Genomic DNA, 93,037 nt, shown 5'->3' with positions numbered 1-93,037 from the left:
GCCGCCAGCGCCTCCTGCGGGAACCGCGACTCCTCATCCACCTCCGCCGCGAAAGGAGCGATCTTGGCATCGGCCAGCTCACGCACCGTACGCCGCAACAGCTCATGCTCCTCAGACGGCGCGTACGTGGGAAAGTCAGAACTCATGCGCCGAATGCTACCGGCCAGTACGGTCCGGTGGCCGGTGCAGGGAGCCGCCCGCAGTGGGCACCTTGTGAAAGAGGCCGCTAGTCGGCGACAGCGAAGCGAGAGGAGCAGGCCTTGTCCCACCGGCTGACGGTCATCGGAACGGGTTACCTCGGCACCACCCACGCGGCCTGCATGGCCGACCTCGGCTACGAGGTGCTCGGTCTCGACGTGGACGAGGAGAGGATCGCCCGGCTCTCGGCCGGTGACCTGCCCTTCTTCGAGCCGGGCCTGGAACCCGTGCTGCGTCGCGGACTGGAGAGCGGGCGGCTGCGGTTCACCTCGTCCTACAAGGAGGTCGCGGAGTTCGGCGACGTCCACTTCCTGTGCGTCGGCACCCCGCAGAAGTCCGGGGAGTACGCGGCCGACCTCACGTTCGTGGACGACGCGATCGGCACGCTCGCGCCGCTGCTGAACCGGCCGTGCCTGGTCGTCGGCAAGTCCACCGTGCCGGTCGGGACCGCCGCGCGGCTGGCCGAGACGATGGCGCGGACGGCGCCGGTCGGCGGCGACGCCGTCCTCGCGTGGAACCCCGAGTTCCTGCGGGAGGGCTACGCCGTCCAGGACACCCTGCACCCGGACCGGATCGTCGCCGGGCTGCCCACCGACCAGGGCGCCGCCGAGCACGCCGAGAAGGTGCTGCGCGAGATCTACGGGACGGTGATCGCGGCCGGCACCCCGTTCATCACCAGCGACTACGCGACCGCGGAACTGGTCAAGGTGTCGGCGAACGCGTTCCTCGCCACCAAGATCTCCTTCATCAACGCGATGGCGGAGGTCTGCGAGGCGGCGCACGCCGATGTGACGAAACTCTCAGAGGCGTTGTCCTACGACGACCGGATCGGCGGCAAGTTCCTCGGTCCCGGACTCGGCTTCGGCGGCGGCTGCCTGCCGAAGGACATCCGGGCGTTCATGGCCCGCGCCGGGGAGCTCGGCGCCGACCAGGCGCTGACGTTCCTGCGCGAGGTCGACGAGATCAACATCCGGCGGCGGATCCGGATGGTGGACCTCGCCCGGCAGCTGCTCGGCGGCTCGTTCGCCGGACGGACGATCGGGGTGCTCGGCGCGGCGTTCAAACCGAACTCCGACGACGTCCGCGACTCCCCCGCGCTGGACGTGGCCGCGTCCATCCGCGCGCAGGGCGCCAAGGTGACGGTGTACGACCCGCAGGCCATGCGGAACGCCCGCCGCGCCCAGCCGAGCCTGGAGTACGGCGACTCCGCCCTGTCCGCCGCGCGCGACGCGCACGTCGTGCTGCTGCTGACCGAGTGGGCCGAGTTCCGGGACATGGACCCGTCGGCGCTCGCCGAGGTCGTCGCCGAACGCAACATCGTGGACGGGCGCAACGCCCTGGACCCCGAACTGTGGCGCGCCGCCGGCTGGAACTACCGGGCCCTCGGACGTCCCTGAACCGGGGAACTAACGGGCCGCGTGCGCTGTTGTCGTGGACATGTCTGATGATTTCGCCGACCAGGACGTGATCCGCCGGCTGCTGAACGAGTCCAGGACGTGGGCGTTCGTCGGCCTCGGCGACAACCCCGAACGCGAGGTCCACACCCAGGCGCGGCTGCTGCAGGAGCGCGGGAAGCGGATCATCCCCGTCCATCCGGCGGCGCGGGAGGTGCTGGGCGAGAAGGGCTACGCGTCCCTGGCCGCGGTGCCGGACGCCTCCGGGGTGGACGTGGTGGGCGTCTACCGCCGCGCCGAGCACGCCGGGCAGGCGGTGGACGAGGCGATCGCGGCGGGCGCGAAGGCGGTGTGGCTGCCGCTCCAGGTGATCGACGAGGCGGCGGCCCGGCGCGCGAAGGACGCCGGGCTCGACGTCGTCATGGACCGCTGCCCCGCGGTCGAGTGGGCCCTGCGGCGCTGACGGCCCCGGCGGGCGTTCAGAGGCTCTCCCGGAGCCGCGCGCCCTTGGCCTTGGCCTGGCCGTAGAGGTCCTGCTGGAAGACCTTCATCTTGGCCCGCAGGTCCTCGTCGGACGCGGCGAGGATCCGGACGGCGAGCAGCCCGGCGTTGCGGGCGGCCCCGACCGCGACCGTGGCGACGGGCACCCCGGCGGGCATCTGGACGATCGACAGCAGCGAATCCATGCCGTCCAGGTACTTCAGCGGGACGGGCACGCCGATCACCGGCAGCGGCGTCACCGACGCGAGCATGCCCGGCAGGTGCGCGGCCCCGCCCGCACCCGCGATGATCACGCGGAGGCCGCGGGCGGCCGCGTCCTCCCCGTAGGCGATCATGTCGTGCGGCATCCGGTGCGCGGAGACGACGTCAGCCTCGTAGGGGACGCCGAACTCGGCGAGCGCCTGCGCCGCCCCCTCCATCACCGGCCAGTCCGAGTCGCTTCCCATCACCACACCGACCAGCGGCTCCGTCGTCATGCCTGCCTCCTGTGGGGGGCGATCCCCCACACCCCCCGGCTCGCTTCGCTCATTTCCGTTCCTTCATCTCGGGTCCCCACCGCAGGTAGTCGGCGGCGTGGCGGGCGCGTTCGCGGACGTCCGCGAGGTCGCCGCCGAGGACGGTCACATGGCCGATCTTGCGGCCCGGCCGGGGCTCCTTGCCGTACATGTGGACCTTGACGCCCGGGTCGTGGGCCATCACGTGGATGTAGCGGGCGTAGACGTCCGGGTCGTCGCCGCCGAGGACGTTGGCCATGACGGTGTACGGGGCGGTGGGCTCGGTGGAGCCGAGGGGCAGGTCCAGGACGGCGCGGAGGTGCTGCTCGAACTGCGACGTCCGGGCGCCCTCGATCGTCCAGTGCCCGGAGTTGTGCGGGCGCATGGCCAGCTCGTTCACCAGCAGCCCGTCGCCGGTCTCGAACAGCTCGACCGCGAGGAGGCCGACGACGCCGAGTTCCGCGGCGACGGTCAGGGCAAGGCGCTGCGCCTCGGCGGCGACGTCCCGTGGCAGGCCCGGCGCCGGGGAGACCACCTCGGTGCAGATGCCGCCCTCTTGGACGGTCTCCACGATCGGGTACGCGGCGCCCTGCCCGTAGGGGGAGCGCGCGACGACGGCGGCCAGCTCGCGGCTGAACGGGACGTGCCGTTCGGCCATCAGGTCGACGCCCTCGGACAGCAGCCGCTGGACGAGGGCGTGCGCGTCGCGGTCGAGGCGGTCGATGATCCAGACGCCCTTGCCGTCGTAGCCGCCGCGGGTGGCCTTCAGGACGACCGGCCACCCGTGCTCGTGGGCGAACGCCTCCAGGAAGGCCAGGGGCGCGGAGGGCGGCACGTGCGCGTAGGCGGGGCACGGCACGCCGAGCGCGCTGAGGCGGTCGCGCATGACGAGCTTGTCCTGGGCGTACGCCAGTGCGGCCGATCCGGGGCGGCACGGCACACCGGAAGCCTCCAGCTTCTGGATGTGCGGCCCCGGAACGTGCTCGTGGTCGAACGTCACGACGTCGCAGCCCTTGGCGAACGACATGAGGTCGTCGAGGGACCGGTCGTCGCCCACCCGGACGTCGGAGACGACCTTGGCCGCCGACTCGTCCGGCGCCCCGGCGAGCACGCGCAGCGACACGCCGAGCCCGATCGCGGCCTGCTGCGTCATCCGCGCCAGCTGCCCCCCGCCCGCCATGCCGACGACGGGCGCCCCATGCCGGTCGGACCGGTCCGGCGGGCGAACGGGGCCGCCCTCCCCCGGGCGGCGCTGAGCTGGTTCTGTCACGTCAGAAGGTTATCGGCCGATGCGGGCGAACGATTCATCCGGCCTCTGCGTCGAAGCGGTGTGGGTCGGGCGACAATGGGCAGGGAACGCACGGACGACGTGAAACGTTCATGTTCCGACGTCCCCGGGGCCACGGGCGTCTATTCTCGTGGTGCCTCCGCAGTAGCCGCCGCGCCGTCGCCCGTGGCGCACCGCCGAAGTCCGGAAGGACGGTTCCCCTTCGTGAGCCTGGTCGCCAATCTCCATCGGCAGTTCGAGCACCTCGTGCGCGAACTCGCCAAGTTCGGCAGCGTGGGCGCGGTCGCGTTCGTCATCACCGTCGCGATCGGCAACGGTTTGCACAGCGGTCTGGACATGGGCCCGCTGACGTCCAACGCCATAGCCACGGTGGTCGCCACGACGTTCTCCTACCTGGCCAACCGCTACTGGACGTTCCGGCACCGCGACCGCACCGGACTCGGCCGCGAGTACGTGCTGTTCTTCGCTCTGAACGGCGTCGGGCTGGTCATCACGGAGTTGTTCATCGGCTTCTCGCACTACGTCCTGGGGCTGTCGGGCGCCATCTACTACAACGCCGCACTGGTCGTCGGCACCGGCGTCGCCACCCTGTTCCGCTTCTGGTCGTACAAGAAGTGGGTGTTCCTGCCGGCGAGCGCGCCGCAGGTCGACCCCGCGTCGGGCCTGCCGGAGGCGCCGCCCGCGCCCGCCGACGACGTGCCGGGCATCCACCGGGCGAACGGCCACGCGACCCCGTCGCCGCGTCTCGGCCACCCCCTCGACTCCCGCGCCGCCGAGGACTACGCCGAGATCTAGGCCGCAGGGTCAGATCCGCAGACTCAGGCCCGCAGACTCTGACCCGCAGGTTCAGGCCGGGCCCATGACGACTCTTTCCGCCGCGAGGCGGGCTTCGGCGGCCTGTCGGAGGAAGACGCCGAACACCGCGGGACGGGACTGGATCAGCTCCAGGCGCCCGCCGTCCACCGTGGCCAGGGAACGGGCGAGGTAGAGCCCGAGGCCGGTGCCGCGGCCGCCGCTGACGCTCCGTTCGAAGATCCGCGGCTCCAGTTCGGGCGGTATCCCGGTGCCCTCGTCGCCGACCTCGACCACCACCGAGCTCATGCCCGGCTTGGTGTGGATGGTCACGGTGCCGGCGCCGTGCATGAGCGAGTTGTCCAGGAGCGTCGCGACGATCTGGGAGAGGCCCTCCGGGTTGGTCATGCCGACGAGGCCCTGCTCCCCGATGATCCGCACGTCCCGTCCGTCCCGCCGGAAGATGGGCCGCCACTCCTCGACCTGCTGGGCGATGATCTCGTCGATGGACGAGGCGACCGCGCCGCCCGTGCGGTCGTGCTTGGCGCGCGACAGCAGCTGCTCGACGACCGCGACGAGCCGTTCGGCCTGCGCGACGGCCGCCGCGCCCTCCTCCCGGACGACGTCCGGATAGTCGGCCGCCTCGATCATCTCCTCCAGCCGCATGGACAGCGCGGTCAGCGGGGTGCGGAGCTGGTGGCTGGCGTCGGAGGCGAACTCGCGGCTGTTGGCCAGCAGGTCGGCGATCCGGACGGCGCTGCGGTCCAGTACCTCGGCGACGCGGTCGACCTCCGGGATGCCGTAGCGGCGCCGGCGGGGCCGGGCGTTGCCGCTGCCGAGCCGGTCGGCGGTCTCGGCGAGGTCGATCAGCGGCAGCGTCAGCTTGCGTGCCTGCACCATCGCCAGGCCGACGGTGACGGCGACGCCGAGCAGGGCGAGGCTGCCGATGAGCAGCATCAGCCGCAGCGCGTCGGCGCGGACGCCGGCCTCCGGGCGCGATATCCGCACCCGTACGCCGCCGTGCGCCGCGGTGGCGGTGAGCGCGGGCCGGGCGTCCGCGGGCCCGGCGGTGAGCGTCCGGCCGTCCGGCATGATGATCGAGATGTGCCGGCCCGGATACTCCCGCGCGATCACCGGGCCGGTGACGGGCCGGCGGGCCTCAAGGCTGAAGCCGACGCCGCCGGCGATGGCGGACGCCTCACGGTCCAGGGACCGCCTGGCCTCCTCATAGACGAGCTTGTGGGCGGCGTAGGCGAGGGGTATGCCGAGCAACAGGATCGCGACCACCGCCACCGCGAGCGTCGACAGCAGGAGTCGGCGCCTCATCAGGGCTCCTTCGAGGGTGGGGCCACGGACCGCGCGGCACCGCGCCCCCGGGGCCTCTCGGGAAGGCCCCGGGCGGTTCCGCACGACCGTGGCGGCCGGAGCTAGTCGCCGCGTTCGAACCGGAAGCCGACGCCCCGCACGGTCGTGATGTAGCGGGGGCTGCCGGCGTCGTCGCCGAGCTTGCGGCGCAGCCAGGAAATGTGCATGTCGAGCGTCTTCGTGGAACCCCACCAGTTGGTGTCCCACACCTCGCGCATGATCTGTTCGCGGGTCACGACCTTGCCCGCGTCCCGGACGAGGACGCGCAGCAGGTCGAACTCCTTGGTGGTCAGCTGGAGCTCGTGGTCGCCCATCCAGGCGCGGCGCGACTCGGCGTCGATCCGCACCCCCTGGACGATCGGGGTTTCGGTGCTGCCCCGGCGAAGCAGTGCCCGCACCCGGGCGAGCAGCTCGGCCAGCCGGAACGGCTTGGTCACATAGTCGTCGGCGCCCGCGTCGAGCCCGACGACGGTGTCGACCTCGTCGGCCCGGGCGGTAAGGATCAGGATGGGCACGCCGTGCCCTTCGGCCCGTACCCTGCGGGCCACCTCAAGGCCGTCCAGTTCTGGGAGGCCGAGATCAAGGACGATCAGGTCCACGCCGCCGCCGAGCGCCCGCTCCAGCGCCTGTGGGCCGTCCGGGCTGACTTCGACGGTGTACCCCTCGCGACGCAGCGCGCGGGCGAGAGGCTCGGAGATGGACGTGTCGTCCTCGGCGAGCAGTACTGAGGTCATGGACCGATCGTATGACCATTCTTGAACATTGCCCGGCGTGCGCCGCGCTCTTGACCTGCGGTTTGCCACTCGTAGTACATCCTCAAATCCGGCCAATCAGGCGGTACCAGGGCGCACTTCTCATTACACCCGCCCCATGCGCCTCACGAGGTCACCCGAATACGGCCGCGGAGGCCCCCGGCAGCGCCACGGAGGCCGATTTAGAATCGCCGATGATGTCCACGTCCAGGCGGATTGCCGGATCCGAGGCGAGCAGCAGCCGGGGCGCGGCCCTCCCGGAAGCGGACGCCGGGAGGACCACGGGGCGGACACCGAAGTTCGCCGCCACGCACACCCGGCCACGCCACATCATCAGCCAGCGCGCCATGTCGTCGTCCGCCTCGACGAGCGTCCCGGTCAGCCGGGGGTCGTTCAGCTCGGGCAGGGAACGGCGCAGCGCCAGCAGCGCCCGATGCCATTCGAGCAGGTCACGATGGTTCGGCCGGTCAGGCTCGGACCAGTCGAGGACGGAACACCGGAAAGTGTCCACAGCCTGTGGATCGGGAATCCCGCCGCTCCAGCCGTGCCGCGCGAACTCCCGCCGGCGTCCCTCACCGACCGCGCGTGCCAGTTCCGGGTCCTGATGGTCGGTGAAATAGCACCATGGGGTGGACGCACCCCACTCCTCGCCCATGAACAGCATGGGCGTGAACGGTGCGAGCAAAAGCAGCGCCGCGCCGACCTTGAGCATCGACGGCGGAATCTCCGCGGACGCCAGAACGGCGCCGATCCGGTCGCCCGCCGCGCGGTTGCCCACCTGGTCATGGTTCTGCAGAAAGCCGAGGAACCGGTGCGCGGGGGTCTCCTTGACGTTCACCGGACGGCCGTGGTGCCGTCCCCGGTAGGTCGACATGGTGCCGTCGTGAACGAAGACGTTCGTGAGCGCCTTCTTCAGCGTTACCAGAGAGCCGAAGTCGCAGTAGTAGCCCTGCCGTTCGCCGGTGAGAGCAGCGTGCAGAGCGTGGTGGAAGTCATCGCTCCACTGCGCGTCGAGACCGTACCCACCCGCCTCTCTGGACGTCACCAGGCGCGGATCGTTCAGGTCCGATTCGGCGATGAGGAACAGGTTCCGTCCAAGGTGCGCTGAAAGACCGGCCACAGACCGCGCCAGTTCTTCGAGGATGTGGACGGCGCTGTGGTCGGTGATGGCGTGGACGGCGTCGATGCGCAACCCGTCGAAGTGGTAGTCGCGCAGCCACATCAACGCGTTCTGGACGACGAACGCCCGGACTTCGTCCGCCCCCTCCTGGTCGAAGTTCACCGCGTCGCCCCATGGCGTGGTGTGGGCGCCGGTGAAGTACGGCCCGTAACTGGCGAGGCGGTTCCCGTCCGGCCCCAGGTGGTTGTAGACGACGTCCAGGACGACGGCCAGGCCGCGCGCATGGGCGGCGTCCACGAAACGCTTCAGCCCGTCAGGACCGCCGTACGGCTCGTGGGGCGCCCACAGATGCACGCCGTCGTAACCCCATCCGTGGTGGCCGGGGAACGCGGCGACCGGCATAAGCTCCACCGCGTCGATCCCGAGCGCCACCAGATGGTCGAGACGTTCGGCGGCGGCGTCGAACGTCCCTTCCGGTGTGAACGTGCCCACGTGCATCTCGTACAGGACGCTTCCGGGGAGCGGGCGTCCATGCCAGTGCTGGTCCGTCCACGCGAACCGTGCGTGGTCGTAGACGCGGCTCTGTCCGTGGACGCCGTTCGGCTGCCAGGGGGAGCGCGGGTCGGGCAGCGCCTCTTCCGCCCCGTCCAGAGCGAAGCCGTAGTCGGTGCCGTGTCCCGCGCCCGGAACCTCGGCTCCCCACCATCCCGGACGTCCGTCCAGACGCTCCTTGGGATGCCGGGCGCCGCCCACCACGACGTCCGCGCGTCCGGCGACCGGTGCCCACACCTCGAACCGGGCGCCCGCTGACCCCGTGCTCGACGAGCCGGTGCTCACCGACCCCGTGCTCACCGACCCGGTGCTCACCGATCGATTTCCCTGGGGACGAGCAGCGCGACGGGCAGATGCTCGAAGACGCGGCCCGCGTCCAGGAGCGGGCCCATGTGCGTGCAACCGGTCAGCACGTCCCGCCAGCCCTGCTGGACGACGTCCACCCTGGTTTCGCCCCAGCCGCCGCGGCGCTCCAGCCCGACCGGCAGCCGGGTCGCGAGCGCGACGGCCTCGCCGCGGGCGAACCCGACGACGTGCTCGGCGGCGGGTCCGCCGACCGCGATCGGCTCGTGCCGGGCGCCGGGGCCGAACCAGTCGGGACGGGACCGGCGCAGCCGCAGCGTCCGCGAGGTGACCAGCAGTTTCTCGTCGTCCACCTCCTTCGGCAGCCGTCCGGTGTCGAGCCGGAGGAGATGCTCGCGGCGCCGCCCGTAGTCGACCGGCCGCCGGTTGTCGGGGTCGACCAGCGCCAGGCCGGTCAGCTCGCAGCCCTGGTAGACGTCCGGGACGCCCGGCATGGCCAACTGGACGAGCTTCTGCCCGAGCGTGTTCACCCGGGCGTGGCCGGCCAGCCTCCCCACGAACGCGGTCATGTCGGTGATCAGGTCGGGGTTCGCCAGGACGCCGCGCGCGTAGGCGAGGACCGCCTCCTCGTAGTCGGCGTCCACGTCGGCCCAGGAGGTGCGGGTCTTGGCCTCCCGCATCGCCTTGGTGAGGAACTCCTCCAGGCGGCCGATGGTGAGCGGCCACGCGCCGACGAGCGTCTGCCACAGCAGGTATTCGAGGTCAGGCTCCAGGGGCGACTCACCGGGGCCCCACTGCCGCCAGCGGTCCACGGCCTCCGCCCACTCGATCGGAAGCTCCGACAGCACGGACAGCCATGCGCGCACGTCCTCTTCACGCTTGGTGTCGTGCGTGGACAGCGTCGTCATCGTGGACGGCCAGTCGCGGGCGAGCCTGATGCAGTGCGAGTGGAAGTCCTCGGGACTCACGGAGAACCGCCCTGGGTCGCCGCCGACCTCGTTCAGCACGGCCATGCGGTTCCACCGGTAGAACGCCGTGTCCTCAACGCCCTTGGCCGCCAGCGGAGCCGATGTCTGCTGGAACCGCACGATGAACTCGGCGTCGGTGCGCTCCCCGCGTCCGAGAGCCAGTTCCACGACGGCGTCCAGGTCGTCGTGCAGTTCCTGTGGCAGATGCGCCCGCGCACGGCGAGCGGCCTCGTCAAGGACGTCCACGGCCTGCTGCGGCGCGTCCTGCCCTGGCACGACGTAGGCGCGGTAGACCGGCATGGCGACGAGAAGCTCGACCAGTGCCCGCTCCAAGCCGGGGCGGCGCGCCCCCACAACGCGCTGGAGGACGCGCAGAAGCCGGTCGATCTCGGGCTTCAGGCCGTGCGTCGCGGCGTTGAGGCGGGCCCCGCGTTCCACCTCCTCGAAGTCGCGGGGGCCACCGGTGAGGGACACGTAGTGGTCGGTGAGCGGCTTCTCCCCGGCGGGGTCGACGAACAGGCCGCCGATCATGCCGAGCGAGTCGTAGCCGGTGGTGCCCGCGCACGGCCAGTCCGGCGGCAGCCGCTCCTCCCCCGCGGTGATCTTCTCGACCAGCAGCCAGGCGTCCGGGACCGCCTCCGACAGCCGCCGCAGATAGCCGCGCGGGTCGGCGAGCCCGTCCGGATGGTCGATGCGCAGACCGTCCACCAGGCCCTGCTCGACCAGGCCCAGCAGCAGCGCGTGCGTGCGTTCGAAGACCTCGGGGTCCTCCTGCCGCAGCCCGATCAGGCCGGAGATGTCGAAGAACCGGCGGTAGTTGGGCTCGCCCTCGCCCGGCAGGACGATCCGGCCGCCGCCCGCCTCCCAGTCGATGTCGAACCACTTCGCGTACGGCGAGCCCCGCCCCTCCGCCAGGACGGCGGTGAGCGGAATGTTCAGGTCGCCGGGCTCCGGGATCGCCATGTGGTTCGGGACGACGTCGACGAGGAGCCTCAGCCCGTGCGCGCGGAACCGGGCCGCCATGGTCCCGAACGCCTCCGCCCCGCCCAGTTCGTCCGCCAGGCGGGAGTGGTCGATCACGTCGTAGCCGTGCGTGGACCCGGGCGCGGCCCGCAGGACCGGCGACAGGTAGACGTGCGACACGCCGAGGGACGCGAGATAGGGAGCCAGCGCGGCGGCCTCGGCGAACCCGAAACGCTCCTCCGGGGTCCCGCGGAGCTGGAGGCGGTAGGTGCCGGACGGGGGTGCGGCGAAGCCGTCGTCGTCGGGGACGGACGCCTCGGCGCTGTTCGGTTCGGACAGGTTCTCTTCTGCCAGGTGGTCCTCGGACACGGTCTCCTCATCAGGGGGGTCGGCGGGGAGCGGTTCCTCGGCGGCGGGTTCGGCGTGCTCGCTCATGGCTCGTCCAGAAGGCTCAGACACGGCGCAGGACCTGGATCGAGCGGTCGCCGACCGGGACGGTCTCGCGGGCCTTCACGACGGGTGACTCCTCCTCGGCGAGCAACGGGTCCGCGGTGTCGAGCATCTTTATCCACATTTGCCCGTATGTGGCGGGCGGAAGCGTGAACGTGAGGTCCCCGTCGTGCCCGTTGATCAGCAGGAGGAACGAGTCGTCCCTGACCTGCCTGCCCTTCGGGTCGGGCTCGCCGATCGCGTCGCCGTTCAGGAACACGTTCAGCGATCTGCTGAAGCCGGCCGACCAGTCCTTGTCGGCCATCTCCGCGCCGCCGGGCGTGAACCAGACGAGGTCGGGCAGGTCCTCGGGCCTGGACTTCCCGGCGCGACGCGCCTTCTTCGTCCGCTGGTCGCCGAGGAAGAACCGGCGCCGCCGGAACACCGGATGCTCCGTGCGCAACCTGGACAGGTTCTGGACGAAGTCGAGCAGGAAGCCCCGTTCGTCGAAACTCTGGTGCTCGCCGGAACCCTGGCGGCCGGTGGGATCGGCCGGGCGGGGTGAGCGCCTGTCGTCGCGCATGCCCGTCCAGTCGACCCAGGACAGCTCGTTGTCCTGGCAGTAGGCGTTGTTGTTGCCTTTCTGCGTCCGGCCTATCTCGTCAGCGTGCAGCAGCATCGGCACGCCCTGCGACAGGAACAGCGTGGTCAGGAAGTTGCGTTTCTGCCGCTCGCGCAAGGAGACGACGTCCAGATCGTCGGTCGGGCCCTCATGACCGCAGTTCCACGACCGGTTGTCGTCGGTGCCGTCCCGGTTGCCCTCCCCGTTGGCCTCGTTGTGCTTGGCGTCGTAGGAGACCAGGTCGTTCAACGTGAACCCGTCGTGGCAGGTCACGAAGTTGATCGAGGCGATCGGGCGGCGGCCGTCGTCGGCGTACAGGTCGGACGAGCCCGTCAGCCGGGACGCGAAGTCGGGCAGCGCGCCCGGATCCCCGCGCCAGAAGTCCCGGACCATGTCGCGGTACTGGCCGTTCCACTCCGTCCACAGCGGCGGGAAGTTGCCGACCTGGTAGCCGCCCTCGCCGACGTCCCACGGCTCGGCGATCAGCTTCACCTGCGAGACGACCGGGTCCTGCTGGACGAGGTCGAAGAACGCCGACAGCCGGTCCACCTCGTGCAGCTCGCGGGCCAGCGTCGCCGCGAGGTCGAAGCGGAACCCGTCGACGTGCATCTCGGTCACCCAGTACCGCAGCGAGTCCATGATCAGCTGCAGGACGTGCGGGCTGCGCATCAGCAGGCTGTTCCCCGTGCCCGTCGTGTCCATGTAGTAGCGGGGGTCGTCGTCGGTGAGCCGGTAGTACGAGGCGTTGTCGATGCCGCGGAACGACAGCGTCGGGCCCAGGTGGTTGCCCTCGGCGGTGTGGTTGTAGACGACGTCCAGGATCACCTCGATGCCCGCCTCGTGCAGCGCCTTCACCATCGCCTTGAACTCCAGCACCTGCTCGCCCCGCGCCCCCGCCGACGAGTACTCGTTGTGCGGCGCGAAGAAGCCGATGGTGTTGTAACCCCAGTAGTTGCGCAGCCCCCGGCCCGTCAGCGCGTCGTCGTGGACGAACTGGTGGACGGGCATCAGTTCCACCGCCGTCACCCCGATCGAGCGCAGATGATCGATGATCACCGGGTGGGCGAGGCCCGCGTACGTGCCGCGCAGCGCCGGCGGGACGTCCGGATGCCGGGCGGTCAGGCCCTTGACGTGCGCCTCGTAGATCACCGTCTCGTGGTACGGGATCCGCGGCGGCCGGTCGTCCCCCCAGTCGAAGTACGGGCTGACGACCACCGACCGCATCGTGTGCCCCGCCGAGTCGGCGTCGTTGCGCGACCACGGGTCGCCGAAGTCGTAGCCGAAACAGGACTCGTCCCAGTCGACCGTCCCCTCGACCGCCTGCGCGTACGGGTCGAGCAGCAGTTTCGCCGGGTTGCACCGCAGGCCCCGGCGCGGCTCATAGGGGCCGTGGACGCGGAACCCGTACCGCCGTCCCGGCATGACGCCCGGCAGGTACGCGTGCCACACGAAGGCGTCCACCTCCGGGAGCGCCAGCCGCGTCTCCTCCCCGGCGCCCGCGGGCCCGTCGAACAGGCACAGCTCGACCCGCTCGGCCACCTCGGAGAAGACGGCGAAGTTCGTTCCCGCTCCGTCGAACCGGGCCCCGAGCGGGTAGGCGTCGCCCGGCCAGATCTGAGCCACTGTCCCGCCCCTCCCGTCCATGCGGCGCCGCCGGCCGCGGGCGCGCGAGCGCGGCGGCGCACGGGAAGGGCCTTCCCCGTGAGGTTTAGATCACACCGGTACCGATTGGGAGCCCACTGGCCAGAACGGACATTCCTGGGCTACTTTAGGGGAGCCTAACCTTAATGAGGGTCCCCTAAGCTCTCCAGGTCAGGCGTGGAACCAGGAGAACCGCACGGAAGGTCCACCAGCCGCATGTACGTGTGCATCTGCAACGTCGTCACCGAGGACGACGTTCACGGCTGCATGGCGGACGGTTGCACGACCGCCAAAGAGGTCAAGGCCGCCTGCGGTTTCAAGCCCGGGTGCGGCATGTGCACCAAGCGCATCCACGCGATGATCAGCGAATACCGGACGGCCGGCGAACTCGCCGACGCCCTCACCGGCGGCCCGGCCATGCTGACGCCCGTCCCCGAGGCCCCCGAGGTTCCACAGCCCCCGAGACCCGGCGTCCCCGCCCCGGCCGTGCCCCGGCCGGGCGTGCCCGGACCGGACGCCGCCGCACCGATCAACCGCGAGACCGGCGAAGGGGGAACCGCTCCGCAGACCGCCGCCTGAGCCCGTCCCGGCACCCGCATTGCGCCGCCGCCACCGGCGGAGAAACGCCATCGCGGGGGTCAGTGCTGTCCAGACCCCACCCGCCGTGGAAGCATGGACACCATGGAAGGCGACAAGGACATCATCGCGCTGCTGAACGACCAGCTCACCGCGGAACTCACGGCGATCAACCAGTACTTCCTGCACTCGAAGATGCAGGAGAACTGGGGCTTCACCCGCATCGCCAAGCACACCCGCGACGAGTCGTTCGACGAGATGCGGCACGCGGAGCGGCTGACCGACCGGATCCTGTTCCTGGAGGGCCTGCCGAACTACCAGAAGCTCGGCACCCTGCGGATCGGGCAGACCATCGTCGAGCAACTCGAAGCCGACCTCGCCATCGAGATGGAGGCCGTCGCCCGGCTGCGCCCCGGGATCGAACTCATGCGCTCACGCGGCGACGTCACCTCCGCCCGGATCTTCGAGGACATCCTCGCCGACGAGGAGGAGCACATCGACTACCTGGAGACCGAGCTGAGCCTCGTCCGGGAACTCGGCGAGCAGAACTACAAGCAGCGGCTCACCGGCTCCCCCGGCGACGACGGCCCCAGCCCCGTCTGAGCCGCTACGGCGTCCCGGCGTCCGGCGGTTTCGGCGTGGGATTGCGGCGCAGCACGTACGGCTGGATGATGCCGAGGCCGCGGACCGGGCGCCGCACGATCCGCGTGACCTCGTAGACCGGCCGCTTCTCCAGCTGCGCCGCCAGCTCACCGTCGATCACGACCGAGCCGGGCCGCGCCAGGGACGTCAGCCGGGCCGCGAGGTTGACCGTCGTGCCGAACACGTCGCCCATCAGCGGCAGCACCGGCCCGTACGCGACGCCGACGCGCACGTCCGGGACCTCGGTCTCGTCCTGGATGGCCGCCGCGACCGTCAGCGCTATCTCCGCGCCGATCTCCGGCGTCTCCGCGCTGAACAGCACCTCGTCGCCGAGCGTCTTCACCAGCCGCCCGCCGCGCGCCGCGATGATGTCGGCGGCGGTCTCCTCGAACCACTCCACGACCCGGGCCAGCTCGATCTCCTCGAGCTCCCGGCTGACCTGCGTGAACGACACCATGTCCGCGAACCCGACAGTCGTCATCGGCCGCCCCGCCGGGTCGCCGTTCTCCCGCGTCGCCGCCGCCGCCAGCGCCCGCGTCCCGGCGGCCGCGAGCTGCCGCCGCCAGGCGTGCACCACCAGCGGCTCGAAATCGCCCATGTGCTTCTCGGCGATGTCCACGATCGTGTCGACGGCCTCCGCGGACGGCGGGTCGTTCTGATCCTGCGGCAGCATGCTGCGCAGCAGGTTGACCTGCCACTCGGCGAGCCGCGTCATCGTCTGCCCGAACGCCCGGACCAGCCGGATCACCCCGTCCTCGTCCAGGATCCCGTCGTCGACGAGCCGGCGGAGACGGTCCAGGGCCGCGACGTCGCCCTCGGTGTAGGCGACGGTCTCGTCCGGCATCGACGGGTACCCGAACGCCCGCCAGATCCGGCCGGAGAACTCCCGAGACACCCCTGACAGCCGGACGGCGTCGACACGGGTGTACCGCAGCTCGCCCCCCAGCAGGAGCTCTTCGATCTCCTTCGGATCCGGCAATCCGGCCGCCATCTTCCGCCCCTCAGCCCGCCGCCGCCCCGGGCGGGGACACCGGCGTCATGGATCGGTACCGGGACATATCGTCGCAGATCAGCAACTCGGTCAACGTCCGGACCGTGGATCGCCGTTCCCCGTTCACCGGACGTGCACCACATCTCCCGCGCTGACCACGCGATCCCCGCCGGTCCCGGACACCACCAGGCGCCCCGACCCGTCCACGTCCCGCGCCGTCCCCGTCAACGTCTCCTCACCGGGCAGCTCGACCCTCACCTGCCGGCCGAGCGTGGCGCACAGGTCCTTGTACGCGGTACGCAGCCCGCTGGTCTCCGGATCACCGCCGAGCGCCGTCCACTCCCGGTACCAGGTCGCGAACTCCCGCAGGATCGCGCGCAGCAGCGGCGCCCGGTCGCTCAGCGGCGCACCCTCGATCGCCAGCGACGTCGCCGACGGCACCGGCAGTTCATCCTCCCGCAGCCCCACGTTCAGCCCCACCCCGACGACGAGCCCGCCGCCGGTCTTCTCCGTGAGGATCCCCGCCAGCTTCCGGTCGCCGACCAGCAGATCGTTCGGCCACTTGAGCCGTGCGTCCACGGCCGCGTCACCGCCGCTGAGGAACCCGTCCCCCTCCTGCGACCAGGCCGTCATCCGCCGGACCGCGGTGGCGACGGCGACACCGGTCAGCAGCGGCGCCCAGCCGAGCATCGGCACCGGCACCCGAGGCCGCAGCAGCACCGAGAACATCAGCCCCGACCGAGGCGGCGCCGTCCAGGACCGCCCGAGCCGCCCCCGGCCCGCCGTCTGCAACTCGGTGACCAGCACGGTCCCCTCCGGCGCGCCCTCCCCGGCCCGCTCGGCGAGGTCGGCGTTGGTGGACCCCGTCTCCGCCACGACGCGGACCTCCCGCCACAGCCCGCCCTCCCGGACGAGCGCCCGCCGCAGCGCCGCCTCGTGCAGCGGCGGCCGCCCAAGATCCCCGTAGGGTGAGTCCTTCACACTCCAATCCAACCCCATGAGCGACTCGATCTTGAGGGCAGGCGTGCCCATTGCAGTGCCCTTGGCGGCGTGTAGCCGGCCCCCGGCCTGGAGGGCCCTCCTTCGGCGGGCACTGCGTGCGATCGCTGCATCGCTCCGGCTCACCTTGCGGCTCGCTGCGCGATCAGGTTTCTCGCAAGCTCGAAACCTGCCTTCGGACGCGATCGCGACGGTTGGCTGGGGGCGTGGTCGGGCTGGTGGCTGGTGTAGGTGCGTTCGCAAATAGGGTTCGCTTCATGGATGGAGTGAATCTGCGGCGCGACGGGCATGTCGCGGAGATCGTGCTGGACCGGCCCGAGGCCCTCAACGCCCTGTCGACGGCGATGGCGCGGCGCCTCGCGGCGGTCTGCGCGGAGGCGGCGGCGGACGCGGCCGTGCGGGCGGTGGTGCTGAGCGCGGAGGGCGAGAAGGCGTTCTGCGTCGGCGCCGACCTCAAGGAACGCAACGCGATGAGCGATGACGAGATCATGGCGCAGCGGCCCGTCTTCCGGGCGGCGTTCGGCGGCGTCCTCAACCTGCCGCAGCCGGTCATCGCGGCCGTGCACGGGTTCGCGCTCGGCGGCGGCTGCGAGTTCGCCCTGTCCGCCGACCTCATCGTCGCGGACGAGACGGCCGTGTTCGGCCTGCCCGAGGTGAGCGTCGGCCTCGTCCCCGGCGGCGGCGGGACGCAGCTCGCCCTGCGGCGCCTCGGCCCCGGCAAGGCCGCCGACCTGGTCTTCACCGGCCGGCGCCTCGGCGTGGAGGAGGCCCTGGAGTACGGCCTCGCCGACCGGAAGGTGCCCGCGGGGACCGCCCGCGAGGAGGCCCTGGCGTTGGCCGGGGTGATCGCGCAGAACTCCCCGGTCGCCGTCCGCGCCGCGAAACGCGCCCTCCGCCTCGGCGGCGGAGTCAGCCTGGACGCGGGCCTCCACCTGGAGGAGAACGCCTGGCGCACCGCCGCCTTCTCCCCCGACCGCCGCGAAGGCATCGCCGCCTTCAACGAGAAGCGCAAGCCCCGCTGGCCGTCCTGATCGAGAGTTTCGCGCCCACCGCGCGGCCCGGACGGCGGTTCCGCTAGCGGGCGGGTGCGCCGAGATCGTCGGAGCGGCCGGCTTCCAGGCGGGGCCACTGGGCGGTGGGACGTCCGCCGGTGCTGAAGAACCCGCCGTCGACCGACCCGTCCCGCGGCCAGCCGGCAGGCGAGTCCTCCCAGTCCTCCTGCCGCCCGTACACGGTCAGGTCCATCAGCGAGTAGGCGATGTCCAACGCCTCGACGCCCCGGCCGTTCGTCCAGTAGGTCTCGAATACCCGGTCGCCGTCCCGCAGGTAGCAGACCAGGTGGAACATGCCGGCCGTGCGTCCGGTCAGCAGGGTCTCGGCCGAGTCCTCGGCGGAGTACCAGGGCATCGTCCAGCCCATGAAGTCGCGGTACCGGACGGTCTCCTCGTAGGGCCCTTGGCAGAACGTCGCGTAGGTGATGCCGGCGGCGTGCAGGTTGGACAGCTCGCGGACCTGCCCGTTGTAGTAGGTGCAGCCATCGCACTGCTCGGCGGCGGGACGGCCGTTGAACCACATCATGTAGTAGGCGATCAGCCGACGGCGGCCTTCGAAGGCGTCCAGCAGCGTGACCGGGCCGCCCGGGCCGATGAGCGGTGTACTGGCGTCCACCTCCACCATCGGCAGCCGCCGCCGGGCCGCCGCGATCGCATCGCCCGCGCGGGTGTGCGCCTTCTCCCGTACCCGCAGCGCGTCCAGTTCGGCCTGGAAGGCGGCCCGGTCGACCACCTCGGGCATCGGCTGCGTCGTGTCGGTGTTCATGGGAACTTCCCTTCCTCCTGGTGGACTTTCACCCCACCGACGAAGGGCACCCGCCCCGCATCGACATCGCCGGGCAAAGTTTTTCTGGATCAGAGTTCGCGGAGGCGTCCGGCCAGGTAGCGGCGCTCGGCCTCGGTCGGCGCCAGCTTCAACGCCTCCTCGTACGCCGCCCTGGCCTCGTCGGCGCGGCCGTCCCGGCGCAGCAGGTCGGCCCGGGTCGCGGGCAGCAGGTGGTATCCGTCGAGCCGCCCGGACGCCGTGAGTTCGCCGACCAGGGCCAGACCGGCCGGAATGCCGTCCGCCATCGCGACCGCGACGGCGCGGTTGAGATCCACGACCGGGGACGGCGCCAGCCGGCCCAGCTCGGCGTACAGGGCCGCGATCTGCGGCCAGTCCGTGCTCGCGGCGTCGGGCGCGGTGGCGTGGCAGGCGGCGATGGCGGCCTGCACCTGGTAGGGCCCGGTGCGCCGCAGGGCCAGCGCCTCGTCGAGCGCCGCCACGCCCTCGGCGATCAGCGCCCGGTCCCACCGGGAGCGGTCCTGGTCCTCCAGCGTGACCAGCACTCCGTCGTCGGTGCGCGTCGCGCGCCGGGCCTCGTGCAGCAGCGTCAGCGCGAGCAGCCCGCGCGGCTCGGGTTCGGCCGGCATCAGCCGGACGAGGACCCGGGTCAGGCGGATGGCCTCGGCCGTCAGGGCCCGCCGCGGGTCCTCCTCGCCGTAACCCTCATTGAAGATCAGGTAGAGCACCGCGAGGACGGCGGTGAGCCGCCGCGGGAGCAGCTCGGCGGGCGGGACCCGGTACGGGATGCCGGCCTCCTGGATCTTGCGCTTCGCGCGGACCAGGCGCTGCGCCATGGTGGGCTCGGCGGTCAGGAAGGCCCGGGCGATCTCGGCGGTGGTCAGACCGGCCAGCGTGCGCAGGGTGAGCGCGACCCGGGCCGGGAACGGCAGCGCCGGATGGCAGCAGGTGAAGATCAGCCGCAGCCGCTCGTCCGGGATGCCCTCCGCCGGCGGCTCGTCCGCGTCGCGGGCCAGCACCGCGAGCTGGCGCAGCTTGGCCGCCCCCGCGGCGTCGCGGCGCAGCCGGTCGATCGCGCGGTTGCGGGCCGCCGTCGTCAGCCAGGCGCCCGGACGGCGCGGGACACCGTCGCGCGGCCAGCTCGCCAGTGCGGCGGCGAACGCGTCCTGCGCGCAGTCCTCGGCCAGGTCCCAGTCCCCCGTCAAGCCGATCAGGGTCGCGACCACCTGGCCCCACTCGTCCCGGTACGCCGCGTCGACCGCCGCCCGGACGCGGTCGCCGGGCGCGGTCATTCCCAGACGGGGCGGATCTCGACGCCGCCCCAGCGCGCGTAGGGATGCCCCGCGGCGATCTCGATCGCCTCGTCCAGGTTCTCGCATTCGACGATCACGAAGCCGCCGACGAAGTCCTTGGTCTCGGCGAACGGCCCGTCCGAGACCAGGGTCTCGTCGTCGCGGACCCGGACCGTGGTCGCGTCCACCACCGGACGCAGCCGCTCACCGATGATCTCGGCACCGCGCCGCTCCAGGTCCGCGCTCCAGGCCTGGTGCACCGGGTCGGCCGCGAGTTCCTCGTTGGTCGGCGAGACCGTCTCGTCGTCGCAGATCAGCAGCACATACCTCATGCGGCCGATTCTGCCCGACCCGGCCCTTCCCGGGACCGCCGTCCTAGGCGAGTCCGGTCATCATCCGGTGTTCTGGAGGCCGGCGGCGACGCCGTTCACCGACAGGAGCAGCAGGGCTTCCAGGTGGGTGCGCTCCTCGTCGTCGGTGACGCCGGCGCGGAGGGCGGTCAGGGCGCGGAGCTGGAGGTGGGACAGGGCGTCCACGTACGGGTTGCGCAGTTCGACCGCTCGGGAGAGGACGCGGCGGTTCTCCAGGAGGCGTTCGTGGCCCGTGACCGCCAGGACTAGGCGGCGGGTGCGGTCGTACTCGGCCAGGACGGTCTCGGAGAGTTCGGGGCGTTCTCCCAGGGCCAGGTAGCGTTCGGCGATCGCGCGGTCGGACTTGGCCAGGCTCATCTCGGCGTTGTCGAGGAGCGTGTTGAACAGCGGCCATGCCTCGTACGCGTCGCGGAGTTCGGCCAGGTCTTCGCCGCCGTCGGACACTGCCGCCAGGCCGCTGCCCAGGCCGTACCAGCCGGGGAGGTTGACGCGGGTCTGCGTCCAGGCGAACACCCACGGGATGGCGCGCAGGTCCTCCAGTCCCTGGGCGGCCTTGCGGCGGGCCGGGCGGGAGCCGATGCGCAGGCCGGAGATCTCCTCCAGGGGGCTGACCTGCGAGAACCAGGCGGCGAAGCCGTCGGTTTCGATGAGGCTGCGGAAGGCCGCCTTCGCGGCGTCGCTGATCTTGTCGGCGAGGGGGCGGAAGCGGGCGGCGGCCTCGCGGGCGCGGTCCTGGACGGCGTCGGTGGAGGCGAGGAGAACCGCGCTGGTGACCTGCTCGACATGCCGCTTGGCGATCTCTCGGTGGCCGTAGCGGGCGAAGATGACCTCGCCCTGCTCGGTGACCTTGAAGCGGCCCGCGACCGAGCCCGGCGCCTGCGCCAGAATCGCCCGGTTGGCGGGGCCGCCGCCGCGCCCGAGGGAGCCGCCGCGGCCGTGGAACAGGGTCAGCTTGACGTCGTTGCGGGCCGCCCACGCCGCGAGGGCCTCCTGGGTGTCGTAGAGGCGGAGCGTGGCGCTGGTCGGGCCGAGCTGCTTGGCCGAGTCGGAGTAGCCGAGCATGACCTCCAGGCGGCGCCCGGTGTCGTTCAGGCGGTCCCGGACGGCCGGGATCCGCAGCATTCCGTCGAGGACGGACGGTGCGCGTTCGAGGTCCTCGCCGGTTTCGAACAGCGGGATGACGTCCAGGACGGGGGCGCCTTCGCCGAGGGAGGCGGCGAGTTCGTGGACGTTGGCGATGTCCTCGGCGGAGCGGGTGAACGAGACGATGTAGCGGTGGCAGGCGCGGACGCCGAAGCGGCCCTGGATCCAGGCGACGGTCCGGAGGGTTTCCAGGATCTCCTCCGTCATCTCTGACTTGTCGGACTTGGCGTCGTTCAGTTCGGCGAGGGCCTTCTCGTGGAGTTCGGAGTGCTGGCGGATCTCCAGTTCGGCCAGATGGAAGCCGAACGTCTCCACCTGCCAGATGAGCTGCTGGACCCGTCCGTACGCCTGACGGGCGGCGCCCGCGCCGGCCAGGGAGTCCTGGACGGCGCGCAGGTCGGCGAGCAGCTCGTCCGGGGAGGAGTAGGCGAGATCGGCGTCGCGTTCGCGCGTCGCGGCGATCCGGGCCGCGGCGTAGAGGAGGAACTGGCGGTGCGGCTCGCCCGGTGAGCGCTTGGCGATCTCGCGGAGATGGGACGGGTGACCGGTGCGGGCGGCGGCGAGGGCGTCCAGGAGGTCCTTGGAGGCGGGTGTGGTCGTCTCGTGGACGGTCAGTTCCCGGCCGATCCGGGCGCACGCGTTCTCCAGAGCGCGCAGGATGTGGTCGGCCTGGATCATGACCGCGTCCCGGGTGATCTGCGCGGTGACGTAGGGGTTCCCGTCGCGGTCGCCGGCGATCCAGCTGCCGAAGCGCAGGTACGGGCGGGCCTTCGGGGGACGGGTGCCGGTGTCGTCGCCGTCCCCGCCGGTCTGCAGGGCGCGGTCGAGGGCCCGGTAGATGTGCGGGACGACCCGGAAGATCGTCTCGTCGAACGCGGCCATCGCGGTGCGGACCTCGTCGAGCGGGTCGAGCTGGGTGCCGCGGCGCAGCGCCGTCCGCCACAGCAGGTCGATCTCCTCGCGGAGGCTCCGCTCGATGTCCTCGCGCTCGGACGCGCCGGGGGCGTCGTTCAGCCGCGTCATCAGGTCGCTGATCCGCTGGATGGCGGTGACGACGGCGCGGCGGCGGGCCTCGGTCGGGTGGGCGGTGAAGACGGGGCGGAACTCCAGGCCCTCGACGAGGCCGTCGAGCCGGCCGTCGGTGGAGGCGCGGATGTGCTGGACGGTGGCGGCCACGGAGCCGGGGACGGTGTCGCCGGTGTCGCGTTCCCGCAGCGTCCGGATGCGGTGGTGCTCCTCCGCCAGGTTCGTCAGGTGGAAGTACACGGTGAACGCGCGGGCCACCTGCTCGGCACGTTCCAGCGTCCAGCCGTCGACGATGGCGGCGACGTCCGCGCCGGTCGTCTCGCCGCGGCGGGCCGCGATCACCGCGTGGCGGAGCCGCTCGACGTCGTCCAGCAACTCCCGGCCGCCGTACTCCACGAGGCCGTCGCCGAGCATCGCACCGAGGAGCCGCACGTCGCGGCGGAGCGGTTCGGGCAGGTCCTGCCGAAAGATCTCACGCGTCTTCGTAGCCACCCGCCCAAGCGTAACGAGCCCGGCCGGGCGTCGTTCATCCCGGTGAGCGGCCCCCGCGCGCACCCGCCGTATCAGCGGCCGGTTACTCTGGCCCGCATGGCGACGGAAGCCCCTGAACCCCCGGTGGAGTACGACGTCCACACCACGGCGGGAAAGATCGCGGACCTGGAGCGGCGCAGGTACGAGGCGGTGCACGCGGGATCGGCGCGTGCCGTCGAGAAGCAGCACGCCAAGGGCAAGATGACGGCCCGGGAGCGGATCGACGCGCTCCTCGACCCCGGCTCGTTCGTCGAGTTCGACGAGATGGCGCGGCACCGTTCCACGAACTTCGGGATGGAGAAGAACCGTCCCTACGGCGACGGCGTCGTCACCGGCCACGGCACGGTGGACGGCCGGCCGGTCGCGGTGTTCAGCCAGGACTTCACCGTCTCCGGCGGCTCCCTCGGCGAGGTCTTCGGCGAGAAGATCTGCAAGGTCATGGACCACGCGATCAAGACGGGCTGCCCGGTGATCGGCATCAACGACTCCGGCGGCGCGCGGATCCAGGAGGGCGTGGTCGCGCTCGGCCTGTACGCCGAGATCTTCAAGCGCAACGTGCACGCGTCCGGGGTGATCCCGCAGATCTCCCTGGTGATGGGGCCGTGCGCGGGCGGCGCCGTGTACTCCCCGGCGATCACCGACTTCATCGTCATGGTCGACCAGACGTCCCACATGTTCATCACCGGGCCGGACGTGATCAAGACGGTCACCGGCGAAGAGGTGACGATGGAGGAGCTGGGCGGCGCGCACTCGCACAACTCCAAGTCCGGCGTCGCCCACTACCGGGGGTCGGACGAGGACGACGCGATCGAGTACGTCAAGGCGCTGCTGTCGTACCTGCCGTCGAACAACCTCGCGGACGCGCCGGCGTTCGACGTCCCCGTCGACCCGGCGGATCCCGTCGAGGAGCTCGACACCCTCATCCCCGACTCGCCCAACCAGCCGTACGACATGCACACCGCCATCGAGCACGTGCTGGACGACGGCGAGTTCCTGGAAGTGCAGGAGCTGTACGCGCCGAACATCATCGTCGGGTTCGGGCGGGTCGAGGGCCATTCGGTCGGCGTCGTCGCCAACCAGCCGATGCAATTCGCCGGGACGCTCGACATCGACGCGTCGGAGAAGGCCGCCCGGTTCGTGCGGACCTGCGACGCGTTCAACGTCCCGGTGCTGACGTTCGTGGACGTCCCCGGCTTCCTTCCGGGCACCGACCAGGAATGGAACGGGATCATCCGGCGCGGCGCGAAGCTGCTGTTCGCCTACGCGGAGGCGACCGTCCCGCTCGTCACCATCATCACGCGCAAGGCGTACGGCGGCGCCTACGACGTCATGGGGTCCAAGCACCTCGGCGCCGACATCAACCTGGCGTGGCCGACCGCGCAGATCGCGGTGATGGGCGCGCAGGGAGCGGTCAACATCCTGTACCGGCGCGACCTCGCCGCAGCGGACGACCCGGACGCCCGCCGCGCCGAACTGATCACCGAGTACGAGGACACGCTCGCCAACCCCTACGTCGCGGCCGAGCGCGGCTACATCGACAACGTGATCAAGCCGTCCGAGACGCGCGGGCAGGTCGTGCGGGCGCTGCGGGCGCTGCGCGAGAAGCGCAAGACGCTGCCGCCCAAGAAGCATGGGAACATCCCGCTCTGACCCGACCCTCCCAGGAGGCCAGGAGATTCCGTGACCGCCGACAGCAAACCCTTCCTCCAGATCGTCCGGGGCGACCCCGGCCCGGAGGAGATCGCGGCCCTCGTCGCCGTGCTGACCGCCCGCGCCAGGGCGGCGGCCGCCGCCCGGGACGGCGGCGGGGCGGGCGCGGGCGGGGCCAGGCCGTCCCGCTGGGCGGACCGTTCCCGGCTCGTCCGCAGCACTTTCGCGGGCGAGCAGCGGCCGCGCGGAGCGGGCGCGTGGCGGGCCAGCGGGCTGCCGCGCTGACCTGCGGGCCGGAATCTCCTCCCGGCCGCCGAAGCGATGTGTAACCGCGGTTCACGCCCAGCGGGGGCCCGGCACGAATAAGGTGGAAGGTCATGGCCACCTCGGAGTTCGTTCCACAGCCCGCGCGATACGCCATTTTCGTCGACGCGGGGTACCTTTACGCGGCCTCCGGTGCCCTGCTGCTCAGCTGCGGGTCCAGACGCGAGTACCGGGTCGCCGCCGAGAAGCTGATCAAGGCGCTGACCACCCACGCCGACGACCAGCTGCTCGGCGAGCTGCTGCGGGTGTACTGGTTCGACGCCGCGCCGAAGCGGCAGCCGACGGTGGACCAGCGCGTCATCGCCAACCTCCCGCTGGTGAAGCTGCGGCTCGGCAATCTGAACGCCCAGGGCCAGCAGAAGGGCGTGGACGCCCAGCTCCGTGCCGACCTCGAGGCCCTCGCCCGGCACCGCGCCATCACCGACGCGGTCCTGCTGGCCGGTGATGAGGACATGCTGCCCGCCGTCGAGGCCGCGCAGCGTTACGGCGTCCGCGTGCACCTGTGGGGCGTCGAGCCGACGCACGGTTCGAACCAGGCCGAGTGGCTGGTGTGGGAGTCCGACACGGTCGAGGTGCTGCCCGCCGACTTCCTGCGCCCCTACTTCACCAAGGCCAAGGTGCTGCCGGTGCCCGCGCCCGGTTCCGCGGCCGCCGTCCGCGACGCCGCGGCCGCCGCGCAGCGCACGAGCCCCGTCCCGTCGCCGTCGCAGGTGTTCGCGGGACGTCCCCCGGCGGTCAAGCCGTCGCCCGCGGCCGTCCGCAGCACCGTTCCCGTCCCGGGCGGCGCGACGCCCGCGACGGTGGCCGCGTCGATGAACTCCACCACCGCGACCGACGGCAAGCTCGGCCCCGACCGCGACCACATGCTGGAGATCGGCGAGCATGTGGCCCAGAAGTGGATCTTCGAGCGGGGCCGGGACAACATCCGTGACCTGCTGCCCGGCCCGATCCTGCCGCCCGTCATCGACAAGGAGCTGCTGATCGAGGCGGAGAAGGAGCTCGGCGGCTCCCTGCGCCCCTACCAGGAGGCCCGCACCTGGCTGCGGGACGGCTTCTGGGAGCGCGTCTACCGCGAGTTCGGCATCGGCATCGGCAAGTCCGACTAGCTTCCCCGCGGTTCCGCCCGCCCCCGGGCGACGGCGAACACGTTTTGCGATTGGTCGGACACGAGGAGTCGTCTCTCGGTAGGGTCCCCGCCGTGTAAGGGGGAGACCGTGCAGGGACGTCAAGGAGGACGATCACGGGCCGCCGCGCTCCCGGCGGCCGCGGCCATCGCGCTGACCTGCGGTGTTCTGGCCGGGTGCGAGTCGCCCGTGCCGTTCTACCGGCCCGGGGAGGGGGCCCCGGGCGGGCCGGTGGTCGGGCTCGGCGGGCCGGCGCCGTACCTGAGCGCGCGTCCCGGCGATCCCCCCGGACCGACCGGCGGCGGTGACGGCGGCGTCCCGGTGGCGCCGGCGGGCGAGCAGGCCTACGCCGCCACCGGCCCGGGGATGATCGCACCGTACGCGCGGGGGATGCCCCCGCGGCTGTACGTCGCGCACGGGCGGTTCATCGACGTCATCGACCCGGGCACGCTCGAGACCGTCGGGCGGCTGCGCACCGGGGCGACGGTGTCGCAGGTCACGCCGTCCTGGGATCTGCGGCGGCTCTGGGCCACCGACCGGGCGCACGGCGCGCTCGTCCCCGTCGGACCGCACGGAGCCGAACGGGGCCGTCCGGTGAAGGCCACCGGCACCTCCGGGCTCTACTTCACCCCGGACGGGCGGGACGCGCTGGTCCTGGCCCGCTGGCCCCGCCGCGTCGACGTCCGCGACCCGGACACGATGCGGCGGAGGGCGTCGGTGCCGATGCCGTGCACCGCCGGGCACGCCGACTTCACGCTGGACGGGTCGTCGCTCGTGGCGACCTGCACGTCCGCCGGCGCGCTCGCCCGCGTGGACATCGCGGGCCGCAGCGTCTCCGGGACGATCCGGCTGCCGGAGGGGGCGCGCCCCGGGGATCTGCGGCTGTCGCCGAGCGGCGCCTTGTTCTACGTGGCCGACTCCGTCAAGGGCGGTGTCTGGCTCATCGACGCCGAACGGTTCGCCGTGCTGGGGTTCGTCCGTACCTCGCCGGGCGCGCGTGGCCTGTCGATCAGCCGGAACGCGCGCCGCCTGTTCGTGGTGGGCGGCGGCACCCTCGCCGCCGTCGAGTTCGGGACCCGCCGGGTCACGTCCCGCTGGCCGCTGCCCGGCGCCGGCTCACCGATCCCGGGCGGGGTGTCGTCGGACGGGACGGCGCTGTGGCTCGCCGACCCCGCCGGCCTCGTCTACGCCGTGTCCACCCGCACCGGGCGGGTCGTGCGGAAGGTCAGGGTCGGGGGGCGCCCGGCGGGGCTGCGCGTCCATCCGCAGCCGGGCCGGTACTCGCTGGGCGGCACCGGCCTGTACCGCTAGCGCGTGCCGACCCGGTGCCAGCCGGGGACGAGTTCCTCCACCAGCGCCTCCGTCTCGGGCTGCAGCTGGTCGAACCGCGGGTCCCGTCCGAGGCGGCCGCGCAGCTCGTCGACGGCGACCTGCACCTGCGCGACGTCGCCGGTGGCGTGGGTCGCGCGGAGCAGGTCGCGCCACAGGCCCTCGTCCTCGGGCGCGAGCCGCAGCCCGGCGCGTGCCGCTCCGACCGCGCCGCGCGCGTCCCCCTCGTCCAGGCGCAGCACGACGAGCCGGTGCGCGACGTCGACGACCCGCGCGGACGCCTCGTACTCCAGGTCGTGGTCGGCCAGCCAGGCGTACTGGCCGCGCGGCCGGTCGGCGAGGAGCGGGCCGCGGACGTGGTCCAGCGCGTACGCCATGTAGGCGGTCTCGGACGCGGGCTCGGCCGCCGACCGCCACACCAGCCAGCGGAAAACGTTGAGGTCGACCCGCACCTCCGAGCCGAGCCTGATCCGGCCGCGCTCGTCGTAGTACAGGTTCGGGCGGCCCCGCGCGTCGCGGCCGAGCCAGTCCGACACGCGCGCCACGCACGCGTCGCGGACGCCGGTGCTCGCGCCACGCGGCCAGATCGCGCCGGACAGCACCGTCGGGTGGACGCCCTCCGGATGCGCCGCCAGGTACACGAGGAGTTCGGTGCAGAGCGCGCGGCGGCTCTCGTCCATCGGCCCGGACGCGTCGACCTCGATCGGGCCGAGCAGCCGGATGTCGACCGACGACTGCCGCGCGGTCGGCGGTTCCGGCCCGCCGGCGAGGCCCGGCAGGTCGACGGAGTCGAGCCGCCCCGCCGTCCGGAACAGTTCGAACACGCCGCGGTAGTCGTCGTCGGGGACGAGCTGCGCGTCGACGTCGAAGCCGAGGACCCCGGCGTGGAGGCGGCCGTCCTCGTCGACGTCCCAGGTCCAGGTGGCGCCCTGCACGTCGCCGGGGACGAGGTACCCGGCGGCCATCCGGGTGCCGGTGCGGGCGAGCGCGACGAGCCGGTCCGCCTCCCGCTCCGACGGCCGGTCCGCCATGATCAGGTAGTGCGGCATCCACGCCTCGCCGAACACGCCGCGGCAGCGGCCGGTGAGCACCGAGTCGACGCCGGACGCGGCGAGCGCCTGCCGGACCTCCTCGCTGCGTCCCTCCAGCTCCGGCAGCGCGTCCGCGAGCGTCGGCACGGACCGGATCCGGTCGGGCGCGATCTCCGTCAGACCCTCGCCGAGTTCCCCGCCGAACCCGACGAGCGTGATCCGCATGTGGTCGGACCAGCGGTTGGTGGCCAGTTCCATCGCGACCGCGGACAGCACCGCCCGGCGGGTGTCCTCGGCGCCGCGCAGCGCGATGAGGCCGTGCGCGGCCTCCAGGTCGACGAGGATGCGGCCGTTGTCGTTGGTGCCGATCGACACCAGGCCCGGGTAGGGGGCGAGGACGTCGCCGAGGTCGGCCGCCTCCAGCCCGGCCAGCGCGTCGCCGTGCAGCCGCCACACCTGGCCGTCGTCGAACGCCTGCCACGGCGCGGGCGGGTTCCGGTCGGCGGGCGCGATCCACAGGTCGAGGCTGCCCTGGCCGGATGGGGAGTCGCCGATGTGCACCCCGTACACGGTCGGCAGGGCGCGGCCGCCCGCCGCCATCGACTTCGACAGGTGCCGCAGCCCGAGGTCGAGCAGCCGGACGGCCTCGTCGTCGGCGCCGAGCCGCAGCGCCCGCTCCGCCTGGGCCGCCTCCCCGTCCGGCCGGGCGACCATGGTCCCGAACGCGCGGTGCCACAGCTGGACGCGGCGGCGGCGGCCGAGGACGCCGAGCAGCCCGGCGGCGAGCAGCGACGCGGCCGCCAGTCCGTGCGGCCAGCCGATGCCGAACCCCGCGCCGGTCTCCTCGTGCTGGTCCGAGTCCTGGCCGGGCACGGACGCGCCGCCGCTTCCGGCGTCGCCGCCCATCTCACCGGACGGCCCGCCGTGCACGGGCGGCTGCGCGGGTTCCGGTTTCCGGGTTTCCGGGGTCTGGGAGACCTCGGGCTGCGGCGCGGTCGGCGGCGCCTGCGACACCGACGGCTGCGGCGCCGTGGGCGGGGCCTTCGACACGGGCGGCTGCGGCGCGGTCGGCGGGGCCTGCGACGCCGGCGGCCGGGAGACGGCCGACGGTGCGGGCTGCTCGGGCTTCGGGTCCGGCGTCGGCGCCGTCGGCGCGGGCTCCCGCGGCGTCTCCGGCTTCTCCGGCTTCTCCGGCTCGTCCGGGACTGCGTGCCCGTACCGGAAGTACTCGTCGAGATCCTTGGCGGGGATGACCTTCGCGCCCTTGGCGTCCGCGGGCATCTCCAGGATCCAGCCCGGACGGATCAGGCTCGCGATGGTCAGGCGCGTCCCGTCCGGCTGGATGTGGCCCTTGTTGAGCGCGAAGACCTCCTTGTAGCGGCGTCCCTCGCCCAGGCACTTCTCGGCGATCTCCCACAGGCTCTCGTGGTGGCGCCCCTCCGGCGGCTGCACCCGGTAGATCTTGGTGGTGGCGGCCTTCTCCAGCGGTTCCGAGGCGAGGTCGGCGGCGACCCGGTCGGTGACGACCGTGGGTTCCGGCGCGGCCGGGATCCGGTGGAACTCCTGCGACTGCGTCTGCACCGGCGGCCGCTGAGACAGCCCGCCCGCACCCGAGAACGCCGGCATGATCGCGGTGGTGGCGGTGAACAGCAGCAGCGCCGCCACGACGAGCCGGTGCACCAGCGACTGCGTCCCGCCGGCGAGCGGCACCCGTGCGGGCACGCCGACGCCGCGGATCCCCGCGTACACCTCGACGACCACGCACACCGCGAGCTGCAGCCAGGCGAGCCACACCAGCGCGACGAGGATGGCGATGAGCGAGCCCGGCCCGACCCGCCGCGTGAGGTCCGACACGGACGGCACATGGTCCGGCAGCGGCGAGCCGAACAGGATGAGCAGCGCGGCCGGGACACCGGCCACGAGCGCCGACAGCGCCACGACCGCACCGATCCCGGCGAGGACGTCGCCGGCGCTGCGCTGCCTCTTGACGAGCTGCCTGCCACCCCGGTCCGGGGTCCTCTGCCCTTGCCGCGTCACCATCGCGCCCCTGCCGTTCTCCGGTCCCCGGACGTCGCACACATCGTAAATCCGTTTCGCCTGGGGTTCACGGGGCGGTTCCTCCCGTGACGGGGTGGGCGGTCGCGCTGGAGGTCATCCGGAACTCGCTGAAGCCAGGGATGATCCCGAGCAGCTGCGGCTGCACGGTGATCTGCACGGTGACGGCCACCTCCTGCTCGTCGGCGTCGCACCGGGACGCGGTGACCTGGTCGCTGTAGGCGGCGAGCAGGTCGCACGCGGCGGCGCGGGCCCGGCCGGGATCGAGGACGGGCTCGCCGGTCTCCCGGAGCGCGTCGGTGTCGATCTGGTCGGCGCCGGCGCGGGCGGCCTGCTCGGCCATGTCCGCCGCGCGCTGCCGCGCGTGGATGGCGAGGCCGCCGTCGACGAGCAGCCCGGCCAGCAGGAGGACGATCGGGGTGAACAGGACGGTGTACAGCGCGATCGTGCCCCGGTCCCGGGGCGTTGCGCTGATCGACCACCGCGTCATCGCCCGCCTCCGGGGTCTTCGGCGCCGCCCGCGTCCGTCCCCCGGTAGGTGAAGGTGTCGATGGGGGCGATCGCGTTGCCCTGGAGCCGTTTGCTGCCGGGCAGGCCGATGAACGACAGGTCGCCGAGGTCGACGTCGCAGCTGATCGTCACGCCGACGCGGCCGCCCGGCCCCCAGTCGGACACGTCGGTCTGCACGGTGGGCCCGCCGGAGCACCATTCGGTGCCGGTGAGGCCGGCCGCGGCGGTCTCGGCGGCGAGGCGCTGCGCGGCGGGGGCGCTGCGGGCGATGGACGCGGCGCGGACCGCGTCCCGCGCGGCCCCGTCCACCTGGCTCTTGGCGTCGACCATCCGGCCGGCGCCGGCGAGGAAGAGCAGGAACGCCACGAACAGCGGTGTGACCAGCACCATCTCCAGCGACATCGACCCGCGGTCGGGAACTCTCATCGCGCGGCCTCCGGTTCGCACGCGACGCCCTCTCCGACGTCGGGACGGAAGCACTCGATCGGCCCCTGGGACCGCTGCGAAACGTGGAACTTCATGAACGGGACGACCGCCACCGCGTAGCCGCTGACCTCGACCCAGCGCTGGTCGCCGGCCTCCCCGGCCCGGACGTCGAGGCCGCTCAGCAGTTCCGGGCCGATCTCGCGGACGTCGCCGGCGGCCTTCGCGGTCGCCTCGTCCTGCCAGCCGCCGCCGACGGGCGCGGTCCGCGCGACGCGGGCGCCCGACTGCGCCGCCGCGAGCGCGACGTGGCGGGCGTGGAACACCATCGTGAACTGCACGACGATCAGCATCAGGAGGATGAGGAGGGGGGTGAGCAGCGCCCACTCCATCGACGACACCCCGGTGTCGGACCGGAGCCGCGCCGTCTCGGCGCGGGACCGCCGGATCAGCCGGTGTTGATCGTGTTGGCCTTCTCGGTGACCTTCTTCGTGATGACCGCGCCGATCGTGATCGCGAGCAGCGCCAGGATCGCGGTGATGATCGCCCATTCGATCGCGGACGCGCCCCGGTCGTGCTCCTCCGGCGCGCGCATCCGCGCGATCCGCGCGCCGGCCATGGCGCGCAGATAGACGACGATCGGATCGTTCATCGGGTTGTGGGGACTCATCGCGGTACCTCCAGGGGGCTCTTCGAGCAGTGTCGGGGGTCATGAGGCGAGCACCCGCATCAAGGCCGGGTAGGCCAGGAAGATCAGGAATCCGGCGCACAGGAACAGCTGCGCGACGAGCATCGACTGGGAACGTTCGCCCGCCTTGCCCTCCAGGTCCGACAGCTCGCGGCTGCGCATGGAGGCGGCGCGGGCGGACAGGGACTTGCGGACCTGCGCGCCGTCGTCGGCGACGAGGGCGAGCGCCCCGGAGAGGTCGCGCAGCTCGGCGATGTCGAGTTCCTCGCCGAGCCGGCCGAGCGACTGCCAGGGCGTCTGCCCGGTGATGCGGGCGTTGGACAGGGCGTCGCGGATGCGGTGCATCGCCCAGCCCTCACCGACGTTCGAGGCGGTCATCAGCGCCTCCGGCACGCCGCGGCCGCCGGCGAGGTTCATCGAGACCAGGTCGAGGAACGCGCCGACGACGTGCCGGAAGTCCTGCCTGCGGGCCTGCGCCTCCTGCCTCAGCTGCATGTCGGGGAAGAAGAAGAACACGGCGGCGAACAGCACGCAGATCCACACGGGGACGGCGACGGACGAGCCGAGCCCGAGCAGCGCGAAGTACGCGGCGATCAGGGGGATGAACAGCAGCGCGCCCGCGGGGAGCAGGAACTTCGTCGCGAGGAACGCCTCCAGCGACCGCTCGGTGATCGCGAGGTCGGCGTGGACGGAACGCAGCCTCCAGCCGCGCGACTCGCAGAACCGCGCCAGCTCCCGCCCGAGCCTGGCGCGCAGCCCCCCGACCCGCTCCAGCGTCGGCGACATCCGACCCGCCTGCTGTTCCTCCAGGTCACGGCGGCGGGCGGCGTCGAGCGCGGCCATCCGCGCGGCGAGGCCGGGCCGCGGCGGGAACAGCGCCCGGGCGAGGACGTACAGGCCGAGGCCGACGACGGCGCCGGCGAGCATCGCGGCGTTCACTCCGCGCCACCCCCTCCCGCGTCCATGGTGTGGCGCCCGCGCAGCGGAAGTTCCTGCGGGCCGCCGGAGCCGGACCCGCTGCCCTGCCAGCCCGCCACGGTGCTCGGCACCTCGCCCGGCACGCCGGGCTGCACGGCCCTGCGCGGCTCGCTGAGGAACCGTCCCGGCAGCTCGTACTTCGACAGCCGGCGCAGCCACAGGAACGCCGCCCCGTACAGCGCGACGACGATGCACAGGACGAGCTGGCCGAGGACGTCGTCGTACGGCTCGACGTAGGAGTGGTTGAACACGGCGAGGGCCAGGGCCGTCCCGACGGAGACGGCGACGACGATCCGGACGCTGCGCCGGGTGGAGCGCCGGTCGGCCTCCACGCGGCGCCGCATGTCCAGTTCGGCGCGGGCCGAGTTCGCGAGGGCGCTGAGCATGTCGCGCAGGCCGGGGCCGCGGAGCTTGGAGTTCAGGATCAGCGCGGCGATCACCAGGTCGGCGGACGGGTCGTCCAGGTCGTCGGCGAACCGGCGCAGCGCCTCCGGCATCGGGACGCGGGTGTGCAGCCGGTCGACGAGGTTGCGCAGCGGCTGCTGCAGCGCGGGCGCGGCGGCGCGCTGCGAGGCGGGGATCGCCTGTTCGAGGCCGACGGCGCCCGCGATGGTGTCGCGCAGCGACTCCGTCCAGCCGGCGAGGGCCTCCAGCCGCGCCATGCCCTTGCGTTCCTCGGCGGCGCCGCCGACCAGGCCGTTCCAGGTGAGCACGAGCGCGCCGGTCCCGGCGGCGGCGATCGGCCAGCGCGTCACGATCAGCACGGCCACGCCGACGATGACGGCGACCGCGGTGCGGGTCGTGAGCGTTCTGACGAGGTCTTCGCGGCTGCGGCCCCGGACGGGTCTGGAGCGCGGCGGCAGCCCGCGCAGCGCGACCGCGAGGAGCAGCAGCCCGCCGCCCGCCACGGCGCCCGCGGCGATCGCGAGGAACACGTCCGGCGCGTACATCAGCGCCCTCCCCCGCCGCTCAACGGGGACGCGTTCACCAGGCACCTCCGGCGGACGGGTCGTAGCCGTGGTCGGCGAGTTCGGCGGCGCAGGCGATCGGCGCGGCCGGCACCGCGAACCCGTTGGGCCCGAGCGCGAACACCTCCGACGACATGACCCGCCCGTCCACTCCGGTGACCTCACGGATGCTGGCGACGTAGCGGCGCAGCCGGCCCCCGGAGGCGTACTCGTTGCGTTTCTCGATGAACACGACGAAGTCGATCGCGCCCGCGATCAGCATGTGGGTCGCCTCGACCGGCAGCCGCTCGTCCGCCTGGATCGCGTACGTCGCGATGCGGTTGAAGACCTCCACCGACGAGTTGGCGTGGATCGTGGACAGCGACCCGTCGTTGCCCTGCGTCATCGCGTTCAGCATCGTGACGATCTCGTCGCCGAGCACCTCGCCGACGATCACGCGGGACGGGTTCATGCGCAGCGACCGGCGGACCAGCTCCGCCATCGAGATCGCGCCCTGCCCCTCGGAGTTCGGGAGCCGCTGCTCGAACGCGACGCAGTTGGGATGCAGTTCGGGGAAGGCGTCCAGGCCGAGTTCGAGGGCGCGTTCGACGGTGATGAGCCGCTCGTCCGCCGGGATCTCGTTCGCGACGGCGCGCAGCAGCGTCGTCTTCCCCGCGTTCGTCGCCCCGGCGATCATGATGTTCTTGCGGGCCTGCACGGCGGCGCGGAGGAAATGCCCGATCTCCTGGGTGAACGTCCCGTTGCCGACCAGGTCGGCGAGGAAGACCTTGCCGAGACGGGCGCGGCGGATCGACAGCGCCGGGCGGACCGTCACGTCCATCACCGCCGAGAGCCGCGAACCGTCCGGGAGCCGCAGGTCGAGCTCAGGGTTCGCGGTGTCGAACGGACGCGACGACAGCCCGCTGTAGGCGGCGAGTATCTGGATCAGCTCGACCAGTTCCTCGTCGCTCTCGGCGACGGGCTCGCCCATCACCTCGCGGCCGTCGGCGTAGCCGATGAACACGCGGTCGCAGCCGTTGATGTCGATGTTCTCGATCTCGGGGTCCTCCAGCAGCGGCTGGAGCCGGCCGACCCCGAACAGCGCCGCGTGCACCCCCGCAGCGAGCGCCTCCTCCTCTTCGGCGTTCGGCGGGCGGCGCCCGGAGGTGATCTCGCCGCGCGCGAACTCCTCCAGGACCTGGCCGATGAGGGCGCGGGCGAACTGCCGTTCGTCCTCCCCGGTCATCGGCGGCAGCCCGTTGGCGGCGTCGAGCCGGCGCTGCTGCGCCAGCCGGTCGCCGACCTCCTGGCGGAGACGTTTGACGAGCCCGTGGTCCATCTAGCGCCCCCCCTCCTCGTGCCGTCCGCCCGCCGGGACGTGCCCGGTCGCCTGAGGCCGCTCACTGGCCGGAACCTGACCGTCCGCCGAAAGCCCCTCACCGGCCGGGCCCTGGGGACCGGGCGGGACGTGCGAGCCGGGCGGCGGCGGCCGTTCGGGTGCCGGCGGCCGTTCGGGCGGCGGCCGGTACGGGGACGGGACGTCGTGTCCGCCGCGGTCGTGGACCGCACCCGGGGCCGGCCGGGTGGCCGCGAGGCGCCCGGCGAGTTCGCCCGCGACCTCGCGCGCCGACCGGATCAGCAGCGAGCGGTCCAGGCGCCCGCCCCAGCGGCCCGACAGCAGCTCGGCGCCCTTGGGGTCGAGGGCCAGCCCGCCGAGGACGGTCACGTCCGGCGGCGGGGGACCCTGCTGCGCGCCCGCGTCCATCGGCCGGCCGCGGCCCCGCACCCCGGCGAGGATGCGGTCGACCTCGGCGATCGAGCCGCGGAAGTCGCGCGGGTCGGCGAGGACGAGCACGCCGACGGGCGGGCCGCCGCGCAGCTCCGCCGTCAGCGCGGTGACGCGTTCGCGCAGGTGGGCGACCTGCTCCAGGGTGGCCCTGGTGAGCAGGACGACCATGTCGGCCTCGTGCATCAGATCGGCCAGCGGGGTGCCCGCGCCGAGCCGCCCGCAGTCGGCGATCACGTCGACGGGGTCGAGGCCGGCGAACGCGCGGCCGAGCGGACCCCACAGCCACGTCATCGCCTGCGCCTGCTCGGCGTTGGTGGTCCCGACGAGCACGTCGAGGCCGCCGACGAGCCGCTGGCAGTGCTCGGCGACCTGGTCGGGGCGCAGGCCGCGGCGGGCGGTGGCGGCGAGGCTGAGCAGCCCGCGCGACGGGTTGAGCATCCCGCCGTCCGCGGCGTGGTCCCGGGGGCCGTCGGCGGTGTCGGGGGCGGCGGGCAGCCGGTACACGAGGTCGCCTCCCGCCTGGTCGCACTCCGCGACCAGCACGGGACGCGGCCACACCGCGCCGAGCGCGACGGCCGCGGTCGTGACGCCCGGCGCCCCCTTGTCGGCGGCGAGCGCGATGAGTGCCACGGTCAGTTACCGCCCGCGCCCGGACCCGGTGTCCCGCCCTCGCCCGTGCCGCCGCCCGGCACCGGCACGGTGCCTCCGGGAGGCTCGGCGCCGCCGGTCTCCTCGTCGCCGCCCGGGTTCTCGCCGCCGGGTTCGGCGGGCGCGGCGGAGGCCGCCGCCCCGTCCGGGATCAGCGCGACCGCGACCGCCCCGGCCGAGGCCGCCTGTGTCACCTGCGGGGCGTCGGCGGGCAGGACGGCGACGTCCACGCTGGTCTGGTCGGAGCGCAGCCGGGTGCCGCCGAGGTCGCCCCCGCCGCCGCCGGAGACGCCGACGACGATGGCGTCGCGGGCGAGGACGGTCCCGGCGCGCGGGCCGCCGTTCTGCCCGCCGCCGACCGCGTAGAGGGTGACGTGCTTGCCGACGCCGACGCCGCCGGACGGGAACTGGCCGGGCTTCAGCGCGAGCCCGACGATGAGGCGCCCCATCGCCGGGGCGTCCGGGGAACTGATCATGGAGTTGGTCAGCAGCGCGCCCTTGACCAGGGGGACCGCCGCGAGGTGGCGGGACACCTTGTCGCGCTCGGACCAGCTGATGTACTGGATTCCGGTGTCGCCGACCTGGACCTCTTCGAGCGCGGCCGCCGGGATCGGCTGCCCGGCCGCGACCGGCTGCGCGATCCGGATCGCCGGCACCCGCTCGCCGCTGGCCATCACGAGGTAGGCGCTCGCGAGGGCCCCGCCGAGGATGAGCAGCACCGCGAGCGCCGCCAGCGCCGGCTTGCGTTCGCGCGGGGAGGTGGGAAGCCGCTGCCCGCCGGAGGTGCCGAGCCCCGAACGGCCGAACCCCGCCGCGGCGCCGGGCGAACCCGCCGCGCCGCCTCCGGCCGGGCCCGCACCACCTCCGGCCGAGCCCGTTCCGCCTCCGGCGAAGGTCGACTGGTTGGACTTCATCGCGCTGCCCACGCGCTCCTTCCCGCCCCTCCGCGGACCCGTTTCCCGGGATCCGCGCATCACCGAGCGATCCATGCTTGCGGGGGCGGCAAGGTCACGTCAATGGATTCGGTGAATGCAAGCCGTTCCATATCCGGGCATACCCCGATGACCTGCGAATTCGTTGATCACCGGGTTGCTTACCACCAGTCACATCCGTCACTGACCACATCCTGGACGACTCCGGACGCGCGCCGGGGCCCGAAGGATCACGGTTTCAGGCCGGCGAGACCCGCCAGCAGGGTCATGCTGTGGTCGAAGTAGCCGGCCCGGTCGTCCTCCAGCACGTTGTTGAACTGCCCGAACAATTCAAAGCTGACCGTTCCATACAAACCGGCCCATGCCGTGAGGGAACGAATGATCACGTCATCCGGGACGTCCATGGAGACCGCGGTGCGCACGCGACCCAGGTCCGCGGCGATCGAGGGCGGCGGCGCCGGGATGGGCGCGGCCGGATCGATGGCGCCGGCCGCGTACGCCTCGCTGATGATCCGCGCGAGTACGACCGTGTCGCGCATGGCCGCGGAGACGGTGTCCTCCGGCGCCTTGTAGCCGGGGACGGGCGACCCGTACAGCAGTGCGTACTCGTGCGGGTGCGCGAGCGCCCATTCCCGGACGGCCCTGCACACCGCGAGCCACCGTCCGGCGAAGTCGTCCGCGCGCGTTTCGGCGTCGGCGTTCTCCACCGCCTCGCCGACGGCGTTGTACCCGTCGATGATCAGCGCGGTGAGCAGGTCGTCGCGGCTCGAGAAGTACCGGTAGATCGCCGAGGACACCATGCCCATCTCGCGGGCGACCGCGCGCAGGGACAGTCCCGTCGCCCCCTCGGTGGCCAGCTGCCGCCTGGCGATCTCCGTGATCTCGCGGATCAGCTCCGCCCTGACTCGTTCCCGTGCCGTACGACCCGCGCTCATGAGGCCAGGCTAGCAGAGCGTCGCACCAATTCGAGAGCACCGCTCTTGACAACGCCGCTCTCAAGAGAGAGCATTGCTCTCGAAGCGGAGCATTGAACACACGGAGGGATCCCCATGGCCGCCAGGAAACTCGCGACGCTGCACGAGGAGTACGCGCTGCGCGGACGGATCGACGAGAGCGCGCCCGTCACCAGCTCGTCCGACATCGTCATCGACGCCCCGGTGCAGGAGGTCTGGGACGTCCTCGCCGACCTGCGCCGCTGGGAGGCCTGGGCGCCCGGCTTCCGCATCCGCGCGCTGGACGCCGTGGAGCCGGGCCGGGAGTTCCGCTGGACGCAGAACGGCACGCCGCTGCGCTCCCGGTTCGCCGTGGTCGACCCCGGCCGGGAGCTGAGCTGGACGGGCGGTTCCCTCGGCCTCTACCGGGCCGTCGACCGCATGGTCCTGACCGCGGAGGACGGACGCACCCGGGTGACCCTCCAGGAATCGCTCGCCGGCCCGCTGGTCCGCCAGGTCTTCGGGGCGCGCAAGCTGCGCGCGGCCCACGAGACCCGCCTGAAGGCCCTCAAAGCCCACGTCGAAACACCCCGCCGCACACGTTGACCTGCGACGTGTCGTTCAAATGAGACCGCTGAAAGGGCGACACACCGCAATCCAGAAGAAGCACCCGATCAACCGAACGCAACGGAAGACAGGAGAACGACATGGGCAAGCACGTGATCGTCGGGGCCGGGCAGGTCGGCGCGCATCTCGCCGAGCGGCTCACCGGGCGCGGGCACGACGTCGTCGTCGTGACCCGGTCCGGGTCGGGGCCCGAAGGAGTCCGGCGGGTCGCCGCCGATGTCGCCGACCGGCGCCGGCTGACCGAGATCGCCGAGGGGGCCGACGCGCTCTACAACTGCGTCAACCCGCGCTACCACCGCTGGGCGCAGGACTGGCCGCCGATGGCCTCGTCCTTCCTCGGCACGGCCGAGGAGACCGGAGCCGTCCTGGTCACGCTGAGCTGCCTGTACGGGTACGGGCCGGTGGACGGGCCGATGACCGAGGACCTGCCGCTCGCGGCGACCGGCACCAAGGGCCGGGTACGGGCCAAGATGTGGCAGGACGCGATCGCCGCGCACCGGGCGGGCCGCGTGCGGGTCACCGAGCTGCGCGGCTCCGACTACTACGGCCCCCGGAGCACCGACCAGGCGTACATCGGTGAGGCCCGGTTCGTGAAGCCGCTGCTGGCGGGCAAGCGGGTGCCGTACCTGAGCGACCCGTCCGTCCCGCACGCCTGGACGTACCTGCCGGACGTCGCGGAGGCCCTCGCCATCGCCGGGACGGACGAGCGGGCGTGGGGGCGGGCGTGGCACGTCCCGACCGGACCGGCCGTCTCCACGCTGGACGTCGCCGAGCGGCTGTGCGACATCGCCGGCGCGCCGGCACCGCGCGTGTACGAGCTGCCGCGTCCCGTCTTCAACGCGCTCGGGCTGGTCTCGCCGATGATGAAGGAGCTGCGGGAGACCAGGTACCAGTTCGACAGGCCGTACATCCTGGACTCCACGGCGTTCCAGTCCACGTTCGGGATGGCGCCGACGCCGATGGACGACGCCCTCAAGACCGTCGTCGCCGCCTACCGGGAACCGGAGGGGACGGGTAACTAAGCTGAGCACGGTTGTCCCGAGGACGTCGGAGGCTCTGATGCGGATCTCGTTCACGGCGCTGACCGGCGGAGGGCCACGCGACGTCGTGCTGGACGCCGACTCCGAGGTCACCGTGGACGGGGTCGCGCAGTCGCTGGCCGCCCTTCTCGACGGCCGGGCGCCGTCGGCCGGGCCGCCGCCCGTCCCGACGCCCCGCTACTCGAAGGACGCCCTGCTCGCGAAGGACGGGCTCGCTTCCCGCGGCCGGGCCCCGCGACCGCGGCGGGCCCTGTGGATGGACGGGCGGATGCTCGACCCGCAAGCCCTCGCCGTCAAGGAACTGCGCGACGGCGCCGTCGTGGCGGTCGAGCGGCGCGCCGCCGCCGCCACCGTCCTCGCCGAGCCGACCGGCCTGGTCGAGGTGCGCGTCGTCGGCGGCCCGGCGGCCGGGTCGGTGCACCGCCTCGGCCTCGGCGTCAGCACGATCGGCTCCGGGCGCGACGTGGACGTGGTGCTGGACGACCCGTCCGTGCCGGCCCGGTCGCTGCGGCTCACGGTCGGGCGCGAGTCCGTCGAGGTCGAGGCGTCCGCGCGGACGACGCAGGGGGCCGCCACGCTGGACGGGGCGCCGCTGGCCGCCAAGGCGGTGTGGCCCGCGGGCGGGCTGCTGTCCGTGGGGTCGAGTGTGCTGGCGCTCGCGCCGAGCGCCGCCCCCGACACGCACCTGGAACCGCTGCCGGAGGGCGGCCTGGCGTTCAACCGGCCGCCGCGACTGAACCCGGCGCACCGCGACCGGCGGCTGGAGGTCCCGAAGCGTCCCGAACGCAATCCGCGTGAGCGGCTCCGGCTGTTCGGGGCGCTGCTGTTCTCGGCGTTCGGGCTCGCCATGGCGTTCGGGCTCGGGCAGTGGTGGTGGGCGCTGTTCGCGCTGGCCTGGCCGGTGATGACGGTCGGCGAATGGGTCGGCGACCGGCTGCACGGGCGCAAGTCGTACAAGCGGTCGCTGAAGGAGTACCACCGCAAGTCCGGCGAGTTCGACGGCGAGGTGGAGCGGCTGCGGCGCGAGGACGAGGCCGAACGGCGCGCGTTCCACCCCGACCCCGCCGAGGTGCTGCTGACCGCGACCGGCCCGCGGCGGCGGCTGTGGGAGCGCCGCCACGACGACCCCGACGTCCTGCACCTGCGGGTCGGCCTCGCCGACCTGCCGGCCCGCATCGAGTTCACCGGCGACCACGGCGGCGGGCGGGAGCCGACCGGGGGACGCGGGGAGCCGTCCCCCCTCGGAGGGCGCGGCGGCGAGGTCCCGGCCGCCCGCCAGGTCCCGGTCGCGCTGCCGCTCGCGGACCTGGGCGTCATCGGGCTGACCGGCCCGCGCGCGGCGTCCCGCGCGCTGGCCCGCTGGCTGGTCGGGCAGGCCGCAGCCCTGCACAGCCCCCGCGACCTCTCCATCGTCGTCCTGTCCGCTGACCAGGGGGCCGGGGGCGAGTGGAACTGGGTGCGGTGGCTGCCGCACTGCGCGCCGCGCGAGGGTGAGGACTGCGTCGCCCTCGTCGGCACCGACGCCGAGTCCGCCGCGCACCGCGTCACGGAACTGGCGATCCGCGTGACGGAACGGCGTCGTGCCGCCCAATCGGAGTCGTCGTTCTTCGGCCAGGGCGGGAAGCCCGCCGATGCCGTCCCGTACAACGTCCTGATCGTCCTGGACGGCGCGCGCGCGTTGCGTCGCATACCCGGGATGCCGATGCTCCTGTCGCGCGGGCCCGAATTCGGGCTGTACGCCATCTGCATCGACGACGAAGAACGTCTGCTCCCCGAAGAGTGCCGTGCCGTCGCCGAGTGGGACCCGCAGTACACCTCGATGGTCCGGCTCCAAGGCCAGGGGCTGGACGTCATCGGCCCCGTACTGGCCGACCAGGTCTCAGCGACCTGGACAGACCGTGTGGCGCGCGCGCTGGCCCCCGTCCGGGACGTGTCACGCGAGGACGCCGAAGACTCCATCCCGCCCGAGGTGCGCCTCCTGGACGTCTTCGACATGCCCGACCCCACCGCCGAGCACATCCTCCAGACGTGGACGCGCACAGGCGGCCGGACCACACGCATCCCCATCGGCGTCGGTCCAGGCGGGCACGGCCCCAGAGACCCGTACGAGATCGACCTCCGCACGGACGGGCCGCACAGCCTCATCGCGGGAACCACGGGCGCGGGCAAGTCCGAGCTTCTGCAGACGCTCATCGCCTCCCTGGCCGTCGCCAACCGTCCCGACGAGATGACGTTCGTCCTCATCGACTACAAGGGCGGCGCCGCGTTCAAGGACTGCGCCCGCCTCCCCCACACCGTCGGCATGGTCACCGACCTCGACGGCCACGCGACCGAACGCGCCCTGGAGTCCCTCGCCGCCGAACTCCGCCGCCGCGAGGAGATCCTCCTCGACGCGGGCGCCAAGGACATCGACGACTACAACGACCTGCGCGTCACCGACCCGGACCTGCCCACCATGGCGCGGCTCGTCCTCGTCATCGACGAGTTCGCCGCAATGGTCACCGAACTGCCCGACTTCGTCACCGGCCTGGTCGACATCGGACGCCGCGGCCGCTCCCTCGGCGTCCACCTCGTTCTCGCCACGCAGCGTCCCGCCGGGGTCGTCACCGCGGACATCCGCGCCAACACCAACCTGCGGATCGCGCTCCGCGTCACCGACCCGGACGAGTCCACCGACGTCCTGGACTCGCCCGAGGCCGCGCAGATCTCCAAGGCCACCCCCGGACGCTGCTACGTCCGCTCCGGCGTGTCATCGCCGCATCCCGTCCAGTCCGCCCGGATCGGGGGACGACGCCCCGGTACCGGCGCCGGCGACCGCGGCCCCACCGTCCTGCCGCTGCCCTGGCAGGGCCTCGGCCACCCGCTGCCCGCACCCCGCGAGGCCGGCCACGACACCACGGGCGACACCACCACGGGCGACGACACGGCCATGGCCACCGACCTCGGCGTCCTCGTCCAGGCGATCGACGAGGCGGCCCGCCGCGCCGGCATCGACCGCCTGCCGTCCCCGTGGCTGAGCCCGCTGCCAGAACAGATCACGCTGACGCCCCGCACCGCCGCCGGCGGCTCCGTCGTCGACGTCCCGCCGGTCCCGTTCGGCGTCACCGACCTGCCCGCCGTCCAGTCCCGCGAGCAGCTCACCCTCGACCTCGCCTCCGGCGGCCACCTGTACCTCGCCGGGTCCGCGCAGTCGGGCCGCTCCACCGCGCTGCGCACCATCGCCGGGTCCCTCGCCGGAGCCTGCTCCCCCTACGACGCGCACCTGTACGCCATCGACTGCGGCGCGAACGCCCTGCTGCCCCTCGTCTCCCTCCCGCACTGCGGCGCCGTCGTCACCCGCGACCAGCTCGACCGCTGCGAACGGCTCCTCACCGCCCTGGCCGCCGAGGTCGCCCGCCGCCAGCAGCTCCTCGCCGAGGCCGGCTTCGCGTCCCTCGCCGAACAGCGCGCCGCCGTCGCCGCCACCGACCGCCTCCCCTGGATGGTGCTGCTCCTCGACCGCTGGGAGGGCTTCCTCGGCGCTTTCGAGCACTACGACTACGGCCGCCTCGTCGACCAGGTCATCCGGCTCCTCCGCGAAGGCGCCGCCGTCGGCCTGCGCGCCGTCTTCACCGGCGACCGCTCCGGCCTCGGCGGACAGATCTCCACCGTCTTCGACCGCCGCCTCATCCTCCGCATGGCCGACCCGAACGACTACGGCTACGGCGGCCTCCAGGACAAGCAGGTCCCCGCCGCGATGCCGCCCGGACGTGCCCTGGAGCCCACCGTCCCGGGCGCGCCCCCGCGCGAATCGCAGATCGGCCTTCTCGGGGACGACCCGTCCGGCACCGCGCAGGTCGCCGTCCTCCAGGAGATCGCCCGCACCTGCGTGTCCCGCTATGGCCGCCTGCCCCGCCGCCAGCGTCCCCTCCACGTGGACGAACTGCCCGTCCGCGTCACCTACCGCGAGGCCATGTCGCTCGACCCCGAGTTCCTCGCCCCGTCCGCGCTCTGGGCCCTCGTCGGCGTCGGCGGCGACACCCTCGCCCCCGTCGGCGTCGACCTCCTGAACGAGGGCCCCGGCTTCGCCGTCGCCGGCCCACCCCGCTCCGGCCGCTCCACCACCCTCCGCACGATCGTCCACTCGCTCCTCGACCCCGCCGTCGGCGGTGGCCTCGTCCCCGTCGTCCTCGTCACGCCCCGCCGCTCCCCGCTGCGTCTCCTGTCGGGCCACCCGGGCGTCCTCGGCCTGCTCACGTCCGACTCCGACGCCGACGACCTCGCCGACGCCATCGGCGACGAGCACCGCTACGCCGTCATCGTCGACGACGCCGAACTCCTCGACGAAACCGACCTGGACGACGCCCTCCGCGACGTGCTCCGCACCGCCCGCGACGGCGAACACGCCGTCGTCATCGGCGGCACCACCGCCGACCTCGGACGCGGCTACCGCGGCTTCCTCTCCGACACCCGCCGTTCCCGCTCCGGCGTCCTGCTGTCCATCGACTCCCCCGACGACGGCGACCTGTTCGGCCTCCGCCTCCCCCGCAACGCCCCCCTGGGCGGCCCCACCGGCCGCGGCCTCTTCGTCGCCACCGGCGCCACCACCCAGATCCAGGTGGCCCTCCCGCCCCCACTGAACACGGACTGATCAACACCCCCGGAAGTACCGCTGGATCACGGCGACGACAGCCGGATCCCCGCCCATCGGATTCACCGCTGCGGGCTGGGGCTCACGCTCTTGCCCAGGGCGGCACCATGGTCGGTGGCGCCCCAGATGGGGCGGCGGTCGTGCAGGAGGTATTCGAGGGTCGTGCCGGTGAAGCCGGGTTCGCGGCCTTTCTCGAACGGGCCCGTCGGACGGTGGGTCGGCAGGGCCTGGGAGCCCTCCAGCGCGGATGATGCGGGTCCCGGCCTCGGGGGGATGGGCCGGGACCCGCGGCTCGTGGCGAGGCGTCAGCGGGTGGCGGCCTCGATGTTCTGCTGGGACTTGCGGATGTCCTGGCTGCCCTGCTCCAGGGCGATGGCCATCTTGTCGAAGGCGGTCTTGGCCTCGGCCCAGGCGCTGCGGAAGCGGTCGGCGCCGGGCCCCCACCAGGCGGCGCTGCTGCTCACCGTGCGGCCGTTGAGGTCCTTGATCAGGGCGTCGAGGTTGCGGGAGTGCTTGCTGAAGATACGGGACAGTTCCTCAAGCTCGCCGAGGTTGGCGCCGCGCTTGTCACCCATCGATCCGGCCCTTTCGTCGCTGATCGCTGGAACGTTTCAGGTCCTGCCGAAGAATGGGGCCTTTTCCCGATGCTGCGGAGGCGGAAACGGCTCACCACCGGCGTCAGCCTACGCCTCACCCATCACGCTGATCCAGGCCCACCACGCGGATCCTCCGCCGATACGGCCATTTTCGCGCCATCCCGGCGTGTCCGGATGTGGCCAGGCGAGACGCTCCACACGCCTTGTGACCGGGGTAATTACTATTCGTCAAGGCATTTTCAGAGCCCTCGTCCGCGCAATTCAGAGGAACGCGTCAGCGGGCCGGGGAGACCGGGTCGTTCACCGGGTGCGCGTCCGGGTCGAGGACGCGCTCGGCGACCATGGTGATCTGCTCGCCCCGCGTCCGGAACACGAACCGGCGCCGCACCGACTGGGTGACCTTGCCGTTGCCGTAGCGGACGACGGTGTGCTCGACCGCCTCCAGGGTAATGCGGTCCCCCTTCCGGACGGCCCGCCCGTCGTCGAGGCTCGTGCGGGCGCCGGTGTAGGCGGGGCCGCCCTCGACGGGGGCGCGGTTGCGGTTCTCCAGTTCGCGGACGGCCCGTTCCTGGGAGCGGGCGAGCCGCGGGGAGATCCGGACGCCGAACACCTCACGGGGCACGTCCGTGCTGTCACGGTGGTGCTTCTGGACGAGGGCCTGCGAGCGGTGCTGCAGCAGCGTGCTCGCGGCGATCGTGAGCTGCCGGGTGACGTCGGCGTCCACGACGGGGCTCTCCCGCTGGACGGTGGACGGAGGGGCCAGCAGGCAGGCGGCCAGGACGACCGTCAGGCCGACCCGGGGCCACGGGCGAACCATCGGCCTCTCCCGCTGATAGGAGCCGAGCAGATCCGAGCCGAAGAGTACACCCGCCGCCCGGTCCCCGGAGCGCCGCGGCCGCCTCCCGGCGAGGCCCGCATCCCTTGCCGGCAACGGGATGCGGGCCTTCCGGGGTCAGCCGGTCTCGCTCTCCAGGGCGGCCACGCGGGAACGGGCCTGCGCCATCGCGTCGTGGTAGCGCTCCTCCCATTCCGGGTCGCCGTCGGGAATGGAGGCGATCGTCTGGCGGCCCATCTCCGCGAGCAGGTCACCGGCGGAGTCACGGGACACCTGCCGGACGGCGACCGTGGTGACGCCGCCGGACGACTCGGTGTGGGTCTCCCAGCGGGCGCCCTTCTCCAGCCGCGCGGCGGCCGCCGGCGAACGGTCGGCGAACGCGTACAGCAGCAGCACGATCACCACGGCCGCCACCGCGAGCGCCAGCAGAATGATCAGGAATCTCACGACCGCCTCCCCGCCGTTGTCACGTGCCCGGTCACTTGCCCCGCAGCAGCGAACCGTTCGGGTTGCCGGGCGCGTAGACGGTGATGCCCTGCGGGAGCGCCTTCAGTTCCTCGATCCTCGCGCAGGTCGGGCATTTGTTGTAGCCGTCCTGGCGCGCCTTGTTGGCCGCGGCCTCCGCCTTGGCCGTGGCGACCTTCGCCTGGGCCTCGCTGACCTGGGCGAACGCCGCCTGGGCCCGGTCGACCGCGTCCTGCACCTTGGACGGAAGCGTGACCCTGACGAGGTTGAAGTGGATGTTGGTGATGAACTTGCCGCCCAGCGTCCGCTCCAGGTCGGTGGCGAGGCTCGTGTTGATCGCGTTCTGCACCTTGCTGATGTTGGCGTTGTTGCTCTGCGGCTTCTGGGTCGCGGCGGCCCGGATGTTCTGCGGGTCGGGGGAGCTGTTCTGCACCAGTGCGCAGGAGGAGACCAGCTCGGCGCAGCGGAAGCTGTTGATCTGGCTCCGCAGATCGTTGTCGATCACCGGCCGGACGATCTGGTCGAGGAAGGCCGACCAGCCCCTGTCGCCGTCGTGGACGTTGTACATCTCGCCGTTCGCGCTGCGGAACTTGCGGGTGCCGTACTTGTCGTCGAACTCCTTGAGCGCCGCGTGGTCCTGGGTGAGGGTGAAGTACAGCGTCCCCTCGATGCCCATGTTCACGCCGTCCGCGCTGGGCACGGTGACGACGTCGACGCCGGACTCGTCGCCCTTCCTCGCGTCCGAGGTGATCGTGTAGAAGCGCTGCTGGGCCGGGTACTTGTGGACCTGCGAGTACAGGCCGATCCACACGCGGCCGGACGCCGGGTCGATGACCTGGCGGATCTTGTTGTCGTCGAAGAACCCGCCGTTGCGGATGACGGCGATCTCACCGCCGCTTGTCCGCTCGAAGCCGCCGAACAGGGCGCTGAGCGTGGGACCGCCCACCACGACCAGCAGCACCGCGATCATGATGGCGGTGCCCTTGCGCGGCTTCCGCAGCCCCTCCATGGGGTTCTTGCCCGCGAGCCGCTTCCGCCCGCCCCCGGTGGTTGAGTCCTTCTCGGCCACGACCTCTCCTTTCACACCCGCACCACGCGGCGCACAGGTTCCAGATTGAGACGAACGGGAGCCTTGCACGGATCCGTCCGGACCGGGGTTCGCGGCGATAAGGAGGGGCTTACGAAAACCTGGAACGGCGGTTATCTAGACTGCGCGTGCGAGGTTGAGGGAGGAGACCCACGTGCGCAAGGTCCTGATCGCCAACCGCGGTGAGATCGCGGTTCGTATAGCCCGTGCCTGTCGTGATGCGGGCCTGGCCAGTGTGGCGGTGTACGCCGAGCCCGATCTGGAGGCGCTGCACGTTCGGGTCGCCGACGAGGCGTTCGCCCTGGGTGGACAGACGGCGGCCGAGAGCTACCTGAACATTGAGAAGCTTCTGAAGATCGCCGCGGACGCCGGCGCGGACGCCGTCCACCCCGGCTACGGGTTCCTGGCGGAGAACGCCGATTTCGCCGCGGCCGTCGAGAACGCGGGGCTGACCTGGATCGGTCCGCCGCCCGACGCGATCATCGCGCTGGGCGACAAGGTGCAGGCCCGGCACATCGCCCAGAAGGTCGGCGCGCCGCTGGTCGCCGGCACCAAGGACCCCGTCTCGGGGGCGGACGAGGTCGTCGCGTTCGCGAAGAAGCACGGCCTGCCGATCGCGATCAAGGCGGCGTACGGCGGCGGCGGGCGCGGCCTGAAGGTGGCGCGGACGCTGGAGGAGGTCCCCGAGCTGTACGACTCCGCCGTCCGGGAGGCGGTGGGCGCGTTCGGGCGCGGCGAGTGCTTCGTCGAGCGGTACCTGGACAGGCCGCGGCACGTGGAGACCCAGTGCCTCGCCGACAAGCACGGCAACGTGGTCGTCGTGTCCACCCGCGACTGCTCGCTCCAGCGGCGGCACCAGAAGCTCGTCGAGGAGGCCCCGGCGCCGTACCTGTCGGACGAGCAGGTCGAGCTGCTGTACACCTCGTCCAAGGCCATCCTGAAGGAGGCCGGGTACGTCGGCGCGGGGACGTGCGAGTTCCTCGTCGGCCAGGACGGGACGATCTCGTTCCTGGAGGTCAACACGCGTCTCCAGGTGGAGCATCCCGTCACCGAGGAGGTCACCGGGGTCGACCTCGTCCGGGAGATGTTCCGCGTCGCCGACGGCGAGGAGCTCGGTTACGGCGACCCGGAGCTGCGCGGCCACTCGATCGAGTTCCGGCTGAACGCCGAGGATGCCGGGCGCGGGTTCCTGCCCGCCGTCGGCACGCTGACCCGGTGGGAGCCGCCGACCGGCCCCGGCGTCCGGCTCGACACCGGCTACGGCGCCGGGCAGACCGTCCCGCAGGCGTTCGACTCCCTGATCGCGAAGCTGATCGTGACGGGTTCCACGCGCCGGCAGGCGGCCGAGCGGGCCCGCCGCGCGCTGGCCGAGTTCGTCATCGACGGGATGCCGACGGTGCTGCCGTTCCACCGGGCGGTGCTGGACGACCCGGCGTTCGTCCCGGAGGACGACGCGACGCCGTTCTCCGTCCACACCCGGTGGATCGAGACCGAGTTCGACAACCGGATCCCGCCCTACGAGACACCCGTCGCCGGGGACGGGGACGAGGGCGAACGTGAGCGCGTCACGGTCGAGGTCGGCGGACGGCGCATCGAGGTCGTCCTGCCCGCGGGCCTCGGGGCGTCCACGGGCGCCGCGGGCGACGCCCAGCCCGCCAGGAAGCGCGGAGGCCGGAAGGGCGGCGGCGCGAAGGCGTCCGGTGATTCGCTGGTCAGCCCCATGCAGGGCACCATCGTCAAGATCGTCGTCGAGGACGGCGCGACGGTGGAGGCCGGCGACACCATCGTGGTCCTGGAGGCGATGAAGATGGAGCAGCCGCTCACCGCCCACAAGGCCGGGACGCTCACCGGACTGGCCGCCGAGGTCGGGCAGACCGTCTCCGCCGGCGCCGTCATCTGCGAGATCAAGGACAGCTGAACCCGCCGGAACAGGCCGGTAGAGCCGCCCCGTCCGATTTCGGGCGGGGCGGTTTCCGGTCTGAGGGGCAGCCACCATTGAACTCGGCCGCAAATAGGTCCCTCGGAGGAAGCGATCCGGGCCGCCACGTGGGCAGACTAGAGGCATGAGCACCGAGATCCGGGCCAACCAGGCGGCACGCCGGGGCGCCGTCTCGGCGATCATCGCCGCCGCCGTCGCCGTGCCGGCGTTCGCCTTCACCGCCCCCGCACAGGCCGCCACGGAACAGCCCGCAACCACACGCACAGTCGCAGCGCACACGACCGTCACGCAGACGGCCATCACGCAGACGGCCACGGCGCAGACCCTCTCCGCGCCGCGGGCCGCGTCGGCCGACACCGTCGGGCAGATCGCCAACGCCCTGATCGACTCGCGGCTCTACGTGACGAGCGAAGCCGGGAACGTGCTGTCCCCGGCCGACCAGAACGAGATCAAGAATGCCTTGGCCGGCGCCGGCGACGCGGACATCCGCGCCGTCGTCGTCCGCAACGGCGTCTCCGGCGCCGAGGTCGGGCAGATGCTCCAGGCCGTCGCGAACCGCGTCGGCGAGGGCGAGACCTACGTGGCCGTCACCGCCGACGGGCAGCGCATGAGCGCGATCTCCAAGAAGCTCGACAACCAGGAGATCAACCGGCTCGTCACCCGCACCAACGGCGCGCCGCTGAAGGACCGCCTGATCGAGTTCGGCGAACTCGCCGAGAACAAGGTCGACGACAAGGCCCGGACGAGCGCGATCGGCGGGTTCGTGACCCTCGGCGTGCTCATCATGGTGGCCGCGCTGGCGGCCGGCGTGCTCCTCGTCTCCCGGAGGCGGCAGCGCGACCGCGCGGCCCAGGAGATGGCCGACCTCAAGAGCGGCGTGGAGGAGGACGTGACGCTCCTCGGCGAGGACATCGCCCGCCTGGACCTCAACGTCATGGACAAGGATCTCGATCCCGACATCCGCTCCGACTACGAACGCGCGATGAACTCCTACGACAGCGCCAAGACGGCGACCGAACGCGCCACCCGGCCGCAGGACATGCAGGAGGTCACGACCTCACTGGAGGACGGCCGCTACTACATGACGGCGACGCGGGCCCGGCTCGCCGGCGACCCGATCCCCGAACGGCGCGCGCCGTGCTTCTTCAACCCGCAGCACGGGCCGTCCGTGAAGGACGTCACGTGGGCGCCCCCGGGCGGTGTCGCGCGTTCCGTCCCGGCGTGCGAGGCCGACGCCGACGCCATCCTGCACGGGACGGACCCGGACGTCCGCATGGTGCCGTACGGCGGCGCCCGGCGGCCGTACTGGGACGCGGGTCCCGCGTACGGCCCCTACGCCGGCGGCTACTACCGCGGCTACGGCGGGATGGACCTGCTCGGCGGCCTGATGGTCGGCACCATGCTCGGCTCGATGATGGGCGGCTTCGGCTACGGCGGCCACGGAGACGGCATGGGCGGCTTCGGCGGAGACGGCGGGGACATCGGCGGAGGCTGGGACTTCGGCAGCGGCGACTTCGGCGGGTTCGGCGGAGGCGGCGACTTCGGCGGCTTCTAGCGAACGCGGCCCGGCGTCCTTCCAAGCGGTCCGGTCGCCCGGCCGGGAGGCCGGGCACGCCCTTAGTAGGCGTGCTCGGCCATCAGCCGCCGGGACGCCTCGGTGATGCTGCCCGACAGCGACGGGTAGACCGCGAACGTCTGGGCCACCTGGTTGACGGTCAGATGCTGCTGGACGGCGATCGACACGCCGAGGATCAGTTCGCTCGCCCGGGGAGCCACGATGACGCCGCCGAGGATGATCCCGGTGGACGGCCGGCAGAACAGCTTCACGAAACCGTCCTCGAAGCCCTGCATCTTGGCCCGCGCGTTCGTGAACAGCGGCAGCATGACCGTCCGGGCGTTGACGTCCCCGGAGTCGACCATGTGCTGCGTCACGCCGACCGACGCGACCTCCGGGTCGGTGAAGATGTTGGACGCGACCCAGCCGAGTTTCAGCGGCTGCACGGCCTCGCCCAGCGCGTGCCACATGGCGATGCGTCCCTGCATGCCGGCGACCGACGCGAGCATCAGGATGCCGGTGCAGTCGCCCGAGGCGTAGATGTTGGGGACGGACGTCCGCGACACCTTGTCGACCTCCACGAAGCCGCGCGCGTCGCACCGGACGCCGACGTCCTCAAGGCCCATGCCCGTGGTGTTCGGCACCATCCCGACGGTCATCAGGCAGTGCGTGCCCTCGACCTTCGTCCCGTCCTCCAGCGTGACGATCACGCCGTTGCCGGACCGCTCCACGCCCGCCGCCCTGGATCGCGACATGACGTTCATCCCGCGCCGCAGGAACACCTCCTGCAGGACGGCCGCGGCGTCGGCGTCCTCGGTCGGCAGGATCCGGTCGCGCGACGACACCAGCGTGACCTTCGATCCCAGCGACATGTAGGCCCCGGCCAGTTCGGCGCCCGTCACGCCGGAGCCGACGACGATCAGGTCCTCGGGCAGTTCCGGCAGGTCGTACAGCTGGCGCCAGTTCAGGATGCGTTCGCCGTCCGGTTCCGCGCCGGGCAGCACGCGCGGCGTCGCGCCGGTGGCGACGAGCACGATGTCGGCCCGGATGCGCCGGTCGCCGACCGCGACGACATGCGGCTCGATCAGCCGCGCCTCACCGCGGACGATCTTGACTTCCTCGTAGGCGAGCCGTTCGGCCACGTCGAACGACTGGGCCCGCGCGAGGTCCTTCACGCGGGTGTTGACGGTGGCCAGGTCGGCCTCCAGGGCCCCGACGATCCCGTCTGGGCCGCCGTTGAAGCGCAGGCCGAGGCCGGCCGACTCGGACATGACGGAGATTCGGGTCGAGGTGGCGATGAGCGTCTTGGAGGGCACGCAGTCGGTGAGCACGCAGGCGCCGCCCGGACCGTCGCGTTCGACGACGGTCACGTCGGCGCCGAGCTGCGCCGCGACGAGCGCGGCCTCGTAACCGCCCGGGCCCCCTCCGATGATCACGATGCGGGTCACATCTTCCATTCTTTCCTACTCCAGACAGTGAAAAGTCCCGCCGCGGACCAGTTTCCGCCGCACATCCGCCTCCTGCGTCCCCCGTCCCGCTTCGCGGCGGTCGGGTTCCCGTGGCGGCGACTCGTCCCGGGGCATCCCCGAACATCGGGACGCCTGACCCGTCGCCCCCGCCTGATCGCGGCGCCGGGCGGGCGCGTGACGCCGACACCTTTCGGGACCGGCTCCCGAACCCCCGGATATACGCCGCCCGCAATCCGCGCTTCGCTCCGGTCGCGGCGCGCGTGTGAGTTAGCCTTGGCCAACGTGGCACTGTACGCGGCGTACGCCTCCAACATGGATCCCGAGCAGATGGCGAGCCGGGCTCCGCATTCGCCCATGCGCGGCACCGGCTGGCTGGCCGGATGGCGGCTGACCTTCGGGGGGCAGGACAAGCACTGGGACGGGGCCCTCGCGACGGTCGTCGAGGACGGTTCCGAGCAGGTCTTCGTCGTGATGTACGACGTGCCGGCCTGGGACGAGAAGGAGCTCGACGCCTGGGAGGGCGCCGCGCTCGACGTCTACCGCAAGATCAGGGTCCGGGTGCAGACCCTCGACGGCGACGTGCTGTGCTGGTTGTACGTCCTGGACGACTACGAGGGCGGGCTCCCGTCCGCGCGCTACCTCGGCATCCTCGCGGACGCGGCGGAGAAGGCCGGCGCGCCCGACGACTACGTCAAAGACCTGCGCACCCGTCCCTGCAAGTCGCTCGGAGACTGACTCCTGGTCCGGGGACCCTCTGGGACGGCACGGCGGGGACGCGGCGATCACGCCTGTAGTGTCGGCGATGTGAGCACCGACGCTTTTGCACTGGCGAGGAACGCCGCGGACGAACTGCGCGCCCGCACGTCCATCGACTCCTTCGACGTCGCCCTCGTGATGGGTTCCGGCTGGATCCCCGCCGCCGACGCGCTCGGCGAGCCCGCCGCCGAGCTGCCGGTGACGGAGCTGCCGGGGTTCGCGCCCCCCGCCGTCGAGGGCCACGCGGGACGCGTCCGCGTCGTCGAGGTCGGCGGGCACCGCGCCCTGGTGTTCCTCGGCCGGACGCACCTGTACGAGGGACGCGGTGTCGACGCGGTGGTGCACCCCGTCCGGACGGCGCTGGCCGCCGGGGTGCGGACCATGGTCCTGACCAACGCGGCGGGCGGGCTGCGGCCCGAGCACCAGAGGGTGGGCGACCCGGTGCTGATCACCGACCATCTGAACCTGTCGGGCGCGAACCCGCTGAGCGGCGCCACGTTCCTCGACCTGACCGAGGCGTACTCGGCGCGGCTGCGGGCCCTCGCGAAGGAGGCCGACCCGACGCTGTCGGAGGGCGTGTACGCGGCGTTCCGCGGCCCGACCTACGAGACGCCCGCCGAGATCCGGATGCTGCGGACGCTGGGCGCCGACCTGATCGGGATGTCGACCGTCCTGGAGACGGTCGCGGCCCGGCAGGGCGGGGCCGACGTCCTCGGGATCTCGCTGGTCACCAACATCGCGGCCGGGCTGTCGGACGAGCCCCTCGACCACGAGGAGGTCCTCGCGGCCGGACGCGCGTCCGCCGGCCGCATGGGCACCCTGCTCGGCACCGTCCTGACCAAACTGTGAAACCGTGGGCCGTGGAGAAAACGAAAGTATGAGTGATCTTCGCGCGCAGGCGGAGGAGTGGCTGGCGCAGGACCCCGACCCGGGCACCCGCGCCGAACTCCGGGCGCTCCTGGACGAGGGCGACGACCGGGCCCTCGCGGACCGGTTCGGCGCGCGGCTGGAGTTCGGGACGGCCGGGCTGCGGGGCGAGCTGGGCGCCGGGCCGAACCGGATGAACCGGGTGACGGTGATGCGCGCCGCCGCCGGGCTCGCCGCCCGCCTCCCCCGCGACGGCCGGGTGATCATCGGGTTCGACGCGCGGCACGGCTCCCGGCGGTTCGCCGACGACACGGCGGCCGTGCTCAGCGGGGCGGGCCTGCGGCCCGAGGTGTTCGCCGGACCGGTCCCGACGCCCGTCCTCGCCCATTTCACCCGGACGTTCGACGACATCGTGGCGGGCGTGATGGTGACCGCCAGCCACAACCCGCCGCGCGACAACGGCTACAAGGTGTACTGGGCGGACGGAGCACAGATCGTCCCGCCGCTGGACGCGGAGATCTCCGCCGCGATCGACGCCGTCGGCCGCGTGGACGAACTGCCGCTCGGCGAGGGGTGGCCCGTCCACGACGACGCCGGCCTCTACCTGGACGCGGTGTCGTCGCTGCGGCTCGGCGACGACCGCGACATCTCCGTCGTGTACACGCCGATGCACGGGGTGGGGCGGGACGTCCTGCTCCAGGCGTTCGACCGGGCCGGATTCCCCGCCCCGGCCGTCGTGCCCGAGCAGGCCGAACCCGACCCGGACTTCCCGACCGTCGCCTTTCCGAACCCGGAGGAGCCGGGCGCGCTCGGTCTGGCCCTCGCCCTCGCCGGCGCCCGTGGCGCCGATCTGGTGATCGCCAACGACCCCGACGCGGACCGCTGCGCGGTCGCCGTCCCGGCGGGCGGCGGCTGGCGGGCGCTGACCGGGGACGAGCTCGGGGGGCTGCTCGCCGAGCACGTCCTGCAGCACACCACCGGCGATGACCGCCTGGTCGTCACCACGATCGTGTCGTCGTCGCTGCTGCGCTCGATCGCGGCGGCGCACGGTGTCCGGTTCGCCGAGTCCCTCACCGGCTTCAAATGGATCATGAAGGCCGGCGGCGCGGGACCGACGGACGGCGCGGGCGGCCGGCTCGTGTTCGGCTACGAGGAGGCCCTCGGCTACAGCGTCGGCGACGACCGCGGCGTGCTCGTCAGCGACAAGGACGGCATCGGCGCCGCCCTCGCCGTGGCCGCGCTCGCCGCCGGTGCCCGCCGTGAGGGCCGCACGCTGCTCGACCTCCTGGACGACCAGGCCCGCGAACACGGCCTGCACGCCACGTCCCAGCTGTCGATCAGGGTGGACGACCGTCCTCCGGCCCCCGCCCAGCACCATTCGACGGATGAGCTCCGCTCGGCCCCTCCATCGCGGATCACGTCGATGATGACCCGTCTGCGCACCGATCCCCCGGCCCTGCTCGGCGGACGGCCGGTCACGTCGTTCGACGACCTCTCCCACGGCGCGGACGGCCTGCCGCCCACCGACGGCCTGCGGTTCCGCTTGGACGGAGGCTCACGGGTGGTCATCCGCCCATCCGGGACGGAGCCGAAGCTCAAGTGCTACCTGGAGGTCGTCCTCCCCGTCGACGACGACATCACGACGGTCCGCGCGCGCGCCGCCGCACAGTTGGACGCCCTCCGCGCCGACCTCTCCGCAGCCCTCAGGTGACAGCGGCCACGATGGCGAGGACGACCAGCACCGCCGCGGGGACCGCCAGCGACACCACCGCCGGAACGGACCAGCGCACCGTCCCCCGCGCCGGCTCCTTGGCCTTCTCGGACTCCGCCTTGGCGGCGGCGGCCTTGTCCGGTGCTCCCGACCTGGTCTTCGGACGCTGACGGTCAAGGATCTCGTTCAGCTGCTGCGCCGCGTACGCCGCCGGTGTCCGCCCCCGCAAATCGATGCCCTGCGTCTTGCTCTCCTCTTTACGGGCACGGGCCTCCGCCTTGGCCTGGGCCCGCGGCGACGTCTGATGAACCCAGGCCCGTGTCTCCAGTTCCGTCCCGCCCGGGCCGGTGAACCGCACCGTCACCGCGTTCCCGCCCTGGATCCCGCGGACCGCCCCCCACGGCACCCGGACCTCCCGCAGCGGGTTGCGGACCGTGACGGCCTCGTCGTCTCCGATGATCGCGGGCCGCAGCCCGACCGCGTACGCGACCCCGCAGCCCAGCAGCAACAGCACGCCGATGCCGAGCGTCATCAGCGAGTAGTCGGCGTCGCCGGTGATGCCGAACACCAGGTCGGCGAGGTTCAGCACCGCGAACACCAGCCACGCGTACGCCGCGACACGCCCGCCGGTGGAACGAATCGTCATGGCTCGATCATGCCAGGGGCCGGGCGCCGCTCCACTTGAGCTGCGCGAAACCGGGCTTGATCAGCCCGTTGATGAGTTCGAGGCGCTCGTTGAACGGCGCGAACGCCGACTTCATCGCGTTGACCGTGAACCACTGCAGATCGTCCCACCCGTATCCGAACGCCTCGACGAGCTGCGCGAACTCGTTCGACAGCGACGTCCCGCTCATCAGCCGGTTGTCGGTGTTCACGGTGACCCGGAAGCTCAGCCGCCGCAGCAGCCCGATCGGATGCTCCGCGATCGACTTCGCCGCGCCCGTCTGGATGTTGGACGTGGGGCACATCTCCAGCGGAATCCGCTTGTCCCGGACATAGTCGGCGAGGCGCCCGAGCCTGGCGTCCTCCCCGTCCACCTCGATGTCGTCGATGATCCGCACCCCGTGCCCGAGCCGGTCGGCGCCGCACCACTGGATCGCCTGCCAGATCGACGGCAGCCCGAACCCCTCACCCGCGTGAATGGTGAAGTGCGCGTTCTCCCGCTGCAGGTACTCGAACGCGTCCAGGTGCCGGGTGGGCGGGTACCCCGCCTCGGCGCCCGCGATGTCGAACCCCACGACGCCCGCGTCCCGGTACCGGACTGCCAGTTCCGCGATCTCCATGCTCCGCGCCTGGTGCCGCATCGCCGTCACCAGCGTCCCGACCCGGATCCCGAAGTCCTGGCCGCCCCGCGCGAACCCGTCCAGGACGGCCTCGACGACCTGCTCCAGCGACAGCCCCGCGGTGAGATGCTGCTCGGGCGCGTACCGGACCTCCGCGTAGACGATCCCGTCCTTGGCGAGGTCCTCCGCGCACTCGTACGCCACCCGCGTGAGCGCCTCGACGGACTGCAGCACCCCGACGGTGTGGGAGAACGTCTCCAGGTAGCGCTCCAGCGACCCCGAGTTGGCGGCCGCCTCGAACCATTCCCGGAGGTTGTCCGGGTCGGTGGCCGGCAGGTCCGCGTATCCGGACTCCCGCGCGAGGTCCGCGACGGTCCCGGGCCGCACCCCACCGTCCAGGTGGTCGTGCAGCAACACCTTCGGCGCACGCCGAATGTCCTCAAGAGTCGGCCGAACGTTCATCTCTAGAAGCTACCCGGCCGCGCGGCCCACCGCGTCGTCAATTCACGCCAGGCCCCGGCCGTGTCCGCGCCGCGGCCCCGCCTGGAACCCCGCCGGGCCGCGGCCGGGCACGTTCTGTGACCGTTTCCTTTGTGATCAGGGCTTACGCGCGACGCCGACGAACGCGTCCATCTCGGGGGCCTCTCCCCTGGACGGCGCCGTGCCGGGCGGGTACCACCGGCCCACCGACACCACACCGGGTTCGACCATTTCCAAGCCGGTGAAGAACGTGGCGAGCCGCTCGGGGGTGTGCAGATGGACCGGCGGGTTGCCGAACGCCGCGTTGTAGGCGGCGGCGGCACGTTCCATGTTCTCCGGGTTCACGACGTTGGTGTTGACGGAGATCGCCAGGTGGCTGCCCGAGCAGGTGGCGCCCATGAGCTCGTCGATCAGGGAGCGGGCGTCGGCGTCGGCGCCGATGTGGACGATGACGCCGAGCATCATGACCCCCACGGGCTCGCCGAAGTCGAGCGTCTCGGCCGCGGCGGCGAGGATCTTGCCGGTGTCGTGCATGTCCGCGTCGATGTAGTCGGTCGCCCCCTCCGGGGTGCTGGTCAGCAGCGCGCGGGCGTGCGCGAGCACGATCGGGTCGTTGTCGACGTAGACGACGCGGCATTCGGGGGCGGCGCGCTGCGCGACCTCATGGGTGTTCTCGGCCGTCGGGAGACCGGTGCCGATGTCGAGGAACTGGCGGATGCCGCACTCGCGCACCATGTATTCGACGGCACGGCCGAGAAATGCCCGATTGTGTCGCATCTGCTCAACAAAGCCTGGTTCTGCTTGAATGACCTGTTCGCCGACCTCGCGGTCGATGTCGTAGTGGTCCTTCCCGCCGAGCCAGAAGTTGTAAATGCGGGCGGAATGCGGCACATCGGCGCGGATCACGTCTTCGAAACGGCCGTCAGCGGAAGGGTCCCCCGCGCCGACCCCCGCGGCGGGCCGCCCCGAGCCAAACTCCGGCCGTTCGCGGGTCGCCCGGGGCACGCGTCCCCGGGCGACCCGCGCAGGCGAACTCAGGCCTTGGCGTACTCTTCCGCGCCGCCCCCGAAGTCGAACATCACGCACGGCTCGTCCCCGACGACCCAGCCGTCATGGCCGGGCGGCAGCACGAAGACGTCCCCGGGGCCGACCTCTCCCTCGGAGCCGTCCCGCATGCGGACGCGCATCCGGCCTTGGACGACGTAAGCCTTGTGCTCCGCTTCGCACAGCTCGGTGCCCGCGATGTCCTTGAGCGACTCCGACCAGCGCCATCCGGGCTCGAACGTCGCCTTGCCGAAAAGCAGCCCCGACAGCTGGACGACCTCCAGGTGCCCCCTTGGGAAGTCCCTTCGCTCGTCCGGCTTCTCGATGCTCTTGATTTCCGTCATGATGGGTCCCCCTTTTCTCCATCACCTCTCACGCTGGCACCACCCGTGACCTGGGTCAAGAGGGCCGGGACGGCACGATTTCGCCGATGGCCCGCACCCTCCGCCACCCGCGCCCCGGAAAGCGATCCGGCGTTCGTGCGAAGTACCGGTGTAAGCCATCCACTTCCGCTCCGGAGGCACGGCATGAGAGAGACACGGATTTGAGCGCCGGCGTGGACGGGGACCTGACGGACGCCGATCTCGCCGCCCGCTTCCAACGCGACCCGGAGCTGTTCACCGCCGTCTACGACCGCCACTACCGCGACATCTACCGGTACGTGGCAGGGCGCCTGGACGTGCAGGCCGGTGAGGACGTCGCCGCCGAAACGTTCCTCACGGCGTTCGCCGAACGCGACCGGTTCGACCCCGGGCGCGGCGAGCTGCGGCCCTGGCTCTTCGGCATCGCCACCAACCTGGTGGCCCGGCACCGCCGGACGGAGGCCCGGCACTACCGGGCGCTGGCGGCGGCGCCGGAGCCCTCCGACGGAGGCCACGAGAACCGCGTCGTCGCCTCCGTCGCCGCCCAGCGGATGAGGCCCGAACTCGCGGCGGCGCTGACGGCCCTGTCGCGAGGAGAACGCGACGTCGTCCTCCTCGTGGCGCTGGGCCAGCTCAGCCATGAAGAGGTCGCGCAGGCGCTCGGGATCTCCTACGGGACGGTCGGCTCCCGCCTGAGCCGTGCCCGCAAGAAGCTCAACGAAGCCATCGACAGGGAGGCGTTCCATGGATGACCTGCAGACGCTCGCCACCGCGCTGCGCAAGCCCGACCCGTCCCCCGAGACGGTCGACGAGGGCCGGCACCGGCTCCAGAACGCGATGCGCCGCCGCCCGTCCCGCAGGCGCACGACCGGCTGGCTCGCCGCCGGCCTGACCCTCGCCGGAGCCGCGGCGGCCACCGCGGTCGTCGTCTCCGGGCCGGCCGAGCCCACCACTCCGCCCAACGGGCCACCGTCCCCCATGTCGGCCAGGCAGGTCCTTCTCGCCGCCGCCACCTCCGCCGAACGCACACCGGAGGGCAGGGGCACCTACTGGTACGTCCGGATCGTGCAGCCGAAGGCGGAAACCGGCCCGCGGACCCCCCTGATCCGTGAGCGCTGGACCACCCGCAGCGGCGAGACGTGGCTCCGGGACAACGTGAAGACGGGCGGGAAGCTTCACAAGTCGCCGTTCCGGTCCGTGGTCACGCTGGGGGGAGTCCCGGTGAGTTTCGAGGAGATCCAGAGGTTGCCGGCCGACCCCGACGCCCTCAAGGCGAGGATCGCCGAGGCCGTCCGGCGGACCAGGCTCCGGACCAGCGCGGGCGAACTCACCGAAGCCGACCGGGAGAGGCTCCTCTTCCTCGACCTCGTGTCCCTGGTCACCACGATCCCCGCCGCGCCGAAAGTGCGTGGTGCCGCCTTCCGAGCGATCGCCTCCTACCCCGGCGTGACGAGCGCGGGGGAGGCCGACGGCGGCCGGGGGCTGCGGTTCCCCGTCTCCGGCGGTCACCAGGCCAGGCTGGTCGTGGACCCGGAAACCGGCCAGGTGCGCAGCACCAACTTCTACGCCATGCCCGGCGGCCCCACCCTCTGGTCGCCCCGCACCATGACGATCAGTGCGTCCTGGACCGACATGCCCCCCGGCTGACGGACGCGGCCGGGGGGCGCGGCTCACGCGTCCCCCGGCTCACGCGTCCCCCGGCAGGCCGCGTCAGCGGCTCAGGCGCTGGTAGCGGCGGACGGCCAGGGGCAGGAAGACCGCGGTGATGATGATCGGCCAGACGATCGCCATCAGGAGGGCGTTCTGCTCGATCCAGGTGTCGCCGACCGCCGCCGGGTTGCCGAACAGTTCACGGGACGCCGTCACCGTGGACGACACCGGGTTCCACATGGCGATCGTGCCCAGCCAGTCCGGCATGAGGGACGGCGCCACGAACGCGCTGGAGATCATCGCGAAGGGGAACGCGACGGCGAACAGGCTTCCGGCGGCCTCCTCGTTGGGCACCAGGAGACCGAGGAGCACGCCGATCCAGATCAGCGCGAAGCGGAGCAGGAGGAACAGGCCGAAGGCGGCGAGTGTGCCGAGGAGGCCGGCGCTGGAGCGCCAGCCGATCGCCAGTGCCGTGAGGGCAAGGACCGCGAGGTCGAGGGTCGCGCCGATCAGGTCGCCGAACCCCCGCCCGGTGACGACGGCCGAAGGGGCCATCGGCATCGACCGGAACCTGTCGGTGACGCCGCGCGCGCTGTCGTAGACGACGACGTACGCGGTGTTCATGAAGCCCATCGCCATCGTCATGCCGAACATGCCCGGCATGAGGAACTCGCGGTAGTCGCCGCCGCCGGGGACCGACATCGCGCTGCCGAACACGTAGCCGAACAGCAGCACCGAGACGATGGGGAATCCGAGCTGCCAGGCGATGTTGCTGGGCTGCCGGACGTAGTGGGTCAGGCCCCGGAGGACGATCGTCCAGCTGTCGGCGACGGCCCAGTAGAGGCGCGTGCCGAGCCCGTCGTCGTCGGCCGTCTTGCTTTCGACGCTCACGCTCCCACCTTCTTCTTCTCGTCGTCTTCCTTCTCGTCGGCGTGGTGTCCGGTGAGGCGCAGGAACACCTCGTCGAGCGTTGGACGCCGCAGCCCGATGTCCTCCACGGCGATGCCGTCGTCCTGGAGCGTGCGGGCGACCTCGGTCAGCGCGGCCACCCGTTCGGTGACCGGCGCGTGCACCCGTGCCGCGGCCTCGTCGATCTGCGGCTCGGCGGACGCGACGCGGGCGACCACGGCCGCCGTGGCGGGCAGGGTCGCGGGGTCGCGCACCACCACCTCGATGCGGTCGCCGCCGATCAGCTGCTTCAGCGACTGGGGCGGGCCGTCCGCGATGACCCTGCCGTGGTCGAGGACGGCGATGCGCCCGGCGAGCTGGTCCGCCTCGTCCAGGTACTGCGTCGTCAGCAGGACGGTCGTGCCCTGCGCGACCAGCGACCGGACCGACCGCCACACCTCGTTCCGGCCGCGCGGATCGAGGCCGGTGGTCGGCTCGTCCAGGAACAGGACGTCCGGCGCCAGGATCATGCTGGCGGCGAGGTCGAGCCGGCGGCGCATCCCGCCGCTGTACTGCTTGAGTCCCTTGTCGGCGGCCTCCACCAGGTCGAACCGCTCCAGCAGCTCGTCGGCGCGCTCCGCCGCCCGCTTCTTGCCCAGGTGGAACAGCCTGCCGAACATGCGCAGGTTCTGCCGTCCCGTCAGGACCTCGTCCACCGCGGCGTGCTGCCCCGCCAGCCCGATCCGCCGGCGCACCTGCCGGGGCCGGGTGGCGACGTCGAGCCCGGTGACCTCGGCTCGCCCGCCGTCCAGCCGGACGAGCGTGGTCAGGATCCGCACGGCGGTGGTCTTTCCCGCGCCGTTCGGGCCGAGCAGGCCGTACACCATGCCTTTCGGTACCGCGAGGTCGAAGCCGTCGAGCGCGCGTTTGTCCCCGTAGCTCTTGTGGATCCCCTCGGCGAGGATCGCGTTGTCCGCCATGCCGCCTCCCGTTCGCACCTACTTCGGGTACACGATACACTAATTCGCGTACACCATACCCTAAGTGGGGGCGATAGCGTCTGTACGGCGGCACCGGCCGGTGCCGCACAGCCAGGAGCAGGGCGAACGATGACGACGGAGCACGGCGGCGAACGCGACCTCGGCCGGAGCCTGGAGCTGCTGTGGGGCGACAGAACCCGCCCGGCCCGCGGACGCCCGCCCACGCTCAGCCTCGACCGGATCGTCGCGGCGGCCGTCGAGGTCGCCGACGAGCTCGCCGAGACCGAGGGCCTCGAAGCGCTGTCCATGCGCGTCATCGCGACCCACCTGGGCGTCGGGACGATGTCGCTCTACCGCTACGTCCCCGGCAAGAGCGAACTGCTGGACCTCATGCTCGACCACGTCATCGACGTCCCCGAGGAGGACGAGGCGCACGGCTGGCGGGAGATCCTGACGGCCGAGGCCCACCACCACTGGCGGCTGTGCATGGACCACCCCTGGTACCCGTTCGTGGACCAGAGCCGCCCGCTCCTCGGCCCCAACGGCCTGCGCGGCCTCGACCGGCTCCTCAGCCAGCTGCGTCCCACCGGCATCGACGACCGGTCCCTGCTCATGATGATCGGCGTCCAGAGCGACTACGTGGACGGCGTCGCGCGCAGCTACATCAACGAGCGCCGCGCCGAGAAGCGGACCGGCGTCAGCAACGAGGAGTTCTGGCGGGCCCAGACCCCGACCCTCATGGACGCGATGAACAGCGGCGCCTTCCCGACCATGGCCGACCTCGCCGACAACACCTTCGACTTCTCCTACGAGCAGCTCTTCGAATTCGGCCTGACCCGCCTCCACGACGGCTTCGCCGCCTTCATCGACGCCCCCCGCTGACACTCACCGCGCGGCTCACAGGGGGAGCTCCGCGCGGACGCGGAACCCGCCGTCCGCCACCGGTCCCGCGGTCAGCGTGCCGCCCACCGCCATCGCACGCTCCCGCATCCCGACCAGTCCCATCCCGCTTCCGGCCGCGGGCGGCGTCCCGCACCCGGCGCGGTCGTTGTCCACCGCCAGGACGACCTTGCCGGGACGGTATTCGATGATCACCGACACGGGGGCGCGCCCGGCATGGCGGAGCACGTTCGTCAACGCCTCCTGCAGAATGCGGTAGGCGGCGCGGTCGACGTCCGCGGGCAGCCGGCGCGGCTCGCCCCGCACCTCGTAGTTCGTGGTCAGCCCCGCGGCCCGCGCCCGCTCCACCAGCCGCGGCAGGCGATCGAGGCCGGGTTCGCCCCCGTCCCCGTCGACCTGGCGCAGGATGCCCAGCGTGCCGCGCAGTTCCCGCATCGCGTCCCGCCCCGCCTCCTTGATCACGATCAGCGCTTCACGGCCGCGCGCGGGATCCCGGTCGATCAGATGGACGGCCATGCCCGCCTGCACGTTGATGACCGAGATGCTGTGGGTGAGGGTGTCGTGCAGTTCCTGGGCGATCCAGAGGCGCTCCTCGCCCGCCCTCCGCAGCGCCGCCTCCTCCCGCGTCCGCTCCGCCTCGGCCGCGCGCTGCTCCACCGCCAGCAGATAGTCCCGCCGGTTGCGGGTCATCTCCCCGATCACCAGCATCGCCGTCACCCAGCCCACGATCCAGAGGAAGCTCTCATGGTCGCCGGCCCGGCGCGCCGCCTCGATCACGTACATCGCCGCCGCCAGGGACGCGCCGACGAGCACCGCGGCGAGCCGTGCACCGGCGCCCATCAGCGTGTAGATCCCGATGACGGCGGGGACGGCCGCGCAGATCCCCGGGCCGCCCAGGGCGTAGTACGCGGCGGCCGTGACGCTCGTCCCCGCGGCCACCGCCAGCGGAGCCCGCCGCCGCGCGGCCACGGCCAGCGAAGGAAGCACCAGCAAGGCGATCTCGAGCGGCCCGACGGGTTCGCCCTGGCGGCGCCCCGCCAGCGTGCCCGCCACGAGCGCGACCGCAAGCCCGCACGCCCCTATCACTTCGGCGTGCTTCCTCAGCTTCATCACATGCCGACGGTATTCGCCGCCCGGAGCCGCGTCGTCCTGCCGGCGGACGATGCCGCCCGTACTCCGCCCGCAGTAGGCGGCGCCCGCGCTACCGCAGCCGCCCTAGTCGTATATACGGGCGCCATTGGGGCTTCCCGACACCACCATCCCCGAGGGCCCGGAACGGCTCTGGGCCCATCAGAGCGACAGCGCGGCCATGAAGGCCATGCTGGCCGCCATTCCGGCAGAGCACAGATCCTGGCCGATCGCCCTTCGCTTCCCGTCCCGCTCGGGCAGAAGGCGGATGAGCCGAGCACCGGTCCAGGCCAGCCCGATGACCAGGGCCACCGTGGCCGGCGAACCGCCTCCATGCGCGTGCCCGGACGGAGCGCCGGCGAGATCGGGGCCGCTGAACGCCGTCAGCACCAAGAGGATGAACATGATCCCGAAGTCCTGGACGTGATGACCGGTCTCCGCACGGCGGCAGGGGGAGCCGCAGAGCCAGCCGGCGGTCAGCAGCGCGAGCACCGCGACGGCGAGGAACCAGCCGCCCAGATGCCCGGCCGCCATGCCGAGCGCCATGACGACGTGCGGCCACCTTTTGGTGGGACGTGCGGAGGGCGGCAGGGCCGGCGCGAGGGCCAGGACGCAGCCGACCGTTATCCCCACCGTGTGGAGGAGGGGCATGACGCGCTCCTTGCCGTTGGCGGTCATCGCACCGTCAGACGGGACGGCTCGGCAGCCATGACGGAGCGTAGGAGGTCGCGGGGCGGCGCCTAACGCCTTTGGCCGACGCCGTCGACGAGGGAGCGCGTCAGTGGTGGTGGCTCCGCCGGCCGAGGGTCTCCACGGGGGTCGCGCCGGGGCGGGTCCACTGCGGTACGGGGCGGCCGGCCGGGCCCCAGGCGGCGTTCCCGCCGGCGTCCGAGCGCCAGTACCAGCAGACCGGCGAGCCGTGCCCGCCGACCGGCGAGCCGGCCTCAGGGGCCTCGGGCCGGCCCTCGGGGTAGTCCTCCCACGCCTCGCGGCGGCCGTAGGGCGTCATGTCGAGCAGGCCCATGGACCCGTTGGGCCGCTCGTTGCCACGGCCCGTCGTGGAGTAGGTACTCCACCATCGGCAGCCGTCGGCGGGCCGCGGCGATGGCGTCGCCCTCGCGGGTGTGGGCCTTCTCGCGGACCAGAAGCTCATCACGGGCGGCCTGCCAGGTGGCCAGGTCGACGACGGGCGGGCGCCCGGACAGCGCGGTGGTCGGGTCGTCCGGCGTGTTCGTCATGGTGTCCTCCGTGGATCTCGTGCCGGGCAGCGTCGTACGACACCAGAACAGACCCGCGGCCCGGCCGGAACTCATCGCGCCTTGGTCATGGCGATCACCCCCGGGGCCGATGGTGTGCAGGGCCGCGCAGTCGATCGACGGGCGCAGCAGTTCCAGTTCGCTACCGCGCCGGTTCCGCCGTGTTCGTCAGTCCGGTACGGGGAACGCGACGGGGCTGCGGTGCCCGTCCCGGTCGACGGCGCGGACGCCGAAGAAGACGTTGTCCTTGGACAGGTCGATGCGGACCCCGGTGACGTTCCCGACGGGGATCACATGCGTCCAGTCGGGGCTGGTCGTCGCCCGCCACACGACCTCGTACCCGGCGATGTCGGGTTCGGGGCCGCGGTCCCAGGCCAGGTCGGTGTCGTTGGTGAGCCGGTCGGTGAGGACGCGGGCGTTCTTGGGCGTTCCCGGGGCCTGGGCGAGCGACCACAGGGTGGCGGCGTTCACCTTGGCGACACGGGCGATGTAGGCGAAGTCGCAGAACTCGGGGAGGTCACCGTACTGCGTCCCGTCCTCCACCCGGACGTCCTGGTGCTGGTGGGCGAAGTTCTCGTGGGGCTCGGTGAAACGGGCGGCGGGGTAGTCCTGCTCCAGGTAGCCGATGTGGTCGCCGCCGCGCAGGTAGCGGTCACGGCGGTAGATCGTCCGGATGCGCATGCCGGTGGCGTGGTCGCCGGCGACGGACGAGACGAACCGGGCGAGCTGCCGTGCGGGAGAGTCGTTCTCACCGCCGACCGCGCGCCGCACATTGGCCTCCTCCGGGGTCTCGGCGGTGGGGACGCCCTCGGCGAACAGCCGCAGGGAGCGGGGGTCGCGGGTGCCGTCGTCGGCGGTGGCGCTGCCCACGATGTCGTTGGTGAACATCGCCTGCACGTCCGCGCCGGCCGACTTGTACTGCTTCGCCTGGTACCTGGAGCCGTACAGGCCCTGCTCCTCACCGGCCACGGCGGTGAAGACGATGGTGGCCTCCGGACGGCGCTCGGCCATGACCCGGGCGAGCTCCATGACGACCGCCACTCCGGACGCGTCGTCATCGGCGCCGGGCGCGTACGCCGTGGCGTTCATGACGTCGCTGACCCGCGAGTCGTAGTGGCCGGCGACCACGTAGATCCGGTCGGGGGTGACCGATCCGCGCAGCGTCGCGACGACGTTGCTGATCCGGGTCGCGACGGGGATGCGGGGTGCGGGCTCCTGGACGTAGGACTGCAGTTCCGCGGTCATCCGTCCACCGGACGCGGCGGCGTACCGCTTCATCTCCGCGAGCATCCAGTCGCGGGCGGCGCCGATGCCGCGGTCCGGGTCGTCCTGGGCGGACAGGGTGTGCCGGGTGCCGAAGCTCACCAGCTTGCGGACGTTCGCCTCGATGCGGTCGCGGTCGATCTCGCGCAGGAGCGCGCGCAGTTCCGCGTCCGGCGGCTGGTTCCTGATGGGCTTGCCGGGTCCGTCCGGCCAGCCCCGCTCCCGCGCGTCGGCGGGCACGGCGGTCAGCGCCACGCCCGCACCGGCGGTCGCGGTGACGGCGGCGGCCGTGGAGAGGGAGAGGAACGTCCGGCGGCTTGCGGCAGTGGGAGTTGCGGCGGGGGGTTCGTTGGTGCTCACGACGCCGATGATCCTCGCTGCCCCGCACGTGTCCACGGCCAGAGCCACCAGTTTTCGGGCCCCCCGGATGTCGAGAATTGCGCCCGTAACCGCCCGGCTTCGGTGCTCATGGAGCGGCGCCGCCGGGGCCGGGCGTCCACCCGGCCGGCTTCGGGTCCGCCGAGCCTGGCTAGGGTGAGCGGGTGAGCAGGCCCGACGTCGATGCCGACGTGGTGAGGCGCGCGCAGCGCGGCGACCTGATGGCCTTGCATGAGGTTCTGGACGCGCTCACGCCGTACGTGCGCCGTCTCTGCGGGCCGATCGCGCTGCAGGACGCCCCCGACGCCGCTCAGGAGGCGCTGACGCGCGCGCGCTGATCATCGTCATGCGCAACCTGAAGACGCTGCGTGAACCCGCCGCCCTCTTCGGCTGGGTGCGGGTCATCGCCGTACGCGAGGCGGTGCGGGTGGCGAGGCAGTCGTCACGGGCCGTTCCAGCCGAGGTCGCCGAGGTGCCCGCGCCCGGCGACCCGGCGCTGGCCGCCGACGTCCGCGACGTCCTGAACCGGCTGTCGCCCGAGCACCGCGCCGTGCTGACGCTGCGCGACCTGGAGGGCCTGGACGAGGAGTCGGCCGCGCGGATGCTGCGGGTCCCGGCCGGGACCGTACGGTCGCGGCTGTTCCGGGCCCGGGCGAGCTTCCGGCGGAGCTGGCGTGCCGAAGGGAGCTCACGATGACCTGGCCACTCGGCGAGCTCGACGACGTACGCCGGCTCCGCGCGGTGGCGGCCTCGTTCCCCGGCGTCCTGCTGGAGGAGACCGTCCTGCCGTCTTCCTTCGAGGACGTGTGGGCGGTATGGCGGCCCTCCTGGTGGCCACTGTCCTCATGCTGGACGCGCTCCTGCACGTCTACTGGATGACCGGCCGCACCTGGCCCGCCCGTGACGTGACCACGTTGTCGCTCGGGCTGCTCAACGCCGACGTTCCCTTCACTCCCCGCGTACTGGCCCCGCTCGTCCTGGCCTTGTCCGGCGGGGCCGCCGCCGTCCTGGCCCGGGCGGATGTGGTCCTTCCCGGCCTGCCCGGGTGGCTCCCCCTGCATCCTCCTGGCGACCGCCACGACCCACGTGGCCACACGCTGAACCCGGCACTGTCGGTGGCGAGCACCATGATGGGGACATGGTTGACGGAACACTGGGCGGAGGGCCGGAAGTACAAGACTGGCTGGACGGCCTGGATGCGCACGTCCGCGGCCAGGTGGAAGAGCTTTCCGCGCTGGTCGCCAGGGCCGATCCCCGGCTGGAGCGATCGATCAAGTGGGGGCGGCTGACCTTCACGGTCATGGGCGACTGGCATCACTGGCTGTGCGGCATCGCGGTGCCGAAGAAGGGAGCCAAGCTGGTCTTCCACAAGGGTGCCCTGCTGGAGGACCCGGAGCAGCTCCTGACCGGCACCGGGCGCTACGTCCGTGAGATGGCGGCCGGAGTCGCACTCGGGCACGCGGAAGAGACCGTCGGCTTGGTGCGCAGTGCCATCGCGCACCAGACCGACATGCTGGACTGACAGGGCGACCGCCGGGGTGCTCGTTTCCGGCGGCCGGTCAGCGCGGCGGGCCGACGACCACCTGACCGTAGGCGTCGGCCGCCGCGGTGTCCGGGCGCCGAGCCGGGTCACGCCTCCCGGTGGTCCGCCCCCGCGCCGGCCGTCCGCGACGCGGGGTGGTGGTCGTCGTTCCACTCGGGGTCGTCGACGTCTGCCGGGACGTCCTCGGCCGGGGCGACGCCGTCGAAGAGGTTGGCGACCAGCGTGTCGGTGAAGCCGGTGCTCAGCGGCTCGGCCGGGAGCAGCAGCCGGTGGTAGCAGGCGCCCCAGAGCTGGTCGACGAGCGTTTCGAGGTCGACGTCGTCGCGGATCTGGCCCGCCTCCCGAGCGGCGGCCATGCGTTTCACGGCGAGCCGCCGGCGCGGTACGACGTACTGGTCGGACAGGGCGGCCGACAGTTCGGGGTCGCTCTGCGCGGCCCCGATCAGCTCGGCGAAGGTGCCGCCGACGCGGTCGAGGAGGCCGACGAAGGCGCGCAGCTGCGCGGACAGGTCGGCTCGCACGTCGCCGGTGTCGGGGAAGGCGAGGGTCGTCTCGACGGCGCTGAAGTAGGCCTCCAGGGCCAGCGCGCCCGGGGACGCCCACCACTTGTACAGGGTCATCTTGCTGACGCCGGCGCGTGCGGCGACCTTCTCGAAGGTCACGCTCCGGATGCCGCCGGAGAGCAGCAGCTCGGCGGTGGCGGCCAGCGTCGCGCGGCGCACCTCTTCGGCCCGGCGGCGTCCGCGTCCCGGCTTGAGCAGAGGGGCTTCGGGGGTATCGGTGGGTTCCATATGTGCGCTCCTCGTCCACTGTAGCCGGGGGCCGGGCGGCCATCTCCCGACCCTTCACGCCGAACTATATGGACAATCAGTCCATATATGGATTAGTGTACGACTCGTCCACATACGGAGAGGGAGGTTCCGCATGAGCACCAGTGCGCAGCCATCGGTCGAACACGTCAACTGGTCGGCCCACCAGGCGCGGGCCGCCTTCATGGAGCGCCTGTGCTTCGCCGGGCCGCTCACCCCCACCAGGTCGGGCAGCCGATGACGCGGCCGCACCCATTCAGCGGAAATCGAGGCACACCATGCACCCGAAGCGTCCCCTCGCCCTGGCACTGACCACCGCCCTGACGGGAGCGGTGCTCGCCGGATGCGCGGGATCCGCGCCGCAGACCCCCGGCCGGACGGGCTCCGCCCCGGCGGCGCCTCCTGGCGAGGTGACCGAACTGGCCACCGGGCTGGACATGCCGTGGGGGCTGGCCTTCCTTCCTGACGGCTCGGCCCTGGTGTCCGGGCGCGCGTCCGGGCAGATCCATCACGTCCCGGCCGGAGGCGGAGAACCGGCACTGGTCGGCGAGGTGCCCGGCGTGGAGGTGAGCGCCGAAGGCGGCCTGCTCGGCCTGGCCGCCTCACCCGCCTTCGCCGAGGACCGCACCGTCTACGCCTACGTCTCGGCGTCGCCGACCAACCGTGTCGTCGCCCTCGATATCGCCGAGGACCTGCGGTCGCTCAGCCAGGAGCGCGTCCTCCTCGACGGGATCGAGACGGCCGACCGCCACCACGGCGGACGGCTGCGCTTCGGCCCCGAAGGCGACCTGTGGATCGGGACCGGCGACGCGTTCCTGCCCGAGAACGCCGCCGACGGGAACTCCCTCAACGGCAAGATACTCCGGATCCGGCCGGACGGATCCATCCCGGACGGCAACCCCGCGCCGGGCTCCCCCATCTACTCCTCGGGCCACCGCAACGTGCAGGGCATCGCGTTCGGCCCCGACGGCACCGCCTACGCCTCCGAGCTGGGCCACCGCACCTGGGACGAGCTGAACGTCCTGCGGCCGGGCCTGGACTACGGCTGGCCCGAAACGGAGGGAACCGAGGGCGGCACCGGCCAACCGCCGATCTTCACCGTCCATCCCGACGACGCCTCACCCTCCGGGATCGCCTACGCCCAGGGGTCGATCTGGATGGGAGCCCTGGGCGGGCGGCGGCTCTGGCAGCTCCCCGTTGACGGCTCCAAGGCGGCCGGGGAACCCGTCGACCATTTCGTCGGCGACTACGGCCGCATCCGCACCGTCGAACGCGCCCCGGACGGATCCCTGTGGATCACCACGTCCAACACCGACGGGGCCACCTGGGGAGGCACCGACCCACGCCCTGGCGACGACCGCATCCTGCGCCTCGAACTCACCCGGGACTGACGGCGGGGGGACGGCTCCGCCCGGCGATCGGCGCCGTCTACCCGCTGGCACGCGCCGCCGACGCCCACCGCGCCCTGGCCGCCCGCACCACGGTCGGCAAGTCGCTCCTCTCGGTGTGAACCGGTGACCCGCGAACGCGTGGACCGCTCTCGGCGAGGCGGCCCACGGCCCGTCTCGCGTCAGGAGGTCTGCGGGTTGGCGTAGACGCGGCGGGGGACGATGAGCACGGCGGCTCGTCGTTCCTCCGCCATCACCCGGTCGTAGGTGTCCCAGTCGTCATGAGTGCCGCCGGCTGCTCGGAAGATGTCCCGCAGCATCAGCCTCAGCGCTTCGCCGTCGACATCGGGATGCGGGTCGTCAGGTCCGACGATCTCGGCGGTTCCCTCGACGGTCGCCCATCGCCATCCCGCCCGGACGACGACCGTGACCCGGGGGTCGGCACGCAGGTTGTGCAGCTTGCGGGAGCCGCCGGTGGCGACGAGCCCGACGACCCGTCCTCCCCGCAGCGGATGTTCCAGGACCCCGGCGTTGACCACCGACGACTGGACGCTCCCATCGCCCCGCACCGTGTTGACCACGCACAGTCCGTGATCGAGAGGTATCAGCTCGGCAAAGCCGGAAAGGTCGGTCACGATTGGTTCAGCCCTTCTCTCCGCGTCGTCCGCCCATGCTCCAGTGCGGCGATCACCCCTTCAAGCTCATCACCGCGCGCCCCCGCAGGACCAGCCGCGCAGCTCACCCGATGAGCCGAGTCCGTGGATGGCGGGCGTCTCGCTCACGGCTGGTCGCGGAAGGTTCGGACGGCGCGGGCAGCGGACGGGCTGAGCAGCGGCCGCCAGGCGGTGAACAGGTCGATCAGGGCCTGGCCATGTGCGGCCCGCAGGGCGGGGGACGCGGCCATGACGTCGAGTTCGTTGGCGACGGTGAGTTCGGCGAAGTCCCGGCGGCGAGCCGGCCGTGGGCGAAGCACGGCTCCGGTGAAACGGTCGGTGAAAGGACCGTCGGGCGAGGTCAGATGCGGATAGGACCGGGAACGATCACAACTGGCGTACAGGTAGACCAGTCGCTCGGCCTCCACCCCGACGACCTCGGTGAGCTCGCCGCGCCGATGGGGGTCACCTAGGGCCGGGCCAAAGCCGTCGGTTCCATAGAAAGCGTGGAACAGGCCCGCGAGGCGAAGTTCGGGTCGCGCTCCCCATTCGCTGAGCAGCGCGTGCACGCGCCGCAGATGGGCGTACAGCGTGCCGCCCGGATGCTCCAGCCGATCCGCTCCCAGCGCCAGCAGAAGTTCGGCCGCTTCCTCCGCGCCCCGCCCGCGGGCCCCGGCCGCCGGTTCCGTTGTCATGTGCGTGCCCTCCCGCTGGAGAGGTCGGCACCCGTCCGCCTGCCCGATCGTCGTCCGCCGTATGTCCCGGGTCACCAGCACACGTCGCAGGGCACCACGGACGGGTTGCCGCCGTCTTGGGAACCATCCGGTTCGCCCCTCAGCCTGGGGCCGCGGCACATTCCAGTCAATTCTTGGATTTGCTTATAAAGCCCCAAGAGTTAACTTGGGTCAGTGACGCTCGACGACCTTCGGGTCTTCATCGCCGTGTGCGAGACCCGCAACCTCAGCGCGGTCTCCCGCACCCTGTCCTGCAGCCAGTCGGCGGTCAGCCAGCACGTCAAGCGGCTCGAACGGGAGATCGGGCTCGCGCTGATCGAGCGGCAACCCCGCGGGGTCGCGCCGACGGACGCGGGCCGGATCCTGTATCAGGCCGCGCTGGGCGGCATCACCTCGCTCGACTCCGCCGTCCGCCGCCTTCGAGAACTCCGCGACGGCGACGGCGGGACCGTGAAGATCACCACAGGGGGCGTGACGGTTCGGCACTTCATGCCGGACGCCATCACCGCCTTCCGCGATCGGCATCCCGAAGCGGCCCTGGACTTCCAGTCCGCCCATTCGACCCGCCGCTGCCTGGAACTCCTGCAGGGCGGGCAGGCGGACCTGGCCTGGATCACTCTGGGGCGGCCGGCTCCCGGCATCCAGCAGCGGCCGGTCATCGACCTGCCGTGGGTTCTGGTGGTCAACGCCGATGATCCCCTTGCCGCCAGGGAGAGCATCGGTCCCGGCGATCTCCGTTCGATCCGCTACATCGCGCATCCCGCCAACTCCGCGTCACACCGGCGTCTCGAGGAGAACTTCGTGCGGCTCGGATGCGCGCCCTCACAAACCGTCGGGGTGGCCGACTGGGACACAGCGGTCCTTCTCACCGAACTCGGCATCGGCCACGCCATACTGCCGGCCCTGCCCAGGCTGACACTCTCGCCGGCCAGCCCGGTGCGCACCGTCCCCATCCCGGCGCTCTCCCCCATCACGGTCGGCTGGGCGGCCCGCCAGTGGGACGCCCTCAGCCCCCTCGCCACCGAATTCGCCGAGCTTGTCGCCGCCGACCACGCCCCGCTCAGCGCGGCGCGGACTTGAAGATCATTACCGGACGCATCGTCCACGGGGCCAGGGCGACCCGGCCCTCGTGAGCGAGGACGGACACGATCTCCTCGGCCTCCGCGATGGTGACGTGCCGGCTGCTGCTCTCGTCGCCGGGAAGCCGGAGATGGAGAGGGGCTCGGCCGAGAAGGCGACCGGGTGGTGGGCGGTGGTCGTAATGACGGCCCGCACCGTCCCCCGGCGACTGAGCGACCGCGTCCCCGGCTGGTAATGCGCACTTTCAAGCGGCCGCCCGGCGGGCCCGGGGCGCGCCGGACCCGCCGGACGGTGGGAGCGCCGGGCTATCCGGCGTAGGTCTCGAACTCGGCGACCCGCGGAGTGCCGGTCGAGCTGGTGATCCTGAACGTGAGCTTGCGCAGCGAGGTCCGGGCGAAGTCGATGACGCCCGCCCCGCTACCGGAGGCCAGGACGGTCCCGGCGTCGTGGTCGAGGACCTGCCAGGACCCGATGTCGCCTTCGGAACCCGCGGCCTCCCGGATGTTGATCATGGAGACCGTGGGGTTGGAGTCCCACTTGATCGAGATCGAGCCGGTCGAGCCGGTCGGCGACCAGTAGGTGCTCATGTCACCGTCGCGCACGTTGCCGTAGCTGGTCCCGTCGGCCTTGCTCGAGCCGTCGGAGCCCGCCCCGATGCTGAGGTTGGTCCCGCCGGGCTGGGTCGGTCCCGGCGTGGGGGTGGTGGGGCCCGGCGTGGGGGTCGTGGGCCCCGGGGTCGGCGTCTGCGGCGAGCAGTTGCCGTCCGATTCCCGCAGCCCCTTGTCGGCGCCTGCCGTCTGGCTCACGACGTCCGGCACGCAACCGGCGTCGTCGAGGCTGTAGGAGTAGGGGATGCTGACAGTGGTGTTGGACTGCGGGTCGGGGCCGGCCGGGTGGTTCTCGCTCCCGGGGCCGGACCAGGTCACGTTGTCGAAGATATTGCCGCCGACCTGCCAGTAACCGGCCTCGTCGGTGTAGAAGGTGCCCAGGACGTCCTTGGAGTCCCTGAAGTAGTTGCTGTCGACCTTGGCGTGGGCCCCGGCTCGGGAGTTGATGCCGGACTTGCTGATGCCCACGAAGTGGCTGTTGTAGATGTGGGCTGTGCCGCCGCGCAGCAGGGGCGTGCGGGAGTCGATGTTCTCGTACAGGTTGTGGTGGTAGGTGATGAAGCCGTTCGAGCGGTCGCTCTCACTGCTCCCGACGAGGCCGCCGCGGCCGGAGTTGCGCAGGATGCTGTAGGACAGGGTCACGTACCGGGTGTTGTTCTTCATGTCGAAGAGGCCGTCGAACCCCTCCGACTCCCCGCCGGACGCCTCCAGGGTGGTGTGATCGACCCAGACGTTGCGGACGTTGCTCTCCATGCCGATGGCGTCACCACCGTTGGACGTGGGCGAGCCCGACTTCTTGACGTTCCGGACCGTCACGTTCTGGATGATGATGTTGCTGGAGTCGCGGACGTGGATGCCGATCTGATCGAAGACGGCTCCGCCGCCGACCCCGACGATCGTGACGTTGCCGATCTGCTTGAGCTCGATCTTGTCGTCGGCGGTGTCGCAGCTGTCGCCCGACACCTTGCTGGTGTTGCCGTGGTGGATGGTGCCCTCGACCTCGATGGTGATGGGGGTGTCGCTACTGGCCCGGTCGCACAGGGCCGCATGGATCCCGGTCCCCGTGGTGGCCCGCACCGTCCGCCCGCCGGAACCGCCGGTGGTCCCGCCGTTCTGTGTCGCGTAGCCGGTGGCGCCGCCGGCCGCCGCCGACACCTCGGGCGTTGACAGGACCACACCGGCCGCGGCCGCGAGGGCCATCGTCGCCAGCGCCCCGGAAAGTCGCAGTACGACTGGTCGTCTCATGCTCATCCCTTCCTTCGTGTTCGTGTGTCGGTGTTGCTGCTCTGCGGCCCCGGCCGGTCCGTCCGGGCGAACCGGATCAACCGGCCAGGGCACGACGCGGTCGGAGGGTCAGGGCGTCGCCGTCCTGCCGCCGAAGGTCACGACGAGGCGGCCGTCCGAGGCGAAGTACCAGCCGAGGGCGCCGGCGTAGGAGGAGCAGCGGGAGCCGTTCGAGCCGGACCAGAACTGGTTGGAGCCATCGGCGTCACCGACGGTCCTGTCGTTCGATCCGTCGCCGTTGAAGCGGCACGAGGTGTTGCCGCGGAAGACCGAGTCGCCTCCGTCGAAGGAGAAGTTGCGCTCGGCACTGTCGATGCTGACGTTCTGCGTGATCGTCATCGAGCCGGGGTTGCGGTTGTAGGTGAACCCGTGCTTGCCGTTGTCGTAGGCGATGGAGCGCCGGACGACGTGGTCGACCGGGATGTCCTCACCGCCGAGCTTGTAGCCGTTGCGGTCACCGTTTCCGCTCTGGCCGCCGCCGCTGAGCGTGCCGTTCTCGTAGGCGAGGGAGTCCTCGATGGTCACCGGGCCGATGGGGCCGGTCTCGTCCTTGGTGTACAGGTCCCAGCCGTCGTCGATGTTGTTGTGGGCCACGGTGTGGCGGAAGACGTTCCCGGGGCCGGAGGTGAGCTTGGCGGCGAAGCCGTCGGCGTCCTCGCCGTCGGAGTCGGCGTTGTCGTGCGACTCCGAGCTCAGGACGAGGTTGTCGGACGGCCACCGGTCCTCGGGGGTGTCCGAGGTCATGCGCGAGATCTGCAGTCCCGTGTCGCGGTTGAAGCGCGTCACCGTGCGTTCGATGACGTTGCCGCTGCCGCCGACGAAGATCCCGTTGTCGCCGGCGTGCTCGACGATGATGCCGTGGACGTGCCAGTACGACCCGTTCACCGCGAGCCCGCGGTTCGCCGAGTTCTCGCTCATGGCCGAGAAGTTCAGCACCGGGGTTTCGCCCGGGTAGGCGGACAGTCGCGTGCGGTCGCCGGGGGCGCCGTCGTTGCCGGGCGGGATGGTGACCGTCTGCGAGTGGCGATACGTCCCGCCGCGCATGTGGATCGTCCCGCCAGGGGCGATGCGGTCGATCGCCGAGGTGAGCGTCGTCGGGTCCGACTCGGTTCCGGCCGCGCCGTCGCTGCCGCCCGGCGCGACGTACAGCGCGTCCTCGTCTGACGGCGGCGGGGTGTCGTCGTCACCCGTCTCGGCGTCGATGTAGTCGATGTTGGGCAGGCCGTTGGCCGTGGTGGGGGTGAACCGGATGGTGTTGCCGCCCGAGTTCACCGGAACCGTGATCGTCTTCGTCGCCCACGTGTCCCACGTGCCGGTGCTCTCGAACGACGCCGGCGTGATCGCCGCGCCGTTCACGGTGACGTCCGCGGGCCGTGCGGTGGTGGTTCCGTTGGCGAAGCGGACGTGCAGTGTCGCCGTGCCCGAGGCCGGGGCGTTCACGGTGAACTGCGCGTAGGCGCCGATCTCGTTGTCGCCGTTGCAGAATCCGCGGCCGGAGTGGCCGCCGTGGTCGGAGTCGATGGTTCCGCTGCACACCGCTGGGGAGACCCCGGCCTCGTACCGGACGGTGGCGGCCTGCGCCGCGTTGCCGGACAGTGCGACGAGCGCACCGGCCAGCACCGTGCCGCAGGCGATGACGGGTTTCACTTGCATTTTCAGCTCCAGCTCGGTCGGCTTGGCCGACCTGACTTCAAGGCATCGGCCGGCTTGGCCGGCCGGACTTCAGGGAAAGGTGCGGCCGAGAAATACGCGCTGTGGTGATGGTCGGTTCACCGGCGCATGTCCGCCACACTCGGATCGCTGTTCCCGAGCTTTTTCAGTGAAGGGAGACACGGGGGGTGAACGGGCTCGGTGAAGAGAGAGCGGGCGCATGGCGCTAGCCCTTCTGTGGCGATTACGGCTGCGGCGATGCGGCCGTCTCGATGGCGGGGAGCGAGCCGGACGCTCAGTTGTCCGGCGCTACAGAAAGCGCTTTCTCACAAGGTATGCGTTCACCGTGAACACGTCAATGGACTTGCGATTCTTTCATCAGCCTCAACATGGGATAATTGTCCGCGACCGCGTCGGCGAGCCAGGCGAAGGCCGCGTTCTGCATGGAACGGTCGAATTGGTGGGAGGCATCGAAGAAAGCGCCGGTGTAACGGCCGGGAGCTCCCCGGTAGGCCTCGGTGATCTGGTGATGGGCCCGGTGCATGCCCTGGACGGGGAAGAGCGGATCCGCGGTCGCGTACAGGACCATCAGCGGCGCCGGGGCGCGGGCGGCGACCACGCCGGGCCAGTCGGCCAGGCGGGTCAGGCCCGGCGGGAACAGCATCCAGGAGTGGGCGGCCACGTGCTCGTCGCGCAGGTCCCGGAAGGACGAGACCATCGCGGCCACGACGACCGCGCTGATCCCGGGGTCGAGCGCGCCGAGGAAGGCCGCACGCGCCCCGCCGCCCGACAGGCCGACCGTGCTGACGGAGGTGATGTCGGCGCGGGACCGCAGATACGCCGCGGCGGCGAGGTCCTCGGAGGCGAGGACGCCGGCGAACGAGGTGCCGAGGACCGTGCACGCCTTCGCCAGGACGTGCTCGTGGTCGCGGGCGGCGCGGTCGTAGCGGTCGGGTTCGCTCCGGTCCCCGGTCAACGGGAAGCGGCGGCTGCCCCAGGCGAACACGTCGTGCGCGAGCACCGCGAAGCCCCGGCGGGCCAGCTCGCCCGCGTAGGCGCGGCGGCCGTAGAGCCGGGTGCGCAGGCGGACGATCTCGGCGAGGGGCGGCTCAGGCCCGTCGGCGATCTTGTCCTTGCCCGCCCACTTCACGCCCCCGTGGCAGTGCATCGCGACGACGCCCGGCAGCGGGCCCGAGGCGTCGCGCGGGCGGAGCAGGAAGGCGCGGGTGCGGGGGCCGAACCCGACCGTCCAGGACAGTTCCTCTCCCACCAGGCCGGCGTCGCTCCAGCGGCGCTCGACCCGGACGTCGCCGGCGCTGAGCTCCAGCACGCCCAGCACGTCGCGGAGACGTTCGGGCAGGTCCGGACCCGGTGGAGGGAACAGGTCGCGGCCGTGCGCGGCGATGTCCGCCAGGCCCGGGAATGCGCCGAGCATCAGCCGGCCATCCGGGTGCCGCCGGCCGTGAGGGCGACGGGAGCGCCGGTGGCCGCGGAGAGATTCGCGGACACGCCGATCATCACGCCGGCGACGCCCGCGCGGTACCCCGCCTGGCGGGCGAGCGGGTCCTCCGACGGGCCCCGGAACACGTCGTCGAGCAGCAGGGCGTCGCCGCCGCCGTGCGCGCCCGCGCCGCTCTCGATCATGATCTCTTCCGGCTTGCGCCAGTGGCGGTGCAGGACGAGCCGCTCGGACGCGCCCTCGGCGTGCTCCTTCCCGGACGCGGTCGGGTCGATCGCCGCGTGCGGCGGCGTCCACGCCCGCTCGACGACGTCCAGCTCCAGCCGTCCGGCGGTGCCGTTGAAGACGACCCGGTACCCCTCCGCGGGCGCGTGGGCGTTGAGGGAGTAGGTGAGCAGCACGCCGCCCTCATACCGGACGAGGACCGACATGTTGTCGTCTATCGTCACGCCCTCGCCGAACACGTCCTGGTCGCGGATGTAGCCGTCCTCGTGCTCGGCGTCCAGGTAGAGGCGCTTCAGCCGGGGATCGGCGGACAGGTCCAGCAGGAACGGGTCCGTGCCGAGTCCCGGGGCGTGCAGTGCCCGCGCGGGGCGGTCGGGGAGCCCGCGTGCGCGGGCGTTTCCGGCGCCGTAGAAGCGCAGGGAGGTCTGGGCGTAGACGGACGCGGCGGCGTCGGCGATCCACCAGTTGACCAGGTCGAAGTGGTGGGTGGCCTTGTGCACCAGCAGGCCGCCCGAGTTCGCCTTGTCCCGGTGCCAGCGGCGGAAGTAGTCGGCGCCGTGGATGGTGTCGAGCGCCCACGCGAAGTGCACCGAGGCGACCTCGCCGATCGCGCCGTCCGCGATCACCCGGCGAACGGCGCTGTTGCGCGGCGAGTAGCGGTAGTTGAAGGTGACGATGAGCCTGCCGGTGCCACGCTCGGCCGCCTCGGCGATCGCCGCGCAGTCCTCGGCGGTGGTGCACAGCGGCTTCTCCACGACGACGTCCTTGCCCGCGTCGAGGGCCGCGACCGCGTACCGGGCATGGGCGGCGTCGACGGTGGCGACCACGACGGCGTCGGCGAGTTCGAGCATCTTCCCGAACCCCTCGGGCGCGAAGCACGGCACGTCGCGGCCGATCCGGTCGAGGTAGTAGCGCAGGCGCGTCCGGTTGGGGTCGCAGAGCGCGACGATCTCGCCGGTGTCGCTCCACTCGCCGAGCAGCGCGTCGACGTACATCTGCGCCCGGTGGCCGAGCCCGACGAAGGCGTATCGCATGGTGCGGGAGCTCCAGGATTGGGGGCGGCGCCGGATGGGGTGGCGCCGTGCGGCCCGGCCGTTTCACGGGCCGCACGGCTCGTCATGGTTCGCTTGTCACTGGGACAGGGCGTTGTTGGCCTCGGACAGGAAGGTCTTGGCCGCGTCGTCCGGCGTCGCCTTGCCGAACAGCACCGATTCGGTGGCGCGCTTGAGGATGTCCTCCATCGCCATCGCGCCCTTCGGCGGGACGGAGATCGGGCTGAGATCGTCCTTGATCGAGCCCATGAAGGCCAGTACGTTCTGGTCGGCCGGGGACAGCTTGCCCTTGATCGCGGCGACGACCTTGGCATTGGTGGGCAGGCCCCGGTCGCTGAGCAGGATCGCGCCGGCGTCCGGGTCGTTGACCAGGAACTCGACGAACTTCTGGGCGGCGGCGGCCTGCTCGGTCTTGGCCGAGACCGTGTAGTACATCGCCGGCTGCAGGAACATGCCGGAGGTGGCGGCGCCCGGCGTCCTGGGCATGCGCAGCAGGTCCAGTTCCTGGCCGGAGCCCTTGGTCAGCGCGTCGAGCTGGTTGCTCCACCAGCTCCCGAACGCGCTCTTGTTGGTGGCGAGCAGCGCCTGGTCGACCTTGGTGCCGGTTTCCAGCATCTCGGCGGCGCCGGGCCCGGCCTTGCTGTCGATGATCTTCCGCAGCAGGGCCCACCAGTCCTTGATGGTCTGCTCGGACAGGGTGACCTTGCCGCCCCCGTAGAACTGCTCACCGCGCTGCGCGGCGAAGATCTGCAGGAACGCGGGGTTCTCGTTCCACTCGGTGCCCCAGACCTCGCCGCCGCTCTCCTCGGTCACCTTCTGGGACATGGTGATGTAGTCGTCCCAGGTCCACGTCTCGTCGTCCGGGACCTTCCCGCCGTGCTCCTTCAGGGTCGCCTCGTTGACGATCATCGGGAACGCGTTGACGCCGGTGGGTATCGCGTACTGCTTGCCGTCGACCTGACCGGCCTTGAGGACGCCCTGGTCGAGATCGGCGGTGTCGATCTTCCCGGCCACATCGGCGAGGACGCCGCGGCCCGCGTACTCCGCGAGGCCGCGGATCTCGATCGACATGACGTCCGGGGCGTCCCCGGCCGCGGTCTTGGTGGCCAGCTTCTCGTAGTAGCTGTCCCAGTCGGAGAAGTCGCCCTCGACGTCGATCGCGGGGTTCTTCTTCTCGAACTCGGCGATGGCCGCCTCGGTCAGCTTCTGCCGGGAGTCGCTGCCCCAGTAGGAGAACACGACCTTCGTATTGCCGCCGGACCCGTCATCGCCGCCTCCGCAGGCGGTGGCCGACACCGCGAGCAAGGTGACGGCCGTGGCCGCCAGGATGCGCTTCATCTGTTGTACCTCCGGGGGGAGAGGAATGGAGAGGAGGGCTGTTTTGAGGGTGGTCGCTATTTCAGGCCGGTGGTCGCCACACCTCGGACGAGGTATTTCTGGCCGGCCAGGAAGAACCCGAAGATCGGGCCGAGCGAGATGATCGACATCGCGAACAGCGGCCCCCAGGAGGAGTCGCCGCTCGAATCCATGAAGTGGCGCAGCGCGACCGGAGCCGTGAGGTTGTCGGAGTTGGTCAGATAGAGGTTCTGGGTGAAGAAGTCGTTCCACGTCCAGATGAACGTGAAGATCGCGGTGGTGGCCAGCGCGGGGACGCACAACGGCATCACCACTTGAAGGAAGGTGCGGAAGTGTCCCGCGCCGTCGATCGCGGCCGCCTCGTCCAGTTCCCGGGGGAGGGTGCGGATGAACTGCACCATCAGGAAGATGAAGAACGCGTCGGTGGCCAGGAACTTGGGCACGATGATCGGCCAGATCGTGTTGATCCAGTCGATCTTGCTGAAGGCGATGTACTGCGGCACGACCGTCACATGGTGCGGCAGCATGATCGAGATCAGCATGATCGCGAACCAGAGCTTCTTGAGCGGGAAATCCAGCCGCGCGAACGCGTAGGCCGCCAGCGAGCAGGCGATCAGGTTGCCGACGACCGCCAGGCCGGTGATGACCGCGGAGTTCCACAGGTAGTAGCCGAAGGAGTGCTTGAGCGCGCCCCAGCCGCCGGTGTAGTTCTCGCCGGTCACCTCGGTGGGGACCAGGCCGGGCTCCCGGAAGATCAGTTCCTCGGGCTTGACCGAGCTGGAGATCATCCAGAGCAGCGGATAGAGCATGAACAGCCCGAACCCGATCAGCAGGACGTGCTTGGTCAGCCGCGAGGCGGGCCGGAACAGGACCGGCACGCGCGTGCCCGCCGTGCGCTTACTTGTCGTCGCCATAGAAGACCCAGAATCGAGACATCAGGAAGTTGACGGCGGTCAGAGCCCCGATGATGAGCAGGAGCACCCACGCCATGGCGGCCGCGTATCCCATCTCGTAGTTCTTGAAGCCCTTGAGGTAGAGGTAGAGCGTGTAGAAGAGGGTCGAGTCGACCGGTCCGCCGGTGCCGCCGCTGACGATGAACGACTGCGTGAACGACTGGAACGACTTGATGACCTCCAGCACGGCGTTGAAGAAGATGATCGGCGTGAGCAGCGGCAGCGTGATCGAGCGGAACTGCCGGATCCTGCCGGCGCCGTCGACCCGCGCCGCCTCGTAGAGGTTCTGCGGGATCTGGCGGAGCCCGGCCAGGAAGATGACCATCGGGGCGCCGAACGTCCAGACGTGCAGGATGATCAACGTCCACAGCGCGGTGTCGGGGCTGGTGACCCAGCCCTGGCCCTGGTAGCCGAACCAGCCCAGGAACGTGTTGACGATCCCGTCCGTCCCGAAGATCTTCCGCCACAGGATCGAGATCGCCACGCTGCCCCCGAGCAGCGAGGGCAGGTAGAAGATCGACCGGTAGAACGGCAGCCCGCGCAGCCCCTTGTCCAGCGCCAGCGCCAGGCCGAGGGCGAATGCGAGCTGCAGCGGCACCGAGACGACGACGTAGGTGGTCGTGACCTTGAGGGAGTTGAGGTAGCGGTCGTCGGCCGTGAACATCTTGTCGTAGTTGTCCAGGCCGACCCAGTGGGCCTCGCTCAGCAGGCTGTAGTCGGTGAACGACAGGTACAGCGAAGCGATCATCGGGCCGAGCGTGATGGCGAACAGGCCGATGAACCAGGGGGCCAGGAACAGATAGGCGGTCCATGCCTGTGAGCGGGCGCGGGAGCTCTTGCGGCGCCCGGGGCGGCGTGCGCCCGTCTTCACGGAGGACGTGACCACGGGCTCGGCCGTCCCCGTCACCGTGTCGGCGGCAGCGGGCCTCAGCGTCATCACCGGCCCTTCGATGAGTCGGATGGTGGTTGAGATAGCGCTTTCTTAGCGCGAAGCCGGAGATGACGTCAACCCTTTGCAGTGAGATTCCTCACTGTGACTGCCGCGCTGTTTTCGCATATTCCGAGGTCAGAGCATTTATTTAGGGACGGAGCATCGTGAGATGGCTTCAGGCGCTGCTGCTTGTTACTACAACCGTTTGCAGTACTCAGGAAACGCTGAAGCGGTAGCCGGTGACCGAGACGTGCGCCTCTCCGGGCCGCAGGACCGCGGACGGGAACGCCGGCCGGTTCGGCGCGTCGGGGAAGCGCTGGGTCTCCAGGCACAGACCGGCGAACGGGCCGTACGGGGTGGCGACGCCGTCAAGCATGTGACCGGTGTAGAACTGGACGCCCGGTTCGGTGGTGGTGACCTCCATCGAACGGCCGCTGCCCGGATCGGTGACCGTCGCCCGCCCCCGGCCGGGGACGGCGAAGGCGTAGCAATGGTCGTAGCGGCCGCCGAGCCGCGCGTCCACCCGGGCGGGGACGGTGAAGTCGAAGGGCGTCCCCGCCACCGGGGCGAGCTCGCCCGTGGGGATCTTCCCCTCGTCCACCGGCAGGTAGCGGTCCGCCTCCATCATCACCACGTGACCGCGTACGTCACCGGTGCCCGCCAGGTTGAAGTAGGAGTGGTTGGTCAGGTTCACCACGGTCGGGGCGTCGGTCGTGGCCCGGTACTCCAGCCGCAGCGCGTCGCCGTCGAGCACGTACCGGACCTGGACCGTCAGTTCCCCCGGATAGCCTTCCTCGCCATCGCGGCTCACCAGGCTCAGCAGCAGGTCCGCCGGGCCCGCCGACTCGACCCGCCACACCCGCTTGTCGAAGCCGCGGACGCCGCCGTGCAGGCTGTGCGCGCCGTCGTTGACCGGGAGCCGGTGCTCCGTGCCGTCGAGGGTGAACCTGCCGCGGGCGATGCGGTTGCCGTACCGGCCGACGACCGCGCCGAAGTACCGGCTGCGGTGCAGGTACTCCTCCAGCGTGTCGAGGCCGAGCACCACGTTGGCGCCGTCGGCCAGCTCCAGCCGCTGGACGGTCGCGCCGTAGGTGAGGACCGCGACGCGCAGGCGCCCGTTGTCCAGCATGTGCCGTTCGACCTGTTCGCCTTCCGGGGTGACACCGAAGGCGAGGTCGTGACTTCTCATGGGAGTCCTTTCAGGGGAGCGGTGGACTCGCGGACCACCAGATGGGTCTCCAGGACGGTGGCCGCGCTCATCGACGTGATGAGCAGGTCGACGGCCATGCGCCCGGCGTCGGCCGTGGGCATGGCGACCGTGGTGAGCTTGGGCCGGTACAGGCGCCCGGTGATGCTGCCGTCTATGCCGATCACGCTGATGTCGCCGGGCACGCTGACGCCCAGCTCGTCCAGGCCCTCGATGAGGCCGATGGCGACGAGGTCGTTGTAGGCGAGCACACCGGTCACCCCCGCCGCCGCCACCTGGCCGGCGACGGTGACGCCGCCCTCCTCGGTGGGCGCGTTGGGGCCGATGACGACCGTTTCGAGGCCGGGCATGTCCGTGACGGCCTTGCGGATCTCGCCGCTGGTCCAGGAGCCGGACGGCCCCGACACGAGGGCGACGCGGCGGTGGCCGAGCCCGGCGAGGTGCTCCATCGCGGTGCGGGCGCCCCGCGCGACGTCCATGACGACGGTCGTCACCCCGCGCAGCCGCCGGTTGACCAGGACGAACGGCAACGTCTTGACCAGCTTCTCCAGCGCTTTGTTCGATGACCGGGGGCTGCACAGCACGATGCCGTCGACCTGCTTGGAGAAGGCCAGGACGAGCTCCTGCTCCTTCGCGGGGTCCTCGTCGGTGTCGGCGACGAACAGGTGGTAGTCCCGGGCGCGGGCGGCGGCCTGCGCGGCCTTGATCAGCGGGGGGAAGAACGGGTTCGCGAGATCGGCCACGATCAGCCCGAGGTTGTGGGTCCGGCCCGTGGTGAGCGACCGGGCCGCCCGATTGGGCCGGTAGCCGAGCTGCTCGGCCACCGTCAGCACCCGGGTCCGCGTTTCGGCGTTCACCATGTGCGGCGCGGAGAAGGTCCGCGACACCGTCGACACATGGACGCCGCACGCGTGGGCGACGTCCCGGATAGTCACTGCCATGGCGCCTACCCTAGCGCAACCGTTTGCAAGTCCGGGATGATCGATGCGAACGTTTGTGCTGGTCGAGCGCTGCTCACTTGACGGCCTGGGCATGCTGGCGCGATTGTTACTGCAACTGGTTGCAGCACGATAAGGAGTCCATGCGGTGAGCAGAGTGCTCGTCACCGGAAGCGCGGGCCGATTGGGCCGGAGCGTCGTCACCACGCTGGCGGCGGCCGGACACGAGGTGATCGGCGTCGACAGCGCCCCGGGCACCCCGCGGGAGGCCGCCGACACCCTGCCGGCCGACCTCACCGATCTCGGCGAGGCCCACTCGGTGATCGCCCGGTTCCGGCCGGACGCGGTCGTCCATCTCGCCGCCATCGCGGTGCCCTTCGGCCGGACGGACGCGACGACGTTCCGGGTCAACACCCAGCTGGCCTTCAACGTCTGCGCGGCCTCGGTGGCGCTGGGCGTGCCGAGGCTGGTCGTCGCGAGCAGCCCGACGGTGCTGGGCTACGGCGCGCCCGGCGGCTGGACGCCCGCGTACCTGCCGCTGGACGAGGAGCACCCGCCGCGGCCCTGGAACGTCTACAGCCTGTCGAAACTCGTCGCCGAGCAGACCATGCAGACGTTCGCCCGCTCCGCCGCCGGCACGAGGATGGCCGCGTTCCGCCCCTGCTTCGTCATCGCGCCGGAGGAGTGGGAGGGCGCGCCGACCCAGTCGGGGCACACCCTCCGCGAACGTCTGGACCGGCCCGAGATCGGCAGCGTCTCGCTGTTCAACTACCTCGACGCCCGGGACGCCGGCGCGTTCATCGGCGCCCTCCTCGCCCAGTTGCCCGGCCTGGAACGCAACGGCGAGGTGTTCTTCGCCGGCGCCGGGGACGCGCTGGCCCGCGAACCGCTGGCCGAACTGCTGCCCCGTTTCTTCCCCGCGACCAAGGAGGCCGCCGGTGCGCTCACCGGCACGTCCCCGGCGTTCTCCTCCGCCAAGGCCGAGCGGCTGCTCGGCTGGACCGCGAAGCACAGCTGGCGCACCGAACTCACCTGAAGGGCCCCGTCGTGATCAAGGACTTGTCGGTCGTACCGCGGTCGGTGCCTCTGGCCCGGCCGTGGGGCGCGGACGTGCCGTGCAACCACGTCCTGCTCGTCACGCTCACGCTGGACGACGGACGATCGGGGACCGGGATCTCCTGGACTCCGCGGATCGGGGCGCACGCGGTCAAAGCGCTCCTGGAGCACGACATCCGGGACGCGGTGATCGGGCTTCCGGCGCACCCCGGCGTCGTGTGGGACAGGCTGTCGGCCCATCTCGGCGAGGCGGGACGGTCCGGAATCGTCCCGATCGCGATGGCCGGGGTCGATCTCGCATTGTGGGACCTGGAGTGCGATGACCGGTCCCTGGTGGACGTCCTCGGGGCGCGGCGCGACAGCGTCCCGGTCTACGGCAGCGGAATCAACCGGCACTACTCGCTGGACGAGCTGACCGCCCAGGCCGCGCGGTGGGCCGCCGCCGGGCACCCGGCCGTCAAGATCAAGGTGGGGCGGCCCTCGCTCGCCGAGGACGTCGAGCGGGTCGCGGCCGTCCGCGAGATCATCGGCCCCGGCACCGCGCTGATGATCGACGCCAACCAGCGATGGGACCTGCACCGGGCCAGGACCGCGCTACGGGCACTGGAGCGGTTCGACCTGTTCTGGATCGAGGAGCCGCTGCCCGCCGACGACCTCGCCGCCCACGCGGAGCTGCGCCGGAGCATCGGCACGCCGATCGCCGTCGGCGAGAACGTCGCCACCGCGCACGGCTTCCGCGACCTGCTGACCACCGGCGCCTGCGACGTCGTCCAGCCGAACGTGGTGCGGGTCGGCGGGATCACCCCGTTCCTCCGCATCGCCGACCTCGCCCGCGTCTTCGACGTGCCGGTCCACCCGCACCTGCTGACCGAGCTTTCGGGCCAGCTCGCCCTCGCCCTGCACCATCCCGCGATGGTGGAGCAGGCGGAGGACGCCACGCTCACCGACCTCGGGCTGCTCGCCGATCCGCCCCCGGTGGAGATCACCGGCGCGGAGCTGCGGGCGACGGGCGCGCCCACCAGGTGGTCGCGGTGAGGCCGGTCAGGGTCGTCGTCGCCGGAGTCAACGGCTACGGGCGCAACCATCTGGAGAACGTCCGGCGGCTGGCGGCGGCGGGCCGCGCCGAGCTGGCCGGGGTGTGCGATATCGCGCCGCCGTCCGGGCTTGGCGTGCCCACATCGGCCGACCTCGCCTCCCTGATCCGGGAGACCGGGGCGGAGGCGGCGGTCATCGCCACCCCCATCCACACCCATGCGCCGCTGGCGGTGGCCGCGCTCCGGGCCGGAGCGCACGTGCTGCTGGAGAAGCCGCCCGCGCCGTCGGTCGAGGAGTTCCGGGCGATCTCCGCCGCGGTGGCCGAGACCGGGCTCGCCTGCCAGGTCGGCTTCCAGTCCCTCGGCTCGGACGCCGTCCCGGCCGCGCGGGACGTCCTCGGCGAGCCGGTCCGCGCCATCGGGGTGGCGGGAGCGTGGACCCGCCCCTTCGGCTACTACACCCGTTCGGCCTGGGCGGGCCGCCGCCGGCTGGACGGCGTCGACGTCATGGACGGGGCCCTCACCAACCCCTTCGCCCACGCCGTGGCCTCCGCCCTGGCCGTGGCCGGAGCGGACACGGTCGATTCGATCGCCGAGATCGAACTGGAGCTGTACCGCGCCAACGCGATCGAGAGCGACGACACCTCCAGCGCCCGGCTCCGGCTCACCGACGGGACCGTCATCGCGATCACCGTCTCGCTCTGCTCCGGCCGGCGCACCGAGCCCTACCTCCACCTCCACGGCGAGACCCGGTCGGCCCGGCTCTTCTACACCCTCGACGAGATCGAGGTCGGCGGGGTCCGGACCGGTTTCGGCCGGACGGATCTGCTCGGCGACCTCCTCGCCCACATACGGGACGGCTCGCCCCTCCTGGTGCCGCTCGCGCGCACCGGCGGCTTCACCCGGCTGCTCGACGCGATCCGGCTCGCCCCCGAACCACGTCCCATCGAGGCTCGGTTCGTCCGGACGGAACCGTCCCGGCTGGTCCTGCCCGGCATCGAGGGTCTGGCCGTCCGCGCCGCGCACGACCTCAAAACCCTCTCCGAACTGGGCTTCCCCCACTCACCACCAACCAAAGGACGAGCTCCGCTCGGCCAACCCTGGCCGGAGACAGTGCTGCGCGCGGGCGCGCAGAAGGTGGCCGACTACATCCAGCGCGGGGACCTGCAAGCCACCGACGCCCCGCGACCGCACCTGCACCCCGTCCGGACCCTCGGCGGAACGGTCGTCACCGAGACCCAGCCGGACGACCACGTCCATCATTTCGGTGCGAGCGTCGCGATCTCCGACGTCGACGGGGTCAACTTCTGGGGCGGCTCCACCTACGTCCCCGGCGAGGGCCCGAAGGTGCTCCCCAACCACGGACGGCAGCGCCGGCGCACGCTCCGCCCCATTGACGGCGGCTACGCCGACACCCTCGAATGGGTCGGCCCGGACGGCACCGTCCTGGCCGGCGAGGAGCGGAGCCTGACCGCGCGTGCCGTCGCCGGCGCGTGGGCACTGGACTTCGCGTTCACGCTGACCGGCCGGACCGGGAAGCCGCTCGTCCTGCAGAGTTCGGCGTGCAAGGGCCGGACCGGCGCGGGCTACGGCGGGTTCTTCTGGCGTGCGCCCAAGGACTCCACCGGCCTCGCCGTCTTCACCGGCGAGGCGTCCGGAGAAGAGGCCGTGCACGGCAGCGTCACACCCTGGCTGGCACTGACCTCGGACGCATGGAGCCTGGTGTTCGTCCAGACCACCGGGCTCGACCCGTGGTTCGTGCGGGTCGCCCAATACCCCGGCGTCGGCCCCGCACTCGCCTGGGACAAGCCGCTGACCGTCCCGCACCACCTGACCCGGGCGATCACCGTCATCGTCGCCGACGGCCCCCTCACCCCCGACCAGACCGCCGACACGATCAGCTCCCTCACCGCAGACGGACCGCGATGATCCCGGGCAATACGACGCCGTGATCAAGTATGCGACTCTCCGTCAACGCCCTCATGCTCCAAGACGTCCTCACCGACGCCGAGTGGGCCGACCGCCTCACCCCGGCCGACCGCCGGCGGTTCACCGTCGGCGACGGTGGTAGGCGAGGGTGGTCAGGCCGAGGAGGGGGCCCCAGGCCAGCATCGGCAGGTATGTGGCGCTCATGACCCAGGCCGCCGCACCTTCGGGAAAGGTGGGATCGGACTCGACTCCGCCGAGGACTCGAACGATCTTGATGCCGAAGGCGACCGCGGACGCCGTCAGCACCACGGTGGCGATCCAGGCCGGGACGAGGGCCGTGTACGGGGGGACCCTCCGTCCGCCGGCGAGCGGGACCCAGCCGGGCACCCGTTCACCCCACGGCCGGACGAGCCCCAGCGCGAGGAGCGCGCAGCCTTCCGACAGCAGGCTCAGCGTGATCGGCCATACCGAACCCCGGCCGGGGATCTGGGCCTGGTGAAGCCAGGCGTTCTCAAAGCCCACTGGGACACCGATCGCCATGGCGATCCGCCACAGGCCGGAAGGCAGTGGCGCCAGTGCCGAGGCGTGCGCCGTCCACCGGGCCCACCGGGGGACGCGTGATGCGAATGACGGGGGCGAGTGCCCCAATGTGATCGACATGGGTCAAGCGTCGGGAAGCGAGGAGGACCCGCACCAGATGCCGTTCAGCCTGACAAAGGCGGCGCCAAGGGGTGCCTTTCGGCACCGGCACCCGCCCGCAGGGAGCCATAGGCTCGGATCATGCGAGCAGAGCACGGACGGTGGTGGTGGCCGGTCGCCCCTGCGGCAGGAGCGGTTATGGCCGGGCTCACCGCCGCTCCCGTGTACGGCGGGATCGCGACCGTACCGGCCGCGGTGGCGGTCGCCGCGGCCGTCCTGAACGCGGGACCCGCCTCACGGCCGTGGTGGGTGTGGAGCGCGGGCGCGGCCGCGGCCGTCTCGATCGCCGCCGGTGCCGTCTACCCACGTTCGGGCTCCGGCGATGTCCCGGCGGCCGGGAACGTGCTCGGATATGTGGAGATGGCGGCGCTGATGGCGATGGTCGGCGGCCTGGCCTGGCGGGCACCGGCCCGGCAGGCGGTCGGACTCGCGGCGGCGGGCGGCGCCGCCGTCGTCGCCGTCGTGCTGAGACTGATCATGGCGAGCACGGACGTCTCCGCGGTGACGGCGGCGATCGCCTGCGCGTTCTTCTCCGTGGGGACGGTCACGGCGGCCGCTCTCGGGACGTACCTGCGGCTGCTGGAGGCCCGGCGGCTGCGCGCGGTGGACGGTGCGCGGCGCGCCCAGCGCCTGGCGCTGGCCCAGGACCTGCATGACTTCGTCGCCCACGACGTGAGCGCGATCGTCGCCCAAGCCCAAGCGGGTCAGCTGCTCGCCGCACAAGACCCCGAACGCGCCGCCGACCTTTTCACCCGGATCGAGCAGGCCGGCCAGCGCGCGTTGGCCTCGATGGACCAGTCCGTGAACGCCCTGCATCCCGACCCCGACCGGGGCGCCGCACGGTCCCCACTGCCTGGATTGGACGAACTGCCGGAACTGGCCGAACGCTACTCCGACGCGGGACCGGCCAAGGTGCGGCTCGCCCTCGCCCCCGGCCTGAGGACCTCGCGAGAAGAGGCCGCCACCGCCTACCGCGTCGTCGTCGAGGCGCTGACCAACGTGCGCCGCCACGCGCCCGGCGCCACCGCGGTCGACGTCGACGTCCGCCGGACCTCCGACACCGCACTAAGAGTCGTCGTCACCAACGACTCCGGTGGCGGGACGGCCCCTCCGCCCCGCGCCCGCCGGACCGGCGGCCTCGGCCTACCCGGACTCACCGAACGCGTCCACGCCCTCGGCGGCGCATTCACCGCGGGCCCGCACGACGACGGCTGGCAGGTGGTGGCCGTCCTCCCCGCGAGGCCCGGAGGGACCCAACGATGATCGACATCGTGATCGCCGACGACCAGGACGACATCCGCGGCGCATTCCGCCTGATCCTGGAATCCCAACCCGACCTGCGGGTCGTCGCCGAGGCAGGCGACGGGGCCGCCGCCGTCGAACTGGCCCGCCGGCACCGCCCCGACGTCGTGCTCGCCGACATCCGGATGCCCGTCCTGGACGGCCTGGAGGTGACCCGCGCGCTGGCCGGGCCAGGCGTCGCCGAACCGACCCGCGTGGTGGTCGTGACGACCTTCGATCTGGACGAGTACGTCGACACCGCGCTCCGCAACGGTGCCTGCGGCTTCCTGCTCAAGCGCTCCACCCCGGCCCTGCTGGTCGAGGCGGTGCGCGCCGCGGTCGCCGGGGACGCGCTGATCAGTCCCCAGATCACCGTGCGGCTGCTGAGGCACCTGGCGCGCCCCGCGCCTTCCGGACCCGCCGCCGGGCCGCTCCCGCCGTCGACACCGCGAACGCCGCTGACCGGCCGCGAAACCGACATCGTACGACTGGTCGCCGCAGGCAGGACCAACGCCGAAATCGCCATCGCACTCCACCTCTCCCACGGCACCGTCAAGAACTACATCGCCGCGATCCAGGCCAAGCTCGCCACCCGTAACCGCGTAGGCATCGCCGCCTGGGCCTGGGACAACGGCCACGCCACCCGCCAAGACACCTGATTCCCGCCACGGATCGCCCGTAGCACGCGCCTCCCCACCGACGGGGCTTTCGGAGACACGGGCCGAGACGTCGCTGATGCCGAGGATGGAAGAACCGCATGCCGCCTGGAAGGCGTCGGTTACGTGGCCAGCAGGCGATCGATGGCCGTTCGCGCACGGGTGAGGGAGTCGGCGTGCCCGAACAGTTGCAGGTCGTGGTTCGCCTTGAGCAGCAACGCGTGCAGTTCGTAAGCCAGCTGGTCGACGTCCGTGTGCGCCGGGAGTTCTCCGAGTCGGGTCGCGAGGGCGATCTGACGACGCACGACCTCCTGGCCCTGCTCGACGGCGTGGGCGACCGCGTCGCGCACCGGTCCGGAGCGGCTGTCGAGCTCACTGGCGGCCGCAATGAACGGGCACCCACCCTTGAAAGTCGGCAGGTATTCGACCCAGGCGTCCATAAGCGCTCGCAGCTGCGCGAGACCTTCGGGGCGCCGCTCTGCGGAGCGATGCACCTGCTCCCGCCATACCCGGAGCGTGCCATCGAGCGTCGCCAGCTGCAGTGCTTCCTTGGTGCCGAACAAGACCTGTAGCGCGCTCTTCTTGACCCCGGAGGTCTCGGCGACCCCTCCGAAGGTCAGGCCCTCGAAGCCGTCCGTTGACGCGACGTCCATCGCACGCGCGACCACGGCTGCGCGGCGGGCATCTCCAGCCTTCGTCATACGCGCGATCGTAACTCTCCATACGGGCGACCCTTGCATTACATACGACCGTATGTTTACCTTGGATCGTCCGAACTTCTGAAGGAGACACTCCATGGCCGATCCCTCTAGCCGCCCGGACCTACCCGCACTCGCGGAGCGATACAGCGGAGCATGGATCGCACACGACGTGGACGCGATCGTCGCTCTCCACACTGCTGACTCGCGCTTCCATTCGCATGGACGTGACCACGCCGTCCAGGGCCGCGAGGCGCTGCGCACGGAGTTCGCCGGGGTCTTCAGCCACTTCCCGAACTTCGGGGTAGATGTGCATCGCCTGCTCTTCGGGGACCGTCACTGGGTGCTCGACTGGACCCTCACGTTCCAGTCCATCGGCGGAGAGCGTCGCGGGTTTCAGTGCCTCGACCTCGTCGAGGTCACCGACGACGGACTGATCTCAAGCAAGGAGACCTACTTCGACTTCGCCGAATACA

91 protein-coding genes (1 of these 91 cut by a window edge) are annotated in these 93,037 nt (G+C 71.9%); 36 read left to right on the top strand and 55 right to left on the bottom strand.

Translation table 11 applies throughout. The annotated features are described in order from the left end of the window. The coding region (locus ACTWPP_RS16420) for an acyl-CoA dehydrogenase family protein (RefSeq protein ID WP_443105126.1) at nt 1–146 on the bottom strand (146 nt) is incomplete at its 3' end. A 114-nt stretch (nt 147–260) separates the two neighbouring features. Between ACTWPP_RS16420 and ACTWPP_RS16415 the strand changes: the two genes are divergently transcribed. Together ACTWPP_RS16415 and ACTWPP_RS16410 are read left to right on the top strand one after the other, a co-directional pair. Next, nucleotides 261–1,595, top strand: a complete 1,335-nt coding sequence (locus ACTWPP_RS16415; RefSeq protein ID WP_443105098.1) for a UDP-glucose dehydrogenase family protein — start codon at nt 261–263, stop codon at nt 1,593–1,595. A 40-nt stretch (nt 1,596–1,635) separates the two neighbouring features. Further along, entirely contained in the window at nt 1,636–2,055 is a 420-nt protein-coding gene (locus ACTWPP_RS16410; protein ID WP_443105097.1) for a CoA-binding protein, read from the top strand. A 16-nt stretch (nt 2,056–2,071) separates the two neighbouring features. On the opposite strand, the gene purE is transcribed toward ACTWPP_RS16410, so the two are convergent. Together purE and ACTWPP_RS16400 are read right to left on the bottom strand one after the other, a co-directional pair. Further along, a complete protein-coding gene (gene purE / locus ACTWPP_RS16405) occupies nt 2,072–2,569 on the bottom strand; it encodes a 5-(carboxyamino)imidazole ribonucleotide mutase (protein ID WP_443105096.1) in 498 nt (165 codons plus the stop codon). A 49-nt stretch (nt 2,570–2,618) separates the two neighbouring features. Next, entirely contained in the window at nt 2,619–3,857 is a 1,239-nt protein-coding gene (locus ACTWPP_RS16400) for a 5-(carboxyamino)imidazole ribonucleotide synthase (RefSeq protein ID WP_443105095.1), read from the bottom strand. Between the two features lie 222 nt (nt 3,858–4,079). Here ACTWPP_RS16400 and ACTWPP_RS16395 point away from each other — a divergent pair, with 222 nt between their 5' ends. Continuing rightward, the gene (locus ACTWPP_RS16395; RefSeq protein ID WP_443105094.1) at nt 4,080–4,670 is read left to right on the top strand and encodes a GtrA family protein; all 591 of its coding nucleotides are present in this window, start codon (nt 4,080–4,082) and stop codon (nt 4,668–4,670) included. A 51-nt stretch (nt 4,671–4,721) separates the two neighbouring features. On the opposite strand, the gene ACTWPP_RS16390 is transcribed toward ACTWPP_RS16395, so the two are convergent. The 5 genes from ACTWPP_RS16390 to glgX form a co-directional block, all read right to left on the bottom strand. Beyond that, nucleotides 4,722–5,993: an ATP-binding protein gene (locus ACTWPP_RS16390; protein WP_443105093.1), complete on the bottom strand. Its 1,272-nt coding sequence runs from the start codon at nt 5,991–5,993 to the stop codon at nt 4,722–4,724. A gap of 101 nt (nt 5,994–6,094) precedes the next feature. Further along, a complete protein-coding gene (locus ACTWPP_RS16385; protein WP_131951643.1) occupies nt 6,095–6,766 on the bottom strand; it encodes a response regulator transcription factor in 672 nt (223 codons plus the stop codon). 151 nt (nt 6,767–6,917) lie between these two features. After that, nucleotides 6,918–8,771, bottom strand: coding sequence for a malto-oligosyltrehalose trehalohydrolase (treZ, locus tag ACTWPP_RS16380; protein WP_443105091.1), 1,854 nt, complete (start codon nt 8,769–8,771; stop codon nt 6,918–6,920). Continuing rightward, on the bottom strand, nt 8,768–11,125 hold the full coding sequence (gene treY / locus ACTWPP_RS16375) for a malto-oligosyltrehalose synthase (protein ID WP_443105090.1): 2,358 nt from the start codon (nt 11,123–11,125) through the stop codon (nt 8,768–8,770). Before treY ends, treZ begins: the two co-directional genes overlap by 4 nt. Nucleotides 11,126–11,141: 16 nt before the next feature. Beyond that, on the bottom strand, nt 11,142–13,364 hold the full coding sequence (gene glgX, locus ACTWPP_RS16370; protein WP_443105089.1) for a glycogen debranching protein GlgX: 2,223 nt from the start codon (nt 13,362–13,364) through the stop codon (nt 11,142–11,144). Between the two features lie 234 nt (nt 13,365–13,598). On the opposite strand from glgX, the gene ACTWPP_RS16365 reads away from it, so the two are divergent. Together ACTWPP_RS16365 and bfr are read left to right on the top strand one after the other, a co-directional pair. Next, nucleotides 13,599–13,961: a (2Fe-2S)-binding protein gene (locus ACTWPP_RS16365; protein ID WP_443105088.1), complete on the top strand. Its 363-nt coding sequence runs from the start codon at nt 13,599–13,601 to the stop codon at nt 13,959–13,961. A gap of 102 nt (nt 13,962–14,063) precedes the next feature. Further along, nucleotides 14,064–14,561 (top strand): bacterioferritin, encoded by a 498-nt coding sequence (gene bfr / locus ACTWPP_RS16360; RefSeq protein ID WP_443105125.1) that lies wholly within the window; start codon nt 14,064–14,066, stop codon nt 14,559–14,561. Between the two features lie 4 nt (nt 14,562–14,565). Here bfr and ACTWPP_RS16355 read toward each other — a convergent pair whose 3' ends face one another. Beyond that, nucleotides 14,566–15,591: an adenylate/guanylate cyclase domain-containing protein gene (locus ACTWPP_RS16355; RefSeq protein WP_443105087.1), complete on the bottom strand. Its 1,026-nt coding sequence runs from the start codon at nt 15,589–15,591 to the stop codon at nt 14,566–14,568. A gap of 123 nt (nt 15,592–15,714) precedes the next feature. After that, nucleotides 15,715–16,572, bottom strand: a complete 858-nt coding sequence (locus ACTWPP_RS16350) for a biotin--[acetyl-CoA-carboxylase] ligase (protein ID WP_443105086.1) — start codon at nt 16,570–16,572, stop codon at nt 15,715–15,717. Between the two features lie 275 nt (nt 16,573–16,847). Between ACTWPP_RS16350 and ACTWPP_RS16345 the strand changes: the two genes are divergently transcribed. Next, nucleotides 16,848–17,621, top strand: coding sequence for an enoyl-CoA hydratase/isomerase family protein (locus ACTWPP_RS16345; protein WP_443105085.1), 774 nt, complete (start codon nt 16,848–16,850; stop codon nt 17,619–17,621). 43 nt (nt 17,622–17,664) lie between these two features. Here the strand turns inward: ACTWPP_RS16345 and ACTWPP_RS16340 are convergent, their stop codons facing one another. The 4 genes from ACTWPP_RS16340 to ACTWPP_RS16325 form a co-directional block, all read right to left on the bottom strand. Then, nucleotides 17,665–18,408 (bottom strand): DUF899 family protein, encoded by a 744-nt coding sequence (locus ACTWPP_RS16340; RefSeq protein ID WP_443105084.1) that lies wholly within the window; start codon nt 18,406–18,408, stop codon nt 17,665–17,667. Between the two features lie 89 nt (nt 18,409–18,497). Next, the gene (locus tag ACTWPP_RS16335) at nt 18,498–19,718 is read right to left on the bottom strand and encodes an RNA polymerase sigma factor (RefSeq protein WP_443105083.1); all 1,221 of its coding nucleotides are present in this window, start codon (nt 19,716–19,718) and stop codon (nt 18,498–18,500) included. Beyond that, nucleotides 19,715–20,050: a YciI family protein gene (locus ACTWPP_RS16330; RefSeq protein WP_443105082.1), complete on the bottom strand. Its 336-nt coding sequence runs from the start codon at nt 20,048–20,050 to the stop codon at nt 19,715–19,717. The genes ACTWPP_RS16335 and ACTWPP_RS16330 overlap by 4 nt, the downstream gene beginning before the upstream one ends. Nucleotides 20,051–20,110: 60 nt before the next feature. Beyond that, nucleotides 20,111–22,750 (bottom strand): phosphoenolpyruvate carboxylase, encoded by a 2,640-nt coding sequence (locus ACTWPP_RS16325; RefSeq protein WP_443105081.1) that lies wholly within the window; start codon nt 22,748–22,750, stop codon nt 20,111–20,113. A 96-nt stretch (nt 22,751–22,846) separates the two neighbouring features. On the opposite strand from ACTWPP_RS16325, the gene ACTWPP_RS16320 reads away from it, so the two are divergent. The 4 genes from ACTWPP_RS16320 (at nt 22,847) to ACTWPP_RS16305 (ending at nt 27,198) form a co-directional block, all read left to right on the top strand. Then, nucleotides 22,847–24,439: an acyl-CoA carboxylase subunit beta gene (locus ACTWPP_RS16320; RefSeq protein WP_443105080.1), complete on the top strand. Its 1,593-nt coding sequence runs from the start codon at nt 22,847–22,849 to the stop codon at nt 24,437–24,439. A gap of 30 nt (nt 24,440–24,469) precedes the next feature. After that, the gene (locus ACTWPP_RS16315) at nt 24,470–24,724 is read left to right on the top strand and encodes an acyl-CoA carboxylase subunit epsilon (protein WP_443105079.1); all 255 of its coding nucleotides are present in this window, start codon (nt 24,470–24,472) and stop codon (nt 24,722–24,724) included. 92 nt (nt 24,725–24,816) lie between these two features. Next, nucleotides 24,817–25,869 (top strand): NYN domain-containing protein, encoded by a 1,053-nt coding sequence (locus ACTWPP_RS16310; protein ID WP_443105078.1) that lies wholly within the window; start codon nt 24,817–24,819, stop codon nt 25,867–25,869. A 108-nt stretch (nt 25,870–25,977) separates the two neighbouring features. Then, on the top strand, nt 25,978–27,198 hold the full coding sequence (locus ACTWPP_RS16305; protein WP_443105077.1) for a hypothetical protein: 1,221 nt from the start codon (nt 25,978–25,980) through the stop codon (nt 27,196–27,198). Here the strand turns inward: ACTWPP_RS16305 and ACTWPP_RS16300 are convergent. The 11 genes from ACTWPP_RS16300 to ACTWPP_RS16250 form a co-directional block, all read right to left on the bottom strand. Further along, nucleotides 27,195–30,287, bottom strand: a complete 3,093-nt coding sequence (locus tag ACTWPP_RS16300) for a BTAD domain-containing putative transcriptional regulator (protein WP_443105076.1) — start codon at nt 30,285–30,287, stop codon at nt 27,195–27,197. The two genes, ACTWPP_RS16305 and ACTWPP_RS16300, sit on opposite strands and share 4 nt — an antisense overlap. 64 nt (nt 30,288–30,351) lie before the next feature. Next, nucleotides 30,352–30,792, bottom strand: coding sequence for a TadE/TadG family type IV pilus assembly protein (locus tag ACTWPP_RS16295; RefSeq protein WP_443105075.1), 441 nt, complete (start codon nt 30,790–30,792; stop codon nt 30,352–30,354). Beyond that, nucleotides 30,789–31,238, bottom strand: a complete 450-nt coding sequence (locus tag ACTWPP_RS16290) for a TadE/TadG family type IV pilus assembly protein (protein ID WP_443105074.1) — start codon at nt 31,236–31,238, stop codon at nt 30,789–30,791. Before ACTWPP_RS16290 ends, ACTWPP_RS16295 begins: the two co-directional genes overlap by 4 nt. Then, nucleotides 31,235–31,627 carry a TadE/TadG family type IV pilus assembly protein gene (locus ACTWPP_RS16285; RefSeq protein ID WP_443105073.1) on the bottom strand — a complete coding sequence of 131 codons (393 nt, stop codon included), beginning with the start codon at nt 31,625–31,627 and terminating at the stop codon, nt 31,235–31,237. The genes ACTWPP_RS16290 and ACTWPP_RS16285 overlap by 4 nt, the downstream gene beginning before the upstream one ends. Nucleotides 31,628–31,683: 56 nt before the next feature. Further along, nucleotides 31,684–31,905: a Flp family type IVb pilin gene (locus ACTWPP_RS16280; protein ID WP_443105072.1), complete on the bottom strand. Its 222-nt coding sequence runs from the start codon at nt 31,903–31,905 to the stop codon at nt 31,684–31,686. A 39-nt stretch (nt 31,906–31,944) separates the two neighbouring features. Continuing rightward, nucleotides 31,945–32,862: a type II secretion system F family protein gene (locus ACTWPP_RS16275; protein ID WP_443105071.1), complete on the bottom strand. Its 918-nt coding sequence runs from the start codon at nt 32,860–32,862 to the stop codon at nt 31,945–31,947. Next, nucleotides 32,859–33,851 carry a type II secretion system F family protein gene (locus tag ACTWPP_RS16270; protein WP_443105070.1) on the bottom strand — a complete coding sequence of 331 codons (993 nt, stop codon included), beginning with the start codon at nt 33,849–33,851 and terminating at the stop codon, nt 32,859–32,861. Before ACTWPP_RS16270 ends, ACTWPP_RS16275 begins: the two co-directional genes overlap by 4 nt. A 34-nt stretch (nt 33,852–33,885) precedes the next feature. Further along, nucleotides 33,886–35,187 (bottom strand): CpaF family protein, encoded by a 1,302-nt coding sequence (locus tag ACTWPP_RS16265; protein ID WP_443105069.1) that lies wholly within the window; start codon nt 35,185–35,187, stop codon nt 33,886–33,888. Then, nucleotides 35,188–36,267, bottom strand: a complete 1,080-nt coding sequence (locus tag ACTWPP_RS16260; RefSeq protein WP_443105068.1) for a hypothetical protein — start codon at nt 36,265–36,267, stop codon at nt 35,188–35,190. A gap of 2 nt (nt 36,268–36,269) precedes the next feature. Further along, nucleotides 36,270–37,211: a hypothetical protein gene (locus ACTWPP_RS16255; protein WP_443105067.1), complete on the bottom strand. Its 942-nt coding sequence runs from the start codon at nt 37,209–37,211 to the stop codon at nt 36,270–36,272. A 236-nt stretch (nt 37,212–37,447) separates the two neighbouring features. Then, on the bottom strand, nt 37,448–38,152 hold the full coding sequence (locus ACTWPP_RS16250) for a TetR/AcrR family transcriptional regulator (RefSeq protein WP_443105066.1): 705 nt from the start codon (nt 38,150–38,152) through the stop codon (nt 37,448–37,450). A gap of 114 nt (nt 38,153–38,266) precedes the next feature. On the opposite strand from ACTWPP_RS16250, the gene ACTWPP_RS16245 reads away from it, so the two are divergent. The 3 genes from ACTWPP_RS16245 (at nt 38,267) to ACTWPP_RS16235 (ending at nt 44,446) form a co-directional block, all read left to right on the top strand. Further along, a complete protein-coding gene (locus tag ACTWPP_RS16245; protein ID WP_443105065.1) occupies nt 38,267–38,755 on the top strand; it encodes an SRPBCC domain-containing protein in 489 nt (162 codons plus the stop codon). 101 nt (nt 38,756–38,856) lie between these two features. Beyond that, nucleotides 38,857–39,798 (top strand): NAD-dependent epimerase/dehydratase family protein, encoded by a 942-nt coding sequence (locus ACTWPP_RS16240; RefSeq protein ID WP_443105064.1) that lies wholly within the window; start codon nt 38,857–38,859, stop codon nt 39,796–39,798. A gap of 37 nt (nt 39,799–39,835) precedes the next feature. Further along, nucleotides 39,836–44,446: an FtsK/SpoIIIE domain-containing protein gene (locus ACTWPP_RS16235; protein ID WP_443105063.1), complete on the top strand. Its 4,611-nt coding sequence runs from the start codon at nt 39,836–39,838 to the stop codon at nt 44,444–44,446. A gap of 305 nt (nt 44,447–44,751) precedes the next feature. On the opposite strand, the gene ACTWPP_RS16230 is transcribed toward ACTWPP_RS16235, so the two are convergent. The 4 genes from ACTWPP_RS16230 to ACTWPP_RS16215 form a co-directional block, all read right to left on the bottom strand. After that, nucleotides 44,752–45,021 carry a WXG100 family type VII secretion target gene (locus ACTWPP_RS16230; protein ID WP_443105062.1) on the bottom strand — a complete coding sequence of 90 codons (270 nt, stop codon included), beginning with the start codon at nt 45,019–45,021 and terminating at the stop codon, nt 44,752–44,754. Between the two features lie 295 nt (nt 45,022–45,316). Next, the gene (locus tag ACTWPP_RS16225) at nt 45,317–45,859 is read right to left on the bottom strand and encodes a hypothetical protein (protein ID WP_443105061.1); all 543 of its coding nucleotides are present in this window, start codon (nt 45,857–45,859) and stop codon (nt 45,317–45,319) included. A gap of 135 nt (nt 45,860–45,994) precedes the next feature. After that, nucleotides 45,995–46,324 (bottom strand): hypothetical protein, encoded by a 330-nt coding sequence (locus ACTWPP_RS16220; protein WP_443105060.1) that lies wholly within the window; start codon nt 46,322–46,324, stop codon nt 45,995–45,997. Nucleotides 46,325–46,355: 31 nt separating this feature from the next. Next, a complete protein-coding gene (locus ACTWPP_RS16215) occupies nt 46,356–47,411 on the bottom strand; it encodes an SPFH domain-containing protein (protein WP_443105059.1) in 1,056 nt (351 codons plus the stop codon). A 172-nt stretch (nt 47,412–47,583) separates the two neighbouring features. On the opposite strand from ACTWPP_RS16215, the gene ACTWPP_RS16210 reads away from it, so the two are divergent. Further along, nucleotides 47,584–49,347 (top strand): acetyl/propionyl/methylcrotonyl-CoA carboxylase subunit alpha, encoded by a 1,764-nt coding sequence (locus ACTWPP_RS16210; protein WP_443105058.1) that lies wholly within the window; start codon nt 47,584–47,586, stop codon nt 49,345–49,347. A 145-nt stretch (nt 49,348–49,492) separates the two neighbouring features. After that, nucleotides 49,493–50,923, top strand: coding sequence for a hypothetical protein (locus ACTWPP_RS16205; RefSeq protein WP_443105057.1), 1,431 nt, complete (start codon nt 49,493–49,495; stop codon nt 50,921–50,923). A gap of 62 nt (nt 50,924–50,985) precedes the next feature. Here the strand turns inward: ACTWPP_RS16205 and ACTWPP_RS16200 are convergent, their stop codons facing one another. After that, the gene (locus ACTWPP_RS16200; protein WP_443105124.1) at nt 50,986–52,371 is read right to left on the bottom strand and encodes an NAD(P)H-quinone dehydrogenase; all 1,386 of its coding nucleotides are present in this window, start codon (nt 52,369–52,371) and stop codon (nt 50,986–50,988) included. Between the two features lie 303 nt (nt 52,372–52,674). Between ACTWPP_RS16200 and ACTWPP_RS16195 the strand changes: the two genes are divergently transcribed. The 3 genes from ACTWPP_RS16195 to ACTWPP_RS16185 all read left to right on the top strand — a co-directional run bounded on the left by ACTWPP_RS16195 (nt 52,675) and on the right by ACTWPP_RS16185 (nt 55,726). Next, the gene (locus tag ACTWPP_RS16195; RefSeq protein ID WP_131981518.1) at nt 52,675–53,127 is read left to right on the top strand and encodes a gamma-glutamylcyclotransferase; all 453 of its coding nucleotides are present in this window, start codon (nt 52,675–52,677) and stop codon (nt 53,125–53,127) included. Nucleotides 53,128–53,196: 69 nt separating this feature from the next. Beyond that, nucleotides 53,197–53,997, top strand: a complete 801-nt coding sequence (locus tag ACTWPP_RS16190; protein ID WP_443105056.1) for a purine-nucleoside phosphorylase — start codon at nt 53,197–53,199, stop codon at nt 53,995–53,997. Between the two features lie 28 nt (nt 53,998–54,025). Then, nucleotides 54,026–55,726 (top strand): phospho-sugar mutase, encoded by a 1,701-nt coding sequence (locus ACTWPP_RS16185; protein ID WP_443105055.1) that lies wholly within the window; start codon nt 54,026–54,028, stop codon nt 55,724–55,726. On the opposite strand, the gene ACTWPP_RS16180 is transcribed toward ACTWPP_RS16185, so the two are convergent. The 4 genes from ACTWPP_RS16180 to ACTWPP_RS16165 form a co-directional block, all read right to left on the bottom strand. Next, on the bottom strand, nt 55,719–56,372 hold the full coding sequence (locus ACTWPP_RS16180) for a PH domain-containing protein (protein ID WP_443105054.1): 654 nt from the start codon (nt 56,370–56,372) through the stop codon (nt 55,719–55,721). The two genes, ACTWPP_RS16185 and ACTWPP_RS16180, sit on opposite strands and share 8 nt — an antisense overlap. 7 nt (nt 56,373–56,379) lie before the next feature. Next, nucleotides 56,380–57,471: an adenosine deaminase gene (locus ACTWPP_RS16175; protein ID WP_443105053.1), complete on the bottom strand. Its 1,092-nt coding sequence runs from the start codon at nt 57,469–57,471 to the stop codon at nt 56,380–56,382. A gap of 135 nt (nt 57,472–57,606) precedes the next feature. Beyond that, nucleotides 57,607–58,395: an SAM-dependent methyltransferase gene (locus ACTWPP_RS16170; RefSeq protein ID WP_443105052.1), complete on the bottom strand. Its 789-nt coding sequence runs from the start codon at nt 58,393–58,395 to the stop codon at nt 57,607–57,609. A gap of 128 nt (nt 58,396–58,523) precedes the next feature. Further along, a complete protein-coding gene (locus ACTWPP_RS16165) occupies nt 58,524–58,877 on the bottom strand; it encodes a cupin domain-containing protein (protein ID WP_443105051.1) in 354 nt (117 codons plus the stop codon). Nucleotides 58,878–59,089: 212 nt separating this feature from the next. Between ACTWPP_RS16165 and ACTWPP_RS16160 the strand changes: the two genes are divergently transcribed. Together ACTWPP_RS16160 and ACTWPP_RS16155 are read left to right on the top strand one after the other, a co-directional pair. Next, on the top strand, nt 59,090–59,647 hold the full coding sequence (locus ACTWPP_RS16160) for an RNA polymerase sigma factor (protein ID WP_443105050.1): 558 nt from the start codon (nt 59,090–59,092) through the stop codon (nt 59,645–59,647). After that, complete coding sequence (locus tag ACTWPP_RS16155; protein WP_443105049.1) at nt 59,640–60,542, top strand: CU044_5270 family protein; 903 nt, start codon at nt 59,640–59,642, stop codon at nt 60,540–60,542. Before ACTWPP_RS16160 ends, ACTWPP_RS16155 begins: the two co-directional genes overlap by 8 nt. 63 nt (nt 60,543–60,605) lie before the next feature. Here ACTWPP_RS16155 and ACTWPP_RS16150 read toward each other — a convergent pair whose 3' ends face one another. After that, nucleotides 60,606–61,436 carry an ABC transporter permease gene (locus ACTWPP_RS16150; protein WP_443105048.1) on the bottom strand — a complete coding sequence of 277 codons (831 nt, stop codon included), beginning with the start codon at nt 61,434–61,436 and terminating at the stop codon, nt 60,606–60,608. After that, nucleotides 61,433–62,413 carry an ATP-binding cassette domain-containing protein gene (locus ACTWPP_RS16145; protein ID WP_443105047.1) on the bottom strand — a complete coding sequence of 327 codons (981 nt, stop codon included), beginning with the start codon at nt 62,411–62,413 and terminating at the stop codon, nt 61,433–61,435. The genes ACTWPP_RS16150 and ACTWPP_RS16145 overlap by 4 nt, the downstream gene beginning before the upstream one ends. Before the next feature lie 129 nt (nt 62,414–62,542). On the opposite strand from ACTWPP_RS16145, the gene ACTWPP_RS16140 reads away from it, so the two are divergent. Then, on the top strand, nt 62,543–63,295 hold the full coding sequence (locus ACTWPP_RS16140) for a TetR/AcrR family transcriptional regulator (protein WP_443105046.1): 753 nt from the start codon (nt 62,543–62,545) through the stop codon (nt 63,293–63,295). A 15-nt stretch (nt 63,296–63,310) separates the two neighbouring features. On the opposite strand, the gene ACTWPP_RS16135 is transcribed toward ACTWPP_RS16140, so the two are convergent. From ACTWPP_RS16135 to ACTWPP_RS16115, 5 genes are all read right to left on the bottom strand, one after another. Beyond that, nucleotides 63,311–64,423, bottom strand: a complete 1,113-nt coding sequence (locus ACTWPP_RS16135; RefSeq protein WP_443105123.1) for a sensor histidine kinase — start codon at nt 64,421–64,423, stop codon at nt 63,311–63,313. A 180-nt stretch (nt 64,424–64,603) separates the two neighbouring features. Next, nucleotides 64,604–65,092, bottom strand: a complete 489-nt coding sequence (locus tag ACTWPP_RS16130; protein ID WP_443105045.1) for a hypothetical protein — start codon at nt 65,090–65,092, stop codon at nt 64,604–64,606. A 127-nt stretch (nt 65,093–65,219) separates the two neighbouring features. Beyond that, nucleotides 65,220–65,465 (bottom strand): hypothetical protein, encoded by a 246-nt coding sequence (locus ACTWPP_RS16125; RefSeq protein WP_443105044.1) that lies wholly within the window; start codon nt 65,463–65,465, stop codon nt 65,220–65,222. Beyond that, nucleotides 65,386–65,679, bottom strand: coding sequence for a DUF899 family protein (locus ACTWPP_RS16120; RefSeq protein WP_443105043.1), 294 nt, complete (start codon nt 65,677–65,679; stop codon nt 65,386–65,388). Before ACTWPP_RS16120 ends, ACTWPP_RS16125 begins: the two co-directional genes overlap by 80 nt. A 186-nt stretch (nt 65,680–65,865) precedes the next feature. After that, complete coding sequence (locus tag ACTWPP_RS16115; protein WP_443105042.1) at nt 65,866–67,320, bottom strand: M28 family metallopeptidase; 1,455 nt, start codon at nt 67,318–67,320, stop codon at nt 65,866–65,868. A 182-nt stretch (nt 67,321–67,502) separates the two neighbouring features. Here ACTWPP_RS16115 and ACTWPP_RS16110 point away from each other — a divergent pair, with 182 nt between their 5' ends. From ACTWPP_RS16110 to ACTWPP_RS16095, 4 genes are all read left to right on the top strand, one after another. Beyond that, nucleotides 67,503–67,676 carry a hypothetical protein gene (locus ACTWPP_RS16110; protein ID WP_443105041.1) on the top strand — a complete coding sequence of 58 codons (174 nt, stop codon included), beginning with the start codon at nt 67,503–67,505 and terminating at the stop codon, nt 67,674–67,676. Between the two features lie 8 nt (nt 67,677–67,684). Continuing rightward, entirely contained in the window at nt 67,685–68,035 is a 351-nt protein-coding gene (locus tag ACTWPP_RS16105; RefSeq protein ID WP_443105040.1) for an RNA polymerase sigma factor, read from the top strand. Then, nucleotides 68,032–68,217 carry a hypothetical protein gene (locus ACTWPP_RS16100; RefSeq protein WP_443105039.1) on the top strand — a complete coding sequence of 62 codons (186 nt, stop codon included), beginning with the start codon at nt 68,032–68,034 and terminating at the stop codon, nt 68,215–68,217. Before ACTWPP_RS16105 ends, ACTWPP_RS16100 begins: the two co-directional genes overlap by 4 nt. A gap of 259 nt (nt 68,218–68,476) precedes the next feature. After that, nucleotides 68,477–68,860 (top strand): DUF1801 domain-containing protein, encoded by a 384-nt coding sequence (locus ACTWPP_RS16095; protein WP_443105038.1) that lies wholly within the window; start codon nt 68,477–68,479, stop codon nt 68,858–68,860. A 107-nt stretch (nt 68,861–68,967) separates the two neighbouring features. Here ACTWPP_RS16095 and ACTWPP_RS16090 read toward each other — a convergent pair whose 3' ends face one another. Next, complete coding sequence (locus ACTWPP_RS16090) at nt 68,968–69,672, bottom strand: TetR/AcrR family transcriptional regulator (RefSeq protein WP_443105037.1); 705 nt, start codon at nt 69,670–69,672, stop codon at nt 68,968–68,970. A gap of 133 nt (nt 69,673–69,805) precedes the next feature. Here ACTWPP_RS16090 and ACTWPP_RS16085 point away from each other — a divergent pair, with 133 nt between their 5' ends. From ACTWPP_RS16085 to ACTWPP_RS16075, 3 genes are read left to right on the top strand one after another with little or no spacing between them, the layout of a single operon-like run. Beyond that, entirely contained in the window at nt 69,806–69,931 is a 126-nt protein-coding gene (locus ACTWPP_RS16085; RefSeq protein ID WP_443105036.1) for a hypothetical protein, read from the top strand. 37 nt (nt 69,932–69,968) lie between these two features. After that, nucleotides 69,969–71,081 carry a PQQ-dependent sugar dehydrogenase gene (locus tag ACTWPP_RS16080; protein ID WP_443105035.1) on the top strand — a complete coding sequence of 371 codons (1,113 nt, stop codon included), beginning with the start codon at nt 69,969–69,971 and terminating at the stop codon, nt 71,079–71,081. Then, entirely contained in the window at nt 70,982–71,200 is a 219-nt protein-coding gene (locus ACTWPP_RS16075) for a zinc-binding dehydrogenase (protein WP_443105034.1), read from the top strand. Before ACTWPP_RS16080 ends, ACTWPP_RS16075 begins: the two co-directional genes overlap by 100 nt. 60 nt (nt 71,201–71,260) lie before the next feature. Here ACTWPP_RS16075 and ACTWPP_RS16070 read toward each other — a convergent pair whose 3' ends face one another. Next, entirely contained in the window at nt 71,261–71,713 is a 453-nt protein-coding gene (locus tag ACTWPP_RS16070) for a TIGR03618 family F420-dependent PPOX class oxidoreductase (protein WP_443105033.1), read from the bottom strand. 143 nt (nt 71,714–71,856) lie between these two features. After that, complete coding sequence (locus tag ACTWPP_RS16065) at nt 71,857–72,426, bottom strand: DUF6817 domain-containing protein (RefSeq protein ID WP_443105032.1); 570 nt, start codon at nt 72,424–72,426, stop codon at nt 71,857–71,859. Between the two features lie 213 nt (nt 72,427–72,639). Between ACTWPP_RS16065 and ACTWPP_RS16060 the strand changes: the two genes are divergently transcribed. Both ACTWPP_RS16060 and ACTWPP_RS16055 read left to right on the top strand, forming a co-directional pair. Further along, nucleotides 72,640–73,545, top strand: a complete 906-nt coding sequence (locus ACTWPP_RS16060; RefSeq protein WP_443105031.1) for a LysR family transcriptional regulator — start codon at nt 72,640–72,642, stop codon at nt 73,543–73,545. Nucleotides 73,546–73,594: 49 nt separating this feature from the next. Beyond that, complete coding sequence (locus ACTWPP_RS16055) at nt 73,595–73,780, top strand: hypothetical protein (RefSeq protein ID WP_443105030.1); 186 nt, start codon at nt 73,595–73,597, stop codon at nt 73,778–73,780. A 70-nt stretch (nt 73,781–73,850) separates the two neighbouring features. On the opposite strand, the gene ACTWPP_RS16050 is transcribed toward ACTWPP_RS16055, so the two are convergent. From ACTWPP_RS16050 to ACTWPP_RS16010, 9 genes are all read right to left on the bottom strand, one after another. Next, nucleotides 73,851–75,398 carry a pectate lyase family protein gene (locus ACTWPP_RS16050; RefSeq protein WP_443105029.1) on the bottom strand — a complete coding sequence of 516 codons (1,548 nt, stop codon included), beginning with the start codon at nt 75,396–75,398 and terminating at the stop codon, nt 73,851–73,853. Between the two features lie 108 nt (nt 75,399–75,506). After that, complete coding sequence (locus ACTWPP_RS16045; protein WP_443105028.1) at nt 75,507–77,090, bottom strand: carbohydrate-binding protein; 1,584 nt, start codon at nt 77,088–77,090, stop codon at nt 75,507–75,509. Between the two features lie 352 nt (nt 77,091–77,442). Further along, nucleotides 77,443–78,522, bottom strand: coding sequence for a dienelactone hydrolase family protein (locus ACTWPP_RS16040; RefSeq protein WP_443105027.1), 1,080 nt, complete (start codon nt 78,520–78,522; stop codon nt 77,443–77,445). After that, nucleotides 78,522–79,805 carry a Gfo/Idh/MocA family protein gene (locus tag ACTWPP_RS16035; protein ID WP_443105026.1) on the bottom strand — a complete coding sequence of 428 codons (1,284 nt, stop codon included), beginning with the start codon at nt 79,803–79,805 and terminating at the stop codon, nt 78,522–78,524. The genes ACTWPP_RS16040 and ACTWPP_RS16035 overlap by 1 nt, the downstream gene beginning before the upstream one ends. Before the next feature lie 96 nt (nt 79,806–79,901). After that, nucleotides 79,902–81,161: an ABC transporter substrate-binding protein gene (locus tag ACTWPP_RS16030; RefSeq protein ID WP_443105025.1), complete on the bottom strand. Its 1,260-nt coding sequence runs from the start codon at nt 81,159–81,161 to the stop codon at nt 79,902–79,904. 56 nt (nt 81,162–81,217) lie between these two features. Then, complete coding sequence (locus tag ACTWPP_RS16025) at nt 81,218–82,093, bottom strand: carbohydrate ABC transporter permease (protein WP_443105024.1); 876 nt, start codon at nt 82,091–82,093, stop codon at nt 81,218–81,220. Then, entirely contained in the window at nt 82,077–83,069 is a 993-nt protein-coding gene (locus tag ACTWPP_RS16020; RefSeq protein ID WP_443105023.1) for a carbohydrate ABC transporter permease, read from the bottom strand. Before ACTWPP_RS16020 ends, ACTWPP_RS16025 begins: the two co-directional genes overlap by 17 nt. 208 nt (nt 83,070–83,277) lie before the next feature. Beyond that, on the bottom strand, nt 83,278–84,252 hold the full coding sequence (locus ACTWPP_RS16015) for an aldose epimerase family protein (protein ID WP_443105022.1): 975 nt from the start codon (nt 84,250–84,252) through the stop codon (nt 83,278–83,280). Continuing rightward, entirely contained in the window at nt 84,249–85,211 is a 963-nt protein-coding gene (locus ACTWPP_RS16010) for a LacI family DNA-binding transcriptional regulator (protein WP_443105021.1), read from the bottom strand. The genes ACTWPP_RS16015 and ACTWPP_RS16010 overlap by 4 nt, the downstream gene beginning before the upstream one ends. A gap of 145 nt (nt 85,212–85,356) precedes the next feature. Here ACTWPP_RS16010 and ACTWPP_RS16005 point away from each other — a divergent pair, with 145 nt between their 5' ends. The 3 genes from ACTWPP_RS16005 to ACTWPP_RS15995 are packed head-to-tail and all read left to right on the top strand — an operon-like array spanning nt 85,357 to nt 89,227. Then, complete coding sequence (locus ACTWPP_RS16005) at nt 85,357–86,244, top strand: NAD-dependent epimerase/dehydratase family protein (RefSeq protein WP_443105020.1); 888 nt, start codon at nt 85,357–85,359, stop codon at nt 86,242–86,244. A gap of 11 nt (nt 86,245–86,255) precedes the next feature. Next, nucleotides 86,256–87,299 (top strand): mandelate racemase/muconate lactonizing enzyme family protein, encoded by a 1,044-nt coding sequence (locus tag ACTWPP_RS16000; protein ID WP_443105019.1) that lies wholly within the window; start codon nt 86,256–86,258, stop codon nt 87,297–87,299. Further along, on the top strand, nt 87,296–89,227 hold the full coding sequence (locus ACTWPP_RS15995) for a DUF6807 family protein (RefSeq protein ID WP_443105018.1): 1,932 nt from the start codon (nt 87,296–87,298) through the stop codon (nt 89,225–89,227). Before ACTWPP_RS16000 ends, ACTWPP_RS15995 begins: the two co-directional genes overlap by 4 nt. A 120-nt stretch (nt 89,228–89,347) precedes the next feature. Here the strand turns inward: ACTWPP_RS15995 and ACTWPP_RS15990 are convergent, their stop codons facing one another. Continuing rightward, the gene (locus tag ACTWPP_RS15990) at nt 89,348–89,887 is read right to left on the bottom strand and encodes a hypothetical protein (RefSeq protein WP_443105017.1); all 540 of its coding nucleotides are present in this window, start codon (nt 89,885–89,887) and stop codon (nt 89,348–89,350) included. 177 nt (nt 89,888–90,064) lie between these two features. On the opposite strand from ACTWPP_RS15990, the gene ACTWPP_RS15985 reads away from it, so the two are divergent. Both ACTWPP_RS15985 and ACTWPP_RS15980 read left to right on the top strand, forming a co-directional pair. Next, entirely contained in the window at nt 90,065–91,189 is a 1,125-nt protein-coding gene (locus tag ACTWPP_RS15985) for a sensor histidine kinase (RefSeq protein WP_443105016.1), read from the top strand. Then, nucleotides 91,186–91,866 carry a response regulator gene (locus ACTWPP_RS15980; RefSeq protein ID WP_443105015.1) on the top strand — a complete coding sequence of 227 codons (681 nt, stop codon included), beginning with the start codon at nt 91,186–91,188 and terminating at the stop codon, nt 91,864–91,866. Before ACTWPP_RS15985 ends, ACTWPP_RS15980 begins: the two co-directional genes overlap by 4 nt. A gap of 119 nt (nt 91,867–91,985) precedes the next feature. Here the strand turns inward: ACTWPP_RS15980 and ACTWPP_RS15975 are convergent, their stop codons facing one another. Further along, the gene (locus tag ACTWPP_RS15975) at nt 91,986–92,564 is read right to left on the bottom strand and encodes a TetR/AcrR family transcriptional regulator (RefSeq protein ID WP_443105014.1); all 579 of its coding nucleotides are present in this window, start codon (nt 92,562–92,564) and stop codon (nt 91,986–91,988) included. A gap of 94 nt (nt 92,565–92,658) precedes the next feature. Between ACTWPP_RS15975 and ACTWPP_RS15970 the strand changes: the two genes are divergently transcribed. Further along, nucleotides 92,659–93,037, top strand: the 5' portion of a protein-coding gene (locus ACTWPP_RS15970) for a nuclear transport factor 2 family protein (RefSeq protein ID WP_443105013.1). 26 nt of this gene lie beyond the right edge of the window; only the first 379 of its 405 coding nucleotides appear in the window; it begins with the start codon at nt 92,659–92,661; the stop codon falls past the right edge of the window.

This window comes from Actinomadura sp. 3N407, from assembly GCF_052245875.1.
GTDB lineage: Bacteria > Actinomycetota > Actinomycetes > Streptosporangiales > Streptosporangiaceae > Spirillospora.
Note: the sequence above shows the minus strand (reverse complement) of the source record. Positions and strands in the feature narration are given on the sequence as shown.

Coding starts and splice junctions, on each gene's coding strand:
- ACTWPP_RS16030 (WP_443105025.1), bottom strand. CDS start 81,161: ATGAAGCGCATCCTGGCGGCCACGGCCGTCACCTTGCTCGCGGTGTCG.
- ACTWPP_RS16135 (WP_443105123.1), bottom strand. CDS start 64,423: ATGAAGCTGAGGAAGCACGCCGAAGTGATAGGGGCGTGCGGGCTTGCG.
- ACTWPP_RS16335 (WP_443105083.1), bottom strand. CDS start 19,718: ATGACCGCGCCCGGCGACCGCGTCCGGGCGGCGGTCGACGCGGCGTAC.
- ACTWPP_RS16180 (WP_443105054.1), bottom strand. CDS start 56,372: ATGACGATTCGTTCCACCGGCGGGCGTGTCGCGGCGTACGCGTGGCTG.
- ACTWPP_RS16270 (WP_443105070.1), bottom strand. CDS start 33,851: ATGTACGCGCCGGACGTGTTCCTCGCGATCGCCGCGGGCGCCGTGGCG.
- ACTWPP_RS16330 (WP_443105082.1), bottom strand. CDS start 20,050: ATGAGGTATGTGCTGCTGATCTGCGACGACGAGACGGTCTCGCCGACC.
- ACTWPP_RS15980 (WP_443105015.1), top strand. CDS start 91,186: ATGATCGACATCGTGATCGCCGACGACCAGGACGACATCCGCGGCGCA.
- ACTWPP_RS16040 (WP_443105027.1), bottom strand. CDS start 78,522: ATGCTCGGCGCATTCCCGGGCCTGGCGGACATCGCCGCGCACGGCCGC.
- ACTWPP_RS16100 (WP_443105039.1), top strand. CDS start 68,032: ATGACCTGGCCACTCGGCGAGCTCGACGACGTACGCCGGCTCCGCGCG.
- ACTWPP_RS16385 (WP_131951643.1), bottom strand. CDS start 6,766: ATGACCTCAGTACTGCTCGCCGAGGACGACACGTCCATCTCCGAGCCT.
- ACTWPP_RS16035 (WP_443105026.1), bottom strand. CDS start 79,805: ATGCGATACGCCTTCGTCGGGCTCGGCCACCGGGCGCAGATGTACGTC.
- ACTWPP_RS16145 (WP_443105047.1), bottom strand. CDS start 62,413: ATGGCGGACAACGCGATCCTCGCCGAGGGGATCCACAAGAGCTACGGG.
- ACTWPP_RS16355 (WP_443105087.1), bottom strand. CDS start 15,591: ATGGCGGCCGGATTGCCGGATCCGAAGGAGATCGAAGAGCTCCTGCTG.
- ACTWPP_RS16245 (WP_443105065.1), top strand. CDS start 38,267: ATGGCCGCCAGGAAACTCGCGACGCTGCACGAGGAGTACGCGCTGCGC.
- ACTWPP_RS16050 (WP_443105029.1), bottom strand. CDS start 75,398: ATGAGACGACCAGTCGTACTGCGACTTTCCGGGGCGCTGGCGACGATG.
- ACTWPP_RS16080 (WP_443105035.1), top strand. CDS start 69,969: ATGCACCCGAAGCGTCCCCTCGCCCTGGCACTGACCACCGCCCTGACG.
- ACTWPP_RS16230 (WP_443105062.1), bottom strand. CDS start 45,021: ATGGGTGACAAGCGCGGCGCCAACCTCGGCGAGCTTGAGGAACTGTCC.
- ACTWPP_RS16085 (WP_443105036.1), top strand. CDS start 69,806: ATGAGCACCAGTGCGCAGCCATCGGTCGAACACGTCAACTGGTCGGCC.
- ACTWPP_RS16045 (WP_443105028.1), bottom strand. CDS start 77,090: ATGCAAGTGAAACCCGTCATCGCCTGCGGCACGGTGCTGGCCGGTGCG.
- ACTWPP_RS16105 (WP_443105040.1), top strand. CDS start 67,685: ATGCGCAACCTGAAGACGCTGCGTGAACCCGCCGCCCTCTTCGGCTGG.
- treY (WP_443105090.1), bottom strand. CDS start 11,125: ATGAGCGAGCACGCCGAACCCGCCGCCGAGGAACCGCTCCCCGCCGAC.
- ACTWPP_RS15975 (WP_443105014.1), bottom strand. CDS start 92,564: ATGACGAAGGCTGGAGATGCCCGCCGCGCAGCCGTGGTCGCGCGTGCG.
- ACTWPP_RS16225 (WP_443105061.1), bottom strand. CDS start 45,859: ATGGTTCGCCCGTGGCCCCGGGTCGGCCTGACGGTCGTCCTGGCCGCC.
- ACTWPP_RS16065 (WP_443105032.1), bottom strand. CDS start 72,426: ATGACAACGGAACCGGCGGCCGGGGCCCGCGGGCGGGGCGCGGAGGAA.
- purE (WP_443105096.1), bottom strand. CDS start 2,569: ATGACGACGGAGCCGCTGGTCGGTGTGGTGATGGGAAGCGACTCGGAC.
- ACTWPP_RS16235 (WP_443105063.1), top strand. CDS start 39,836: ATGCGGATCTCGTTCACGGCGCTGACCGGCGGAGGGCCACGCGACGTC.
- ACTWPP_RS15990 (WP_443105017.1), bottom strand. CDS start 89,887: ATGTCGATCACATTGGGGCACTCGCCCCCGTCATTCGCATCACGCGTC.
- ACTWPP_RS16175 (WP_443105053.1), bottom strand. CDS start 57,471: ATGAACGTTCGGCCGACTCTTGAGGACATTCGGCGTGCGCCGAAGGTG.
- ACTWPP_RS16300 (WP_443105076.1), bottom strand. CDS start 30,287: ATGGTGACGCGGCAAGGGCAGAGGACCCCGGACCGGGGTGGCAGGCAG.
- ACTWPP_RS16165 (WP_443105051.1), bottom strand. CDS start 58,877: ATGACGGAAATCAAGAGCATCGAGAAGCCGGACGAGCGAAGGGACTTC.
- ACTWPP_RS16120 (WP_443105043.1), bottom strand. CDS start 65,679: ATGACGAACACGCCGGACGACCCGACCACCGCGCTGTCCGGGCGCCCG.
- ACTWPP_RS16015 (WP_443105022.1), bottom strand. CDS start 84,252: ATGAGAAGTCACGACCTCGCCTTCGGTGTCACCCCGGAAGGCGAACAG.
- ACTWPP_RS16240 (WP_443105064.1), top strand. CDS start 38,857: ATGGGCAAGCACGTGATCGTCGGGGCCGGGCAGGTCGGCGCGCATCTC.
- ACTWPP_RS16010 (WP_443105021.1), bottom strand. CDS start 85,211: ATGGCAGTGACTATCCGGGACGTCGCCCACGCGTGCGGCGTCCATGTG.
- ACTWPP_RS16140 (WP_443105046.1), top strand. CDS start 62,543: ATGACGACGGAGCACGGCGGCGAACGCGACCTCGGCCGGAGCCTGGAG.
- ACTWPP_RS15985 (WP_443105016.1), top strand. CDS start 90,065: ATGGCCGGGCTCACCGCCGCTCCCGTGTACGGCGGGATCGCGACCGTA.
- ACTWPP_RS16185 (WP_443105055.1), top strand. CDS start 54,026: ATGAGTGATCTTCGCGCGCAGGCGGAGGAGTGGCTGGCGCAGGACCCC.
- ACTWPP_RS16130 (WP_443105045.1), bottom strand. CDS start 65,092: ATGCCCCTCCTCCACACGGTGGGGATAACGGTCGGCTGCGTCCTGGCC.
- ACTWPP_RS16290 (WP_443105074.1), bottom strand. CDS start 31,238: ATGAGAGTTCCCGACCGCGGGTCGATGTCGCTGGAGATGGTGCTGGTC.
- ACTWPP_RS16265 (WP_443105069.1), bottom strand. CDS start 35,187: ATGGACCACGGGCTCGTCAAACGTCTCCGCCAGGAGGTCGGCGACCGG.
- ACTWPP_RS16025 (WP_443105024.1), bottom strand. CDS start 82,093: ATGGCGACGACAAGTAAGCGCACGGCGGGCACGCGCGTGCCGGTCCTG.
- ACTWPP_RS16285 (WP_443105073.1), bottom strand. CDS start 31,627: ATGGAGTGGGCGCTGCTCACCCCCCTCCTCATCCTCCTGATGCTGATC.
- ACTWPP_RS16090 (WP_443105037.1), bottom strand. CDS start 69,672: ATGGAACCCACCGATACCCCCGAAGCCCCTCTGCTCAAGCCGGGACGC.
- ACTWPP_RS16280 (WP_443105072.1), bottom strand. CDS start 31,905: ATGAGTCCCCACAACCCGATGAACGATCCGATCGTCGTCTATCTGCGC.
- ACTWPP_RS16410 (WP_443105097.1), top strand. CDS start 1,636: ATGTCTGATGATTTCGCCGACCAGGACGTGATCCGCCGGCTGCTGAAC.
- ACTWPP_RS16390 (WP_443105093.1), bottom strand. CDS start 5,993: ATGAGGCGCCGACTCCTGCTGTCGACGCTCGCGGTGGCGGTGGTCGCG.
- ACTWPP_RS16310 (WP_443105078.1), top strand. CDS start 24,817: ATGGCCACCTCGGAGTTCGTTCCACAGCCCGCGCGATACGCCATTTTC.
- ACTWPP_RS16095 (WP_443105038.1), top strand. CDS start 68,477: ATGGTTGACGGAACACTGGGCGGAGGGCCGGAAGTACAAGACTGGCTG.
- bfr (WP_443105125.1), top strand. CDS start 14,064: ATGGAAGGCGACAAGGACATCATCGCGCTGCTGAACGACCAGCTCACC.
- ACTWPP_RS16155 (WP_443105049.1), top strand. CDS start 59,640: ATGGATGACCTGCAGACGCTCGCCACCGCGCTGCGCAAGCCCGACCCG.
- ACTWPP_RS16205 (WP_443105057.1), top strand. CDS start 49,493: ATGAGCACCGAGATCCGGGCCAACCAGGCGGCACGCCGGGGCGCCGTC.
- ACTWPP_RS16340 (WP_443105084.1), bottom strand. CDS start 18,408: ATGAACACCGACACGACGCAGCCGATGCCCGAGGTGGTCGACCGGGCC.
- ACTWPP_RS16020 (WP_443105023.1), bottom strand. CDS start 83,069: ATGACGCTGAGGCCCGCTGCCGCCGACACGGTGACGGGGACGGCCGAG.
- ACTWPP_RS16250 (WP_443105066.1), bottom strand. CDS start 38,152: ATGAGCGCGGGTCGTACGGCACGGGAACGAGTCAGGGCGGAGCTGATC.
- ACTWPP_RS16320 (WP_443105080.1), top strand. CDS start 22,847: ATGGCGACGGAAGCCCCTGAACCCCCGGTGGAGTACGACGTCCACACC.
- ACTWPP_RS16345 (WP_443105085.1), top strand. CDS start 16,848: ATGGATGGAGTGAATCTGCGGCGCGACGGGCATGTCGCGGAGATCGTG.
- ACTWPP_RS16295 (WP_443105075.1), bottom strand. CDS start 30,792: ATGACGCGGTGGTCGATCAGCGCAACGCCCCGGGACCGGGGCACGATC.
- ACTWPP_RS16365 (WP_443105088.1), top strand. CDS start 13,599: ATGTACGTGTGCATCTGCAACGTCGTCACCGAGGACGACGTTCACGGC.
- ACTWPP_RS16125 (WP_443105044.1), bottom strand. CDS start 65,465: ATGGGCCTGCTCGACATGACGCCCTACGGCCGCCGCGAGGCGTGGGAG.